This is a genomic window from Mycobacterium ostraviense (assembly GCF_002705925.1).
Classification (GTDB): Bacteria; Actinomycetota; Actinomycetes; order Mycobacteriales; family Mycobacteriaceae; genus Mycobacterium; species Mycobacterium ostraviense.
Genome location: NZ_NKRE01000001.1, coordinates 2846429 through 2960705 on the forward strand (window position 1 = coordinate 2846429; position 114277 = coordinate 2960705).

At 65.9% G+C, this 114277-nt stretch carries 105 protein-coding genes, 3 tRNA genes and 7 pseudogenes (2 of these 115 cut by a window edge); 60 read left to right on the forward strand and 55 right to left on the reverse strand.

The annotated features are described in order from the left end of the window. Nucleotides 1-1022 carry the 3' portion of a PPE family protein gene (locus CDN38_RS12990; protein WP_036412047.1) on the forward strand. It extends 130 nt beyond the left edge of the window, so 1022 of the gene's 1152 nt are visible here — the last part of the coding sequence; the start codon falls outside the window, past its left edge; the stop codon is at nucleotides 1020-1022. 472 nt (nucleotides 1023-1494) lie between these two features. On the opposite strand, the gene CDN38_RS12995 is transcribed toward CDN38_RS12990, so the two are convergent. After that, nucleotides 1495-3471: a cytochrome c oxidase assembly protein gene (locus tag CDN38_RS12995; protein WP_036408877.1), complete on the reverse strand. Its 1977-nt coding sequence runs from the start codon at nucleotides 3469-3471 to the stop codon at nucleotides 1495-1497. Nucleotides 3472-3633: 162 nt separating this feature from the next. Between CDN38_RS12995 and CDN38_RS13000 the strand changes: the two genes are divergently transcribed. Both CDN38_RS13000 and CDN38_RS13005 read left to right on the forward strand, forming a co-directional pair. Beyond that, nucleotides 3634-4272, forward strand: a complete 639-nt coding sequence (locus tag CDN38_RS13000) for a DUF5134 domain-containing protein (protein ID WP_036408875.1) — start codon at nucleotides 3634-3636, stop codon at nucleotides 4270-4272. 203 nt (nucleotides 4273-4475) lie between these two features. After that, nucleotides 4476-4821 (forward strand): annotated as a pseudogene (locus CDN38_RS13005) (ABC transporter permease family protein); the annotation flags it as partial. Here CDN38_RS13005 and CDN38_RS33005 read toward each other — a convergent pair. From CDN38_RS33005 to CDN38_RS13020, 4 genes and pseudogenes are all read right to left on the reverse strand, one after another. Beyond that, nucleotides 4812-4937: pseudogene (locus tag CDN38_RS33005) on the reverse strand (hypothetical protein); the annotation flags it as partial. The pseudogenes CDN38_RS13005 and CDN38_RS33005 overlap by 10 nt on opposite strands. Nucleotides 4938-6044: 1107 nt before the next feature. Beyond that, nucleotides 6045-6814, reverse strand: a pseudogene (locus CDN38_RS13010) (5'-methylthioadenosine/adenosylhomocysteine nucleosidase). A 53-nt stretch (nucleotides 6815-6867) separates the two neighbouring features. Beyond that, nucleotides 6868-7737 carry an SDR family oxidoreductase gene (locus CDN38_RS13015; protein WP_036408559.1) on the reverse strand — a complete coding sequence of 290 codons (870 nt, stop codon included), beginning with the start codon at nucleotides 7735-7737 and terminating at the stop codon, nucleotides 6868-6870. 31 nt (nucleotides 7738-7768) lie between these two features. Then, the gene (locus CDN38_RS13020; protein WP_051507750.1) at nucleotides 7769-8587 is read right to left on the reverse strand and encodes a DUF2127 domain-containing protein; all 819 of its coding nucleotides are present in this window, start codon (nucleotides 8585-8587) and stop codon (nucleotides 7769-7771) included. 173 nt (nucleotides 8588-8760) lie between these two features. Here CDN38_RS13020 and CDN38_RS13025 point away from each other — a divergent pair, with 173 nt between their 5' ends. From CDN38_RS13025 to CDN38_RS29420, 3 genes and pseudogenes are all read left to right on the forward strand, one after another. Further along, complete coding sequence (locus tag CDN38_RS13025) at nucleotides 8761-9573, forward strand: SDR family oxidoreductase (protein ID WP_099319386.1); 813 nt, start codon at nucleotides 8761-8763, stop codon at nucleotides 9571-9573. A gap of 311 nt (nucleotides 9574-9884) precedes the next feature. Next, nucleotides 9885-10464: pseudogene (locus CDN38_RS13030) on the forward strand (DUF222 domain-containing protein); the annotation flags it as partial. Then, nucleotides 10461-10904 (forward strand): annotated as a pseudogene (locus tag CDN38_RS29420) (hypothetical protein); the annotation flags it as partial. The pseudogenes CDN38_RS13030 and CDN38_RS29420, both read left to right, overlap by 4 nt. Here CDN38_RS29420 and CDN38_RS13040 read toward each other — a convergent pair. After that, on the reverse strand, nucleotides 10874-12595 hold the full coding sequence (locus CDN38_RS13040) for a PE domain-containing protein (RefSeq protein WP_099318989.1): 1722 nt from the start codon (nucleotides 12593-12595) through the stop codon (nucleotides 10874-10876). The pseudogene CDN38_RS29420 and the gene CDN38_RS13040 overlap by 31 nt on opposite strands. 146 nt (nucleotides 12596-12741) lie before the next feature. On the opposite strand from CDN38_RS13040, the gene CDN38_RS13045 reads away from it, so the two are divergent. Next, nucleotides 12742-13899 (forward strand): Zn-dependent alcohol dehydrogenase, encoded by a 1158-nt coding sequence (locus tag CDN38_RS13045; RefSeq protein WP_075512193.1) that lies wholly within the window; start codon nucleotides 12742-12744, stop codon nucleotides 13897-13899. 313 nt (nucleotides 13900-14212) lie between these two features. Here CDN38_RS13045 and CDN38_RS13050 read toward each other — a convergent pair whose 3' ends face one another. Then, a complete protein-coding gene (locus tag CDN38_RS13050) occupies nucleotides 14213-14842 on the reverse strand; it encodes a TetR/AcrR family transcriptional regulator (protein WP_075512194.1) in 630 nt (209 codons plus the stop codon). Between the two features lie 152 nt (nucleotides 14843-14994). On the opposite strand from CDN38_RS13050, the gene CDN38_RS13055 reads away from it, so the two are divergent. From CDN38_RS13055 to CDN38_RS13065, 3 genes are all read left to right on the forward strand, one after another. Further along, nucleotides 14995-15654 (forward strand): TetR/AcrR family transcriptional regulator, encoded by a 660-nt coding sequence (locus tag CDN38_RS13055; RefSeq protein ID WP_075512195.1) that lies wholly within the window; start codon nucleotides 14995-14997, stop codon nucleotides 15652-15654. Beyond that, nucleotides 15654-16631 carry an LLM class flavin-dependent oxidoreductase gene (locus tag CDN38_RS13060; RefSeq protein WP_099318990.1) on the forward strand — a complete coding sequence of 326 codons (978 nt, stop codon included), beginning with the start codon at nucleotides 15654-15656 and terminating at the stop codon, nucleotides 16629-16631. Before CDN38_RS13055 ends, CDN38_RS13060 begins: the two co-directional genes overlap by 1 nt. A gap of 196 nt (nucleotides 16632-16827) precedes the next feature. Further along, the gene (locus CDN38_RS13065; RefSeq protein ID WP_075512208.1) at nucleotides 16828-17634 is read left to right on the forward strand and encodes a polysaccharide deacetylase family protein; all 807 of its coding nucleotides are present in this window, start codon (nucleotides 16828-16830) and stop codon (nucleotides 17632-17634) included. A 36-nt stretch (nucleotides 17635-17670) separates the two neighbouring features. On the opposite strand, the gene CDN38_RS31805 is transcribed toward CDN38_RS13065, so the two are convergent. Both CDN38_RS31805 and CDN38_RS13075 read right to left on the reverse strand, forming a co-directional pair. Continuing rightward, complete coding sequence (locus CDN38_RS31805) at nucleotides 17671-18036, reverse strand: PPW family C-terminal domain-containing PPE protein (protein ID WP_267888301.1); 366 nt, start codon at nucleotides 18034-18036, stop codon at nucleotides 17671-17673. A 287-nt stretch (nucleotides 18037-18323) separates the two neighbouring features. Further along, nucleotides 18324-18929, reverse strand: coding sequence for a TetR/AcrR family transcriptional regulator (locus tag CDN38_RS13075; RefSeq protein ID WP_075512198.1), 606 nt, complete (start codon nucleotides 18927-18929; stop codon nucleotides 18324-18326). A gap of 65 nt (nucleotides 18930-18994) precedes the next feature. Here CDN38_RS13075 and CDN38_RS13080 point away from each other — a divergent pair, with 65 nt between their 5' ends. The 3 genes from CDN38_RS13080 to CDN38_RS13090 all read left to right on the forward strand — a co-directional run bounded on the left by CDN38_RS13080 (nucleotide 18995) and on the right by CDN38_RS13090 (nucleotide 21817). Then, nucleotides 18995-19825: an alpha/beta fold hydrolase gene (locus CDN38_RS13080; protein ID WP_075512199.1), complete on the forward strand. Its 831-nt coding sequence runs from the start codon at nucleotides 18995-18997 to the stop codon at nucleotides 19823-19825. Between the two features lie 113 nt (nucleotides 19826-19938). Next, nucleotides 19939-20319 (forward strand): hypothetical protein, encoded by a 381-nt coding sequence (locus CDN38_RS13085; protein ID WP_099319387.1) that lies wholly within the window; start codon nucleotides 19939-19941, stop codon nucleotides 20317-20319. A gap of 142 nt (nucleotides 20320-20461) precedes the next feature. Beyond that, on the forward strand, nucleotides 20462-21817 hold the full coding sequence (locus CDN38_RS13090; protein WP_075512201.1) for an acyltransferase family protein: 1356 nt from the start codon (nucleotides 20462-20464) through the stop codon (nucleotides 21815-21817). Here the strand turns inward: CDN38_RS13090 and CDN38_RS13095 are convergent. Beyond that, nucleotides 21805-22293: a MarR family winged helix-turn-helix transcriptional regulator gene (locus CDN38_RS13095; protein WP_075512202.1), complete on the reverse strand. Its 489-nt coding sequence runs from the start codon at nucleotides 22291-22293 to the stop codon at nucleotides 21805-21807. The two genes, CDN38_RS13090 and CDN38_RS13095, sit on opposite strands and share 13 nt — an antisense overlap. Before the next feature lie 77 nt (nucleotides 22294-22370). Between CDN38_RS13095 and CDN38_RS13100 the strand changes: the two genes are divergently transcribed. Further along, a complete protein-coding gene (locus tag CDN38_RS13100) occupies nucleotides 22371-23321 on the forward strand; it encodes an extracellular catalytic domain type 1 short-chain-length polyhydroxyalkanoate depolymerase (protein ID WP_075512203.1) in 951 nt (316 codons plus the stop codon). A 36-nt stretch (nucleotides 23322-23357) separates the two neighbouring features. Here the strand turns inward: CDN38_RS13100 and CDN38_RS13105 are convergent, their stop codons facing one another. Together CDN38_RS13105 and CDN38_RS13110 are read right to left on the reverse strand one after the other, a co-directional pair. Then, entirely contained in the window at nucleotides 23358-24350 is a 993-nt protein-coding gene (locus CDN38_RS13105) for an ABC transporter ATP-binding protein (protein WP_075512204.1), read from the reverse strand. A gap of 3 nt (nucleotides 24351-24353) precedes the next feature. Then, nucleotides 24354-25403, reverse strand: a complete 1050-nt coding sequence (locus CDN38_RS13110) for an ABC transporter permease (protein ID WP_075512205.1) — start codon at nucleotides 25401-25403, stop codon at nucleotides 24354-24356. A gap of 266 nt (nucleotides 25404-25669) precedes the next feature. Here CDN38_RS13110 and CDN38_RS13115 point away from each other — a divergent pair, with 266 nt between their 5' ends. Together CDN38_RS13115 and CDN38_RS13120 are read left to right on the forward strand one after the other, a co-directional pair. Next, entirely contained in the window at nucleotides 25670-26047 is a 378-nt protein-coding gene (locus tag CDN38_RS13115; RefSeq protein ID WP_075512209.1) for an STAS domain-containing protein, read from the forward strand. Between the two features lie 110 nt (nucleotides 26048-26157). Then, nucleotides 26158-27930 (forward strand): N-acyl-D-amino-acid deacylase family protein, encoded by a 1773-nt coding sequence (locus tag CDN38_RS13120; protein WP_075512206.1) that lies wholly within the window; start codon nucleotides 26158-26160, stop codon nucleotides 27928-27930. Between the two features lie 342 nt (nucleotides 27931-28272). Here the strand turns inward: CDN38_RS13120 and CDN38_RS13125 are convergent, their stop codons facing one another. Then, nucleotides 28273-29232: a dipeptidase gene (locus CDN38_RS13125; protein ID WP_075512207.1), complete on the reverse strand. Its 960-nt coding sequence runs from the start codon at nucleotides 29230-29232 to the stop codon at nucleotides 28273-28275. Between the two features lie 390 nt (nucleotides 29233-29622). Further along, nucleotides 29623-29904 (reverse strand): annotated as a pseudogene (locus tag CDN38_RS13130) (HNH endonuclease signature motif containing protein); the annotation flags it as partial. Nucleotides 29905-30208: 304 nt separating this feature from the next. Here CDN38_RS13130 and CDN38_RS13140 point away from each other — a divergent pair. The 3 genes from CDN38_RS13140 (at nucleotide 30209) to CDN38_RS13150 (ending at nucleotide 34891) form a co-directional block, all read left to right on the forward strand. Further along, nucleotides 30209-30472, forward strand: a complete 264-nt coding sequence (locus CDN38_RS13140) for a hypothetical protein (RefSeq protein WP_075509334.1) — start codon at nucleotides 30209-30211, stop codon at nucleotides 30470-30472. A 395-nt stretch (nucleotides 30473-30867) separates the two neighbouring features. Continuing rightward, a complete protein-coding gene (locus CDN38_RS13145) occupies nucleotides 30868-32493 on the forward strand; it encodes an FAD-binding protein (protein WP_075509333.1) in 1626 nt (541 codons plus the stop codon). Between the two features lie 160 nt (nucleotides 32494-32653). Continuing rightward, nucleotides 32654-34891: an NADP-dependent isocitrate dehydrogenase gene (locus CDN38_RS13150; RefSeq protein WP_075509332.1), complete on the forward strand. Its 2238-nt coding sequence runs from the start codon at nucleotides 32654-32656 to the stop codon at nucleotides 34889-34891. Between the two features lie 56 nt (nucleotides 34892-34947). Here the strand turns inward: CDN38_RS13150 and CDN38_RS13155 are convergent, their stop codons facing one another. Beyond that, complete coding sequence (locus CDN38_RS13155) at nucleotides 34948-35172, reverse strand: DUF2905 domain-containing protein (protein WP_075509331.1); 225 nt, start codon at nucleotides 35170-35172, stop codon at nucleotides 34948-34950. A gap of 203 nt (nucleotides 35173-35375) precedes the next feature. Here CDN38_RS13155 and CDN38_RS13160 point away from each other — a divergent pair, with 203 nt between their 5' ends. After that, the gene (locus tag CDN38_RS13160) at nucleotides 35376-35780 is read left to right on the forward strand and encodes a nitroreductase family deazaflavin-dependent oxidoreductase (RefSeq protein WP_075509330.1); all 405 of its coding nucleotides are present in this window, start codon (nucleotides 35376-35378) and stop codon (nucleotides 35778-35780) included. Between the two features lie 156 nt (nucleotides 35781-35936). Next, entirely contained in the window at nucleotides 35937-36401 is a 465-nt protein-coding gene (locus CDN38_RS13165) for an alpha/beta fold hydrolase (RefSeq protein ID WP_075509329.1), read from the forward strand. A gap of 404 nt (nucleotides 36402-36805) precedes the next feature. Here the strand turns inward: CDN38_RS13165 and CDN38_RS13175 are convergent, their stop codons facing one another. Further along, nucleotides 36806-37177, reverse strand: a complete 372-nt coding sequence (locus CDN38_RS13175) for a hypothetical protein (protein ID WP_075509327.1) — start codon at nucleotides 37175-37177, stop codon at nucleotides 36806-36808. Nucleotides 37178-37328: 151 nt separating this feature from the next. Here CDN38_RS13175 and CDN38_RS13180 point away from each other — a divergent pair, with 151 nt between their 5' ends. Then, nucleotides 37329-38546, forward strand: coding sequence for a GNAT family N-acetyltransferase (locus tag CDN38_RS13180; protein WP_075509326.1), 1218 nt, complete (start codon nucleotides 37329-37331; stop codon nucleotides 38544-38546). Nucleotides 38547-38765: 219 nt separating this feature from the next. Here CDN38_RS13180 and CDN38_RS13185 read toward each other — a convergent pair whose 3' ends face one another. After that, nucleotides 38766-39683: a universal stress protein gene (locus CDN38_RS13185; RefSeq protein ID WP_075509346.1), complete on the reverse strand. Its 918-nt coding sequence runs from the start codon at nucleotides 39681-39683 to the stop codon at nucleotides 38766-38768. A gap of 407 nt (nucleotides 39684-40090) precedes the next feature. On the opposite strand from CDN38_RS13185, the gene CDN38_RS13190 reads away from it, so the two are divergent. After that, on the forward strand, nucleotides 40091-42802 hold the full coding sequence (locus tag CDN38_RS13190; RefSeq protein ID WP_180276321.1) for a cation-translocating P-type ATPase: 2712 nt from the start codon (nucleotides 40091-40093) through the stop codon (nucleotides 42800-42802). 203 nt (nucleotides 42803-43005) lie between these two features. On the opposite strand, the gene CDN38_RS13195 is transcribed toward CDN38_RS13190, so the two are convergent. Continuing rightward, nucleotides 43006-43722 carry a SagB/ThcOx family dehydrogenase gene (locus CDN38_RS13195; RefSeq protein ID WP_082276954.1) on the reverse strand — a complete coding sequence of 239 codons (717 nt, stop codon included), beginning with the start codon at nucleotides 43720-43722 and terminating at the stop codon, nucleotides 43006-43008. Nucleotides 43723-44014: 292 nt separating this feature from the next. On the opposite strand from CDN38_RS13195, the gene CDN38_RS13200 reads away from it, so the two are divergent. The 4 genes from CDN38_RS13200 (at nucleotide 44015) to CDN38_RS13215 (ending at nucleotide 47946) form a co-directional block, all read left to right on the forward strand. Next, nucleotides 44015-44620 (forward strand): TetR/AcrR family transcriptional regulator, encoded by a 606-nt coding sequence (locus CDN38_RS13200; RefSeq protein WP_075509324.1) that lies wholly within the window; start codon nucleotides 44015-44017, stop codon nucleotides 44618-44620. Nucleotides 44621-44647: 27 nt separating this feature from the next. Beyond that, entirely contained in the window at nucleotides 44648-45859 is a 1212-nt protein-coding gene (locus tag CDN38_RS13205) for an acyl-CoA dehydrogenase family protein (RefSeq protein ID WP_075509323.1), read from the forward strand. A gap of 23 nt (nucleotides 45860-45882) precedes the next feature. Continuing rightward, a complete protein-coding gene (locus CDN38_RS13210) occupies nucleotides 45883-47070 on the forward strand; it encodes a glycosyltransferase (RefSeq protein WP_075509322.1) in 1188 nt (395 codons plus the stop codon). Between the two features lie 207 nt (nucleotides 47071-47277). Next, nucleotides 47278-47946 carry a CPBP family intramembrane glutamic endopeptidase gene (locus tag CDN38_RS13215; RefSeq protein WP_233027188.1) on the forward strand — a complete coding sequence of 223 codons (669 nt, stop codon included), beginning with the start codon at nucleotides 47278-47280 and terminating at the stop codon, nucleotides 47944-47946. 93 nt (nucleotides 47947-48039) lie between these two features. Here CDN38_RS13215 and CDN38_RS13220 read toward each other — a convergent pair whose 3' ends face one another. After that, entirely contained in the window at nucleotides 48040-48759 is a 720-nt protein-coding gene (locus CDN38_RS13220) for an NUDIX hydrolase (protein WP_075509321.1), read from the reverse strand. A gap of 101 nt (nucleotides 48760-48860) precedes the next feature. On the opposite strand from CDN38_RS13220, the gene CDN38_RS13225 reads away from it, so the two are divergent. Beyond that, on the forward strand, nucleotides 48861-49775 hold the full coding sequence (locus CDN38_RS13225) for a ribonuclease Z (protein WP_075509320.1): 915 nt from the start codon (nucleotides 48861-48863) through the stop codon (nucleotides 49773-49775). A gap of 412 nt (nucleotides 49776-50187) precedes the next feature. Beyond that, the gene (locus CDN38_RS13230) at nucleotides 50188-50544 is read left to right on the forward strand and encodes a hypothetical protein (RefSeq protein ID WP_082276960.1); all 357 of its coding nucleotides are present in this window, start codon (nucleotides 50188-50190) and stop codon (nucleotides 50542-50544) included. Here the strand turns inward: CDN38_RS13230 and CDN38_RS13235 are convergent. From CDN38_RS13235 to CDN38_RS13310, 15 genes and pseudogenes are all read right to left on the reverse strand, one after another. Next, a complete protein-coding gene (locus CDN38_RS13235; RefSeq protein ID WP_075509318.1) occupies nucleotides 50541-51704 on the reverse strand; it encodes an AAA family ATPase in 1164 nt (387 codons plus the stop codon). The two genes, CDN38_RS13230 and CDN38_RS13235, sit on opposite strands and share 4 nt — an antisense overlap. A gap of 83 nt (nucleotides 51705-51787) precedes the next feature. Continuing rightward, nucleotides 51788-52837: a glycoside hydrolase family 6 protein gene (locus CDN38_RS13240; RefSeq protein WP_075509317.1), complete on the reverse strand. Its 1050-nt coding sequence runs from the start codon at nucleotides 52835-52837 to the stop codon at nucleotides 51788-51790. Nucleotides 52838-53102: 265 nt separating this feature from the next. Then, the gene (locus tag CDN38_RS13245) at nucleotides 53103-54317 is read right to left on the reverse strand and encodes a cytochrome P450 (RefSeq protein ID WP_075509316.1); all 1215 of its coding nucleotides are present in this window, start codon (nucleotides 54315-54317) and stop codon (nucleotides 53103-53105) included. A 237-nt stretch (nucleotides 54318-54554) separates the two neighbouring features. Continuing rightward, nucleotides 54555-54788 (reverse strand): annotated as a pseudogene (locus CDN38_RS32195) (type II toxin-antitoxin system RelE/ParE family toxin). 43 nt (nucleotides 54789-54831) lie between these two features. After that, nucleotides 54832-55083 carry a type II toxin-antitoxin system ParD family antitoxin gene (locus tag CDN38_RS13255; protein ID WP_075509315.1) on the reverse strand — a complete coding sequence of 84 codons (252 nt, stop codon included), beginning with the start codon at nucleotides 55081-55083 and terminating at the stop codon, nucleotides 54832-54834. 59 nt (nucleotides 55084-55142) lie between these two features. Then, a complete protein-coding gene (locus CDN38_RS13260) occupies nucleotides 55143-55859 on the reverse strand; it encodes a hypothetical protein (protein ID WP_075509314.1) in 717 nt (238 codons plus the stop codon). A gap of 721 nt (nucleotides 55860-56580) precedes the next feature. After that, a complete protein-coding gene (gene dnaB, locus CDN38_RS13265; RefSeq protein WP_075509313.1) occupies nucleotides 56581-58392 on the reverse strand; it encodes a replicative DNA helicase in 1812 nt (603 codons plus the stop codon). A 607-nt stretch (nucleotides 58393-58999) separates the two neighbouring features. Then, on the reverse strand, nucleotides 59000-59458 hold the full coding sequence (rplI, locus tag CDN38_RS13270; RefSeq protein WP_075509312.1) for a 50S ribosomal protein L9: 459 nt from the start codon (nucleotides 59456-59458) through the stop codon (nucleotides 59000-59002). Nucleotides 59459-59499: 41 nt separating this feature from the next. Then, the gene (gene rpsR, locus CDN38_RS13275) at nucleotides 59500-59754 is read right to left on the reverse strand and encodes a 30S ribosomal protein S18 (RefSeq protein WP_075509311.1); all 255 of its coding nucleotides are present in this window, start codon (nucleotides 59752-59754) and stop codon (nucleotides 59500-59502) included. 44 nt (nucleotides 59755-59798) lie between these two features. Then, on the reverse strand, nucleotides 59799-60317 hold the full coding sequence (locus CDN38_RS13280) for a single-stranded DNA-binding protein (protein ID WP_075509310.1): 519 nt from the start codon (nucleotides 60315-60317) through the stop codon (nucleotides 59799-59801). Between the two features lie 263 nt (nucleotides 60318-60580). Then, nucleotides 60581-60871: a 30S ribosomal protein S6 gene (rpsF, locus tag CDN38_RS13290; protein ID WP_023369150.1), complete on the reverse strand. Its 291-nt coding sequence runs from the start codon at nucleotides 60869-60871 to the stop codon at nucleotides 60581-60583. Between the two features lie 210 nt (nucleotides 60872-61081). Further along, nucleotides 61082-61720: a DJ-1/PfpI family protein gene (locus CDN38_RS13295; RefSeq protein ID WP_075509308.1), complete on the reverse strand. Its 639-nt coding sequence runs from the start codon at nucleotides 61718-61720 to the stop codon at nucleotides 61082-61084. Next, the gene (locus CDN38_RS13300; RefSeq protein ID WP_099319388.1) at nucleotides 61720-63354 is read right to left on the reverse strand and encodes a glycosyltransferase family 87 protein; all 1635 of its coding nucleotides are present in this window, start codon (nucleotides 63352-63354) and stop codon (nucleotides 61720-61722) included. Before CDN38_RS13300 ends, CDN38_RS13295 begins: the two co-directional genes overlap by 1 nt. Nucleotides 63355-63359: 5 nt before the next feature. Next, nucleotides 63360-65879, reverse strand: coding sequence for a transglycosylase domain-containing protein (locus CDN38_RS13305; protein WP_075509306.1), 2520 nt, complete (start codon nucleotides 65877-65879; stop codon nucleotides 63360-63362). Continuing rightward, on the reverse strand, nucleotides 65872-66315 hold the full coding sequence (locus CDN38_RS13310) for a DUF5318 family protein (RefSeq protein ID WP_075509305.1): 444 nt from the start codon (nucleotides 66313-66315) through the stop codon (nucleotides 65872-65874). Before CDN38_RS13310 ends, CDN38_RS13305 begins: the two co-directional genes overlap by 8 nt. Nucleotides 66316-66470: 155 nt before the next feature. On the opposite strand from CDN38_RS13310, the gene CDN38_RS13315 reads away from it, so the two are divergent. From CDN38_RS13315 to CDN38_RS13325, 3 genes are all read left to right on the forward strand, one after another. Further along, nucleotides 66471-67340, forward strand: a complete 870-nt coding sequence (locus CDN38_RS13315; RefSeq protein ID WP_075509304.1) for a DUF1707 SHOCT-like domain-containing protein — start codon at nucleotides 66471-66473, stop codon at nucleotides 67338-67340. A gap of 178 nt (nucleotides 67341-67518) precedes the next feature. Then, nucleotides 67519-68061, forward strand: coding sequence for a PadR family transcriptional regulator (locus CDN38_RS13320; RefSeq protein ID WP_023369138.1), 543 nt, complete (start codon nucleotides 67519-67521; stop codon nucleotides 68059-68061). 70 nt (nucleotides 68062-68131) lie between these two features. After that, complete coding sequence (locus CDN38_RS13325; protein ID WP_075509303.1) at nucleotides 68132-69241, forward strand: inositol-3-phosphate synthase; 1110 nt, start codon at nucleotides 68132-68134, stop codon at nucleotides 69239-69241. 189 nt (nucleotides 69242-69430) lie between these two features. Here the strand turns inward: CDN38_RS13325 and CDN38_RS29425 are convergent, their stop codons facing one another. Further along, nucleotides 69431-69604 carry a hypothetical protein gene (locus CDN38_RS29425; protein ID WP_180276323.1) on the reverse strand — a complete coding sequence of 58 codons (174 nt, stop codon included), beginning with the start codon at nucleotides 69602-69604 and terminating at the stop codon, nucleotides 69431-69433. Nucleotides 69605-69777: 173 nt separating this feature from the next. Here CDN38_RS29425 and CDN38_RS13330 point away from each other — a divergent pair, with 173 nt between their 5' ends. From CDN38_RS13330 to CDN38_RS13360, 7 genes are all read left to right on the forward strand, one after another. Next, nucleotides 69778-70683, forward strand: coding sequence for an Rv0045c family esterase (locus CDN38_RS13330; protein WP_408633072.1), 906 nt, complete (start codon nucleotides 69778-69780; stop codon nucleotides 70681-70683). A 36-nt stretch (nucleotides 70684-70719) separates the two neighbouring features. Next, complete coding sequence (locus CDN38_RS13335) at nucleotides 70720-71508, forward strand: LLM class F420-dependent oxidoreductase (protein WP_099318995.1); 789 nt, start codon at nucleotides 70720-70722, stop codon at nucleotides 71506-71508. A 120-nt stretch (nucleotides 71509-71628) separates the two neighbouring features. Next, nucleotides 71629-72393 carry a GntR family transcriptional regulator gene (locus CDN38_RS13340; protein ID WP_075509300.1) on the forward strand — a complete coding sequence of 255 codons (765 nt, stop codon included), beginning with the start codon at nucleotides 71629-71631 and terminating at the stop codon, nucleotides 72391-72393. Nucleotides 72394-72432: 39 nt separating this feature from the next. Beyond that, a complete protein-coding gene (locus tag CDN38_RS13345; protein ID WP_075509343.1) occupies nucleotides 72433-74244 on the forward strand; it encodes an ABC transporter substrate-binding protein/permease in 1812 nt (603 codons plus the stop codon). Next, complete coding sequence (locus CDN38_RS13350; RefSeq protein ID WP_075509299.1) at nucleotides 74241-74987, forward strand: amino acid ABC transporter ATP-binding protein; 747 nt, start codon at nucleotides 74241-74243, stop codon at nucleotides 74985-74987. The genes CDN38_RS13345 and CDN38_RS13350 overlap by 4 nt, the downstream gene beginning before the upstream one ends. 48 nt (nucleotides 74988-75035) lie before the next feature. Next, nucleotides 75036-75563 carry a MarR family winged helix-turn-helix transcriptional regulator gene (locus CDN38_RS13355; RefSeq protein ID WP_075509298.1) on the forward strand — a complete coding sequence of 176 codons (528 nt, stop codon included), beginning with the start codon at nucleotides 75036-75038 and terminating at the stop codon, nucleotides 75561-75563. Between the two features lie 11 nt (nucleotides 75564-75574). Then, the gene (locus CDN38_RS13360; protein ID WP_075509297.1) at nucleotides 75575-76240 is read left to right on the forward strand and encodes an SDR family oxidoreductase; all 666 of its coding nucleotides are present in this window, start codon (nucleotides 75575-75577) and stop codon (nucleotides 76238-76240) included. 75 nt (nucleotides 76241-76315) lie between these two features. Here the strand turns inward: CDN38_RS13360 and leuS are convergent, their stop codons facing one another. After that, entirely contained in the window at nucleotides 76316-79243 is a 2928-nt protein-coding gene (gene leuS / locus CDN38_RS13365) for a leucine--tRNA ligase (RefSeq protein WP_075509342.1), read from the reverse strand. A gap of 194 nt (nucleotides 79244-79437) precedes the next feature. Here leuS and CDN38_RS13370 point away from each other — a divergent pair, with 194 nt between their 5' ends. Then, nucleotides 79438-80463: an LpqN/LpqT family lipoprotein gene (locus tag CDN38_RS13370; protein ID WP_099318996.1), complete on the forward strand. Its 1026-nt coding sequence runs from the start codon at nucleotides 79438-79440 to the stop codon at nucleotides 80461-80463. Between the two features lie 77 nt (nucleotides 80464-80540). Further along, nucleotides 80541-80891: a hypothetical protein gene (locus tag CDN38_RS13375; RefSeq protein WP_075509295.1), complete on the forward strand. Its 351-nt coding sequence runs from the start codon at nucleotides 80541-80543 to the stop codon at nucleotides 80889-80891. A gap of 81 nt (nucleotides 80892-80972) precedes the next feature. On the opposite strand, the gene CDN38_RS13380 is transcribed toward CDN38_RS13375, so the two are convergent. Next, nucleotides 80973-81581, reverse strand: a complete 609-nt coding sequence (locus CDN38_RS13380) for a YqgE/AlgH family protein (protein WP_099318997.1) — start codon at nucleotides 81579-81581, stop codon at nucleotides 80973-80975. A gap of 99 nt (nucleotides 81582-81680) precedes the next feature. Here CDN38_RS13380 and CDN38_RS13385 point away from each other — a divergent pair, with 99 nt between their 5' ends. Together CDN38_RS13385 and CDN38_RS13390 are read left to right on the forward strand one after the other, a co-directional pair. Continuing rightward, on the forward strand, nucleotides 81681-83009 hold the full coding sequence (locus CDN38_RS13385) for an MFS transporter (protein ID WP_233027189.1): 1329 nt from the start codon (nucleotides 81681-81683) through the stop codon (nucleotides 83007-83009). 11 nt (nucleotides 83010-83020) lie between these two features. Beyond that, on the forward strand, nucleotides 83021-83794 hold the full coding sequence (locus tag CDN38_RS13390; RefSeq protein ID WP_075509294.1) for a TIGR03084 family metal-binding protein: 774 nt from the start codon (nucleotides 83021-83023) through the stop codon (nucleotides 83792-83794). A 125-nt stretch (nucleotides 83795-83919) separates the two neighbouring features. On the opposite strand, the gene CDN38_RS13395 is transcribed toward CDN38_RS13390, so the two are convergent. After that, complete coding sequence (locus tag CDN38_RS13395) at nucleotides 83920-84240, reverse strand: DUF2710 family protein (protein ID WP_099318998.1); 321 nt, start codon at nucleotides 84238-84240, stop codon at nucleotides 83920-83922. Nucleotides 84241-84297: 57 nt separating this feature from the next. After that, entirely contained in the window at nucleotides 84298-85530 is a 1233-nt protein-coding gene (locus CDN38_RS13400; RefSeq protein ID WP_075509293.1) for a DUF5631 domain-containing protein, read from the reverse strand. A gap of 80 nt (nucleotides 85531-85610) precedes the next feature. Here CDN38_RS13400 and CDN38_RS29430 point away from each other — a divergent pair, with 80 nt between their 5' ends. Beyond that, complete coding sequence (locus CDN38_RS29430; RefSeq protein WP_180276324.1) at nucleotides 85611-85754, forward strand: hypothetical protein; 144 nt, start codon at nucleotides 85611-85613, stop codon at nucleotides 85752-85754. Between the two features lie 4 nt (nucleotides 85755-85758). On the opposite strand, the gene CDN38_RS13405 is transcribed toward CDN38_RS29430, so the two are convergent. The 6 genes from CDN38_RS13405 to CDN38_RS13430 all read right to left on the reverse strand — a co-directional run bounded on the left by CDN38_RS13405 (nucleotide 85759) and on the right by CDN38_RS13430 (nucleotide 89792). After that, nucleotides 85759-86064, reverse strand: coding sequence for a DUF2694 family protein (locus tag CDN38_RS13405; protein WP_075509292.1), 306 nt, complete (start codon nucleotides 86062-86064; stop codon nucleotides 85759-85761). 7 nt (nucleotides 86065-86071) lie between these two features. Next, complete coding sequence (locus tag CDN38_RS13410) at nucleotides 86072-86389, reverse strand: ESX-1 secretion-associated protein (protein ID WP_075509291.1); 318 nt, start codon at nucleotides 86387-86389, stop codon at nucleotides 86072-86074. 39 nt (nucleotides 86390-86428) lie between these two features. Then, nucleotides 86429-87697, reverse strand: a complete 1269-nt coding sequence (locus tag CDN38_RS13415; protein ID WP_099318999.1) for a DUF4226 domain-containing protein — start codon at nucleotides 87695-87697, stop codon at nucleotides 86429-86431. Nucleotides 87698-87759: 62 nt separating this feature from the next. Then, on the reverse strand, nucleotides 87760-88122 hold the full coding sequence (locus CDN38_RS13420) for a DUF4226 domain-containing protein (RefSeq protein WP_075509290.1): 363 nt from the start codon (nucleotides 88120-88122) through the stop codon (nucleotides 87760-87762). A gap of 45 nt (nucleotides 88123-88167) precedes the next feature. Continuing rightward, nucleotides 88168-88989: a C40 family peptidase gene (locus CDN38_RS13425; protein WP_075509289.1), complete on the reverse strand. Its 822-nt coding sequence runs from the start codon at nucleotides 88987-88989 to the stop codon at nucleotides 88168-88170. Further along, a complete protein-coding gene (locus tag CDN38_RS13430) occupies nucleotides 88986-89792 on the reverse strand; it encodes a helix-turn-helix domain-containing protein (RefSeq protein WP_075509288.1) in 807 nt (268 codons plus the stop codon). The genes CDN38_RS13425 and CDN38_RS13430 overlap by 4 nt, the downstream gene beginning before the upstream one ends. A 144-nt stretch (nucleotides 89793-89936) precedes the next feature. Here CDN38_RS13430 and CDN38_RS13435 point away from each other — a divergent pair, with 144 nt between their 5' ends. The 4 genes from CDN38_RS13435 to CDN38_RS13450 all read left to right on the forward strand — a co-directional run bounded on the left by CDN38_RS13435 (nucleotide 89937) and on the right by CDN38_RS13450 (nucleotide 93161). After that, nucleotides 89937-90353: a WhiB family transcriptional regulator gene (locus CDN38_RS13435; protein WP_075509287.1), complete on the forward strand. Its 417-nt coding sequence runs from the start codon at nucleotides 89937-89939 to the stop codon at nucleotides 90351-90353. Nucleotides 90354-90437: 84 nt separating this feature from the next. Beyond that, nucleotides 90438-91820 carry an acyl-CoA dehydrogenase family protein gene (locus CDN38_RS13440; RefSeq protein ID WP_075509286.1) on the forward strand — a complete coding sequence of 461 codons (1383 nt, stop codon included), beginning with the start codon at nucleotides 90438-90440 and terminating at the stop codon, nucleotides 91818-91820. Between the two features lie 52 nt (nucleotides 91821-91872). Beyond that, the gene (locus CDN38_RS13445) at nucleotides 91873-92865 is read left to right on the forward strand and encodes a pirin family protein (protein WP_099319000.1); all 993 of its coding nucleotides are present in this window, start codon (nucleotides 91873-91875) and stop codon (nucleotides 92863-92865) included. Then, nucleotides 92862-93161 (forward strand): GNAT family N-acetyltransferase, encoded by a 300-nt coding sequence (locus tag CDN38_RS13450; protein ID WP_075509284.1) that lies wholly within the window; start codon nucleotides 92862-92864, stop codon nucleotides 93159-93161. The genes CDN38_RS13445 and CDN38_RS13450 overlap by 4 nt, the downstream gene beginning before the upstream one ends. A gap of 7 nt (nucleotides 93162-93168) precedes the next feature. On the opposite strand, the gene CDN38_RS13455 is transcribed toward CDN38_RS13450, so the two are convergent. From CDN38_RS13455 to CDN38_RS13470, 4 genes are all read right to left on the reverse strand, one after another. Then, nucleotides 93169-94716, reverse strand: coding sequence for a PPE family protein (locus CDN38_RS13455; RefSeq protein ID WP_075509283.1), 1548 nt, complete (start codon nucleotides 94714-94716; stop codon nucleotides 93169-93171). A 239-nt stretch (nucleotides 94717-94955) separates the two neighbouring features. Then, nucleotides 94956-96257 (reverse strand): ammonium transporter, encoded by a 1302-nt coding sequence (locus tag CDN38_RS13460; protein WP_075509282.1) that lies wholly within the window; start codon nucleotides 96255-96257, stop codon nucleotides 94956-94958. 200 nt (nucleotides 96258-96457) lie between these two features. Beyond that, nucleotides 96458-96724: a YdeI/OmpD-associated family protein gene (locus CDN38_RS13465; protein WP_075509337.1), complete on the reverse strand. Its 267-nt coding sequence runs from the start codon at nucleotides 96722-96724 to the stop codon at nucleotides 96458-96460. 101 nt (nucleotides 96725-96825) lie between these two features. After that, nucleotides 96826-96908 (reverse strand) — tRNA-Leu (locus CDN38_RS13470). 289 nt (nucleotides 96909-97197) lie between these two features. On the opposite strand from CDN38_RS13470, the gene CDN38_RS13475 reads away from it, so the two are divergent. From CDN38_RS13475 to pknB, 7 genes are all read left to right on the forward strand, one after another. Then, nucleotides 97198-98844 (forward strand): FHA domain-containing protein, encoded by a 1647-nt coding sequence (locus CDN38_RS13475; protein ID WP_099319001.1) that lies wholly within the window; start codon nucleotides 97198-97200, stop codon nucleotides 98842-98844. 136 nt (nucleotides 98845-98980) lie between these two features. Further along, nucleotides 98981-99448, forward strand: coding sequence for an FHA domain-containing protein FhaB/FipA (locus CDN38_RS13480; RefSeq protein WP_075509280.1), 468 nt, complete (start codon nucleotides 98981-98983; stop codon nucleotides 99446-99448). Between the two features lie 97 nt (nucleotides 99449-99545). Next, nucleotides 99546-101084, forward strand: a complete 1539-nt coding sequence (locus CDN38_RS13485; protein WP_075509279.1) for a PP2C family protein-serine/threonine phosphatase — start codon at nucleotides 99546-99548, stop codon at nucleotides 101082-101084. Next, nucleotides 101081-102490 (forward strand): FtsW/RodA/SpoVE family cell cycle protein, encoded by a 1410-nt coding sequence (locus CDN38_RS13490; protein WP_075509278.1) that lies wholly within the window; start codon nucleotides 101081-101083, stop codon nucleotides 102488-102490. The genes CDN38_RS13485 and CDN38_RS13490 overlap by 4 nt, the downstream gene beginning before the upstream one ends. Further along, nucleotides 102487-103962, forward strand: coding sequence for a D,D-transpeptidase PbpA (pbpA, locus tag CDN38_RS13495; protein ID WP_075509277.1), 1476 nt, complete (start codon nucleotides 102487-102489; stop codon nucleotides 103960-103962). Before CDN38_RS13490 ends, pbpA begins: the two co-directional genes overlap by 4 nt. Beyond that, nucleotides 103959-105305 (forward strand): serine/threonine-protein kinase, encoded by a 1347-nt coding sequence (locus tag CDN38_RS13500; protein ID WP_082276949.1) that lies wholly within the window; start codon nucleotides 103959-103961, stop codon nucleotides 105303-105305. Before pbpA ends, CDN38_RS13500 begins: the two co-directional genes overlap by 4 nt. Next, the gene (gene pknB / locus CDN38_RS13505; protein ID WP_075509276.1) at nucleotides 105302-107182 is read left to right on the forward strand and encodes a Stk1 family PASTA domain-containing Ser/Thr kinase; all 1881 of its coding nucleotides are present in this window, start codon (nucleotides 105302-105304) and stop codon (nucleotides 107180-107182) included. Before CDN38_RS13500 ends, pknB begins: the two co-directional genes overlap by 4 nt. On the opposite strand, the gene CDN38_RS13510 is transcribed toward pknB, so the two are convergent. Both CDN38_RS13510 and CDN38_RS13515 read right to left on the reverse strand, forming a co-directional pair. Continuing rightward, nucleotides 107160-107858 (reverse strand): aminodeoxychorismate/anthranilate synthase component II, encoded by a 699-nt coding sequence (locus CDN38_RS13510; RefSeq protein WP_075509275.1) that lies wholly within the window; start codon nucleotides 107856-107858, stop codon nucleotides 107160-107162. The genes pknB and CDN38_RS13510 overlap by 23 nt on opposite strands. Nucleotides 107859-107880: 22 nt before the next feature. After that, nucleotides 107881-108624, reverse strand: coding sequence for a DUF881 domain-containing protein (locus CDN38_RS13515; protein ID WP_075509274.1), 744 nt, complete (start codon nucleotides 108622-108624; stop codon nucleotides 107881-107883). Between the two features lie 127 nt (nucleotides 108625-108751). Between CDN38_RS13515 and crgA the strand changes: the two genes are divergently transcribed. Both crgA and CDN38_RS13525 read left to right on the forward strand, forming a co-directional pair. After that, nucleotides 108752-109033, forward strand: coding sequence for a cell division protein CrgA (gene crgA, locus CDN38_RS13520; protein WP_023369055.1), 282 nt, complete (start codon nucleotides 108752-108754; stop codon nucleotides 109031-109033). Between the two features lie 155 nt (nucleotides 109034-109188). Then, nucleotides 109189-109614 (forward strand): PH domain-containing protein, encoded by a 426-nt coding sequence (locus CDN38_RS13525; RefSeq protein WP_075509273.1) that lies wholly within the window; start codon nucleotides 109189-109191, stop codon nucleotides 109612-109614. A gap of 9 nt (nucleotides 109615-109623) precedes the next feature. Here CDN38_RS13525 and CDN38_RS13530 read toward each other — a convergent pair whose 3' ends face one another. Continuing rightward, entirely contained in the window at nucleotides 109624-110172 is a 549-nt protein-coding gene (locus CDN38_RS13530; RefSeq protein ID WP_075509272.1) for a peptidylprolyl isomerase, read from the reverse strand. A 155-nt stretch (nucleotides 110173-110327) separates the two neighbouring features. Between CDN38_RS13530 and cwsA the strand changes: the two genes are divergently transcribed. Together cwsA and CDN38_RS13540 are read left to right on the forward strand one after the other, a co-directional pair. After that, nucleotides 110328-110759, forward strand: coding sequence for a cell wall synthesis protein CwsA (gene cwsA, locus CDN38_RS13535; protein WP_075509271.1), 432 nt, complete (start codon nucleotides 110328-110330; stop codon nucleotides 110757-110759). A gap of 28 nt (nucleotides 110760-110787) precedes the next feature. After that, nucleotides 110788-111771: an amidohydrolase family protein gene (locus tag CDN38_RS13540; protein WP_075509270.1), complete on the forward strand. Its 984-nt coding sequence runs from the start codon at nucleotides 110788-110790 to the stop codon at nucleotides 111769-111771. 33 nt (nucleotides 111772-111804) lie between these two features. Here CDN38_RS13540 and CDN38_RS13545 read toward each other — a convergent pair. The 3 genes from CDN38_RS13545 to CDN38_RS13555 form a co-directional block, all read right to left on the reverse strand. Then, nucleotides 111805-111877: transfer RNA gene (locus CDN38_RS13545), tRNA-Ala, on the reverse strand. Between the two features lie 163 nt (nucleotides 111878-112040). Then, nucleotides 112041-112114 (reverse strand) — tRNA-Ile (locus CDN38_RS13550). 59 nt (nucleotides 112115-112173) lie between these two features. Then, nucleotides 112174-113058 carry a DUF3566 domain-containing protein gene (locus tag CDN38_RS13555; RefSeq protein WP_075509269.1) on the reverse strand — a complete coding sequence of 295 codons (885 nt, stop codon included), beginning with the start codon at nucleotides 113056-113058 and terminating at the stop codon, nucleotides 112174-112176. Between the two features lie 299 nt (nucleotides 113059-113357). Here CDN38_RS13555 and CDN38_RS13560 point away from each other — a divergent pair, with 299 nt between their 5' ends. Beyond that, nucleotides 113358-114277, forward strand: partial view of a potassium transporter Kup gene (locus CDN38_RS13560; protein WP_082276948.1) — the beginning only. 952 nt of this gene lie beyond the right edge of the window; the window shows 920 of its 1872 coding nt (coding positions 1-920); it begins with the start codon at nucleotides 113358-113360; its stop codon lies beyond the right edge, outside the window.

A 114277-nucleotide genomic window follows, 5' to 3' on the forward strand; every position in this document is an offset into this window, starting at 1 on the left:
CCTCATACGAGTCGGCCATCTCGGGGCTGACGGTGGGTTCCTGGCTGGGTCCGGCGTCGGTGTTGATGGCGGCCGCGGCAGCGCCGTATGTCGCGTGGATGAACGCTACCGCGACCCAGGCCGAGCAGGCCGGCATTCAGGCCATGGCGGCGGTGACCGCGTTCAATGCGGTGTTCTCGATGACGGTGCCGCCACCGGTTATCGCGGAGAACCGGGCCATGCTCATGACACTGGTCGCCACCGATATCTTCGGGCAGAACGCCGCGGCGATCGCCGCGACCGAAGCGGAGTACGCGGAGATGTGGGCCCGGGACGCCGCCGCGATGTATGGCTATGCGGCTGCCTCGGCGGCCGCGTCGACGTTGACGCCGTTCGAGGAGGCCCCGGAAACCACCCGCACCGATGGGCTGGCCAGGCAGCTCGCACTGGTCGGGGAGGTCGAAGCCGCCGCCATGAGGCAGCTGATGTCCGAGGTGCCCCGGGCGCTACGAATGCTCAGCGAGCCGGCACCGTGGAACTGGCTGGTGGAACTGTGGAGGGAGATCTCGTCGCACCTGGGCACCTTCAGAGACATCGTGTCAATAGGTCAGAACTGTGTGTCGGTGACCAACAACACGCTTGCCATGACCCAGATGGGGGCCGCGATGTCCAGGGCGGTGCCCGCTGCGGTCAGCGAGGCTGCCGGCGCCGCGGCCGAGGCGATTGCGGGCGGGACGACCGCGCTGGGGTCGGCATCTGGCGGGCTGGGCGATGCGGGGTTGGCGGCCGGGTTGGGCCGGGCCGCTTCGGTTGGCTCGTTATCGGTACCGCAAAGCTGGGCCGCGGCCAGTCACGCGATCAACCCAGCGGTTCGAGCGTTGCCGGCTACCAGCCTGGGCGGCGCTGCGCAAAGCGCGCCGGGACACATGCTGGGCGGGCTACCGCTCGGGCCGACACCCTCCGGCGGTGGCAGCGGTGTCAACAGCGTGTTGCGGATCCCGCCGCGCGCCTATGTCATGCCCCGGATCCCGGCGGCGGGCTAGGATCGCGCTCATCTAGCGGGCTGCGGCCCCGGGGTGGGGAGATGGAAATCGCGTGCTGGTGCGGTTGGGTCGATGGCTGATGACGCCGAGTGTGCGCTCACGGCGCCGACTGTGCCGTCAAGGCGGCCGATCATAAATGTTCCCGCCCTACGCACACAGTCAAAGCCGTCACCGCACACTCGATACGGCGACATGACAGCCGATTCGGTGAGCACGTAAGACATCCCCCGAACGCCTGCCATCGCAAGCGGTTTGAGCGAAGGAGCGGTAGCGGCGTGCCAATAACACAGCCCAAGTGTGCGTGGTCCAAGGCTGCGCACGAGGACACCGTTGACCAGCCGCGTTCGTGGTCACCTTGAACTTTCGAGCCAGACGGGCAAATCCAACACCGCAAACCCGCGGAGACTCGGCTGGCCGATGTGACGGGTCCGAAATGAATCCGACTGCCACGGGACAGATCCGGCCACCTACGTCATCGGCGCATCCGGGACAGTTCGCGAAGCATCGCGTTGTAGGCATCCAGGTCGTCATCGGCGTAGTTGCTGTCCGCATGCCGGTCCTCGCGGGCGGCGACCCGCCGGTCTTGGCGCGCCCACTGTGCCACCAGCGCCACGATCACGATGATGATGGGCAGTTCCGTTGCACCCCAGGCAATTCCGCCGCCAAGATGTTGATCGGCGACAATACTCGGCAGCCACGGCAGACCAACCGACTGGTAAAACCCGCTGCCTATCGCCGATGACGTGGTCATCAACGCGATGCCGAAGAAGGCGTGAAATGGCATGACCGCGAACAGCAACCCGATCCGACCCGGGTAGGGAAGTCGGCGCGGCCCCGGGTCGATACCGATGATCGCCCAGTAGAAGAGGTACCCGACGATCAGGAAGTGGACGGCCATGAACTCGTGGCCCCAGTGGTAGCGCACCAGGATGTCGAACAGCGGTGTGAAATAAACGATGTAGGGCGAGGCCACAAACAGGATGAACGCGGTAATCGGATGCGACAAGAACGCCGTCACCCGCGAATGCAGCAGCCAGGTCAGCCACTCGCGGGGCCCGGGCGGCTGTCCGTCACCGGCAGCGGGCAATACCCGCAGCGTCAGGGTGACCGGGCCGCCCAATACCAGCAGCACCGGGACGAACATGTTCAGCGTCATGTGCTCAGCCATGTGGACGCTGAACATCGCCGACCCGTAGGCGCGCATGCCCGAGCTGCTGGTGAAAACCAGGACGACACAACCGATCAGCCATGCCATCAATCTGCCGACGGGCCAGGCATTGCCGTTCGTCCGCAGGCGCACGTACGCGACCACATACCCGACGGCGAGCACCACGCCAAGAGTCCCGACCAGGCTGTCGAACCGCCACGAGGTGAGCAACGTGACGACGTTGGGCGGCTGCGCCAGTTCGTACCCGAGAAAGACGTCCCATGCCGAGAACTGATGGGTAACATACCGCGGCGCGGTCTGAATCGCCATCGCGGCCACCGCGGCCATCACGGCCATCATGGCCACGGCACCGGCGATACGGGCACCCCCGGATCCCGCGGGCCGGACGAACAAACCCCAACAGTCCGATAACCACACCAGCGCTACCACCAGGCCCGCCGCCAGACCGAGGCGAGCAAAGTCCGAGTCGAACGACCAACCCGGGGTCAACAGATACAGCAGCACCGCGCCGTAGGACAGCGTCAACGCTCCGCAGGCCACCTGCATCACCTGCACAGCCCGACCCGGCGACGCGGTGGTCACCGCAGTGGCCGTCTTCAGCCCGGTCAGCGTGGCAAGGGCCAACGTGAAGACGATCGCGGCGCTGGTGGTGTAGTCATGGTCCGGCCCCTGCCCCGCGTTACCCGTGACCGCCGTCGCAACCGCGGCGATCACGGTAGGGATGAGCAACACGAAATGGCCGACCCATCGACTGGTGAGTCGCAGCGTGACGGCGACCACCAGCGCGCCGATCGCCGCCACGATCCACCCCCGTGCGACCTCCGAGGCGCCGACGGCATCGAGCAGCGCTCCACCGCCCAGCAGCTGCGACGGCGCCACACCGGCATCGTGGGCAGCCTGAATGACCACCATCACCACTGCAAGCCCCAGCCAGGCAACGGAAACACGCTCTGCCACAAGGTGAATCCGGAATGCTGCTGCATCGATCAAGCCGTCGTGTTCCGGGCGCGACGCGATGACGACGTACACCAGTGCACCCAGGCACACTGCGGTCGCCAATGACGCCAGAAAGTATCCGAGCGGCTCCGCGACGCAAAGGAACCCACCGGGATACGGGTTACCCGCCGTGGCATAGCGGCGCGCTCCCGACGCCAGCCCGTAGCCAGCCAACACCCCCGAGATGCCGAGCAGACCAAGAAGCAGCCCGGCCAATGCCCACGAGATCGACCGCGGGGCCGGCGCCGCCGACGGCAAACGGTCAGCGGTCGCGTCGGTCTGCACCCCACGAGCTTACGACCCGATATCGCACCGGACGCCCGTTGCCCGACCTTGGATTCGCCGGCCCCACCTACCGGCCGCGGACCGGATATTCTTCGGAGGCCGTCGATACCGATCCTGAAAGTGACGTCATGACCTCCCCGAATCCCGGCGATCGAGCTCCGCATGGTCGATGAACTGCTGCTTCGTTGGCTAGTGACCGGGCTTTTCGTGCTGAGCGGCGCTACCTACGTCGTCGCCGCGATCGGCCAACGGCGACGGTGGGTCTACCTCGTCAGCAATGGGCTGCATCTGGTGATGGCGATTGCCATGGTGGTGATGATCTGGCCCTGGGGCATCCATGCGCCGACCACCGGACCCGCGGCCTTCTTTCTGCTGGCGGCCGGGTGGTTTGTCGCACTGTCCGTCGTCTCGGCCAAGACGATCGCCCAGCGGGTAGCAGGCAGCTACCACGCATTGATGATGCTCGCCATGACATGGATGTACGTCATGATGAACGGTCATCTACTGCCCGGCAACCCGGTCACCCCCCACCCGGCATCGACGGCCATCTCGATGCCGGGCATGGAGATGTCGGCGATGCCCATGCCGGCGGACAGCACCCAGCCGGGATGGGTTGATTCCGTCAACTGGTTGTGGTTCTTGGTCTTCACGGCCGCGGCGATCGTGTGGGCGTTCATCTCCCTGGCCGGATGGCGGCGCGGTGCGACGGGCTGCAAGCGCGACGTCCTGGCGCAGACCGGCCGGATGTCGATGGCTCTGGCAATGGCCATCGTTTTCGCCGCCCTGCTCTTTGGTGGTTGACCGGCGTACGCCGACAATCGTGGCGAGTCGGACAACTCCCACGGAACTTCTTGCGGCTCGCCGGCGACTACCTCCTTTGTGGGTTGGGTTACCAGGTTCGCGTGTGATCAAAGGCTTGTAGCTGGTGATCGTCGCCGTCAAGAATCTCGTCGCTGAACGTGCCCGGTTGGTGTTCTCGGTGTTGGGGGTGGCGATCGCAGTCCTTGTCCAACCAGACCGCCGCCCTGGGCAACTTACGCGTTCATCTCGCTGCCCGATGCAGCGCGGCTGGTGCGGGCCGGAAATCGGGTGTCCTATTTCCTGGCCCGGCCCAAAGACGGCTACACCGCGACGCAGCTCGCCGCCGCGATCCACCGCGACCTGCCCGACATGGACGCTCTGGCCGCTGCCACGTTCACCGACAACAGCCGAGTCATCATCGTTTCGATGATCGGGCGGCCGTTGAAGACGATGATTGCGATCGCGGTGTTGGTGGGTATTGCGCTGGTGGGTTTGACCGTGCTGGCGGTCACCAATGAGCAGCTGCGCAACTTCGGGGTGATGCGGGCGACCGCTTCGTTGTGGGCGCTGTGGCGGTGCAACATGGCCGGGGCCAGATCGCGGCCGAGCCAGCGCGTCGGCGGGCGGCCGGCAACGCGTCGTCGCGCCCGACCAGCTTGAGGCAACCGCGCCGGTCGTGCAGCGCCGCCCGGTGCACCGGCCCAATGTGACTTTGGGCCGACGCGTTAAGGGACTTTCGGCCATCGCCGCGTAGGCGATCGCGGTGCCATACTAGTCAGCGCCAGGGCACCTGGCGGTCTGTCCGAAGTGCAGCAAGCCCATTCTTGGGCGAGGCCTGAAAGGGCCTGCTTGACCCACCGTCTGAAGACGGGGATCTGCCTTCGGACAGACCTTTCATGTCCGCGCCGCGCCCTCCCGCGACAGGTCGGTAGATAGGCGTGCCGATGTGATCGGGCCGGCTGACAACGGGTTTTCAGGACGCTTCTAGCACGGCGCTGAACTGGTGCCCCAAGTTGTAGGATGCAACCGCGGCTTTCCCATCAGCCACATCAGTCTCCGCCGGTTCGGGGTGTCTCTTTTTGCCTGCCTGTCAGCGACAAATTTGTTGCTCCCCTTGGCTTGTCGCTCAAAGCCGGGCTAATTGCGCACCGACTCGACCTGGGGTCCATGTTGAAGATGTGATTGCATGGTCCAGCACTCCGCTCAGCGCTGTGGCTAGATCAGCACAGTCCTAGGATGCTGTGTCGACTCGGGTCACGAGACCCGTCATCTGTTCGGCGATCGGATGCGTGCGGGGTCCTAGCCTTCTGGTCATCAATGTGCTCCGCAGGTCGATGCCCGCGCCTTCGCTCGAAACTCTTGTGGTGGCAGGTATTCGACGTGGCGGAGATGCCTCGCGTGCGCACCGGGTCAGCTGTTATACCGCCGTATCGAGTGTGCGGTGACGGCTTTGAATCGACGTGATCATCGCCGATGGGCCCCCACCCTCGAATGATAGGCAGCGAATGCGATGGGATCGCCGAAGCACCTCCTAAGCCTAAGCGTCAACCCCGACCGCACCAGCCCCGATTGTCATCTCCGCACGCCGGGGCGCAGCCCCTGAATGCTTCCAACCACAAATGCAGGCCTGTAACGGACTTTGTCGCTGAAAATCCCATTGGACGGGCACAACTAACACCTCACCCCCGTGGAGACCGTGCGGCCGATGTGACCGTCGCAGTTACGTCCTGCAGCGCGGTGCCCTAAATCAGTACCGCCCAAGGACAACTAGACTAGATCGCGCAATGGCGGGTGAGCACCGGGAGCAATCGCAGCAAGATCCGGGCCGAGCGTCGGCGACCTCGTTGACGAACCGGTTGAAGTCCAGGCCGGAATCGGTGCCGGCAAGGCCGGAGAGCGCGCGGATGACCAGCCACGGGATGCCGAAGGCTTCGCAGACCTGAGCCAGCGCGCCGCCCTCCATTTCGATTGCGTGACCGTCGAATTCGCGGTGCAGTCGGCTGCGGGTGCGCTCACAATGCAGGTATTGATCGCCGGTCAGAACGGTGCCGAAAGTGATTCGCCGCGGCCGGCCGCGGCCACCCGCGCCAGTCGACAGCGGCGGGAGGGTGAACCCGTCAAGACAGTCCCGCACGCGCTCGATCAGCCCGGGGTCGGCCCGATAGCCAAGCTGATCGGTCGGTTCGATGAAGGGTATGTGGCCGGGTTGGTAGGGCTGCAGCTGCCCGTCGTCCACCAGGCCGAAATCGTGCTGGACCACCCGTTCGGCGATGACGATATCGCCGATCTGCAGCTCCGCATCCAGCCCGCCGGCGACACCGGTGAAAACAATGATGCGGCAACGGAATCGGTCGGCAAGCAGCGTCGCGACAACGCTTGTGTTGACTTTGCCCATGCCGGCTGCCGCCAAGACCACCGGGTGGTCGTCGAGCGCGCCGACGTCGAAGGTGACCTGGGCGATCTGGTCCCATTCGGGACCCGACATCAAACCCAGCAGGTAGGACAACTCCTGCGGGATCGCGCAGATGATCCCGATCGTCACGGCGAGCCGCTCGCCCGCAACCCGGTCACCGATCACCGATCATCGATCACCGATCACCGATCGCCGGAGGTCATCATGCGGGAACCGCGGCGGAACCGCACGAGGTACCTGGGCAGCCGGCGCACCGGCACCGGCTTGGGCCAGTCATCGGCCCGGAAGTATGCGTCGGAACCGCCATCGACGAACACGACACTGCCGCAAAGGAAATCGGCGGAGTCCGACAATAGGAAGCAAATCCAGTCGGCCATGTGCGCGACGTCGCCGAAGCCACCGATGGGAATAGGGAACGACCGAACGGCTTTGGCTTGCGTCGGGTCCGACAGCTGCTCCTGCAGCAGCGGCGTCATGATGGCGCCGGGCGCCAGAGCATTGAGCCGTATACCCGAACCTGCCCATTCCGGCAGCACGGCATGGCGCCGAACCCAGCGGCTCACCGCGATTTTCGACGCCGCGTACATGATCGACGGCGCCGCTCTGCCGAATAGTTTCACCGACCGCAGCGCCCCATCGGCGTTATTCTGCAGCAGTGCTCGCACGGTTCGCCGGGGAACCGCCGGAACCGTCGTCGTCGAGTTGCTGCCGATAACAACCACCTTCGCACGTTCGCCGGCGGCCAATGCGGGCCGCCATGCCTGCAGCAATTCGACCACGCCCAGGTAATTGACCTGGGTGATCCGCCGCAACCGGTCCTGCCCCGGGCCCGGCCCCAAACCTGCAGCCAGTACGGCACCGTCGAGCCTGCCGCCCGAGGCCACCACGACTCCGTCCGCGGCGTGCACACGTCCCTGTGGTGTCGACAAGTCGGCGACGACGTCGGCGTCTTTGAGGTCGACTCCGATCACCGTGTGGCCGTCGTCGCGGAGCCGGGCCGCGGCCGCGCGGCCCATCCCGGATGCCACTCCGGTGATTGCATAGGTGCCCATTGCGATCTCCGATCCTGCTCGGGCGGCGCCATCAGGTCGTCATGGCGGCGCGTTCCAGGTCGAGCAACTGCTCGCCGTGCCGTTCTTCCTCATATGCCTGGCGGCCACCGCGCAGGCCGAACAACCGCTTCGAGATCAACAGGTACAACACCGCAGCCATATTGATGGTGAAGGTCACCACCCGGGTCATGGTGATGCCCTTGGTCAGGTCATGGATCTCCAACGGCAGGAATAGCGAAGTTGCCACGACCGCGAAGTATTCGCCCCAGCGCTTCAACAGCCATAGGCCCACGCCCTCGACCACCTGCAAGACCGCATAGGCGGCCAGCATGAACGTGATCAGCGTCAGCGTGGATGGCTTTGCAGCCAGCGCCTTTTCCAGTTCGTGTATCGCCGACATTTGATCGACCTTGAACCCGGCTGCGCGAAAAACCGGCAGGTCGCGATCGAGGGTGGCTTGAATGGCTCCGCGTGCCCCGCGAAACTCCCACACCGCCCACGCGGCGAGACCGAGCACCATGGCCCGAAACAGCCGCTCGACCGCGAGCACCCGGATGATGATGGCTTGGCGTAACGCCTTGCCCCGCATGATCAGTGGTGCGTCTTCGGGATGGCCGCGTCCATGCGGTTCACCGAGGGTGAAGTCGCCGCAGCGAAGACAGCGCCATACTTCACCGAGTTTGGTGGTGGCGCTCAGCCGGTCTGCGAGTGCCTCGTCGTCGGGTGCATAAGTGGCGTGCCCGCTGACTGCACACGCAATCAGTTCCCATCGGTTCACGCCACGAGTTTCGCGCTTGGCCACGAGCCGATCATTCAGTGCGGGTGGCGAGCCGCGCAAGACGGCGCGCATACTTGCCATTCGCGCCCATCGCGGGTTGTCATGCGCACTCGAACCGCCGCCGAACTTACCTCCCAATCCAACGGGCACACCAGCACCATCGAGCACGTCTAGCTTAGGTTTGACTACCTGAGGTGGTGACTGGCGATCGCAGGTGTCTCCCGAACGGAGGTAGTGGCATGGCTGTGCATGGGGATGTGTTGACCGTTATCGGTGCCGGCGGCATCGGTCAGGCGATTGCCCGCCGGTCGGGCTCTGGCAAGACGGTACTGCTGGCCGACAACAACGACGAGGCGCTGGCATCCGTCGTCGAATCCCTCTCCGCTGCCGGCCATCGCGTGCTGGGTCGCAGCGTCGACGTCGCTTCAGCGGAATCAGTTCGCGGGCTCGCGCAGTACGCCGCCTCCCTCGGCAATGTCACCCACGTGGCACACACCGCCGGGCTCTCCCCGGTGCAAGCCTGGGCGCAAACAATCCTGGCTGTCGACCTGGTCGGCGTTGCGCTGATGCTGCAGGAGTTCGGCGACGTCGTCGCGCCGGGCGGCGCGGGTGTGGTGATCGCCAGCATGGCAGGCCACCTGGTCCCGCCGCTGACCGCCGAGCAAGAGCACGCGCTGGCCCACAACCCGCCGGGTGACCTGCTAGCGCTCGACTTCGTCAGCCGGGTCACCGAACCGGCCTTTGCCTACCCGATCGCTAAGCGGGCCAATCATATTCGAGTGTGTGCCGCGAGCGCGCAGTGGGGCCGCCGCGGCGCTCGGATAAACTCGATCAGCCCCGGCATCATCTCGACGCCAATGGGGCAGCAGGAACTGCACTCCGGCGTCGGCGAAGACATGCGGGCGATGATCGCCAGCTCGGGCACTGGCCGCATCGGAACCCCTGACGACATCGCAGCGGCAGCGGCCTTTCTGCTCGGCCCCGACGCATCCTTTATCACCGGTACCGACCTGCTGGTCGACGGTGGCGTCATCGCGGCCGTGCGGTCGGGCAGCTAATTCAACCCTCAGCTAACCCGGATCTTTCAGCAGGCGCGGGCGTGTCGCGTGGTCGAGCACGCCTCCGGTGTGCGGCAGATGATCTACATTTTCTGCCCACCGCTAGAGCCCGCCTGTCCGCGACAAATCCGTTGCACTGTAGGGGTTGTCGCGCATGGGTGGGCACTTCGGGTATCGGGTCTGTCTTGTGACTGGTCTGGTGGGCGCGGCAACTCCGGTGCGATGTTCGCCGTGAGCGAAATGTGAAATCGGTTGTTGGCAGGCACTTTCTGCCCGGGTATTTGTCAGAGGCCGCCGATAGGTTGGGTGCTATGGATTGGCAGGCGATCACGGCGGCCTTTGACGGGTTGGATGCCGCGCTGGATGTGGTGGTGGGCCTGAACTTTGATGCGCTGAGCACCGCGCAGTGGTTGACGCTACTGCAGCGCTGCGAAACAGCGCGCCGGCTCATACCGGTACCCGAGCATCAGCTGATCAACCACCTGGCCCGCCAGGCCAGCCCCGAAGAGTTGGGCGGCAAGCTGTCGCATGCGATTGCTGAGTGGACGTTGATCAGCCGGGCTGAGGCCGGCCGGCGCATTAATGTGGCCGCCGATCTGGGGCCGCGGCGCGGGTTGACCGGTGAGCCGATCGCCCCGGCGCTGGCGGCCACCGCTGCCGCACAGCGCGACGGTCATATCGGCGCCGAGAGAACACCTTACGGTGATCCGCCGGTTTTGCCGGCAGCTGCCCGGCTGGGTCGATCAAGCCACCCGCGAGCGCGCCGAAGCCCAGCTGGCCCGCCAAGCCGGCCAGTTTCGCCCCGAACAGCTGGCCGAGCTGGCCGCCACCTTGGCCGATTGCCTCAATCCCGACGGCACCTACCGCGATGAGGACCGGGCGCGCCGGCGCGGGCAATGCAGACGCTGGCCCCACATCAGATGGCCAGGGGTTCGACGATGATCAAGGTCAATCAGCAGGTGGCGGCCGCGGTGGGCACCGCGCTCCTGTCGGTGATCCTGACCAGCCAGCTCCACCAACCGGTAATGTCGCGGCGGCCCCTTTCTCTGAACGACCTTTCGCACGCCTACAGCGCGGCGCTTGTGGTGGCGGTCGTACTGGTCGGGTTGACTTTCATACCGCTGGCCTTCTTGTACAAGAAGCCAGAGGCCATGGCGCCGAGGCACCCTGAACGGAGCGAGCCGGGTGGCGCCGCGCAGCACAGCGGGGCAGTCATCGACAGGTATTCACTGACTCGCTCGGTCATGGGCATTCTTCGCAACCGGCGTCTCTCGCCCGGTCCGCCGACCCACCCTCGAGGTCACGGCGCGTCGAAGTTGTGCAAGGTCTGATTTGTCCCCTCACTCACCGTGACGTAGCCGTCCCCGTCCGGGTGGAAGGCGATCGCCTCACCCTGGGATTCGTTCGGAACCGCGGGCCCCATAGCGGGCTGTTGGCTGAACGGCGACCAGGCACTGCTGTTCGGGTCCCGATTCCATAGCAGCACGTCGCGATAGGTGCGGACGGCCAATTCCGAACCGTCTGGTGAGAAGTCGGCGCTGGTGACAAGTTTCGAGTTGGTCTGCGACAAGTCCAGCGTCGCGACTTGTTGCAGCGTTGTATCACCGGTACTTCCCCACGCCGTTGCCGGTGCCGAATAGACGCGGGAAATGTTGGCGCTGGTCTTTTCGATGACCATCAGGTTGCCCGAGCGTGGATCGACGGCCAGTGACTCGGAGTTGATCTTTTCTCCATTGGGATAGCCAAGACGAAGCTGATCGACCCCCGTCAACGTGGTGTTCGTGGGGTTGGTCGCCGTGCCGGTCACCGTCGGCTCGGGGACGCGGTAGATGACGACGTCGCTGCGCGACAATCCGTTGTCGCCGATGTCGCCGACATAGATATAGGACTTGCCGTCGGCCGCGGTGGCGACCTCGATGTCTTCCCAGTCGACGGCTTTTGCACCACCAAGTGCGTAGCTGCCCAAGGTTTGGCCGGTCTTTGCGTCGACAGCGAAGATTCGCGCCGAGTCCCCCGAATCATTGTGCACCCAAACGACATTCGGGTTCTTGATGCCGGCGTCAATACCCGAGATCTCCTGGAGAGCACCGTCGGTGATGGTTCCCCCGTTCGACGAGGCGAGATCGCCGGAACGGGCAGCGTCGACGGCGTTCTGGCCGGGATCAATCGGCCCGCCAGGATCCGACGGACCGCCCGGAATGCCGGGTGCACCGACCTGGGTGCCGGGTGCCCCGGTGGAACCGGCACGGCCAGCCAGTTGTCCACCGGCACCGCCGGCTCCACCCGGGCCGGGGTCGGCACCCGAACCGCCCATGCCGCCGTTGCCGCCGTCGCCGATCAACTGGGCGGGGCCACCGACACCGCCGACGCCGCCTGTGCTGCCCGGCACACCGGCCCCGCCGGCGCCGCCGCTTCCGCCGTTGCCCCACAGCACACCCCCGGCTCCGCCCCGTCCGCCGGGCGGGGCGGCCGAAACGCCCGAAGCGCCCGCGACACCGCCGCCGCCTCGGCCACCGGCGCCGCCGTTGCCGATCAGACCAGCGCTGCCGCCGTTGCCTCCGGCCTGACCGGCCCCGCCCGATCCGCCGTCGCCGCCATTGCCGTACAGCAACCCGCCCGGCCCGCCGTCGTGCCCGGTGCCGGGCGCCCCGTTGGCGCCGTCACCGATCAGCGGACGGCCCAACAGGGTCTGCGCGGGCGAGTTGATCATGTTGAGCGCCGCCTGCGCCAGCGGATTGGCATTGGCCGATTCGGCGGCCGCATACGATCCCGCACTCGCCGTCAACGACTCCACGAACTGCTGATGGAAATCGCTGGCCCGGGCGCTCAGCGCCTGATATTCGCGGGCATGCGCGGAGAACAGCGACGCCACCGCCGTCGAGACCTCATCCTGTGCGGCTGCCGGTATTGCGGTGGTTGGCAGCGCTGCCGCCGTGGTCGCCGACTTCAGCGCCGCGCCCATAGTTGCCAATTCGGTCGCCGCGGACGACAACAGCTGTAGAACCGCCACCAGGTACGACATCGCCGTTCCTCCACCAAGCTATGTAATCAATCGCTTGATGGTATCGGCACACGGCTGTTCGCGGTGTCGCTATCAACCAAATAATCAATCGGTTGATAGTATGTCGTCCCGCCGTTCCGGGGAGCCATGATGGATGCGAGGGATCCATGAGAAGCCGCGCCGCCATTCTCTACGAGTACGGCCGCCCGTGGACCGTCGAAGAGTTCGACCTGGATCCGCCCCGTTTCGGCGAAGTCCTGGTGCGTCTCGCGGCCACCGGGTTGTGCCACTCCGACGAACACATCCGCCAGGGCAGGCTGGCTCCCCCCGCAGAAACGCTGCGTTCCCTGGGACTCCCGGCGATGTCGCCGACGATCGGCGGACACGAAGGCTCGGGCATCGTGGTCGAGGTCGGCGAGGGAGTCCGGCGTTTCGCGCCCGGCGACCATGTGGTGACGTCGTTCGTCGCCGTGTGCGGTCAGTGCCGATGGTGTGCCTGCGGCATGGAATACCTGTGCGACACCGGAGCCGGGACGCTCGCACCCGGTATGCCGACCGACGGCACATTTCGCCATCACACCGTCGACGGGCGGAACCTGGGACACATATCCAAGATCGGGGCGTTCGCTGAACACACCGTTGTGTCCGCCGATTCGCTGGTCAAGATCGATCCCGGCTTCCCGTTGGTGCCCGCCGCGCTACTGGCATGCGCGGTTCCGACCGGATACGGTTCGGCGGCCCGTCGCGCCAGGGTGCGCGGTGGCGACACCGTGGTGGTGATCGGCGCCGGCGGGATCGGCACCGCGGCCATCCAGGGCGCGCGGATCAGTGGCGCCGCCCGCATCGTCGCGGTCGATCCCGCCGAATTCAAGCGCACCTCCGCGCCGACATTCGGGGCCACCCATGCGGTGGCAACCGCGCCCGAAGCGTTCGAGTTGGTGCGCGAACTAACCCGCGGCGTGATGGCCGACGCCGTCGTCGTCGCCCCCGCGATGATAGAAGCGGCCGACGTCGACGCGGCGCTGAAGCTCACCCGCAAGGGCGGCACCTGCGTGCTCACCGGCCTGCCCGCACCGAAGACATCCGCGGTCGACGTCGCGTTGCAGGATTTCATTTTGATGAATAAGACGTTGTGCGGCACGGTATTCGGCTCCTGCAATCCCAAGAGCGACATTCCGCTGCTGGCCACGCTGTACGAATCCGGGCGGCTGCTCCTCGACGAAATGATCACCAAGCGGTACGCGCTAGCCGAAATCAACGACGCCTATGCCGATCTCGCCGCGGGTGAGCTGATCCGCGGAGTCATCGATTTCAACCTGGGCTGACACGCCGTTCATCACGTCTGTCACAACGGTCACTGGCGAGCCGGAGCCCAATGTGCCGATCTACGCACCTGGTCCGCCGAGCGTGCCATGGCTGCGAAAAATCGGCCAACTTCTCACTCTCAGAACACGTTCGGCGAAATCCTGGTGACGGCGATCAGCGATGTGCCACTGCTCGGGCTCGCGGATCGTGAGCCAAGTCGAGACGGTCACTGGGCGAGCCGGAGCCCAATGTGGCCGTCTAATGGGATCTGATCGCGCGCCGGGCACCCGACACCCTGTGATTCCTGTGGCAGGATGTGGCCAGCCAACGCGGCTACGAGCGGTCGAACAGCGCGCCTCTGACCAACACCTTGGCCGAGCTCAGCGCCGCCTGGTACTCCTCGGGCGGCAGGGTGGCGGCCAACTCGGTCAGGCCGTAGATGAGTGCATAGATCGCCTCCACCGTGGCCCGCGCATCGGGTTGTTCACCGAGTTCGCCGCGCTGCCGGGCATCGTCGACGATGCCCTCGATGATCTCGCGAAACGTCGTGAATCCGCGATCACCCACCTCGGCGGCTGCGGGCCAATCGGAGCTGACGATGTTTCCCGCCCGGATCGCCCACTCGAAGGCGGCCAGATCCGGGTACTCGCGCATCAATTGGCCACATTCGTCGAGCACTGCTTCGATCCGCTCGACGACGTCGCCGGGACCTTGCGCCGCAGTTCGCAGCCGTGGCATAGCGGCCTCGGCCCTGGCCGCGATCGTCGCCTTGATCAGTTCCGACTTGTTCGGAAAGTAGTTGTACAAGCTGGCACTGGTCACCTCCGCCATCCGGGCGATCTCGCGGATCGTCGCCTGCGAGTAGCCGACCTCGGCCACGCACCGCATCGTCGCAACGATGATGCGCTGGCGGGTCTCCTCGCCGCTCGCGCCGACGGGGCGGCCAAGCTGTGCCCGGGTCATGGTGGGCGTGTTCCTCACTCACGTTGGGTGCCCGCGCTTGGCGGGCGGCATGGGTGCGACACGGTCGAATATATTCGACTGATCGATTAGTTCCGGCGTCCGTGCAGGCGGGCGGTGGGCGACCGACAGACCAATGGAGGACGCCGCGCGGCATGACCGTTAGCTCTTCTGCGTCAGGGTCTCAATTGGGCCGGCCGGTGGGCGCACATGGTGAGCAGACTCGGCAACGGATCATCGCCGCGGCCATGCGCTGCGTTGCCGAGGTTGGCTACTCGCAGGCGACGATCCGCGAGATCGCCCGCGCGGCCGACATGACCAGCGGCAGCCTTTATCACTATTTCCCCAACAAGTCCGAGCTGCTCAACGCGACCGGCGAGGAGATCGAACAGATCGTGTTGCCAAGGCTGCGTGCGGCCGCGGCCCAGTCCGACGACGTCGTCGACCGACTCGATGCGGTGCTGGACGAGTCGACACGGCTGATTCACGACTACCCACACCTGGCCGCGTTCTTGCGGGCTGTCCGCCTCGAAAGCAATGCCCGGTCGGCGCGCGGAGGTCCGAAGTATCCGGGATCCAAGGCGCTGCGCGACGTCGTCAGCGAGATCGTCGCGGACGCGTACGGACAAGGTGTGCTGTCCCCGGACACCGACCCGACTGGAGCGGTAGAGGCCATCTGCGCGTTGACGCGCGGGCTGTCCGAGCAGGCGGCCAGTTTGGCGCCGGAGGCATATGAAGCCACGCTGGGCTCGGCAAAGAGACTGATCCGGGGCACGTTGTTCGCGGCTGCCAGGCGTCCGGTCAGCGAGCAGTGATGAGTCTGCTCACCGCACTACGGCTGAACATGACCAACATCGCCGATCCCGCGGGCCGGCACACCGGCCGCTATCAGGCCGCGCTGGAGATGGCCGAGTTCGCCGATACCCATGGATTCTCCGCGGTCAGCGGCGAAGAACATCATCTGGCCAAGACCGGTTGGCTGCCGTCGCCGCTGATTCTGGCCGCTGCGGTCGCCGGGCGCACCCGCAGCGTGCGGATCAGCATCAACGCCCTCATCGTCCCGCTCTACGATCCGATTCGGCTCGCCGAGGATATCGCCGTGCTGGACAACCTGGCCCGGGGTCGCTTCAGCTTTGTGGCCGGAATGGGTTACCGGCCTGAGGAATACCACGCCGCCGGCAAGGACTGGTCGCAGCGCGGCGCATTGATGGATCGCTGCCTGTCGGTGATGCTCAAGGCGTGGAGCGACGAGCCGTTCGAATATGAGGGCGCACTCATCAACGTCACACCGAAGCCGCATACCCGCCCCCATCCGATCGTCTTCGTCGGCGGCATGACGGGTGCGGCAGCCAGGAGAGCCGCGCGCTTCGGACTGCCGTTCTCGCCGCCGATGGCGATGCCCGAACTTGCGGCGGTGTATCAGCGGGAGCTGCGCAACCAGGGCAAACAGGGCTTCGTCTATCACCCCGAAAACGGCAGTACGGTCACCCTCCTGCACCCCGACCCGGACGAGGCCTGGTCCCGTTATGGCAGGTACATCATGAACGAGACCGCCGAATACAGCGCCTGGAAGCGGTCGGGCGTGCCCCGGCCCAATGAGCAGCCGACCGGCTCGGTCGAGGAGCTGCGCGGCCTGAACAACGTCGAGATTCTTACTCCTGAGCAGTTGATCGGCCAGATTCGCAGCGGCCGAAGGGAGGTCGTGATGAACCCACTCGTCGGCGGACTGCCGCTCGATGCCGGCTGGGCGAGCCTGCAGCTGCTGACTGATGGGGTCTTGCCCCAAGTCTGACGCAACCTGATGGCGTGCTCCAGATAACAGAATGCCGACCCTGCCGCGTTCAACACGACATATCGATGCTGGTGATGGTACGGTTCGCTGCTGTGGTGGCTCCGTTCTTCCTTATCGGCATCTCCGATGTGGGTATGCCCGGTTCGCCACCTGCCCGGTTGCTCGGGCGTTCGATTGCGACCCGCATATGTCAGAGCTGAATCGTCGCCGCTTCCTGGGATCACTCGCCGCCGCAACGGTCGTCGGCGTGGGCGCGGCCCGGTGCATGGTCGAGCCCCAGCCGCGCACCTTCGCGCAGACCCCGGTGGCTGCCACGCCGACTTCCGGCCCGACCGTCGCCGGTTTGTTGCCGCCGCCACCGTCGAGTGCGCGCATCCGGTTGCCCGGCGGCGGCGTCTTGAGCCAGCTTCCCGGTAACGGCGACTTGCTTGCGCTGACCGTCGACGACGGTGTCAATACCGAGGTGGTGGGTGCCTACACGCAGTTCGCCAAGGACACCGGGGTGCGGTTGACGTTCTTCGTCAACGGAACATACGACTCCTGGACCGACAACATGGCACTGCTTCGGCCGCTCGTCGACTCCGGGCAGATCCAACTCGGTAACCACACCTGGTCGCACCCGGATCTGACGACGCTGTCGAAAAGCGAGGTCGCTCAACAGCTCACCCGTAACGACGAATTCCTGAAGAAGACGTACGGCATTGGCGCCAAACCGTATTGGCGTCCGCCATATGCAAAGCACAATGCCGCAGTTGACGCGGTGGCGGCCGAGCTGGGTTATACGGTCCCGGTGCTGTGGTCGGGCTCGCTGTCGGATTCGACGTTGATCACCGAGGAATACATCGTCAAAATGGCCGACCAGTATTTCGTCCCGCAGGCCATCGTTATCGGCCACCTCAACCATCTGCCGGTGACCCACGTCTATCCACAGCTCGTCGAGATCATCCGCGCCCGCGATCTTCGTACCGTCACCTTCAACGACGTATTCCTGAGAACCCCGTAGCGGGTCCTCGCGTAATGCGTTACCACCAAATGTGCTTCAGCTAGCCGGGTAACCCGCCGCGACGACACTTTGCACATCCCAGGTGGCCGGCAACATCGGAGTCCGGGCACTGGCACCGAACTCGTCACTGACCAATGGGGTCAACCCTGCTGGCGACGAAGAAGCCACCGTGCCGTGAGTCCCGGCGAACCCCGCCGTTCCAGCACCGGGGGCGACCGCTGAGACCGACGCACCGGAGACACCCGGTGCAGATCCGGCCAGCGCGCCGAGTTGGGGTATCGCCGCAGCCGGTGCGGCAAAAGGCGCCCATGCCCGCCGCGGAACCGATAGCCGGGAGCATGCCGGCCGACAGGCCGAACGGGAGCGCAATCGAGCCGCCCGTTGCGCTGGCGATGACCGCACCCAACATCGGCCACGACTGAAGAGCCTGGTACGCCAACGTGTAAAGCATCGGCGCCCATTTCAGGAAGGTGGCGAACGGATCGACGAGCAAGTCATTGATCTTATTCCCCACCGGGTGCACCAAAAACATGACCGCCTCGTGAAAACCCCAGCAGTCGGGCATGGCGTACCGCCAACCAATCACCCAGTGTGCGTCGCTTTCTCGACGTCGCCGTGGCCGAGTCCCCGCGATACCTCGAAGACCTCAGTCGGCACTATCCACAACTCGCCGCCCGATCGGCGGAAAACTAGTCCTCCAGCAACCCGTCGATGAGCCGTCGTAGCACCTGCCCGATCTCGCGGCGGGCGCGTTGTTGATCCTCGGCGGTGGCGATGGCCATGGCCGCCTCGTCGAGCGCACCGATCATCACCGTTGCCAGCGGTCGCACCGGTAGCGCAGCCAACTGGCCGGCCCGGATGGCCTCGGTGAGCAACTGTTCGGTCATACCCAGGCTGTACCGCTGGGCGACGTCACGGAAGGCGCTCCACCCCAGCACGGCGGGGGCATCCAGCAAGATCAGCTGCCGCACCTCGGGATCGCCGGACACGTCGAGCCAGGCATCGACCGCGGCGCGGATCGCATCAGCGGGCGTGGTCGCTCCCGACGCCGCGACCAGGGTGGCCATCCGGGCCATCACATCCTGCTCGACCACCTCCACCACGTCGCGGAATAACGCTGCCTTGTCGGCGAATTGGTGATACATCGCACCACGGGTGACTCCCGCCTGTTTGGCGATCTCCGGCGTCCCCACCTCCGCGTAACCCCGTGCGCCCCACAGTGTGCGGGCGGCCGAGATCAGCGCCTCGCGGGTGGCCGCGGAACGCTCTACCTGAGACCGCCTCTTGATTTCCATACAACCTGTCGGTAACTTACGAACAGACAGCCTGTTTGTAAGTGTATCGGAGTAAGGAGTCATCCATGTCGACGATCGACATTAATGCCGGAACCATCCATTACGAAGCAACCGGACCCGCCAGCGGACGGCCCGTCGTGTTCGTGCACGGGTACCTGATGGGCGGTCAACTATGGCGGCAAGTCGCCGAACGGCTTGCCGGTCTGGGTCTGCGGTGCCTGGCGCCGACCTGGCCGCTCGGGGCGCATCCGGAACCACTGCGCGCCGGCGCGGACCAGTCGATCGGCGGTGTCGCCGGGATTGTCGCCGAATTTCTTGCCGCCCTCGACCTGGAGGATGTGGTGCTGGTCGGCAACGACACCGGCGGGGTGGTCACCCAACTCGTCGCGGTGCATCATCGCGAGCGAGTCGGCGCTCTGGTGCTCACCAGTTGCGATGCGTTCGAACACTTTCCGCCGCCGATCCTCAAGCCGGTGATCCTCGCGGCCAAGTCCAAGCCGCTGTTCCGGGCCGCCATCCAAAGCATGCGGGCACCGGCGGCACGCCGGCGCGCCTACGACAACCTGGCGTACGCCGACATCGATGAGCTGACCCAGGCCTGGGTCCGGCCGGCGTTGTCCAATCCGCAGGTTGCCGAAGACCTGCGCCAGTTATCGCTGTCGCTGCGCACGGAGGTCACCACCGGCGTTGCCGCCCGGTTGCCCGAGTTCGACAAGCCGACGCTGATCGCGTGGTCGGCCGACGACAAATTCTTTGCGCGCGAGGACGGTGAACGCCTGGCCGCGACCATTCCGAACGCCCGGTTCGAGCTGATCGAGGCAGCGCGGACATTCTCGATGGTGGACCGGCCGGATCGGCTCGCCGATCTGCTGTCCACGGTGGCCGTGCGCACCTAACGCGCACCCCGGGCTCAGTCGTCACCGCCTGCCCCAGAATCCGGACAAGCTTCGTCGAAAAAGTTGGCGCGGCAGCACCGATGCGGTACCAAAACGGCATAGAATTCCGCTTTGTGACGACCCCGTCGAACCCTTGGGGCGACGAACGACGGAGACTCTCGCATCAGCTTCCGATGCGCGATCACTTTTTCGGCCGTCACCAGGCGCGACGGCTGAGCCGCCGCTTCGCCCGGGTGGGCGTCGAAATCCCACCGGGACGGCTCAGGGAGATGCTGGCCGGTATGCCGGTCTCAGACGACGAAATGACAAGTGTCAGTTTCGCTTTGATAGCAATCCGGATAAACCACGAAAACCGCGTCGCCAAGATGCGGCGCCTTCAGCGTTGTTGCCGGCAGACGTTGATCTCGGTCGGCTTGGCTATCGTCGCGTTGAACTTCCTGCTCTGCATCGGATACCTCTTCCTGACGTTGACCCAGCACGCGTCGTCGTGGTGAATCAGCGCCGCACCGGGCGCCGGTCAGCCCGCCCTGCCTCGCGGGAAGCGAAGCGATAGCCGAACTCCCAGTAGCCGTACCCAGCCGGAACGGGTAGAACTACGCAGGCCTGGCGGTGCGTCGATCCGCGATGCTCCCGGACATGACAACGCCCATCGGCTTTCCCAGCCCCGCCGAACTGGCCGCCCGCACTCCGGCCGACCGCGACCGCGCCATCGACGTCATCCGCATCACGGCCCTGCTCGGAGTCGTCGTCGGCCACACGGTGATGGCGATCAGTGTCATCCGCGGCGGCGTGCTCATCTGGGACAACCTGCTGACCACCTCGGCGGTGTTCCAGGCGCTGACCTGGATCTTTCAGATCATGCCGCTGTTCTTCTTCGCGGGCGCGGCGGCCTGCCTGACGTCGTGGCGGTCGGGCACCAACTGGGGCGACTGGCTGCTGAAGCGCTGCAGCAGGCTGTTTCGCCCGGTGTTCTACTACCTCGGGTTCTGGGCGATCGCTCTGGTCATGCTGTATCCGGTACTGCCCCAGCATGTTTACCAGCCCGTCGCCGGCATCAGCATTCAGTTGCTGTGGTTTCTCGGCGCCTACGTGCTGGTGCTGGCCACGATGCCGCTGCTTTCCCGAATCAGCACGACCGGGCGTCTGGCCGCCGGCGTGGCCGCGGTCTACGCGGTCATCGCGGTCATCGACGCGGTCCGGCTGCACTGGCCCGCCGCCGCGGCGCTCGGTTATCTCAACCTCGCGGTCTGGCTCATTCCCGGCATGTTCGGCGTTGCCTACCGACGCCGCTTGCTCTCCGGGCGCGCGGCGCTGGGCACCGCCGCCGCACTGTTCGCCGTCGACGTCGCACTTCTTCGGTGGGGGCCATACGAGCTGAGCCTGGTCGGTATCGAAGGACAGCGGCTGCCCAACATGAGCCCCCCGTCGCTGCTGCTGGCCGGTCACGCAATCACGCTGAGCGCGTTGGCCATTGCGGCAGCACCCGGGATCGCTCGCTGGGCCCGGCGGCCACGAGTGTGGTGGTTGACCGCAATCGGCAATACCGGGGCCATGACGTTGTACCTGTGGCACATGCCGGTACTGCTGGGGGTGCAGCTGCTCTTCGACACCGCCGGCCACCCCCGCTACCCGGGACAGCCCGGTTTCCTCACGATCAGCGTGCAGCAGCTGTTTCTCATGGCCGCCGTGATGGCAGTGCTCTTCGTCGTGCTGCGGCCGCTGGAGAACAATCCGCTGCCCGGCTGGGATGGCGCACCCGCCATCACGTCGCGCTGGCAGGGGACGGTAGTGGGCACGCTGCTGTGCGTGGCTGGGGCAGCGATCCTGGCCGCGGTGAAGTGGGGCCTCAAGGACGACGGGCTTGTCTGCGTGGCCGTCATTCTCGGCGCACTCGTGGCTGCTCGGGCCGTGGCCGCGGCACGGTGGACAGGGTGTGCTGACGGCAGTCCTCGCCGAAACATTCCCCAGCTGGTCACGGTTCAGAAGGATTGAGCGTTCGGCTGTGACGCCGCGTCGGGCGCCTCGGCGTCCGACGCGGCGAGCAGCATCTGCAAGCTCTTGCGGAGGTCGGCGAGACGGCGCTGCCCCAGGATCTGTCTCCAGTGCACTTCCACATCGATTGCATTGGACCGCATCACACGAAGCGCCTGGCGCCCGCGGGGCGTCAGCTGGACGAGTCGGGCCCGCGAGTCCGCGGGGTCAGCTGCCCGGCTGACATAGTCGTGGCGTTCCAGTGCCGCAATGGCCTGGGCCACCGCCTGCCTGCTAACGGCAAGGCGCTCAGCCAGATCCGATGCATGCAGGCTCCCGGCGGCCAGGGGCACCAGCAGCACCGCCTGCGCCGGGCGCAACCCGTCGAGCCCGGCGGCGGCGAATGCCGCTCTCAACCGCGGTGCACCGGTTGCGGCCAGCAGTTGCACCAGGGCGGGCACGGTCGGTTCCCACTCGGCATCCAGAAGACGTCGCATAACCGAACAGTGTCGCACTCAGTGGCATATTGACAAGTTACTTGTCATTCTGCGGGCTTGGTGTCACCATTGAGCTCATGGCCTCCGGACAGGTGTGGGTGCGCATGGCGGTGCTGCTGGGCACGCTGGTGATGTCGGTGGGCGGGTGCTTAGACTTAGTAGGCCCCGGGCATGCGACCGGAGCCCCCGGGACAACGACGATCCCCACCGGCCAGTCCAGCCAGAGCATCCAATGGGGCGGCGGCAATCGGACCTTCAATCTGTACCGGCCGCAGGAACTTCCCGATGCGGTGCCGCTGGTGGTGATGATGCATGGCGGCTACGGCAACGGCGCGCAGGCGGAACGGGCCTATCACTGGGATGCCGAAGCCGACCGGGGACATTTCCTGGTCGCCTATCCCGATGGTCTCAACCGTGCCTGGAATGCCGGGTCGTGCTGCGGCCTGCCACAACAGACCGACGTCGACGACGTCGGTTTCATCACCGCCATGGTCGCCGCCATCGGGCGACAGATTCCCCTCGACCCCACCCGGGTCTATGCCACCGGCATGTCGAATGGAGCCATGCTGGCGCTTCGTTTGGGTTGTCAGACGGGCATTTTCGCCGCCATCGCGCCGGTGGCGGGCACGCTGTTGACCGACTGCTCACGCGCACAGCCGACCTCGGTCCTGCAGATCCACGGCACCGCCGACGAAAGTGTCCCGTACGCCGGCGGACCTGGTAAAGCCGTGACGGCCAACGGAACTCCTCGCGTCGACGGCCCGTCGGCGCCAATGGTGAACGCCACCTGGCGGGGCATCGACGGCTGTGGACCGCCATCGGCGAGCACTTCCGGGGTGGTGACAACCGAATCCGCCGAGTGTCCGGACGGTCGTACCGTCGAATTGATTTCGGTAGCCGGGGCCGGCCATCAGTGGCCCGGCAGTACCCGCGGCCCACTGCTGGAAAAGCTGGGCCTGCCCGAACCATCGACAGCGCTCGATGCGACCGAAACCATCTGGCAGTTCTTCAGCCGGCACCACCGCTGACGGCCCGCGCCGGCGTCGGTCAAGCTGGACGGGGAATCAGTCGCCGGCCAGCTCGCGGTGCTCGATCAGGTCGCGCATTCCCCCCGTACCGAGGCGCTCCCGGAAGGCCAGCGCCGTATAGCCGACGGCTGTCGCGTCGGTGCGGGCTCGCGCGGTCGCCGAACGTGGTAGGTGAAACAGCACGCCTATTTCGCCGAAGTAGTCTCCAGGTCCGGCCACTTTCACCAATTCCTCACCACCGTCGGCTAATTCGTGGACGATCTCGAACTCGCCCTCGGACACCACATAGATCTGGTCACCCATCGTGCTCTGCTCGAACAGCACCTCACCGGCCTTCAGGTGCACCGTTTCTGGCGGCCGGTTCGTCTCGGTGAAGTCGGGTGTCAGCTCAACGACGCGATCCGCCATCGGCAGCATTCGGCTGTCATGGGTCGCGACCACGACGACGCGGTCACCGTCGGCGAGTTCGCGGATCAGCCGCAGCACCTCCTCAACCTGGATGAAGTCGAGGTGCGCGGTCGGTTCGTCGGCCAGGATCAACGGCGGATCCAGCGCGATCGCGCGGGCAACCGCGACCCGCTGCTGCTGTCCGCCACTGAGGTCGCCGGGACGATGTTTCATTCGCTCGGCGAGGTTCACACGAGTCAGCAATTCCTCGGCGCGCTTTCGCGAGGCGGCGCGCGACATCCCGGCCGCCCGCATCGGAACCATCACGTTTTCCAGGGCGGTGAGGCTCGGTACCAGATTGAACGCCTGAAAGACGATGCCTACCTTGTCACGCCGGTATTTCGCCAGCGCGGCGCCCTCCAGGCTGGTGATGTCGACGTCTTCGAACTTGATCGCACCGGACTTCGGACGCAGAATGCCGCCGAGGCAGGACAGCAACGTCGTCTTCCCACAGCCACTGGGCCCAAGCAGGATTACTAGGGAACCGGCCTCCACGTCGAGGTTCAAGCCGTTGATCGGCCGCAACGCGTAGCCGCCGCTGTAGTACTCGACGACGAGGTTCTGAATGCTGAGATCGCCCACAGCTCAAGGACCTCCGAACGCGAGCGCTGGGTCGACGGTCACGACCCGCTTCAAACCGGCCAGGCTGGCCAGCAGGCCGATCACGATCGCCACCACCGGCAGCGCCAGGTAGGCCCACGCGGGCACGGCGACGATCATCGGGAACAACGGCGCCAACAACTTTGACAGGATCACGCCTATCACCGCGGCGAGCAGGGAGACGACCAGTGCCTGCAATGCCAGCCCCGCCATGATCGAACGTGTCGGCGTGCCTATCGCTTTGAACACTGCGAAATCGCGCATGCGCTCGAGTGCGGAGAGGTACACCACCGATCCCACGATCAGCGCCGCCACGATCCACAGCAAGACCGCCACGATGGAGATCGAATTCACCGCGACCCGCAACGGGCGTACCAAATCGTGGACCGCGCCCGCGCGGTCGTATGTCTGGTAGCCGTCGGGAAGTGCCCGGGGCGAGCCGTCGACTCCGATGGAGGTGACCATCGGCTGTCCGTTGTAGGCCAGTTGCTGTAGCCCCTCGGTGGTCAGGAAGATGTTGGGGATCTTGGCCAAGGCGGTCGAATTGGGCACAATGCCGACGATCCGCAAGGTATGCGCACCGACTTGCAGGGTATCGCCGAGGTGGCGGCCCAGCGTGCTCGACACCGCCACCTCGTCCGGCTTGGACGGGGCGCGGCCATCGGAGACCTGCGGCATGCCGGGCCCGTGCTCGGGTGCGCCGAAGGCGGTGACGTTTCGCGTCGATGTGCCCTCTTTCATGATCGTCCCGACACAGCCCAGCGGTGCGGCAGCCGTGACGCCGGGCTCGGCGGCCACGCGGGCCAGGTCAATGTCGGGGAACGGGGTCGAACCCAGGAACGGCCCGGCCGCGCCGGCCTTGACCACGAATTGGTCCACACCCATCGAGTCGACGGTGTGCTGGGCCTCGACCCGGAAGCCGTTCGCGAGACCGGTCAGAACCAGCGTCATCCCGAAGATCAATCCGGTACTGACGACGGCGATGACCAGGCGCCGTTTTCTCCACTGCATGTCGCGCAGGGCCGCGAAGAGCATTCCCAGAACCTACCAACGTCCCCGGCGTCCCGGTCCAGGTTTTGTCCGGGCCGGCCGCCCACCGGGCCGGCGACGCCATCCGATGTCACCGGTAACATGGGCGTTCGGTCGCCAGTGGGATCCTTTGGCGCCATCGTCGTGGTGACATCGCGCCCGGCGTGGCTGCGCGGATCGACGGTCGACAGGGTTGAGACCACAGCCCCGGGCTTAGTAGTGGTTGTCTGGGAACTAGCGGTGTCCCACCAGCAACGGATGTGAGATACAGCATGATCGAACAATCTGGCGATCCGGTAACTCCGACTGCTTTCGGCATCGAGAAATCCCAGACAGATCAGGCGTTCGTGCTGGCCGTATCGGGCGACGTGGACATGCTCACCGCGCCGCAGCTCGCCGAGGCGATACAGACCGCGCTGGCCGCCGGCCCCCCGGCACTCATCGTCGACCTGTCAAAAGTGGACTTCCTGGCCTCGGCCGGGATGACGGTCCTCGTCACCGCTAACGCTCAGGTGGTGCCATCCACCCGATTCGCGGTCGTCGCCGACGGCCCGGCCACCAGCCGGCCGATCAAACTCATGGGAATCGATTCGGTGTTCCCCCTCTACCGGACGCTCGATAGCGCACTGAGCAGTTTTGCCGGCGAGTGAGGCTTTCGCGGCCCCCGCAGCTTGACTTCATTGACTCAACCGATCGGGACGCCTACCGTCGACGCATACGCTACGCACAGTAGCGTAATCGCGGAAATCCGGGGAACAACATGTTGGATCTGAAGATCGTCGGCGGCACCGTCGTAGACGGCACCGGCGCGACGCGGTATCGCGCCGATATCGGCGTCAAGGGCGGCACGATCGTCGACGTTGTCCGCCGCGGATCTAACGACCCCACGATGGACGGCTTGGCGATGGCCGGCGCCGCCGAAACCATCGATGCGACAGGCCAATTGGTGGCCCCTGGCTTCGTCGACATCCACACCCACTACGACGGGCAGGTGAGCTGGGACGGCTTGCTCGAGCCGTCGAGCGGGCACGGGGTCACGACGGTGGTCACCGGCAACTGCGGGGTGGGCTTCGCTCCGGTTCGCCCCGGCCGGGAGGACTGGCTGATCAAGCTGATGGAGGGTGTCGAGGACATTCCCGGCACCGCCCTGACCGAGGGCATCACCTGGGGCTGGGAGAGCTACCCCGAGTACCTCGATGCGATTGACGCGCGTACGTTCGCGATCGACGTGGGCAGTCAAATCCCGCACGGGGCCGTGCGCGGGTACACGATGGGTGTGCGCGGAGCCCGCAACGAGCCGGCGACCGCTGAGGACATCGTGGCGATGAGCCGGCTGGTCACCGAGGCGGTCGAAGCCGGCGCGCTCGGCTTTTCGACATCACGCACCCTGGCGCACCGCGCGATCGACGGCGAGCCGGTGCCCGGAACCTTCGCCGCCGAGGACGAGCTGTTCGGTCTCGGCCGCGCCATGGCAGCAGGCGGCCAGGCCGTCTTCGAGCTGGCCCCGCAAGGGGCCGCGGGTGAGGACATCGTCGGGCCCAAAAAGGAGCTCGATTGGATGCGGCGGCTGAGCGCCGAAATCGACCGGCCGGTGTCGTTCGCGCTCATCCAGGTCGACGCCGACCCGAACCTGTGGCGCGAGCAGCTTGACCTGTCTGCGGCCGCGCATGAGGCGGGCAGCCGGCTGCATCCGCAGATCGCGGCGCGCCCGTTCGGCATGATGATCGGCTTCCGCGGGCACCATGCCTTCGGCCATCGGCCCACCTTCCGGCGGCTCAAGGCCGAATGCGGCCGCGACGAGCTGGCTCAGCGCCTCGCCGACCCGGCGGTGAAGGCCGCGATCCTGGCCGAGGAAGATTTGCCGATCGACCCGACGGTGCTGTTCGACGGCATGTCCGCCTTCGTTCAGCACGCACTGGGACGTCTTTACGCGCTCGGCGATCCGCCCGACTACGAGCCCGCACCCGACCGCACAGTCGCCGCGATCGCGGCGGCGCAGGGCGAGGACCCGCTGGCGACCCTCTACGACCTCATGCTCGAGGCGGACGCGACCGCCATGCTGATGCTGCCGTTGTTCAACTACGCCGACGGCAATTGCGATGCGATCCGGGAGATGATGCTGCACCCGGCCGCGGTGCTGGGGCTTTCCGACGGCGGCGCTCATTGCGGAATGATCTGTGACGCTTCATATCCGACGTTTCTGCTGACACATTGGGCCCGCGACCGTCGCCGGGGCGAGCAGTTGCCGCTGGAATACGTGATCCGCAAGCAATCCCGGGACACGGCGTATCTGTTCGGCCTCACCGACCGCGGCACCATCGAGCCCGGGAAGAAGGCCGACATAAACGTCATCGATATGGACCGGCTGACGCTGCATCCCGCGGTGATGGCCTACGATCTGCCGGCCGGTGGTCACCGAATCTTGCAGAGCGCAAGCGGATACACCGCCACGATCGTCAGCGGGACGGTCACCCGGCGCAACGGCGTAGACACCGGGGCCCGCCCCGGCCGTCTGGTCCGCGGCGCGCGCTGACGCGCTGGCCTTTGGCTTGGTCGTCGGGGCGGCAGAGCCGTCGGTACGGCCGACGGCGGTTCACTCGCAATTCGTCTGCTTACTGCGCGGTTTGCGGCGCTAGCTTCGATTGCTGAGGGTCAAAGTTTACGATCTGACCAACTTGGCGTCCGGGCGGCTCTAACAGTCCCTGAAGGTGGGACCGGCGTGGGGATCCCCGGCGCGGTCGGTTAAATCGCCCCGGCACGGCGGCGGTCGCGGACGGCCTGGATACCGCCGGCAAGTGCGTGGATTATGAGTCCTGACAGTGCACAACGGTACGGAATGTGGGCGGCGGTAACGCTCGTTTGATCGGCGGATTACTTAGGAGGCGTGCCAGGCGTGCTTGGCCACCCGATAGAAGTTTGCGCCGAGAACGGCGTTGATGTCGGTGTGGGTCCATCCCCGCTGAGCAAGATGCTCGTCGAGCTCAAGCAGTGTTTCGGGTGTCATCCACTGGATCGGCCCCCAACGGGTGTAGCTGTCGTCGAATAGGTGCGGGTTGCGGGCGAATTCATCGATGACGTCGGCGTAGTCGAAGGAGAAGTCGGTACTGACACCGACGTGGTCGATGCCCACCAGGTCGACGGCGTATTCGAGGTGCTTGGTCATCGCCTCCAGGGTGGGGGTATTGGGTCCAAGGAAGATACCGACGCCGGTGATTCCGATGACGCCGCCAGTGGCGGCGTAGGCCCGGGCCTGATCGTCGGTGATGTTGCGGGGGTGATCCCAAACCGCCTGCATGCACGAATGGCTGTAAACGACTGGGCCTGTGGAGACCTCACACATGTCTAGTCCGGTGCGGGCACTGCAGTGCGAGCCATCCGGAACAATGCCGACGCTGTTCATCTCGGCAACAATTGCCCGGCCCCAGTCGGTCAGACCGCCATCGGTGCTGTCGAGGCAGCCGCTGCCGGCCCGATTGGCGTGGTTGTAGGTGGGCAGCAGGGTGCGCACCCCGAGGTTGGCCAACATCGACAGGTTGTCACGGTTGTCGTCAAGCGGGCGTGAATCTTCGAGGTCAAACACCACCGCGATGCCGCCAGCACCGGTAATCGCCTCAACATCGGCGGTGCCGGCCGCCAATTCCAGGGCGGGGTGAGCAGCGACAGCAGCGCGATAATGGCGCAGCAGCGCCGTCGCGTCGTTGAAGCTGTGTGGCGAATATCCCGCGTTGACCGATACCAATACGCCGGCGCGGTGCTGATAGCGGATCAGCGGGTCGATGGCGGTGTCAGTCCGAAGCGGCAAACAGGTGTGCTGGTCCCACAAGAGCGATGTCACGGATACCGATACTGCACCTCGACCAAAAGGCGGGGTTGGCGATCCACGCGCCGTCAGGGCTCGACCGGGCCCTAGACACCTCGCTCGTCGATGCCGAAGTTGTCGCGATCATCGCGGAGCAGCAGGCAGTACGAGCCAGATACCCCGCTTCGGCATCTCGCTACCAGTTTCCCGCGCCGCCTGCCGGTGTCAGCGGCTTTGGCCCACGTTAGTGCGCACGTCGTTACGGATCGTGGGGATGGCGTTGCGAGGTCGTCGGGTAGCGGGTGTGGTTGTCGGCCTTGATTGTTCACGATGGCCGGTGCTGCGCGTATCGCGAACGAATTCCTTGATGCGCCAACCCGTTTAAGCTCCGATCCGGTACTTGCAATGACCTGGCCGGCCACCAACTCAGTTGGTTGGTGGTGGTTGGGGTTGGAAGGGGTCATACCACCACCAGTCGGCGCGCTCGCCGGTGGGCCCAGGATAGGCTGCGACAGCGGGCGGGGGTTGGGTCGGCGGACGTGCCAGCGATCCTGCGCTTAGTTGCCGGCCGGTGTTGTCGGTGACGGTGGGATCGGCTGCGGGTCCGGTGATGGTGATGATGCCGCGGTGGTGGCTGCGGTGGTGATAGGGGCAGACCAGCACCAGGTTGTCCAGCTCGGTGGCGCCGCCGTCTTCCCAGTGCTGCACCCGTCGCCCCGCACAGCTCGTCGCGCTCCATTTCGGCGGCGATCTCCACGATGCGCCCATCAATCGCGTTGCGCTGACCGGCCAACTCCGCCAACTCCGCAAACAGCACCTCAAGACGCTCACCAGGACCGGCCACCACAGCCCCAGCAGGTGCACTCGACGACATAACGACATCATCGCAGCCGGGTATGACAAGTCTGCGCCGGTGCGTGGCAGGTGCTCGACCGCACCCGATCGACCCGGACGGCCCGCCCGCGAAATTTAGTGCGCAGATCCGTCACCCCAAAACCGGCACAACCCGACGATGTCGAAGCACTATGTGGCGCACCGCGAAGAGCACGCTGAGCAAGCAGTCCTGGCGACCCGCAGGTTGAAAGCCGCCGTCACCGCGGTCACGTTCTTCCGCGAGGACCGCGACGGCATGCACTCGTTCGACCGGGCCGATCGTTTTCTCCCGCACGGCTATTGCCTGCTGCCGCCCCTGCAGACCTACGACAAGCGCAGCGCGTTCCGTCGATCACTGGAGGATCGAGACGGCTCAGTTCTTGTACCGTGTGATGCGCTCTAGTCCTCCTGGGTTTCCCGTTCAACCGGTGCCTATAGCCTGGTGAGGGTGGTGTCCGGGCGGCAAGTTCGGCACCCCGCGCACGCCATCGGCTGGCCGTGCCTTGCAGCTGATAGACATCGACCCGCAGCTGACCCGTCTCCATCCTCGGGAAGTGTAATGGCGGGTTCAGGGAAGCCAGCGTCACCATGGATCGGCTTATTGCCGACACGCTGCACACAGCGAAAGCGATCCGCCCAATTCTGCGGCCATCCGCCACGACGCTCGCGCCGCGCATACCGTGGCCGCGGAGGTCTCGTCGAGCACCCCCAGATTCGACCGGGCTCAACCCAACCGGACGTGAATTAGAACCTGTTACAGTTCACCCCACAACGCGCAACCTGAGTGGGAGTGGTGGCATGGCTCGTGACGAATCCGCGCGCACGGCCGAATCCGCCGACGTCGTGGTGATCGGGTTCGGCGCCGCCGGTGAGTGCGCAGCCATCGCCGCCCGCGAACGCGGCGCCGACGTCATCGCGCTGGACCGTGCCAATGGTGGTGGTGCCACGGCGATTTCGGGCGGGATCATCTACGCCGGCGGCGGCACCGCGGTCCAGCGGCAGGCCGGAGTCAACGACACCGCCGAGCAAATGCTGGCCTACCTTCGCCTCGAAGTCGGCGACGCCGTCAGCCCGGAGACCCTGGAATCATTCGTGCGCTCCAGTCCCGACATGATCGACTGGCTGGGCAGCTACGGGGTGCCGTTCAGCCCCGCATTGTGCCCGTACAAGACCTCGTTTCCGAACAACCGCTACTACCTCTACCACTCGGGCAGTGAGAACGCCGGCGCGTTCCGTTGCCACACCCCGCCCGTTCAGCGTGGGCATCGCGTCAAGGGCAGCGGCACCTCGGGCCGCAAATTGTATGCCCCGTTGGCCAAAGCCGCACTGGCCCTTGGTGTTCGGTTCTGGCCCCACACCACGGTGACGAACCTGGTCCAGGATTCTTCCGGTCGGGTGACCGGGGTGGAAGCACTGACGATGCATAATGCGCCACCGCGGATCCGGCGGCTGTATGCGGCGATGGCCGAGCTGTCAGCCAAACCGGGCATCTACTACCCGCCGCTGCGCCGCCTGATGGATCGTCGGCTCAAGGCACTCGAGCGGCGCTACGCCCAGCCGGTGCGGATCGACGCACGCCGCGCGGTGATCATCTGCGCCGGTGGCTTCATCGCCAACACCGAATGGGTGCACCGGTTCGCTCCCCAATACCTGGGCGGTCTGCAGCTGGGCACCAGCGGCGACGACGGCAGCGGCATCGCGCTTGCACAGAGCGCCGGAGCGGTCACCGACCGGATGGACAACGTCTCGGCCTGGCGCTTCATCACCCCGCCGAGCGCATTCATCGGCGCCATCATCGTCGACCGGCGCGGGCAACGCGTCATCGACGAAAGTCGTTACGGTGCCGCGGTCGGGCAAACCATGGTGCGAAACCATGAGGGCAAAGCCTGGCTTCTCGCCGATGCGGCATTGATGCGGGAAGCCCGCCGCCAAATGATCAAGCAGCCGTTGTGGTTTCAGCGTGCCCAGGTTGCGGCGCTGATGCTGGCGGATTCGGTGACGGCGCCGTCGCTGCGCGAGGTCGCCAAGGCGGCCGGTATCGATCCCGACGGCCTGGTGGCCACGGTCGCGGCGCACAATACCGCGATCGACACCGGCGCACCGGACCCCGCCGGAAAGCCCGCCGAGTTTGTGCGCCGGATCAGCCAACCGCCGTTCACCCTGCTCAACATTTCGGTGCGGCCAAGCCTGCTCAACCCGACTCCGATGCTGACCCTCGGCGGTATCCGAGTCGATGAACGCAGCGGAGCCGTCGTCAACGAATCCGGTGAGCCGATTCCCGGATTGTTCAGTGCCGGGCGCACCGCAGCCGGAATCTGCTCCAACTCCTACGTCAGCGGGCTCTCGCTGGCCGACTGCGTGTTCTCCGGGCGCCGCGCCGGAACACATGCCGCCGCGGCGTCGGCAGCGCAGAGCCCCCGTTGACCAGTGACAGGTGCTGTCGCGCTCGCAACGGTACTGTTCACCGGCTCACCGAACACTTCCCGAATGATTTTCGGCACAATGGAGCCGCGATACTGGTTAGGCGCCGATCCAACGCTGAGCCCTCAAAATCCGACCAAAAGCGACGCCGGGAGAAACACAGATGAGCGACGAGCAGCCGACCATCATCTATACCCTGACCGACGAGGCGCCGCTGCTGGCGACCTACGCCTTTCTGCCGATACTTCGCGCCTTCGCCGAGCCGGCGGGCATCAAGATCAAGAGCAGTGACATCTCCTTGGCGAGCCGGATCCTCGCCGAGTTCCCCGACTACCTGACCGAGGAGCAGCGGGTACCGGACGATCTGGGCGAGCTGGGACGGCTGACGCAGCTACCGGAGACCAACATCATCAAGCTGCCGAACATCAGCGCCTCGGTACCGCAGTTGGTGTCGGCGATCAAGGAACTGCAGGGCAAGGGCTACAAGCTTCCGGATTACCCGACAGATCCCAAGACCGACGAGGAAAAAGACATCCGCAACCGTTATGCCAAATGCCTGGGCAGCGCGGTGAATCCGGTGCTGCGGGAAGGCAACTCCGACCGTCGCGCACCCAAGGCGGTCAAGGAATACGCGCGCAAGCACCCGCACAGCATGGGTGAGTGGTCGATGGCCTCGCGCACCCATGTCGCGACCATGAAGCACGGCGACTTCTACCACGGCGAAAAGTCGATGACCCTGGACCGGGCGCGCGACGTGAAGATGGAGCTGGTGACCAAGCAGGGCGAGACGCTGGTGCTCAAGCCCACGGTGTCGTTGGGCGAAGGCGACATCATCGACAGCATGTTCATGAGCAAGAAGGCCTTGGTCGAGTTCTACGAGGAACAAATGGAGGACGCGCGCAAGACCGGCGTGATGTTCTCATTGCACGTCAAGGCGACGATGATGAAGATTTCGCACCCCATCGTCTTCGGCCACGCGGTGCGGACCTTCTACAAGGACGCCTTCGCCAAGCACCAGGAGTTGTTCGACGAGCTGGGCGTCAACGTCAACAACGGGCTGGTGGACCTCTACAACAAGATCGAGTCACTGCCCGCGTCGCTGCACGACGAGATCATCCGGGACCTGCACGCCTGCCACGAACACCGCCCCGAATTGGCCATGGTCGATTCGGCCAAAGGGATCTCGAACTTCCATTCGCCCAGCGACGTGATCGTGGACGCGTCGATGCCCGCGATGATCCGGGCGGGCGGCAAGATGTGGGGCGCCGACGGGCGGCCCAAGGACACCAAGGCCGTCATGCCGGAGTCCACCTTCTCCCGCATCTACCAGGAACTGATCAACTTCTGCAAGACCAACGGCGCCTTCGATCCGCGAACCATGGGCACCGTGCCCAACGTCGGGCTCATGGCGCAAAAGGCCGAGGAGTACGGCTCGCACGACAAGACATTCGAGATTCCCGAGGACGGCGTCGCCAACATCGTGGACGTCGACACCGGCGAAGTGCTGCTGACCCAGAATGTGGAAGCCGGCGACATCTGGCGCATGTGCACCGTCACCGACGCGGCGATCCGCGACTGGGTCAAGCTGGCCGTCACCCGGGCCCGCAACTCCGGTATGCCGGTGCTGTTCTGGCTGGACCCCTACCGCCCGCACGAGAACGAGCTGATCAAGAAGGTCAAGCTCTATCTGCAGGACCACTACACCAGCGGACTCGACATCCAGATCATGTCGCAAGTGCGCGCCATGCGGTACACGCTGGAGCGCCTGATCCGCGGGCTGGACACCATCGCCGCCACCGGCAACATCCTGCGTGACTACCTCACCGACCTGTTCCCGATCCTGGAGCTGGGCACCAGCGCCAAGATGTTGTCCATCGTTCCGCTGATGGCCGGGGGCGGCATGTACGAGACGGGGGCCGGCGGTTCGGCGCCCAAGCACGTCCACCAACTCGTGGAGGAGAATCACCTGCGCTGGGATTCGCTCGGCGAGTTCCTGGCAATCGGCGCCAGCCTGGACGACATGGGCGCCAAGACGGGCAACAAGAAGGCCAAGATCCTGGGCAAGACGCTGGATGCCGCGATCGGCAAGCTGCTGGACAACAACAAGAGCCCGTCGCGCAAGACCGGTGAGCTGGACAACCGGGGCAGTCAGTTCTACCTCGCCATGTATTGGGCGCAAGAACTTGCCGCGCAGAACGAGGACCAGCAGCTACGGGAACACTTCGCACCCCTGGCCGATGCGCTGGCCAAGAACGAGGAAACCATCGTCGCCGAACTCGCCGCGGTACAGGGCGAAGAGGTGGACATCGGCGGCTACTACGCGCCGGACCGGGAGAAGACCACGGCGGTGATGCGGCCGAGCAAGACGTTCAACGACGCGTTGGCGGCCGCGAACGGCTGACATACGACCGTTCGCCTCGGTGGCCGGGCAGCCACGCAGGCTCGCCCGGCCGGTCGTCATCGGCGAAACAGATGCAGCAAGATTGTCAGCACCACGCTGCCGACAACCGAAATCACCAGCATCGAGACCACCGGGATGTAGATACGCACGTTTCCGCGCTCGATTCTGATGCCGCCAGGAAGCCGTCCGACCCACCAGAGGCCGCCGACCCACGTCAGGACACCCACCACCGCGATGATGATTCCGGCCACCACGATGAACGGACCTACGTTGCGGCCCATTGGACCTCCCACCCGATAAATCAGTCGCCAGCGATCATAACCGTCCTCGTTGGCTAGGCACCCACTCACGTTGCGCGGCATGGGACCAAAGGCCCTAGGACCTCTGCGCCAGCAGACCTACCATGGGCAGATCTCAAGGCCCTACTGCGCGAGGATATTTCATTCGCCGGTAATCGCTCCTCCGCCGAGAAAGAAGGTTGATCATGGCGGTCCTTGATACCGTGCGAGTGTTCAACAAGCACGTGCTGAATCCGGCCATGATGCTGGTGGCCGGCCGAAAGTACTGGTACGCCAGCGTTATTGAACACACCGGTCGACACACCGCCAAGAAGTACGCCACACCCGTGGTGGCCGAACGGGTAACCGACGGCTTCATCATTCCGCTGCCGTACGGCACGCACACCGATTGGCTGCGAAATGTCTTGGCTGCGGGGCGCGCCACTATCCGCGTGCATGGAGAAACATATGAGGCTGTCGACCCGCAGATCATTGGTCCCGCGACTGCGGCCGGGCAGCTGGCCCCCCGCCAGAAACGTACCTTCGACCGGTTCAATGTCAGGAACTATCTCAAAATGGCGGTCGCGGCCGCGCCGCCAGCGCAGAAGTGATTCAGCTCAGGCAGGTTCAGGGCCAACGTCGCCGGCCATCCAGGACGACCCATTGACGACCGCTGAGTCGATGAAGCGCTTCGCCGACCGGTACGGCAACCAGGTGCTGGTGGGGGGCGTTCAGTGGAGGTACTACCGGCTGGGTGGGGGCCAACGGTGTTGTGGTTGCCAGGTGGACTTCGTCGCGCTGCCGTCGGTTCTGCCTTCCTGGAAAGACTTGCCGCCAACCATACGGTCATTGCACCCGACTACGCGGCGGTACTTACCGTCGCCGAGTTCATGGCCGCGTTCGATGCCATCTTGCGGGCCGAATCGGTCGACAGCGCCGCACTAGTGGGCCAGTCATACGGCGGGACGCTGGCCCAAGCGTATCTCGCGCACCGGCCGGACGTTGTTGAGCGCATCGTCTTGTCAAGCACCGGCCCAGCGGACTACGCGCGCGGCTGGCTGGCCGTGGAAACGGTGTTCATCTGGCTCGCGAAGGGTTTGCCGCAAAACATACTCAAGCGCGTCGTGGCATCCGGGTTGGTCCGGCTGACCCGTGAGTTACCCCGGGATAAACGGCTCGAGGTGGCGAGCCTAATTCGCAAGACTCGTATGGGAGCTGATTTGCCGCGCTGACGTGGTGTCTCACTTCGCCGTTGCTGCAGACGTAATACGCCACCACATTGTCACCCCCGCTGCATTCCTGAGATGGGACGGCCGCGTCGTGGTATTGACCGCCGAAAACGATCGGACCCAAAGTAGCAAGGACGTTACGCGTTACCAACGCTTGTTCGGCCGCCGCGCCGAGCTGATCAGCCTCGGGCAACTCGGACACGCCGCCATACTCACGGATCCCGTCGCGTACACAAACATACTGGAGCGTGCGCTGGCTTAACGCCATGTCGGACATAGTGATTCGATGAGGCCGAACACCTTGCGGCTTCCCAGCTCTCCCGGTAACTGCGTGGCGGGGGCGTTGCCGGACGCGTAGAACCGCGGGAAAAACCGCTACCCATGTTGGTCACTCCGCCAGGCATGGCTCAGGCGCGGCTGGATACCAATAGCAGCACCGACGAGGTGGTCAGCAGCGCCGGACAGATCTTGAACCACACGACGCGTGTCCGGGCGCCCATGAGGGCCGTCAGCACAGCGAGGACGAGCAACGCCCCTGCGGTGACGCGGTACGTCCAGTCGGCGGCGGTGGGACCGCCGCCGACCGCGGTGACCGTGATGATCAGCGCGGCAAAGGACCACATGGTCACCGCTTCAGCCAGCCACTCTTGAACTAGAACACGACGGTTGTCTGCGGAGATCTCACCGAATCCCGCGACAACGGCCCGGGTCGGGATCGCGTGCGAAACCCCCCATAGCCCAACCAAGCCGGCGGCGATGTACGCCAGAACCTCTGCCATGGGGCCATGGTCCGATTGTGACCCGATCCGCGGTAGGGCCGTTCGGCCCCGCCGCCGCAAAATCTCCGCCCGAAACCCCGATCGGCCGCACCAAAGTGACATCACCCGAGGCACTCGCGCTGGCGTCGAGGGCACCAGCCATGATGGCCGTGTGGGTATCGAGATCCGTGTTCTCGACAGCGAAGACGACCTGGTCGCGGCGGCTGGAATTTTCCGCGCCGCCATGGTCGGGTTGCCACCCCCGCCAGACGTGCCGCCAGGCGAGCTCACCACGCTGTTCGAGCCAGGCCGTACGGTGGGTGCTTTCGTCGGACGACAGCTGGTCGGCACTGCTGATGCCGTCACCTGCGGATTGACACTTCCCGGCGGAGCGGTGGTGCGGCACGCCGCCGTGACCCACATCGGCGTGCTGCCGTCGTTCACCCGTCGAGGTATTGCCACCGAGCTGGTCCGTCATCAGCTGCACGACCTCGCTACCCGGGGAGAGGTGGTCGCGACGCTGCGCGCCTCGGAGGCGACGATCTATGAACGGTTCGGCTACGGCGTGGCGAGTTCATCGCAGCGGGTGGAGGTGGAGACGCGACGGGCCGCGCTACGCCCAGGCGTCGGGACCGGCGGGCCGGTTCGGCTGCTCGACACCGCGCAAGCATGGGACGTGCTGCCCCGAATCTACGCCGGGAACCGGTCGTCCCGACCGGGAACCGTTGAGCGCGCACCGGTTTGGTGGCGGGGCCTGCGACTGCGCGCCGAAGCATACTCTGGGCCTTGGTATATCGCGGTGCACGGTGAGCCGGGGGCGGAGTCTGGCTTCGTCCGCTACCGCCCCCTCGACACCGAAAACTGGTTCGTCAGCGAACACCGCACCATCGCGGTCGAGGACTTCTTCGCCCCATCCACAGATGCCTATCTGGGCCTGCTGCGCTTTCTGCTGGGGCTGGATCTCATTGACCGCGTGGTGTTCTGGATGCTCCCGGTTGACGATCCGTTGCCGTGGTTGCTTGTCGACCGGCGGGCCGCGAAGGTCACCCGGATATACGACGAGACGTGGCTGCGTGTCGTCGACGTGCACCAGGTGCTTTCCGCACGCCGATATGCCGGCGAAGGCTCCGTCACCGTTGCCGTCAACGACCCTGTCTTGCCGAGTAATTCGGTCAGCTTCACTATCACCGGCGACGGCGCCGAACCGACTCAGCGGCGTCCGCAGCTACACATCGGCATCCACGGGCTTGCCGCAGTCTTGCTCGGGGGCGCCACCTGGCGCAGCCTCGCCGTGGCCGGACTGGTCCGAGCCGACGATGGAGCCGCACTCGCCACGGCGGATCGGCTGTTTGCGGTGCCGGAGACACCGCATGCCGGATTCTTCTTCTGAGGCGACGACGGGCATCTGCGGTCTCGCCGCCGTCGCCACCGCGAGCATCCTGGCCGACAGGTCAGCACGCGTGCCGCATCCGGCTTTCACCGCGAACTAGCCCTGAACTGACACGAAATTCCGTAAATTCAGTAGCGCCGGCACCATGAAGCTCAGGGGCGGACTCCGCAGCAACAGCTCACCATCTTCTTCCCTCGCAAGTTCCGCTTCGGCTCGGCCTCAATGGGTTTCAGGACTGCGCACGATGATCACCGGAATCTGCGCCGAGTTGACGACCGCCCTGCTGACCGAGCCCAGCAGCATACCGGGAAACCCACCGCGGCCATGGCTGCCCACCACCAATAGCTGAGCGGTCTTAGCTTGTTCGAGCAGACGGGGCGCCGGTCGATCGCACACCACGACCTTGTGCACGACGACATCGGGATAACGTTCTTGCCGTCCAGAAAGACGCTCAGCCAGGACTTCTTTCTCCTGGTCCTCGATGTTGCGCCACTCAATGGGCACCCAGTTGGTACTCGGGAAGTCGAGCGGGCCCATATCACTCCAGGCATGCAGTGCCACCAATTCCACACCACGACGTGATGCCTCATCGAACGCGATATCGGTGGCCAACTCAGAGGTCGGTGAGCCGTCGATGCCCACCACCACCGCCGCCTGCGGCGAGCGCGCCGTGAGCACATCTTCGTCGTGGATCACGGCTACCGGGCAATGGGCGTGGTGGGCCAGTCCGGAGCTAACCGATCCCAACAGCGCGCCGGCCACACCGCCCTGGCCGCGGCAGCCGACCACGACCATGTCGGCACTCTTGGACAGGTCAACCAGGGCGGGCACAATCGCGGCGTGCAGCACCTCCCTCGTGACATGCGGGGCGCGGCTTGTCGAGGTGGCCTCGGCGACGACCTTGTCGGCCTGCTCGATGATTTCGCGCGCGCGTTCTTCTTGCCAACCCGCATTGTTGGCGAGTATCGGGAGGCCTGACCACCCCTCCGAGGTAGCCATCGGAGCGATGACATGCACCAAATGAATTGGCACGTTGCGCATCTCAGCATCTCTAGCCGCCCATTGGACCGCCGTTGTGGACGATGGCAAGCCATCGATACCAACCACAATTCCGGGGTGGATGTGCGAATCTGGCATGAGGACCTCCCTGATGGAGCCCATGACTACAACACGTCCTGGGCGGGCGTGTCGTCCCGGTACCGCTGACATTAGGCAACCATCGCGGTCGGGACAGGAGGCATTGGTCCCTAACTCATGGGGCACTGGCGCCCAGGCGTAGGCGAGAGGCCGCCCGACAGGGTCACAATGTGATCAATGCTTGGCCGGACCGTGGGTAGCCCGCGAGATTGTGGTCGTCACGTTGGCCCGGTTCTCGGCGGCGCCCAGAAGTGAGACACTCGCCAGTCGGCTTGTCATTAGACAGCCACTGGGTGCCATCGTTGGCATACCGGACCGCCCTGATGGCCGAGCATCGACGCCGGTCACTACGCTGTGTGACCTTTGCCTCCTGACGTTGCGGCGTCTGCGATGTCACGCTCGAAATGATGGGCTCAGCATTGGTTTCAACAGCGTTATTGCCGCAACACCCGCATGCCTCGGCAGTCGTAGATGTTGCTGATGAATTGGGTGTCGACCTGGAGGTCGGCCTTGCTGAGACCGCGGTCGAGCGGCGCCGACAACTGTTCGGCCCTAATCTCCTTGCGACGCGTCGGCCGGTCTCCAACTTCATACTGCTGGTTCGCCAGTTCGCAAGCCCCGTGGTGGCCCTGCTGGCAACGGCGATGGTCGTGTCATTTTCTTTCGGTGAGTGGCAACAGGCGATTGCGATCGCCATCGTGCTATTGATCAACACGGCGATCGGCTACGCCACGGAGCGCAGGGCAGTGCGCTCGATGGAGGCGTTGCGAGCGCTGGGCGGGCGCAGCGCTCGGGTACGCAGAGACGGCCGGTCCATGGTCGTCAACGCCGATGCGTTGGTGCCCGGCGACGTCGTGCTCCTGAGGGCGGGTGACGTCGTGTCCGCCGACCTACGATGCGCGGACAGCGCCGGGCTAAGTGTCGATGAGTCGGCACTGACGGGTGAGTCGGTGCCGGTTCACAAGACCGCGGAGCCAGACCCGGAGGCGGCAGCCCTTCATGAGCGCGCCGCGATGCTGTTCAAGGGCACTCATGTGGTCGGCGGTAGTGGTGAAGGAATTGTGGTGGGCACCGGGCTGTCCACCGAGCTTGGCCGCATCACCCAGCTGGTCGAAGAGGCCCACCACGGCAGGTCCCCGTTGGAAGATCACCTGGCGCGCCTGTCGCGCCAGCTCATTTGGCTGACCTTGGTATTAGCGTCCGTCGTGGCGGCGGCAGGGCTACTCACCGGCAGGCCGGCGCTGCTGATGATTGAGACCTCGATCGCACTTGCGGTGGCGGCGATCCCGGAAGGCCTGCCGATCGTGGCCACGCTTGCTCTTGCCCGCGGAATGCTGCGCATGGCGCGACAGAGCGCACTGGTGGAGAACCTCTCGGCGGTGGAGACGCTGGGCTCGACCACGGTGGTCCTTACCGACAAGACCGGCACATTGACCGAGAATCGTATGGCCGTCGACAACGTCGTCACCGTCACCGGTGGGTTCGATTTCGACTACCAGGCCAACACCGTGCTCGCCGGGGGTTTGCCCGTCGACCCGTCTGCCGATGCGGAGCTCATGCGTGTGTTGTTGGTTGGGGTGTTGTGCGGAAACGCTGATTACGACGTCGAAACCAAGATCGGCAACGGTGATCCGATGGAGGTCGCGCTGTTACAGGCCGCTGCGCTCGGGGGGTTGAGTCGCGGCGATCAGCTGACCCTGTACCCGGAGGTCGCCGAGTATCCGTTCGACCCCGCTACCAAATGGATGGCGACCGTGCATCGTGACCACGACGAGTATTTCGCTGCGATGAAGGGGGCGCCCGAAGTAGTGCTGGCGCTGGCGGATCGCATCGGTGTCGCGGCGGAGCCGTTCGATGACGACCGCAAGGCGCAGTGGCTGGACGTGGCCCGGGAACTGGCGACTGACGGGCTACGTGTGCTCGGGCTCGCCGAGCATGCGTGCGTGGATCCGCAGCAACTCTTCAGCAGTGGGATGGTGTTTGTCGGGTTGGTGGCATTTCGTGACCCGCCGCGGGATGACATCGCCAGCGCGGTAGGCGCGCTGCGCCGAGCGGGCATTGGCGTCGTCATGGCCACGGGTGACCATCCCAGCACGGCGGTGGCCGTCGCGAGGGAGGTCGGCATCGCAGCGACTGACGCTGTCGTCACGACCGGTGACGAGCTGTCTCGCCTGAACGACGCGCCCGAGTCGATACCCAATGGGATAGCGCGCACGCAGGTTTTCGCGCGGGTAAGCCCGCGCCAGAAACTTGACCTCATTGACCTCTTCCAACGCGAAGGCCAAGTTGTGGCCATGATCGGTGACGGCGTCAACGACGCGCCGGCCCTGATGAAGGCCGACATCGGCGTCGCGATGGGTAAGCGAGGCACCGAGGTGGCGCGCGATGCGGCCGACATGGTGCTGCTCGATGACCGATTCCCGACGATCGTGATCGCCGCGCGCGAGGGCAGAGTCATCTTCGACAATATCCGCCGCTTCGCGGTCTATCTGCTCTCCTGCAATATGGGCGAGGTACTGGTGGTGGCGCTCGCCGTGATCGGCGGCCTGCCGTTGCCGCTGCTGCCCCTGCAGATCTTGTTCCTCAACCTGGTGACCGACGTGTTTCCGGCATTCGCGTTGGCCACCGGCGAAGGAGAGGGCGATGTGCTCGACCAACCGCCGCGACGCCCGAAAGAGCCGATCATTTCGGCCAGTTTGTGGCGCATGATGGCGGGCTATGGAGTGGCGATCGCGGCAAGCACCCTGTTGGCGCTCGTCGCTGCCCGGTATTGGCTTGAATACGACACCGCGACAACGACAACGGTGTCGTTTGTGACCGTCGCACTGGCCCAGTTATGGCATGTTTTCAACATGCGCGGGCCCCGCACCGCGGTGTTGTGCAACGCTGTCACACGCAACCGGCTGGTCTGGTGTGCGCTGGCGCTCTGCCTGGGGCTGATCGCTGCCGCCTTCACCATCCCCGTGTTAGCCAAGGCGCTGCAGATCCAGGCGATCGGTATCCAAGGATGGGCGCTGGCCCTCGGATGCAGCGTGCTGCCCCTCGCGGCAGGACAGACATCGCTCACGGTCCGCGGGCGCAAGGCCGACCTTCAGACCCCGGAGCTGCACCACCTCTGACGTCGGCTTCGCCCTAACTAACTGGCGGGCGCTTCCACATCGACGTCCGAGAGATCCCGAAATCGGCAATGGGCTCATGAACCGGATACGTCCCGGAGCACTTCGTCCAGCGTGCGGCCGGGCAGAGTACGCGATCGGTATGGTGCAGCGGCTGCGAATGAAGCTGGTCGTTACGCCGCTGGTGGCGAAGTAACCTGTCTTCTTTACTGCGGAGCCCGCCGTATGCCCACTGGCATCAAGCACAACGCTTGCTCATCCTCCGCCAAACCGAGAATTGCGTTTACTCGGTCGTCCAAGAATGCGCCGATAAAGACGGTTCCCAGGTCCAGCGCGGTGGCCTGCAGGTACACATTTTGAGCGGCGCTTCCGACCTCCATATGTACGTAGCGCGGCGCTCTATCACCGTATTTGACCTGTGTGCGCTGGTAGACCGCAGCGAAAACAATCACAATAGGTGCCTGCCGGATGGGGTCTTGCTTCAAAGCAGCTAGGTAGAGGTCGTCCCGCTGGTCCTGGTTGGACACCTCCAGCAGTTGGTGTCCGGATGGCAGGTACTTATAAATGCCAGGCCTGAGGCCATTCACTGCGCCAGCCAGCAGATAAATTTCCAGCGGATGCAGCCCTCCGGCTGAAGGCGCTGTTCTGTAACCGTTTTCGTGCGTGATGCCCTGGGCCGCCCACAACAATTGCGAGACTTCGTCCAACGACGGCGGTTCGTCTGCATATTCTCGCACCGACCGGCGACGTTGAATAGCTGATTCCAACGAGACCGGGCTGTCGAGGCGCACCGGCGGCAGCTGAACATGATCGCCAATACGTTGCGGCCGCTGACCAACTTCGCTACTGCCGATCAAATAATATGCCGCCGAGATAATCGTTGCGATCAAGGTAATCCCAACCGCTAAACGCCATTTACCCATAATTGCCGATCCTGATAAGCCGTCTAGCTGCGGTATGTGCCGCCAAGATAGCCGGACTTGTTGCCATGGTATTACGTTCTCCGCTCACCTGAAAAGTGTGGCGGCCAAACCGGTTCTAACGCATTCGTTTCCGTAAACCATTCCCTACCAACATGTATGTGGAGAAGAGCGGCAGTGCTAGCGAAGTCAGCGCCCCAGGCCGCACAATGCAGAAGCCCAGATCTGGACGTTCGATCGCTGAATCCGCCCTGACCCGCTTGCCACACTGCAGGTGAGTGAGTACTCTCTCACTATGCCCGTCTCGGGGCGCGATCGTTTGCTGTCGGCAGCACTGAAGCTTTTTGCCGCCAAGGGGTACGCGGCCACGTCAGTTGCCGATATCCAGCGGGCGTCCGGGCTGGCGCCCGGATCGGGCGCGCTCTACAAGCACTTCGGCTCCAAGCGTGAACTGCTCGAGGCCGCGGTAGCGCACCGTATCGACAGCATCGTGGCCGCGCGGGAGCAGTACGACGCGGGGCAACCGGACAGCGTCGAGCAGGCGGTGCGCACTGCTGGCCGGCTGATCTGGGACAACCTGAAACACAGCGAAGACCTACTCAAAGTCATGCTGCGCGAGCCCGATGCACTCGGCGATCTCGACGAAAAGACATGGCAAGTCATCACTGACAATGCCTATCAGCGATTCGCCGACGAACTGGCTGCGTCCAACCGTTCCGGTCGCACCCGGATACCCGACCCGGAAGCGGCCGCCGCCGTCGCATTCGCGTCCTTGTCCCACGCCGCCACGCTGCAGGCATTGACCGGCCGAACCCCCGGAAATATCGATGACGATCGGTATTTCGAGGCATGGGTCAACCAGACGGTAAGCGTCCTCGCGCAGTACGCCGACACCCGTTGAGCACCACACTATTTCAGGAGTAGAGCCATGACATTCTCACTGCAACTGAGCGACGACGTGATACAGGTGCGCGACTGGGTGCACGAGTTCGCGACCGAAGTGATCCGCCCGGCCGCCTCCGAGTGGGACGAACGGGAAGAGACTCCGTGGCCGGTCATCCAGGAGGCGGCCAAGGTCGGCCTGTACTCCCCCGACTTCTTCGGGCAGCAGGCAGCGGAGCCGACAGGGCTGGGCATGCTGACCGCCTTCGAGGAGATGTTCTGGGGCGACGCCGGCATCGCGCTGTCGATCATGGGCACCGGCCTGGCCGCAGCTGCCTTGGCCGGCAACGGAACTCCGGAGCAACTGGGCCGCTGGCTGCCCGAGATGTTCGGCACGGCCGGCGATCCCAAGCTGGGCGCGTTCTGCTCCTCGGAACCCGACGCGGGTTCTGACGTCGGCGCCATCCGCACCCGCGCACGCTACGACGAGGCGGCCGGTGAGTGGGTGCTCAACGGCACCAAGACCTGGGCCACCAATGGCGGTATCGCCAACGTGCACATCGTGGTGGCGTCGGTCTATCCGGAGCTCGGCACCCGCGGCCAGGCCACGTTCATCATCCCGCCCGGCACCAAAGGTCTTGCCCAGGGGCAGAAGTTCAAGAAGCACGGCATCCGCGCTTCGCACACCGCCGAGGTGATGCTCGACGACGTGCGACTGCCCGCAGACTTGATTCTCGGCGGCCGGGAGAAATTCGAGGCGCGGATCGCTCGGGCGAAGTCCGGCGCCTCGGTGGGCGGTCAGGCGGCGATGAAGACCTTCGAACGCACCCGGCCTACGGTGGGAGCAATGGCGGTGGGCGTGGCCCGCGCCGCCTACGAGTATGCTCTCGAATACGCCTGCCAGCGCGAGCAATTCGGTCGCAAGATCGGCGAATTCCAAGCGGTGGCATTCAAATTGGCGGACATGAAGAGCCGGATCGACGCAGCTCGGCTGCTGGTGTGGCGGGCCGGCTGGATGGCGCGCAACAATCAGAGCTTCGACTCGGCGGAGGGCTCGATGGCCAAGCTGGTGGCCAGCGAGACAGCCGTATACGTCACCGATGAGGCGATTCAGATCCTGGGCGGCAACGGTTATACCCGTGACTACCCGGTCGAGCGGATGCATCGTGACGCCAAGATTTTCACGATCTTCGAGGGGACCAGCGAGATTCAACGCCTGGTGATCTCGCGGGCGCTGACCGGATTGCCCATCCGATAGCCGTCACCCGGTAGGTATCCGCGATGAAGGTCGTGGTAGCAAGCTATGGCAGCCGCGGCGATGTCGAACCCTGCGCCGCCGTGGCTCGCGAACTGCTGCGGCGCGGTCACGACGTCTGTATGGCGGTGCCGCCCAACATGGTGGGCTTTGTCGAATCAGCGGGCCTCACTGCCGTGGCCTACGGGCCGGACTCGCGCGAGCAGCTGAACCCGGCCATGGATCTGGTCCGCGACTTCGCGACCCGCAACCGCAATCCGATCGGCTTGCTGTCTCAAGTGATCGAGCATGTCAGCCAGGTCAACGCGGATAAGAGTGCGGCCCTGACGGCACTGGCGGCTGAGGCCGATCTGCTGTTGGCAAGCTTCACCGAACAACGCCTGGTCGCCAATGTCGCTGAATACCAAGATATTCCAGCGGCAGCCCTGCATTTCTTCCCGACAGGTCTGTGGGCTTCCGGCGGGATGTCACCGCTGATCACCACGGCGGTCGACGAAGCCCAACGACGTTCACTCGGGTTACCTGAGGACAGCGAGTCGCCGGCGATGCTGGAAATCCAGGCCTACGACGAACTCTGCCTGCCGGGACGGGCAGCCGATTGGATAGCACCGCGCGGCCGGCAGCCCTTCGTCGGCGCGCTGACACTGCAATTGCCGACGGGCGCCGACGACGAGGTTTTGTCCTGGATGGCCGCGGATACACCGCCCATCTATTTCGGCTTCGGCAGCACACCGACCGAATGCCCCGCCGACACGGTTGCCATGATCAGTAGCGCCTGCGCGGAATTAGGTGAACGAGCACTGATTTGCGGCGGTGTCAACGACTTCCGTGGCATCGCCCATGCCGGCCACCTGAAGATCGTAGACGCGGTGAATCATGCGTCCGTCTTTCCAGGCTGCCGCGCAGTCGTTCACCATGGCGGTGCCGGCACCACGGCCGCGGGGATGCGGGCCGGAATCCCCACGTTGATCCTGTGGTTCTGGCTCGACCAGCCGCTCTGGGCGGCCGGGCTCGATCAGCTGGGAGTTGGTGCTGGACGCCAGTTTTCGGCCACCACCCACGACACCCTGGTCGCAGACCTGCGGTCCATCCTCACTCCGCAACGCGTCGCTCGGGCGCGTGAGGTCGCCGCGCAACTGATCACACCGGCGAAAAGTATCGCCCTGGCCGCTGATCTGCTCGAAGATGCCGCCCGGCTGGGGCGTTCCGGGTAATCACCGGTGCGTTCGACTCGCAGGTCGACATCGAAGCGCGATACTTGGCGTGACGGCGGACCGGCTGCCCGTCCAAGCCGTGACGTGCCCGCGCTGCCGTGAAGCGGTAGCGTCACGGCCGTGGAAACAGATCGCGTCGACGAGACGGCCGCGCCCGGGCCGTCAGGGTTTTCGGCACCGGTTTCCGATTCGGTACCTCGCTGGGGTCTGGGCGCCTTCTCGCTGGTAGGGCTAGTCTACTTGCTGGCCTCAGCCGTATTCGTCGTCGTCCTCGCCGGTAGGGGCCCGCTGTCTGCGGGCATGCTTGCACTGGCGGTGGGAGCCCCGACCGTGATCGCGGCCGCACTGGCCGTGCTCATCACGACGCTGCGCGGCAACGGTCCCCGCACCGACCTGAAGCTGCACTGGTCGTGGCACGGTGTGGGGCTGGGATTGCTGTTCGGTTTCGGCGGGCTGTTCGTCACGGTGCCCGCCTCGGTGCTCTACGCCTCGGTCGCCGGGCCGGGCGCGAAATCCGCTGTCGCCAGCGTCTTCACTGGCGTCCAGGCTTCCTGGCCGTGGGCGGTGGCCGTGTTTGCGCTGGTGGTGTTCGTCGGGCCGCTGGGCGAGGAGATCATCTTTCGGGGGCTGCTGTGGGGAGCGGTGGATCGACGCTGGGGGCGGTGGGCTGCGCTGGTGGTAACCACCGTGGTGTTCGCGCTGGCTCATCTCGAGTTCACCCGGGCTCCGCTATTGGTGGTGGTGGCGATCCCGATCGCGCTTGCGCGGTTGTACTCCGGTGGCCTGTTGGCCAGCATCGTCGCACACCAGGTGACCAACCTGTTGCCGGGCATCATAGTGATGCTTGGTGTGGCTGGGGTCATGCCGATGCCGTGAAGCAAACCCAGGGATCGGAATCCCCGGGGCCGCCACGGATTTCAAGCGAAAAGCGCGCCGAAGCCCTGCTGTGGGCGATCGGCGGCGCGCTGCCTACTTCCAGGCGAATACCGGTTGCTCAAACTCGTCGACCGGGTCGGAGCGACCTTCCAGGCACAGCCACCGCAGCTGCAGCAGCACTGCACCCGTGGGCGCGTGGATCAGGTGATTACCCAACGGGATCTGCACGACCGGCCGCGGACTCTCCGGGATTGCGGTGAATCGCGGCGAGTCGTCGCGCTGCAGTTGGTGAAGCCCCACCCGGTACACCGCCATCACCTCGTCGGGTGCGGGGCGGGGCTGCAGCCGCCCGCCACCCCAGATCACCACCGGGGTGATGACATATCCGGACCGCGTCGAGTAGTCGTCGAGCAGGCCCAGCACCGCCGAGTCGGACAATCGGATGCCGACCTCTTCGTCGAGTTCCCGCAGCGCCGCGTCGACCGCGCTTTCCCCCCGATCCACCCGGCCTCCGGGCAGCGCCCACTGCGCAGCATGCGAAGTGAGGCGAGATGCTCTGCGGCACAAGAGGAAAGCGGCACCACCGGACGCGTCTACCATGCGACTGTCCAGGCCTGGCTCGGGCGGTGGCCGGCCGGCGATCCGCTCGGCCACCGGCACCGGATCCACCCCGTCCTCACCGACCTCGGAGTCGACCAGCACCACCGCGACGGCAGCGTGCCGCTTGGTCGGGTCGGTCACCGCGCGGCGGTCGTGGCCGGCCAAATGTGCCCGGATCCGCTCCCGTAACGCATCGTCGTAGCTGATCGTCACGGCTCGACGATAAGACGAAGCCGCCGGATGTCACCGGCTTCTGCCTGCGGTGCCTGACGGTGGTGGGCGACGGAATTCTTCGCGGGCCGTAGTCTCGGACTGTGTCGGTCCGGGAGCTGATTGTGCTCGGCACCTCAAGTCAGGTGCCTACCCGACACCGCAACCACAACGGCTACCTGCTGCGCTGGGACGAGGAGCGGCTGCTGTTCGATCCCGGCGAGGGGACCCAACGGCAAATGCTGCTTGCCGGTGTGCCCCTCACCGCGGTGACGCGGCTATGTCTAACGCATTTTCACGGCGACCACTGCCTGGGCGTGCCCGGCGTGGTGCAACGGCTGTCGCTGGACGGGGCACAACACCGGGTGCACGCCTACTTTCCGGCCTCGGGGCGGCAATTCTTCGCGCGGCTGCGCCATGCGTGCATTTTCCACGACCGGGCGAACGTGCACGCTGAGCCGGTTGCCGCAGACGGCCCGGTGGCGACGGGAGCGTTCGGAGTCCTGGAAGCACGCAAGCTCGATCATTCCGTCGACGCGATCGGCTACCGCCTGATCGAGCCCGACGGTCGACGGTTCGTGCCCGAGCTGCTGGCGCGCTTTGGCATCGCAGGGCCCGCGGTGGGTGAGTTGCACCGGGCCGGGTCGGTCCACATCGGCGGGCGCACTGTCGATTTGTCAGAAGTCAGTGAGGCACGCCGTGGCCAGCGATTCGCCTTCGTGATGGATACCCGGTTGTGCGACGCGGTCTACGCTCTGGCTGAGGGCGTGGACCTGTTGGTGATCGAGGCGACCTTCCTGAGCGAGGACTCGGACTTGGCCGCACATTACGGGCATCTGACCGCGCGGCAGGCGGCGCGGGTGGCAGCAGAGTGCGGGGTGCGGCGGCTGGTGCTGACGCACTTCTCCCAGAGATACCCCGACGCCCGGCGTTACCGCGACGAGGCGGCCGAGGTGTTCGACGGCGACCTGGTCATCGCGGAGGACCTGGCTCGGATAGCGGTCCCCAAGCGGGAGTAGGTGCGGCGAGAGCGGAAACGCGCGCTGCTGCTTAACACGGTGGTAGGGCATCCGGTTGTCGCCTAGCGAACAAGCCGGAGGCTACCTCTCCCAGTTGATCGCTTGCGGTCACGATACGGCCCGCCGCACGCGCCGTCCCCAGTACAACGTCACCTCTGCAAGGGCCGAAGGTCTCGAGCGCCACCGGACCGGCAAAGCCGCGACGAGCGCATAGGACTGATGCCCGTCGCTCGCGAAGGTCATCACGGCGCCCTGACCGCGGCCGTCGGGTAGTGATCGGTGTCGCGGCGTACCTCGATTCCGCGGCGATAGCTGCGAAGATGGGCGCATGGCAATTCCCTGGGACACTGCGGTCACCGCGGTCACGGCAGAAAACGACACAATCGTCGGTTCGCTAGCCAGTAGCGACAGCATGGCGGTCGCGGGCTCCATCGCGACCGCCGGCAGCGCCGCCGTCGCCGGGTCGGCGGCGACCGCGGGCAGTGTCGCCGTGGCGGGTTCGGTCGCGACCGCGGGCAGTGTCGCGGTCGCCGGGTCGGCGGCTATCGCGGGCAGTGTCGCAGTGATTGCCAGCGTGCTCAGTGTGTTGTGCGTAGCCGTCCGGGAATGCGTGGCATGCCTGGCATGCATTGCCTGCGCCCGGTGCGTGGCCTGTGTCGGATGCGTGCGTTGTACCGACTGTGTCGGCTGCGTTGGCTGCGTGAACTGTTCCGGCCTGCGCAATGTCAAGGGCGCCAGAAACATTCACGCTCCCGTCGGCGCTCACTAGCGCGGCGGCCAATGCCATGGCGGTTGGTCGAGCAGCCGCTGGCCGGCAATGCGGGTCTCACCGAGTTCTTTGGTCAGGCGCACGGTGTGCACGTCTGTGGCCTGTTGCAGGGTCGCGACAAGGGGCTCGGAGTGGGTGGCGACGACAATTTGGCTGTGCTCGGCTGCAGTGGCGATCAACGATGCCAAGGCGGGCAACAACTCCGGGTGCAGGCTGGTCTCGGGTTCGTTGAGCACTAGCAGCTGGGGTGGACGTGGTGTCAGCAGGGCTGCGGCCCAAAGCAGATATCGCAATGTGCCGTCGGACAACTCGGCAGCGCCCAGTGGCCGCAGCATCCCCGGCTGGTGCAGAACGAGTTCGAAGCGGCCTTCGGCGTTACGGATATCGACGCTGCTACCCGGAAACGCGCGCTCGACGGCTTCACTGAGCGCCTCGTCGTCGCCAATCTCTCGAATCGTTTGCAAGGCCGCGGCCAGATCCGCGCCGTCGTGACCCAATACCGGTGTGCGCGTGCCGATTCGGGGCTGCCGCGCGGGCGCGTCGGTGTCGGTGCGCAGCTGGTCGTAAAACCGCCAGTTGCGCATCCGCTCACGCAGCTGCATCAACTCCGGCGCCCGCACCGGGTCGGCAAGCTCACTGAGCATCGAGTCGAACGGCCGCAGCACGTCGGCGATCACATGCCAGCCACCGTCACCGTCTCGCACCCGTGCAGTAGGGCCACCGCGCTGGGCTATCACCGTGGCGGGGCGCCACACCGAACCCACCCACAGCGCCTCGACCTTGACCTCCGGATCGAGCCCGAACTCCGTGCGCGTGGCGATGGGCAGTCCGAGGTCCAGGGCATAGCCGAATTCGTCACCGGCAAAGCCCAGCTTCAGGCTGACCGACTCCGTGCGTACCGTGCCCTGAACCCGATGACGCCCCTGGCGCACTGACTTACCGATCACCGCCGGCCCGGCCCATATCGTTGAGCTCAACCCACCTTCGCGGGCCAGCGCGGCCACCGCGCCGTTGCGGGCCGAATCCGCCAGCAGGCGCAACGCTCGATACAGGTTGGACTTGCCAGTGCCGTTGGCGCCGGTTACGACGTTGAGCTGGTGCAACGGGACGACCAGTTGGCGCAGCGAACGGTAATTCTCCACCGCGACCGTACCCAGCACCCGGTCACGCTAATCCAACGTCGACACCATCCCGCGGCTAGGTCCCCGTTGCGCTCGATGCGGGCACGCGTCGGGCAGTCGTCTTATTGGCCCGCGTTTTGGGCGAGATCAATGGCGTACTGACTCACGAAGTGACCCGCCGAAGGGCCTCCGTTGCATGATCCGTCGGATTCGCCGGGACGTTTGACCCACAGATAGGCGTCGGCGTGCGCGCCCGCAGTAGCCGTGGTGGGCGGGGTGCCCAAGGCGCGCCCGCCGGGGTTGCACCAGCTCAGTGCCGAGTCGGGCGCAGGCCCGGCGCCGTTGCGCGACGTGTCGATCACGTAGTGCGCACCGTTCGTCATCCCCGAAATCGCCTCGCCGTAACCGGTTTCCTCGTCGGTGCTGAAGAAGTTCGAGACGTTGAGACTGAACCCTCGCGCAAGGCCAACACCGGCCTGGTTGAGCCTGGCGGCGATTTCCTCGGCACTCAACCACCGCGAGTGTCCGCCGTCGACGTAGACGGCCGCGGCCGGATCGCGGGTCAGGGTGTCGACCGCGTAGCGGATCAGATCGAAGCGTTCCTGGCGCTGGTCAGCCGACAGGCAGCCGGCCATGTCGAGTGCGTCGGGTTCGACGATGATCGCCGCCGGCGAGCCGCCCAGGCCGGACGAGATGCTGTCGATCCACTGGCGGTAGTCTGCCCCCGACGCGAACCCGCCGGACGCGTAACTACCGCAGTCGCGATGCGGAATTCCGTACAGCGCGAAAATCGGCATGCTGCCGGCAGCCTGTGCCGCGCCGGTGTACCCGGCGACCCTCGCGCCTACCGAACCGGCTGGAAATGCCTGGTCAAGCCAGTACGCCTGCGGGGTATTGGCGACGGCGGTCAGCTGCGGACTCGGCGGATTGGCGTTGCGCGCGGCGGCCATGGCCGCCGACGCCGGGTCCACGTAAAAAGGCTGTCCAGCCAGCGGGTTTCCCCCGTCGGCCAGACGGATCGCGGGGGTGGGGCCGGCCTGCAGGGAGGCGGTAGAAAGCATCACGCCGACAACGGTCGCAACCGCCAGAAAAGGGGAGATCCACCGAGCGACGGCACCTGCAGCTATTGACAGCACGCCAGTAAAATAGTGCCGCGACGTAAGAAACGCCAATCCTCGACGACAGGTGCGGGCGCCAAACTATCTCGTGACGGCTCACGAGAGCTTGTCTGACGAACGCCGGGGTTCTTTCGAGCGGTTCCGGTGACCTTGCTGTGAACGTTCCGGCTGTCCGCGGCTGACGCTGCGACTGGCAGGGTGGCGGCTACGGCTCGTGCGTTGAATTGGACACCTTTCCCGGATACGAGACGAGACGGACCTTGTCCGGAGACACCTACCCTTTCCCGACGCTCGATGGCACCAGGACCGGGCGCCGACGTCAGCTGAGGGTCAACCGCAGGAACTGCCGCCGGCGTGCGAGCACGCTGGGTAGCCAAGGGCCGATGTCGGCGGCCTCGAACCACTCGGTGCGGTCCAGCACCATCCGCAGCACGGTCGCGGCCTCGAGCCGGGCCAGCGGCGCGCCCAGGCAGAAGTGGATGCCTTTGCCGAAACTCATGTGCGCCTTGCTGATCGGACGGTCCAGCCGAAATTCGTCAGGGGCCTCGAAATGGGCGGGGTCGCGGTTCGCCGCGCCCCACAACAGCAGCACCCGCGAGTTCTTCGGCAGCGCGGCACCCACGAGTTCGGTGTCGCCCAGGACATGGCGGTAGTGCGCGCGAAACGGCGGCTCCAGCCGCAGCGTCTCCTCGATGAAGACACCGAGCAGATCCGGCTGGTCGCGGAGCCGTCGCTGCAGCGCCGCATCGGTGGCCAGCATGGACACCGCGGTGCCCAGCAGCGATGCCGTCGACTCCCCGCCAGCGCTGAACAGCGCGACCAGGATCAGCTGTGCGGTGAAGGCGTCGAGCTCGCCGGCCTCGCACGCCTGCGCCAGCACACCCATCAGGTCATCACGCGGGCTGGTCGTGGCCACCCGCAGACGCGTCGCGATGTAGGCGCTCAACTCGCCGATCGCGGCCATCGACGCGGCCAGCTCGTCGGCCGACATCAGCCCGTCGAGCAGTCGGGTGCTGGCATAACCCCATCGCGCCAGCTGGTCGGCATCGGCCTCGGGGACACCGATCAGGTCGGCGACAACGCTCATCGGCAACCGGTTGGCGACGGCGCCCATCCACTCGATGGTGCCGTCGTAAGCTGCTGCGGCCCAGAGGGTTTCGAAAATTCGCGTGATCAGCGGCTGCAGTGCCTGCACGCGTTTGGCGGTGAACTGGCCGACCATCAACTTGCGATGCGCGGCGTGCACGGGGTCGTCGGCGGTGACCAGGATGTGGGTCCGGCCGCCCACGCCGTCCATCGGGAACGGGACGACCCCACCCGCGGGGGTGAATGTCATGGTCGCGGTCAGATTCGACGAGAAGACCTCGGGCCGGTTGACCACGTCGGTGATCGCCGCCCAGCTGCTGGCCACATAGAACTCCGAATCTCCGACGCGATGAACGCCGCCCGCACTCCGCAGCCGGGCATACAGCGGGTAGGGGTCCTGGATGGCTGCGTCGCCGAAGAAATCGGCCGGGTCGATGGTGGCAGTCATTGCGTGTCCCGCCTGGTTGAAATCAGTATCGGGACTCTACCCCGTCTGCTGCTCTGCTCGTTCGCAGTAGTACAGGCAAACCTGCAGGTTCTGCACGGACTGCATCTCGCGACCGACGCGACCTGCGATGCACCCGTCGTCTCAAAGCGATTGTCGCCCAGTTTGTCTCACGATCCGGTTAGTTTCCTACGATCGACGGTCGCGGGGGGTCTTGGCGTCGGCATCGCGCTGCGCAGGTCAGTCGAAATGCTGGTCGGCATCCATCCGTTGGTGGCGTATGCGCACCACATCGATCGCGTCGACGCTGGCAATCCGGTAGTACAGCGTGCTTCCGGTAGCCGGGGCGGACTTCGTCGCAGGCCCGTCCGATCATCGGCTTTTCCACGACTCGTTCGATTGCCCGTTGGATCTCGCGAACGTACTTCTCGGCCTGATCGTCATCCCAGGTCTCATAGGGGTGTCATGCCAGATCTGTTCTAGATCCGCGCGTGCGGCGAGCGAAAGTCATACCGGCTCACCCGGGGCGAGGTTTCTCAGCCCGCTTGCGCCCAACGAACCCATCGAAGTCGAATTGTGTCGACTCGCCACTTCGTTCGCCAGCGATCAGTGCCTGGCGCAGTGCCCGCAGGCGGGTCTCACGATCTTCAAGCAATCGCAAAGCAGTACGCACGACATCGCTGGCCGAGCGGTATCGGCCCGACGCGACCTCCTGCTCGATGAAGGCGCTGTAATGCTCATCGAGGCTGAACGAGGTGTTCTTGCCCACGCGCCCGAGGATACCAACAATTGGTACTTTAGCGGTGGTGAGTCAGTGAGCCGGTCGGCTCACTGATCGACGGCATCCTGGTCCAGGTTGCGCTTCGAGCGCACCGTCGGCCGCGTCGATCGCCGCCGCGGAATACGGTCTGTGATGCCACTGAGCGTGTTGACCATCCTGTTGAGGGTATCGACAGCAGACTCGAGGGTGTCGGCGGTGGGCGTCAACCTCTCGATAGCGGGCTGCAGCCGACTCAGGATTTCAGCGGCTTCGGTGAATTGTTCTAGCGGTCCATTCTTAGCCAGCAGCTTGTCGATGACGCCGTCCTCGGCGAACATCCGCTCGATAATGCCGTCCTCGGCGAACATCCGCTCGACCGGCCCGTCCTCAGCGAGCAGCCGATCTGCGAGCCCACCGGGCGCCAGGATCCGCTCTAACGCGGTACCTTCAACGGATACCCGATCGAGTAAACCGCCGGGCGCGGTCAACAGGTCGACAACCCCACCCGGACGCATCAGCTTGTCCGCCGGCCCGCCGCGGACCAGAGCGCGCCCCATGGCCCGGTCGTTTTCGGTCAATTCGGCAACTCGATTGGCGCCTATGAGTGCGCCGCGCAACGGAAACAGGTCGGTAATCGGGTCTACTGTCTTGGGGCCTTCCTCGCCCAAGGATTGCTTCACAGCCCCGAGCGCGATGGCCGCAACGGCGAGTCCGGCGTCGGCCACCGCGACGCCGGCCCGGACAGGGGCTATCGCTGCACCGACAATGGCTTTGCTGATGTTCACGCGGCAAGTGTATGGCTCGGCGTCGTCTCCGTGGGCGACGGCGCCAATTGGGTGGCAGACAATCCAGGCGATGGTCTACGTCGCCAAACAGGGCTTCTGAACGGGGCCAACGTCGCCCACAGCTGTCCGGCGGTGCCCCAGCCGATCATCCGCGCGCAACGGGGCCAATCCCATGTCCGTCGGCTGCAACCGGGCCATGGACGCCGGTTGCCGAAGAACAAGTGCGCGAAAATTGTGTGAGTTCACCCCGAGAGACCGAAATCCCTTGTCCCAGCATGTAGGTTCGCAGACTGCGTGGCGGATCGATCGGTCTGACTCCGAGTTTGCAGAATTCTCACCGAAATGGCGTCAGCAACACCGATCAAACGCGGAGGGAAGCCCGTGCCCGCGTAATGTTTCTGCCCGCGGTGCCATCGAAAGGTCCGCCAGGGTGTCGCGCCGGCAAGTTGGTCGATCTCGGCCGCAGTCCAGTCTCTTGCAACTTCACTCAGGTCGTCGGCACATCGATATGAGACAGAGGCAGTCGACGCCTTGCCGCTGCTGCGGCCCATAGCGATCACCTCGGCCCTGCAATCGGATCAGACTGCTTCGGTGACGTGATCGTCACATGGTCGTCGACACACCGCTGGGATTGGATAGTCCGCGTGTCTCACCAACATGGCGGATCCGCCATCATTCGTGAGAATCCGCCACGCTCCGTGAGAACCTACAGTGACGTAACTCACCGAGCCATGTTGGCGAACCGCGACAGGTGCAGCTGGTGTGCGACGGTCACCGTCTTCGTCGGACCGTTACGGTGCTTGGCGAGAATGAAATCCGCCTCTCCCCCACGTGGATCATCGCGGTCGAACGCGTCCGGCCGGTGCAGCAGAATGACGACGTCAGCATCTTGTTCGAGGCTTCCCGACTCGCGAAGGTCAGACAACATCGGCTTCTTGTCGGTGCGCTGCTCGGGGCCGCGGTTGAGCTGGCTGATCGCGACCACCGGCACCTCGAGCTCCTTGGCGAGCAGCTTGAGTTGCCGCGAGAATTCCGACACCTCGACCTGCCGCGACTCGTGCTTCTTGCCCGAGGTCATCAGCTGCATGTAGTCGACAACGACCAGACGCAGGTTGGCCTTCTGCCGCAGCCGGCGCGCTTTGGCGCGGATCTCCATCATCGTCATGTTCGGCGAGTCGTCGATATACAGTGGCGCTTCGCTGATTTCGCTCATCCGCCGGGCCAGCCGCGTCCAGTCATCATCGGTCATGCGGCCCGAACGCATATCGGAGAGCTTGATTTTCGCCTCCGCCGACAACAGCCGCATCACGATCTCGGACTTGCTCATCTCCAGCGAGAAGATGATGCTGGCCTGGCGGTGTTTGATCGAGCACGACCGCAGGAAGTCCAACCCGAGGGTGGAGTTGTGTGTCGGCACCATGCCGCGGCCGGCCAGATAAAGATGCGCGGCGTTGTCCACCTCGACGCAGCGCACCGCGACACTGGGCACCCGGCGCACCGAGACGACCCGCAAAACCGGTGCCAGCGTGGCGGTGGGCCGGTGTCCGGCGCAGGGCACCATCGAGCCGGCCGGCGTAATCGTGTCCAGCCCACAACGCAGCTGAGCTGACGTTCGGATCCCATGGCCGGTCAGCCACTGATGTTCGGCATCGGCGACAATCGTTGTGCCGTCCGAGAACTCGATCTGATAGCACGGGCGTCCCAACATGACGTCCGTCGCACCGACCACCCGCGTCGGCAAGCCGTCGGCATCGAGCAACTCATCGCCGACGGCGACGTCGCCCATCGTGGTCCAACCGGCCGGTGTGGGCAGCGGTGTGTCCAGCGCCAGCGCCTTGCCCACTCCCGGACGCGCCGCGACAATGATCATCTGCCCCGGGTGCAGGCCGTTGGTCACCTCGTCCAGTTCGCTAAAGCCCGTCAGCACACCGCGCGAGACACCGCCATTGGAGGCGATGGCGTCGATCTCGTCCATCGTCGGCTGCAGCAGATCCTCAAGCGGCACAAAGTCTTCCGACAACCGCCGGTTGGCGACGTCGTAGATTTCCGCCTGGGCGCGGTCGACCACCTCGGCCACGTCGGCGCCCTCGGCACCGGCATAGCCGTACTGCACCACCCGGGTGCCCGCCTCGACCAACCGACGCAGCACCGCCTTCTCCGCGACGATGCTGGCGTAGTAACCCGCATTGGCGGCGGTCGGCACCGTCGAGATCAGGGTATGCAGATACGGTGCGCCGCCGATGCGGCGCAGCAGCCCGCGACGGTCCAGTTCGGCGGCGACCGTCACCGCGTCGGCCGGCTCGCCGCGCCCATACAAGTCGAGGATGGCATCGTAGACGTTCTGGTGGGCCGGACGATAGAAATCACCGGGCCGCAGCCGTTCCAGCACATCGGCGATGGCGTCCTTGCTCAACAGCATCCCGCCCAGTACGGACTGTTCCGCGGCAAGATCCTGCGGGGGTTGACGGCCAAAGTCCTCACTGGGAGGCGGGGCATCCATTCCGGGGTGGGCGAGATCGTCGACAACCGCCATGGGCCCTCACCTCCTCCGACATGAGCATCCGAACACACATTCGACCGCCGGTAACCAGAGCGTAAATCAAGGCTCCGACAACAATCCCCGCTCCCAGCTCGGTTGGCCGGCTACCCGACGGGTCGCTACGCCACCCACATCGTCACCGCCCCAGCTCAATTGGCCGCCCGAAGGCGCCCGCATCGCCTGCGCCGGGACGACGCTAAACGTTGCTGGCCGGTCCTCCAAGGGGCCGTTGTTTATGAAGCTGTGCATGGTGTGTGCATATCCGTTGACCGCTGTGTTGAACGGGGTGTGCAAAACCTGTGGATCAATGCGGGTAGTTGCGACATCACTGCTGATAAACGCCGTACAACGGCACCCGTATTGTGTGGACAACAATCTCCCCGGCGTGTCGGGCCAGGTTACCGCCTCGGGCGTGTTGGTTTTCGCCGAGATTTTCGGCGAGTTAAGCCTTGGTAACGGCGGGCGCGCCAAGACGCCATCGGAAAAGTTCGCCAGCGGCAACTTTTTCGGCAACGCGCCGGGCGGGGCGGCGGCTAGATTCGGGCAGCCGAAAACCCGGCGGGGCCATCCTGGGCTCCACCGGGTGGACAGCTTTGAGGGGTTAGGTTTCCGCGACGACGTCGAGCGAGATCTCGACGTCGACTTCCGGGTGCAGGTGCACCACCACCGGATGCGTGCCCACCGCCTTGATGTGGGCCTTGGGTAGCCGGAGGATCCGCTTGTCGAGATTCGGGCCGCCCGCCTTCTTGATGGCCGAGACGATGTCGCCCGCTGTCACCGAACCGAACAGCTTGCCGGAGTCGCCCGCCGTTTTCACCGGCAGCGCGACCGGGCCAAGCGCTTCGATGGCCGCCTTGATTTCGTTGGCATGTTCGCGGTCGCGCACCGCTTTGGACTCGCGGGCGCGGCGGATGTCGTCGGCCTGCCGTTGGGCACCGCGCGAGGCCATGATCGCCAGGCCGCGGGGCAGCAGGAAGTTGCGGCCGTACCCGTCCTTGACCTCGACCGTGTCGCCGACGGAACCAAGGTGGTCAACGTCAGCCGTCAGAATCAGCTTCATCGTTTGCGTACTTTCGTTGGGGTTGCAGCGCTTACGGTCGGCTAGCGCACCGACGAGGTAAAGGGCAGCAGCGCGACTTCACGGGCATTCTTCACCGCGGTTGCGATGTCTCGTTGGTGCTGCACACAGTTGCCGGTGACCCGGCGTGCCCGGATCTTGCCGCGCTCGCTGATATAGGTCCGCAGCAGCGCGGTGTCCTTGTAGTCGATCTTCTGATCCTTCTTTGCACAGAAGACGCATTTGCGCGCCTTGACCGGCTTTTCCGGAGCCGGGCGTCGCTTGCTGGACTTGGCCATGTGTGTCTTTCTTTCCGTTGCTCAGTGATGGGACGTGTTGTCGATCAGAAGGGCGGCTCGTCATCGCCGCCGAATGAGCCCGAGGCGGGGGCGCTGCCCCACGGGTCGTCACCGGGACCGGGACCGGGTGTGCCGCCGGCCGGCGGGGTCGCCGGTCGGGACCCGCCACCGCCGCCAAAGCCGCCGCCACCGCCACTTCGGCTGGCCTTGTTGACTTTGGCGGTGGCATACCGCAGTGACGGCCCGATCTCGTCGACCTCGACCTCGACGACGGTGCGCTTCTCGCCTTCACGGGTTTCGAACGAACGTTGCTTGAGCCGGCCGGTGACGATGACCCGCGCACCCCTGGTCAGGCTTTCCGCCACGTTTTCGGCGGCCTCCCGCCAGATGTTGCAGCGCAGGAAAAGCGCCTCGCCGTCCTTCCATTCACCGGTCTGCCGGTCGTAGATCCGGGGCGTCGACGCGACGGTGAAATTCGCGACGGCGGCACCCGACGGCGTGAACCGTAGCTCGGGATCAGCGGTCAGGTTTCCGACGACGGTGATGGTGGTGTCACCAGCCACAATAGTTCTCCTTGTTCCGCCCGATCCTCGCCTGGCGGGTAGTCATGAGCGTCTTTGACTCGAGCCTATGCAACAGGGCTGACAGCGACGGCTGGTGCTCGATTTGCCCGGCTCCTTCGCCCCCGCTACACGGCCGCATCGTCGCCGGGCGGTGCTCGATTTGCCCGGCTCCTTCGCCCCCGCTACACGGCCGCATCGTCGCCGGGCGGTGCTCGATTTGCCCGGCTCCTTCGCCCCCGCTTCGCGGCCGCATCGTCGCCGGGCTAGTGCTTGTCGGCGCGCATCACCTTGGTGCGCAGTACCGACTCGTTGAGGCTCAGCTGGCGGTCCAGTTCGGATACCGTCGCCGGGGCAGCTTTCAGGTCGACGACGACGTAGATGCCCTCGGAGTGCTTGGCGATCTCGTAGGCCAACCGCCGCCGGCCCCAGATGTCAACCTTTTCGACTTTTCCGCCGTCCTTCCGGACGACGTTCAGGAACGTCTCCAGGGACGGGGCGACGGTGCGTTCGTCGAGAGTGGGATCGAGGATGATCATGATTTCGTATGGACGCATAGAGACCTCATCACCTCCTCTGGTCTGAGCGGCCACGGTCGGTCCGTGGCAGGAGGGTCGCCTGCGTCGGCAACCGTCCCAGGCTACCGGATAGCGCGCCGACCCGAAAAATCGCCGAACAAAGCCGCGGTCCGCGCCCAGATTGCACTGGTGGGCGTGGTCTCGAGCCGGACCGCAGCCCTCATGGCAATCTGGCGGCCAGAAAGCCGGTCACTTCCGACTGCGCAGGAATTCTGCGGCCCGGATCCTCGTTGCCTCGTCGGCAGTGGCCAGCGATCCCGAGGCGAACGGCGGCCGCGGGTCGTATTCGATGAGCAGCTGGGCGGCCTGGGCGGCTTCCCGATCAACCAGCAACTCGACCAACCGCAAAGCCATGTCGATGCCGCTGGAGACCCCGGCGGCGGTGATGATGCGCTGCGGCAGGTGTTCGACGACGCGGTCGGGCACATACCGCGCGCCCAGCTCGTTGAGCTGCTCTGCGGCGCGCCAATGCGTCGTGGCGGTCAGACCGTCGAGCAGCCCCGCGGCGGCGAGCAACAACGCTCCGGTGCACACCGAGGTGGTGAACCTGGTGTGCGGGTGGACCGATTGCAGCCAGCCGCGGATGATGCCATCGTCCAGCAGCACCCGGGTTCCGATGCCACCGGGAAACACCACGACATCGGGTGTACCGACTTCGTCGAAGGTGGCATCGCAGACAAGGCCGAGCATGCCGTTTTCGGTGCGCAACTCGCCGCGTCGGTGCCCGACGAAAACCACGTCGATCGACGGAATACGTTGCAGGACTTCATAGGGACCGATGGCGTCCAACGCGGTGAACCTCGGGAACAGCGGGATGGCGACCTGCATCAGGGCTCTCGCACGTCAATAGCTGCAGGCGCCGCCAGCTCCGGCCGCGATGCGACTGGGCGCAGCCAGTTCGGCAGCCAGTCGGGTGCGGCGTCCGGGGCGCGGTCGTAACCACCGCCCGCGGGATCGTCGACTCGCCCATTCCAGCGCACCAAATCCTCCCGGGGTCGATATATCTGTCGAATTATCAACCCACACAGCATGATAACAGCAATATCGCGCAACAACACCGTCGAGGTGAACCACTGCTGGAGCAGTGAGCGGTTCGGGTTGCCGTACAGGTAATACATCCGCGGCACCCACACCAGCGCGTCAATTGTCATCCACGCCAGCAGAATCCGGCGGTGCGGCAGGGCAAGCACGGCCAGGGGTACCAACCACAGCGAGAACTGCGGGCTCCATACCTTGTTGGTCAACAGGAACACTGCCACCACCAGAAACATCAGCTGCGCCACCCGCGGCCGCTGCGGTGCAGTGAACGCGATGTAAGCGATTGCGGCACAAGACAATGCAAACAACACCGTCACGACCGTGTTCAGCACCAGCGGCGGCTCCCAGAAGCCCCGTGCGGGATCGAAGCCGCGCCAACCGGTAAAGGACTTCACGACGTGGTACAGCGAATCCATGTCGTCGCCGCGCCGGGTGTTGAGCCGGAAGAACTCCGACCAGCCCCGCGGATAGAGCACCATGATGGGCAGATTGACCACCAGCCAGGTCACCGCCGCAGCGACCGCCGTGCGGCCCACGGCACCCAGCCGTCCGGTCCGAATTCCCAGCACCACCAGCGGGCCCAGGAACAACAGCGGATACAACTTGGCCGCAGCACCCACACCGATCAGCAGTCCGGCCAGCCACGGTCTGCGGCGCGCCCACGCCAGCAGTCCGCCCATTGCGAAAGCCGTTGCCAGTGCGTCGAAGTTGGTGAATATCTGGAAGATCAGCAGCGGTGATGCCGCCACCAGCGCCGCATCCCAGATCCGGCGGCCGGCCAGGCCCGAGGTTGCCCACACGGTAGCCAACCAGGCGATCGCCAGCCCGAACGCCGCGGCGTTGAAGAACATCACCACTTCGGCGATCACCGGTAGCGGCGTGACGTTGCTCAACGCGGTGTAGGTCTTGGCAATAGCCATCGACACGTACTGGTATATCCCGGTCAACACCGGATATTCCATGTAGCGCACCGCCAACCGCCCGTTGTATTGGATCTGCGGTGTGCCGGTGCTGTCCGTTTCGACCCAGCTGGATTTATAGGGAAACTTGCCCTGGCTCAACAGCTCTGCGCCGTAGAGCGGCACGGTGTCGGAGTAGCACAATTCGTAATAGGCGCGCTGGTTGTCCCAGTTGGCCACCCGCTTGTCACCCGGCCCGGTCCCGGTGCTTTGCAGGCACGCGGCCTTCGTCGACCAGCCGAGCGCCAGAAACACCAGCGCGATCACAAACATCACCCGCAACGGGGTCATGAACCGGGCACGTCCGATCAAGGCGTGCCGGCCCACCGGCCCACCGATGACATCGGCCAGAGCAGAACCCAAAACGTCGGTGCGGCTGGGACAATCGCGGGTGTCTGCACTACGTAGGTCGCGGGCCAACGGCGCGGGCGAGGTGAGTGAGCCGGCTGCTAGATGGGTCCGGATATCCGTCACGGTGGCGGTGTGGGATTGTCGGCCGGCGGTGGAGCGGACGGCGGCCCGGGCGCGAGCGTGACGGTGGTGGGCGGACCGACGGGAATGGTGATCCCCGGCGCCACTTCGACGGTGGGTTGGATGACGGTCTCCGAAGGCGGCGCCGCTGACGGCGGAGGCGGCGGTGCCGGCACGCCGGCGTAGCCGCCTATCTCGTCGGGCTTGGGGAAGCTCTCGTTCTGGGAGCCCTTCAGGGCCCCGTCCATGGTCGCCTTCCAGATATCCGATGGCAGACCCGAGCCGTAAACCGCTGCGCCCGAGGCGGTCACCAGCGGCTCGTCCCCCTTGACCGTCCCGACCCACACGGCGGTGGACAGCGACGGGGTGTAGCCGACCATCCAGGCGTCCTTGTTGGCGGTGGTGTCACCCAATTGCACCGTGCCGGTCTTGGCGGCCGAAGGCCGGCCGCCGGCCAGGTTGTGGCCGCGTGAATAGCCCGCGATCGGCATCATCGCCGCGGTGACGTTGTCGGCCACGGCTTTGGGGATGCGCTGCTCACCGGAGTCGTTCTGGGTGGTGGCGTCGAAGAGAACGTGACCTTCCGCGTTGACCACCTTTTGGACGAAGTGCGGCCGGTGATAGCTGCCCGACGCGGCCAGCGTGGCGTACGCCGTTGCCATATCGATCACCCGGGTTTGGTACTGGCCCAACACGATCCCGTTGTTGGGCGGCCCACCCTTGCCATCCTCGGACAGCGTGTGGGGCACTCCCGGAAAACTGTCGGCCACACCGGCTTGGTGGGCGGCGTCGGCGACGGCCTGGGGGCCGCCCTTCAGTTTGAGCATCAGCCGGTAATAGGAGGTGTTCAGCGACATCTTGAGCGCCTCGGCGATGTTGCACGTCCCGCAACCGTCGCCGTCGACATTGGTGATCTTGATGCCGTCTACCGTGAGCGGTGAGCTGTCGACCTGATAACCCAGCCCGATTCCCTGCTCGAGCGCCGCCACCAACGCGAACACCTTGAACGAGGATCCGGTCTGCAAACCTGCCTGGGCGAAGTCGTAGCCGTTGGCGTTGTCGCCGCCGTAGTAGGCGCGCACGCCTCCGTTGTGCGGGTCGATGGACACCAACGCCGCGCGCATATCGGGGTCCTGCCCGTCGAGGTATTTGGCCACCGCCTTTTCGGCCGCCCGCTGGGCTTGCGGATCGATCGTGGTGGTGACCTGCAACCCCTGGGTGTTCAGGGTTTGCTCATCGATGTTGAACAGCTCCAATAATTCCTTGGTCACCTGTCGTTCGATCAGCCCGTTGGGTCCGGTGGTCTGGTTTTCCGCGCGGGCCTGCTCCGGCGGGACGGTCTTGGGAAACTGCTGTTTGGCGCGGTCCTCGGCGGACAGCGCCTTGGTCTCGACCATGCCGTCGAGCACCCAGTTCCACCGCGCGACTGCGCCTTCCGGGTCGACCGCCGGGTCCAGCGTGGAAGGTCGCCTGATCAGCGCCGCCAGCAACGCCCCCTCGGACACGGTGAGCTGCTCGACCGGCTTGTCGAAGTAGGCCTTCGAAGCCGCCGAGATACCGTAAGCACCCCGCCCGAAGTAGATGATGTTCAAATATGCCTGCAGCACGTCGTCTTTGGACCACTCCCCGGACATCTTGGTAGCGATGACCAACTCCTTGGACTTGCGCAGCAGGCCGCTCCACCCGTGCTGTGCGGAACCGACCAGCGCGTTCTTGACGTACTGCTGGGTGATCGTGGAACCGCCCTGCAGGTCGCCGCCGAACAGGTTGTTCTTCACCGCCCGGGCGAAACCGCTGAACGAGAAGCCGGGGTTGGAGTAAAAGCCGCGGTCCTCAGCCGCGATGACCGCCTGACGTACGTGCACCGGCACCTGGCTGAGGTTGACATCCACCCGATTACCTTCAGGCGGAACGATTTTGGCAATTTCGGAGCCATCGCTGGCCAGAATCGTGGAGACCTGGTTGGTGCGGATGTCCCCCGGCCTCGGTACGTCGACAATGAAGTAGGCCATGGTGAAGGTGACGATCGGCAACAAGATCATCGCCGCTGCGGCAAAGGCTACCGACCGCCGCACCCATTTCCAGTTGATCTGCTGGACCCAGTCGGGCCTTGACCTGGCCGACCGAGCGCCCGTCGGGCCGCCCGGGCCGGGAGGCCCAGGAGGCCCCGGCCGACGACCCGCGCCGCTCAGCCGCTCGTGCCGAGGGCGCGGCTCCGGACTGTTCAGCGCCGCCTTGACCTGCTCCAGCGGGTCGCGATGCAGGGGTGCCGTCGGCGGATTGTCCAGAGCAGCCCTGACTTCCTCGATCGGGTCCGCGTGCCGCAACGATCGGTCATCGGTCACCGGCGGGATGATCGTGGTCATTCGATCGTCGGGCGGAACCTGGCGGCGCGGGCCCGCCGACGGACGTGCGCCTTCTGGGCTACTGGGGTTCCCGTTGGATTGGTCCACACCCTCAGCCGCCGGTCCGCTTGCAGCGTCACTCGACGACTGGTGGTGGCGCCCTTCGCTATTCACTGGCCGTGCGGGCGCCGTTGCGCGCCGTCCGCGTTCCGGCGGCCCCCCTCCGGGCCCTTGGGGGTCGCGCCGGACGGGCCCCGCCCAGCACATACGACTTGACCAGGTGATTCCAACTGCAGGTCCGGCACACCTCCACGACGTGGACCGCAAACTCCGTGAACCGGGTGGCGAGCATGACCAGCTCCTCGGCGGTCCGCGCCGAGCCCGAGATCGCGCCCAGGTGCTCGCCGAACACCCAGGACACGATCGTCAGCTGCTCTTTGCGGCAGATCGGGCAGACCACCCGGCTTCGCTTCCCGTGAAACTTTGCGGCGCGCAACAGATAGGGATTCGCGTCACAGACCTCGGAGACGCCGGTGCGTCCCGAGTACACCTCGGCCAGCAGTGAACGCCGGCGAAGCGCATAGTCCACCACCTGTCGCTGCAGTTGCACGCTGACCAGAGTACGTCGCTTTCGCGTCGTGACGATGCAGCCCGGCACGGCCTGGGCACAGCCCGGGCAGGAGCGGCGGCATCGGGACCCGCACCACCGACCGGCAACCGATGCTCAATCGCGGCCCCACAAGCCCGACTTCTACGATCATCCCCGTGGCGAAATGGCTGGGCGCACCGCTTGCTCGTGGAGGATCGACGACGACCCGGGCCAAGGACAGCGACCGGCAAGACGCCTGCCAGATTCTCGACGCCGCCCTCAACGACGGCCAGCTCTCGATGGAAGAGCACCGCGATCGGGTGAGCACCGCCACCAAGGCCGTGACGCTGGGCGACCTGCAGAACCTGATCGCCGATCTGCAGTCCGAGAGTGCACCCGCGGAGGTTCCCGCACTCAAGTCCCGGGCACGGCGCAACGGATTGGGGTTGCTCGCGGCCGCATTCGGGGTGTCGGTGCTGTTGGGTGTCGGCATCGGCTGGGGTCTGTACGGCAACACCAGCTCACCGCTGGATTTCACGACGGACCCGGGAGCCAAGCCCGACGGCGTCGCCGCCGTGGTGCTGACCCCGCCCAAGCAGTTGCACTCCCTCGGTGGGCTCACCGGTCTGCTGGAGCAGACACGCAAGAGATTCGGTGACACCATGGGGTACCGCTTGGTGATCTATCCGACGTACGCGGTGCTCGATCGCAAGGACCCCGCCGACGACCGCAGGGTGCTGAGTTACACCTACCGCGGCGGCTGGGGCGATCCGACCAGCTCCGCCAAGGGCGGTAGCGATGGGGCCCTGGTCGACCTGGGCAAGTTCGACGTGAAGGCGACGGTGGGGATCATGCGGGGCGCCGCGGAGACGTTGGGCATGAAGCCGTCCGACGTCACCAACATGTACCTGGTCATCGATCCGGCCGAAGACCCCACCACGCCCAGGGCGCTATCGCTGTCGGTGTATGTTTCCAGCGACTACGGCGGCGGCTATATCGTCTTCGCTGGTGACGGCACCGTCAAACAGGTGAGTTACCCGTCGTAGCGAAGCCGGCAGGCCACGTGTGCACGCCGCTCACACGTGACGAACAACTCACCAACGCCGCATGGTTTGTGGCAAATATATCGAAACGATACGATGACGCGAGGCGTCGAACCGCTAAGTAGTTCACGCAACCAGCCATACAGCAGCCATACAGCAGCCATACCAAGGGGGTGACTCGATGCTGGAACTTGCCATTCTGGGCCTCCTGATCGAGTCGCCCATGCACGGCTACGAGTTGCGTAAACGGCTGACCGGGTTGCTCGGCGCATTCCGGGCATTCTCGTACGGCTCGCTGTATCCGGCGCTGCGGCGGATGCAGGCCGAGGGGCTGATCGCGGAGAATGCCGCGCCGGCCGGCACGCCCGTGCGGCGCGCACGCCGGGTCTACCAGCTCACCGACGAGGGCCGGCGACGCTTTGCCGAACTGGTCGCCGACACCGGCCCGCACAACTACACCGACGACGGCTTCGGAGTGCATCTCGCGTTCTTCAACCGCACTCCGGCCGAGGCTCGGATGCGCATCCTGGAAGGCCGTCGCCGCCAGGTCGAAGAGCGCCGCGAAGGCCTGCGCGAAGCGGTGGCGCGGGCCAGCAACTCGTTGGACCGCTATACCCGGCAACTGCACCAGCTCGGGCTCGAGTCCAGCGAGCGTGAAGTCAAGTGGCTCAACGAGCTCATCGCCGCAGAACGGGCAGCGCCCAATCACGCCGAACAGACGTGAACTCTGCACAACAGCCCTGCACAACGACACAAGACACTGCCCGAAGCTATGAGGTTAGGAGAACGCCCGAATGAGTGAGTACAAGCCGTTAGGGGCGCCGGGAGCGCAGCCTGAGGTACGGGTCGCCATTGTCGGCGTCGGCAACTGCGCGTCCTCGCTGGTCCAGGGCGTCGAGTACTACCACAACGCCGACGACTCCTCGACGGTGCCCGGGCTGATGCACGTGCGGTTCGGTCCGTACCACGTCCGCGACGTCAAGTTCGTGGCCGCGTTCGACGTGGACGCCAAGAAGGTCGGGTTCGACCTGTCGGACGCGATTTTCGCTTCGGAGAACAACACCATCAAGATCGCCGACGTGGCGCCGACCAACGTGACCGTCCAACGCGGTCCGACATTGGATGGCATCGGCAAGTACTACGCCGACACGATCGAGCTGTCCGACGCCGAGCCCGTTGACGTGGTGCAGGTGCTGCGGGACGCCAAGGCCGACGTGCTGGTCTCCTACCTCCCGGTGGGTTCGGAAGAAGCCGACAAGTTCTACGCCCAGTGCGCCATCGACGCCGGGGTGGCGTTCGTCAATGCGCTGCCGGTGTTCATCGCCTCCGACCCGGTGTGGGCCAAGAAATTCGCCGACGCCGGAGTGCCGATTGTCGGTGACGACATCAAGAGCCAGGTCGGGGCGACGATCACGCACCGCGTACTGGCCAAGTTGTTCGAGGACCGCGGCGTGCAACTGGACCGCACCATGCAGCTCAACGTGGGCGGCAACATGGACTTCCTCAACATGCTCGAACGGGAACGGCTGGAATCGAAGAAGATCTCCAAGACGCAGGCGGTCACCTCCAACCTGCAGCGCGAGTTCAAGACCAAGGATGTGCACATCGGCCCGTCCGACCATGTCGGCTGGCTCGACGACCGCAAATGGGCCTACGTGCGCCTGGAAGGGCGCGCCTTCGGTGACGTGCCGCTGAATCTGGAATACAAGCTCGAGGTGTGGGATTCGCCGAACTCGGCGGGCGTCATCATCGACGCGGTGCGCGCGGCGAAGATCGCCAAGGACCGCGGCGTCGGCGGACCGGTGATCCCGGCATCGGCCTACCTGATGAAGAGCCCGCCGCAGCAGTTGCCGGACGATATTGCGCGCACGCAACTCGAAGAGTTCATCATCGGGCCGGACTAGAGCGTCTCCCCGCCGCTGGCTCTCTCACGCGTGAACGTGGGTTGCCGACGGGAACCAGGTCCTCGCCAGAACGACCATGTCCCGCGTCGTCCCTTAGTGCGGTCGTGGGGCTGCGCCCCGGTGTGCGGAGATGAAAATCGCGTACTGGTGCGGTTGGGTCGGTGGCTGATGGCGCCGAGTGTGCAAGGCTTAACGACGCTGCGGCGGAGTGACATCCGACTGGATGAGCACGTGAGACATCCCCCGAACGCCTGCCATCACAAAGGGTTTGAGCGACGGTGCGGCATCGACGTGCTGAAACAGAGCATCAGGTGTGCGTGGGCAGTCAAGGCTGCGCAAGCGAACATCGTTGACCAGCAGCATTCGTGATCACCATGAATTTCCGAGTGAGAGCTAGCGGGACTTTCCGCCCCCGGCACCGCATTCCCGTAGACCAGAAGCGCGATGGTGGCCGCCACTCCGCGATGATAAAGCGATCCCCCGTGACGCTCGCGTGACGCTCGGGCATGACTCGTAGAGTCAGAGCCGTGACCGAGATTTCCGACGAGGAACTGACCGGACTCTCCGAGTTCGATCTACTGGCCGAAAACGCCGAGCAGGCCGGTGCTACCGGCCCGCTGCCGGAAGTAGAGCGGGTGGAAGCCGACACCGCTGCGGGCAGAATCAGCGCGCTGCGCTGGGGCGGCTCGGCGCCGCGAGTGGTCTTCCTCCACGGCGGCGGCCAGAATGCCCACACCTGGGACACCGTGATCGTCGGCCTTGGCGAGCCGGCGCTGGCGGTAGATCTGCCGGGGCACGGTCATTCCGGTTGGCGCGAGGACGGCGACTATTCGCCGCAGCACAATGCCGACGCCCTGGCCCCGGTGCTGCGGGAGCTGGCACCGGCGGCCGAATTCGTCGTCGGGATGTCGCTGGGCGGGCTCACCGCCATCCGGCTGGGCGCGGTAGCCCCCGAGCTCGTCGACGAGCTCGTCGTCATCGACGTCACCCCGTCGGCGCTGCAGCGACACGCCGAAATGACCGCCGACCAGCGCGGCACGGTGGCGCTCATGCACGGTGAGCGAGAATTTCCCAGCTTCCAGGCGATGCTGGACCTGACCATCGCCGCGGCACCGCATCGCGAGGTGAAGGCGTTGCGCCGCGGCGTGTTCCACAACTCCCGTCGACTCGACAACGGCAACTGGACCTGGCGCTACGACGCCATCCGCAGCTTCCCGGACTTCGCCAGTTTGTGGGATGACGTCGACGCGTTGTCGGCACCGATCACACTCGTGCGCGGCGGCAAGTCGGGCTTCGTCACCGACGAAGACGTTGCCGAATTAAGCAGGCGTGCAACGCATTTCCTTGGTGAGCACGTCGTAGAAGATTCGGGCCACTCGGTGCAAAGCGACCAACCGCGCACGCTCGTCGACATCCTGCGCGGAGTGTTCGGCAGCCACTGAGCGTTCTGCCCAGGGCGCCGGGCCTACCGTGGTCGTATGACCTCAGCCGTGCATCCCGAGCTACCCATCCGCATCGGCGTGCAGCTCCAGCCGCAGCACGCCCCGCACTACGGCCACATCCGCGACGCCGTCCGCCGCTGCGAGGATATCGGCGTCGACATCGCCTTCAACTGGGACCACTTCTTCCCGCTCTACGGCGATCCCGACGGTGCGCACTTCGAATGCTGGACCATGCTCGGAGCGTGGGCCGAGCAGACGTCACGCATCCAGATCGGCGCCCTGGTGACCTGCAACTCCTACCGCAACCCGGAGCTGCTGGCCGACATGGCCCGGACAGTCGACCACATTTCGGGCGGCCGACTGGTACTGGGCATCGGTTCAGGCTGGAAACAAAAGGACTACGACGAATACGGCTACGAATTCGGCACCGCCGGCAGTCGCCTCGACGACCTGGCCGCCGCGCTCCCGCGAATCAAGGCCCGACTCGCCAAACTGAATCCACCGCCCACCCGTAATATTCCGGTGCTGATCGGCGGCGGCGGCGAACGCAAGACGCTGCGAGTGGTGGCCGAACACGCCGACATGTGGCACAGCTTCACCGCCGCCGACGAGTTCGCGGCCAAGGCCGCGGTATTGAACCGGCACTGCGCCGATGTCGGCCGGGATCCGGCCGCGATCGAACGCTCGGCCGCGGTAACGGGCGGGATCGCTGACGCCGAAGCGCTCACCGCGCTTGGGGTCACGCTGCTGACGGTCGGCTGCGACGGTCCTGACTACGATCTCACCGCCGCAGAGGCGCTCTGCCGATGGCGTGACAGCCGTTAGTTTGCGGTCGCGTGGATTTCTGCGCCAAACACCCGAACGCACGCAGTCAGTCGTGAGAAACTTGCCAGCGCCGACAGCCGGAGCGGCTGGAAGAGACTCGACGGAACTCGACGGAACCCGATGCCTAAGAAATATGGGATCAAAGAAAAAGACCAGGTCGTTTCGCACATCCTCGACCTGATTCTGACTGGCAAACTGCGCAGCGGCGACCGCGTCGACCGCAATGAAATCGCGCAGGGCCTGGGAGTCAGCCGCGTCCCGATACAAGAGGCACTGGTGCAACTCGAACACGACGGCGTCGTGTCGACTCGCTATCACCGCGGGGCGTTCGTCGAGCGGTTCGACGAAGCCACCGTCCTCGAACATCACGAGCTCGACGGCCTGCTCAACGGGATTGCGTCGGCCCGGGCCGCGGCCAACCCCACACCCCGGATCCTGGGCCAGCTCGACGCGCTGATGCGCTCGTTGCGCACGTCGAAGGAACCGCGGAGTTTTTCCGAAGTCGCGCACGAATACCGTCGAACGGTCAACGACGAGTACGCGGGGCCGCGGCTGCACGCCAGCATCCGTGCCTCGCAAAACCTGATTCCCCGCGCCTTTTGGCTGACCTACCAGAACGGCCGCGACGACATGCTGTCGTTCTACGAAGACGAGCACTCCGCAATACATCGGCGTGATCCGGAAGCCGCGCGGGCCGCATGTATCGGACGCTCCCAGCTGATGGCTCACACGATGCTGGCCGAACTATTCCGTCGCCGGGTCTTCACGCCGCACGGCGGGATCGGGCCGGACCAGATTCCGGTACGCCTCACGGCGATGGCTCCGGAGCCATCGGCCGTCGGCGTTCTGGCCGGCACTCGCGAGCCGTCATCGATCGTGCTCTGAGCGGCGCGCGCCATCCGGTCGGCCGATACGGTGGCGGTGATGAGTCCACGTGTGGGTCCCCGCGCCGGAATCGGGCGCAGACTGCTGGCCGCGGCCGCGACAGTACTGATCCTCGCTAGCCTGGCAACCGCCGCGCCCGCGGCAGCAGACCGGCATCAGTGTGCCCCCGCCGGTGTGGAGAGTGCGACGGTTCTGCCCGAGAACCTGACCAGGGCCGGCGTGGCGGGCGCGGGGGACGACACCGACACCACCGCCACCGTCGTGCCGTTGAGCTCGATCAATGTCAACGCGCTGGGGCTGGGCGCACCCGGGGTGCTGACGGTAGGCACGCTCTCGGATGCCCCGCCGAACGTCTGCATCAACTCGACCGGACGGTTCACCGGCTTCGACAACGAGTTGTTACGCGCCATCGCCGCCAAACTTGGCCTGCACGTCCGCTTCGTCGGCACCGACTTCTCCGGGTTGCTTGCCCAGGTGGCATCACGACGTTTCGACGTTGGCTCGGCATCGGTCAAGGCCACCGATGCCCGCCGACGCACGGTCGCTTTCACCAACGGCTACGACTTCGGCTACTACTCGCTGGTGGTGCCTCCCGGTTCGGCGATCACCAACTTCACCGACCTGGCCGCGGGTCAGCGCATCGGCGTGGTTCAAGGCACGGTCGAGGAGTCCTACGTCGTCGACACCCTGCACCTGCAACCGGTGAAGTATCCCGACTTCGCCACCGTGTACGGCAGTCTGAAAACCCATCAGATCGACGCGTGGGTGGCACCGGCGAACCAAGCAGCGGCGGCCATGCGGCCGGGCGATCCGGCGGTCATCGTCGCGAACACGTTCAGTACCGACGATTTCGTGGCCTATGCGGTCGCCAAGGACAACCCCGCGCTCATCGACGCGCTGAACTCGGGACTGGACGCGGTGATCGCCAACGGAACTTGGGCGGATCTGTACAGCAACTGGGTTCCCCGCACGTTGCCGCCCGGGTGGAAACCCGGCTCGAAAGCCGTCGCTGCCCCGACGTTGCCGGATTTCGCCGCAATCGCGGCCGGTCAGCACCGCAGGCCGCTCCAGCCGGCCGCACCCAAGTCGACCCTGGCGCAGCTTCGAGAGTCCTTTTTCGACTGGGACATGTACCGGCAGGCCATTCCGACGCTGTTCTATACGGGGTTACCCAACACGTTGATCCTGACCGTCAGCGCCGCCGCGATCGGGCTGGCAATCGGCATGGCGCTGGCCGTCGCCGGGATCTCGCAGAAGCGCTGGCTGCGGTGGCCGGCGCGGGTGTACACCGATATCTTCCGCGGCCTGCCCGAGGTGGTGATCATCCTGATCATCGGGCTGGGTGTCGGGCCGATCGTGGGCGGGCTGACCAACAACAACCCTTACCCGTTGGGCATCGCCGCACTGGGGTTGATGGCCGGCGCCTACGTCGGCGAGATCCTGCGTTCCGGAATCCAAAGCGTGGACGCCGGGCAGCTCGAGGCCGCCCGCGCCCTGGGTTTCAGCTACTCCGCGGCGATGCGACTGGTGGTGGTGCCCCAGGGAATACGGCGAGTGCTGCCGGCATTGGTCAACCAGTTCATCGCACTGCTGAAAGCCTCTGCCCTGGTGTACTTCCTGGGCCTGGTGGCCAGACAGCGCGAACTGTTCCAAATCGGCCGCGACCTCAACGCGCAAACCGGTAACCTGTCGCCGTTGGTGGCCGCGGGCATCTTCTATCTGCTGCTGACCATCCCGTTGACCCACCTGGTGAACTACATCGACGCGCGGCTTCGGCGCGGCCGTGCCAGGATCGATCCGCAGGATCCGTCCGAGGTCGTCAGTTCGACCATTGGCCAGGAGATGACGTGACCAGCGAGGCGCGCCGTACGCCGGTTTCGTTGGTTGCCAAAGATATTCACCAGGCGCTGGGCGGCAACGCGGTGCTGCGCGGCGTCGATATCGACGTCCGGGCAGGCACCACCGCGGCGGTGATCGGTCCGTCGGGCTCGGGTAAGTCGACGTTGCTGCGCACCCTCAACCGGTTGCACGAGCCGGATAGTGGCGACATCCTTCTCGACGGGCGATCGGTGTTGCGGGACAACCCCAACGAACTGCGTCAGCGCATCGGCATGGTGTTCCAGCATTTCAATCTCTTCCCGCACCGCAGCGTGCTCGACAACGTGGCGCTGGCGCCGCGCAAGCTGCGCGGGCTGTCCGCCGGTGCGGCGCGGGACCTGGCGCTGCGCCACTTGGAGCGAGTTGGCCTGAAACACAAGGCCGCCGCGCGTCCCGGCATGCTATCGGGCGGCCAACAGCAACGTGTTGCGATTGCGCGAGCGCTGGCCATGGCCCCGCAGGTGATGTTCTTCGACGAAGCGACCTCTGCGCTGGATCCCGAAATGGTCAAGGACATCCTGGGACTGATCGCCGACCTCGGTGCCGACGGTATGACGATGCTAGTGGTCACCCACGAAATGGGCTTCGCCCGCTCGACATCGGATGCGGTCGTCTTCATGGATCACGGCAAGGTCGTGGAAGCCGGTCCCCCGGAGCAGATCTTCGAGGCCGCACAGACCGATCGACTGCAGCGGTTCCTGGCCCAGGTGCTTTAGGCACCGCTGGCAGTCAGCTATCGCGATGTCGGGTTAGACTGCCGACTTATGGCGGACAGCGAATCCACCGCACCTGAGGTGACGGAATTGGCGGAGGGTCTGCACCGCGCACTGTCCAAGTTGTTCTCGATCTTGCGCCGCGGGGATCCCAATGGCGCGGTCGCCGGGGAATTGACCCTGGCGCAGCTGTCGATTCTGGTCACGTTGCTCGATCGCGGTCCGATCAGGATGACTGACCTGGCCGCACACGAACGGGTGCGGACCCCGACCACCACCGTGGCCATCCGCCGGCTGGAAAAGATTGGGCTGGTGAAGCGCTCCCGCGACCCGTCCGATCTGCGGGCCGTGCTGGTCGACATCACGCCGCAAGGGCGGGCCGTGCATGCCGAGTCGCTGGCCAACCGGCATGCCGCCCTTGCCGCGATGCTCAGCCAGCTCCCCCACTCCGACCTCGACACGTTGATGAAAGCGCTTGCGCCGCTGGAACGTCTGGCCAGCGGTGAGCCGGCCAACGCCGCCACCGACGATGCCCGTGAACAGGCACTGAAAGCAACCGACCGGCAAGCTGATTGGTAACCGCTGCAGTCATGCCCACCGCACTCATCACCGGCGCCAGCCGCGGCATCGGTTCGGCGATTGCCACCGCCTTGGCGCCGACACACAGCCTGCTGCTGGCCGGTCGGCCCTCCGAGCGTCTCGACGCCGTCGCGGAACGGTTGGGCGCCACCACTTTTCCGCTCGACCTGGCCGATGCCAGCACGATCGAGGCCAGCTGCGAAGTGGTCGACGAGCTCGACGTGCTGGTGCACAACGCCGGGTTATCCATCCCCGGCCACGTCGGCGATTCGGACGTCGACGAGTGGCGTGCCACCTTCGACGTCAACGTCTTTGGTGCGGTGGCACTCACACTCGCACTGTTACCGGCGCTGCGGCACGCCCGCGGTCAGGTGGTGTTCATCAATTCTGGTGCCGGACACAATGTTTCGCCGGGTATGGCGTCGTACTCGGCCAGCAAGTTCGCCTTGCGAGGCTTCGCCGACTCGCTGCGTGCCGACGAGTCCGGCCTGCGGGTGACGACGATCTTCCCGGGCCGCACCGACACCGCGATGCAGCGCGAGCTGGTCGAGTTCGAAGGCGGTAGCTACGATCCCGCCAGGTTCCTGCGGGCCGAAACCGTCGCCGCGGTGGTCGCGAACGTGGTAGCCACCCCACCCGATGGTCATGTCCACGAGGTGGTCATCCGGCCCCGCTAGCGGGCTGCCGAGTGGGTGCCACGCGACGGGTTTTCGGCGGGTGTCGCGTCGGCCAATTCACATTCGGCGGGGGATCTAGACCACCAGGTTGATCAGCCGGCCCGGAACCACAATCACCTTGCGGGGCGTGGCTCCCGCCAGGAACGCCTGCACCTTGTCGTCGGCCAGCGCGGCGGCTTGGACCGTCTCGTTGTCCGCCTCGGCGGCCACTACGATCCGGCCACGCACTTTGCCGTTCACCTGCACCGGGTATTCGACGGTCTCGTCGACAAGGTACGCCGGGTCTGCCTCGGGGAAGGGACCGTGCGCCAGCGAGACGGTGTGGCCCAGGCGCAGCCACAGCTCCTCGGCCAGATGCGGAGCCAACGGAGCCAGCATCAACACCAATGGCTCGACCGTCGCGCGCGGCACCGCATCACGATGCTCTTTGGTGAGGTGGTTCGTGTATTCGATGAGTTTCGCAGCTGCGGTGTTATTGCGAAGTGCCGCATAGTCTTCGGACACACCGGCGATGGTGCGGTGCAGTGCCCGCAGCGTGTCGGTGTCCAATTCCGCCCCGACGACCACCCGCGTCTCACCGGTGTCCTCCTCGACCACCAGCCGCCACACTCGTTGCAGAAAGCGGTGCGCTCCGACGACATCCTTGGTGGCCCATGGACGCGACGCCTCCAGCGGGCCCATCGACATCTCGTACACCCGTAACGTGTCGGCGCCGTATGCGTCGCAGATCTCGTCGGGTGATATCGAATTCTTCAGGCTCTTGCCGATTTTGCCGAATTCCTGGAAGACCTCGATCTCGCCGCCGGAATCCGGGTAGAAGAAGCGCCCGTCGCGTTCGGTCACTTCATCTGCGGGCACGTAGGAACCGCGTGCGTCGGTGTAGGCGAAGGCCTGGATGTAGCCCTGGTTGATGAGCTTGCGATAGGGCTCCCGTGAGCTCACGTGACCCAGGTCGTACAAGACCTTGTGCCAGAACCGCGAATACAGCAGATGCAGCACCGCGTGCTCGGCGCCACCGACGTACAAGTCCACGCCACCGGGGTCCTGCGGGCCGTGTTCGGCCGGACGCGGCCCCATCCAGTACGCCTCATTTTCCCTGGCGCAGAACCGCTCTGAGTTGTGTGGATCGGTGTAGCGCAGCTCGTACCAGGAGCTGCCGGCCCATTGCGGCATCACGTTGGTGTCACGGCGGTAGGGCTTGAGGCCGTCACCGAGATCCAGCTCCACATGGACCCACTCGGTCGCCTTGGCCAGCGGCGGCGACGGCTCGCTGTCGGCGTCGTCGGGATCGAACAGCACCGGTGAATGGTCGGCCACCTCTGGCAATTCCACCGGCAGCGCGGCGTCGTCGAGCGCATGCGGGCGCCCGTCGCCGTCATAGACGATCGGGAACGGCTCACCCCAGTACCGTTGCCGCGCGAAAAGCCAGTCCCGCAACTTGAATTCGATGCGGGCCCAGCCGCGGCCGTCCGATTCCAGCCGAGCGGTGATGGCCTGCTTTGCCTGTGCCACGTCCATGCCGTCGAGATATCCAGAGTTCACCAGCACGCCGTCGCCAATGTGTGCGGCCTGTGAAATATCGCCGCCGGCAATGACCTCCACGATCGGCAGTCCGAACGCCCGGGCGAAATCCCAGTCCCGCTGATCATGGCCGGGGACCGCCATAATCGCCCCGGTGCCGTACCCGGCCAGCACATAGTCGGCGATGAAGATCGGCACCGGTTCGCCGTTGGCCGGGTTGATCGCATAGCTTCCCAAGAAGACGCCGGTCTTCTCCCGGCTCTCCTGACGCTCCAGGTCCGACTTGGCCGCGATCGCACCGCGGTAGGCGGCGACGGCCCCGGCCGGCGTGGCGGCTCCGTAGGTCCACGACGGGTTGACGCCGGCGGGCCAGGCGGGCACGACCAGTTCGTCGACCAGCTCATGCTCGGGAGCCAGCACCAGGTAGGTGGCACCGAACAAGGTGTCGGGCCTGGTGGTGAATACCTCGATGTCGACTCGCGAACCGGCCCGGTCACCCGTCGCGATGGTCGCCGAAAACAGCGCCGCGGCTCCCGTCGAGCGACCAATCCAGTTGCGCTGCATGGTCTTGACCTGCTCCGGCCAGTCCAACAGATCGAGGTCGTCGAGCAACCGGTCGGCGTAGGCGGTGATGCGCATCATCCATTGCCGCAGCCGCTTGCGGAACACCGGGAAGTTTCCCCGGTCACTGCGGCCGTCGGCGGTCACCTCTTCGTTGGCCAGTACCGTGCCCAGCCCCGGACACCAGTTCACCATCGAATCGGCCCGGTAAACCAGGCGGTAGCTGTCGATCACGTCGGCCTGCTCCCCCGCCGACAACTGGGCCCACTCCCGCCTATCGTCGAGAGTTCTTGCTCCGGTTTCGAATTCGGCACGCAGCTCGGCGATCGGACGGGCCTTGTTGGTGCGGGTGTCGAACCACGCGTTGTAGATCTGCAGAAAGATCCATTGCGTCCACTTGTAGAACTCGACGTCGGTGGTCGAGAAGCTGCGGCGGCTGTCGTGGCCGAGACCCAGCCGGCCCAGCTGCCGCCGGAAGTTCACGATGTTGGCCTCGGTCCGGGTACGCGGGTGCGTGCCGGTTTGCACGGCGTACTGCTCCGCGGGCAACCCGAAGGAGTCGAACCCCAAGGCGTGCAGTACGTTGTGGCCGTTCATCCGGTGGTACCGGGCGAAGACGTCGGTCGCGATGTAGCCCAACGGGTGCCCGACGTGCAGTCCCTCGCCGGAAGGATAGGGAAACATATCCTGGACGAAGAGCTTGTCCGCAGGTACCGGCGAACCGTCCGCGGGAGCCAATGACCCGACCGGGTTGGGCACGTTGAACGTCCCCATTCGAGCCCAGCTGTCCTGCCAGGTCCGCTCGATCCGCGCCGCCAGCTCGGCGGTGTAGCGGTACCGCGGCGCGTCGGATTCCGCGTCCCTGACACTGGACGTGCCACCGGAGGCGCTGCCCGGCGTCGTGGTCGGCGATTCGGTCACGCCCAACAGGGTATAAGGACGCCCCTTGCAGGTCGGCGGCCAAGCCGCCGGCCACGGGTTGGTCTCGGTTGCGTTGCACACCGGTCAGAGGTTCATCCCAGGTCGATTTCGGCACTATTGGCGCCTTTAAGAGTTCGTTAAATTCGCTCGATGACGGGCATTGCCGCCCGAGTAGTTCGGAGGGACCGACGCACATGATCCACATCGCGCGTACCTGGCGGGTTTTCGCAGGGGGCATGGCTGCCGGTTTCGTCGGCGTCGTACTCATGGCGGGCGGGAAGGCATCGGCCGAACCGCTGTATCCCCTACCGCCGCTCCCCGCGCCGGTTCCGGTACAACCGGCGGCGCCGCCCGTCCAGAATCTCACCGCGGTTCCCGGCGGTGTCAGTAACAGACTCGCCCCGGTTCCCGCACAGGCGCCGGCACCCGCCCCGGTGGTGTCGGCGCTACCCCCGGCGGTCGTGGCGCCGACGCCGCCGGCGGTGACGCCTGCCGTAACCGGGACGTTGCGGGAGTTTCTCCAGGGCAAGGGGGTCAAGCTCGAGCCGCAGCGGTCGCAGGGGTTCAAGGCGCTCGACATCACTTTGCCGATGCCGCCTCGATGGACTCCGGTGCCCGACCCCAACGTGCCCGACGCCTTCCTGGTGATCGCCGACCGGGTCGGCGGTAACAGCGTCTACACGTCCAACGCGCAGGTGGTGGTCTACAAACTGGTCGGCGACTTCGACCCGGCAGAGGCCATCACGCACGGCTTCGTCGACAGCCAGAAGCTGCTGGCGTGGCGGACGACCAACTCGTCCTTGGCCGACTTCAGCGGCTTCCCGTCGTCGATCATTGAGGGCACCTACCGCGAGAACGACATGACGCTGAACACCTCGCGCCGCCATGTCCTTGCCAGTTCGGGGGCTGACAAGTACCTGGTGTCGTTGTCGGTGACCACCGCGGCCTCGCAGGCGATTGCCGATGCGCCTGCCACGGATGCGATCGTCAACGGATTCCGGGTAACGGCTCCCGGGGCGGCCGGTCAGGCGCCCGCGCGCGGGGGAGCAGCGATCGCGCCCGCTCCGCAGGCTCCCAGCCAGGCGACGCATTCGGCACCGGTGGCAGCCCCCGCTCCGCAGGCGACGGCACCCAACGTAAATCCCGCAGCACCGTCACTGCCCGGGGTGACCACCACGCTGCCGCCGCTGGTCACCTTCACACCCGTCCCGTCGCGCTGAGTCCTGGCGCCGCTGACCGATCGGCGTCGGGCGGATCGGGTCGGGCGGACGCACCGGCGAACTCGTATTGTGAGCCCATGCTGATTGCGGGTGTGCTGTGCGTGTGTGCGGCGGTGGCTTCCGCCGTCTTCGGGTTCTGGTCGCTCTCTCACACCCGCACCGCCGATCCGACGCAGCTGGCGCTGCGCGCAATGGTACCTACCCAGTTGGCGGCCGCGCTCATGCTGACCGCCGGAGGTGTCGTGGCACTTGCGGCGGCTGCGCCAACGGCTTTGGTGATGATGGTTGTTTGCGTGGCCGGCGCGTTCGGCACGCTGGCCACCGGCTCATGGCAGAGCGCCCGCTACGCGCTGCGCCGGGAGGCTGCCCGAACCAAGTCGGCTGATTGCGGCGGCGATTGCGCGGCCTGCACGTTGTCCTGCCGATGAATTCGGCAGCGGGCGGTCGGTTCTCCCGACGCGTCATCCGGGTTGCCGGACCCGCGGAGTCGAGCGTGGCTTGGTCTTAGCTTAGTTGCGGCTGAGGTCGATCGGATGGGTAGCCAGCAGCGAAAGCGGTAACGGCTGCCGCCGCAAGACCTGCCCCCACAAGTCGGCTCTCGGCGGAACCAAGACGTCAGATGGCAACGCCGACAACACAATCCAGTCATCGCGTTCGATTTCGCCTTCGAGCTGACCGATAGTCCAGCCCGAGTACCCGGCGAAGATCCGCACACCTTCGACCACCGGCGCAAGCAGGTCGGGGTCGGCGTCCAGATCCACCATCGCCATTCGGCCCGCAACATGGCGTAGGCCCGGCACCCCGTCCGGATCCGCACCGACCCGCAGTACGGCCAGGCACAGGGCGGCGTCGCGCTTGACCGGGCCCCCGATGAACATCGTCTTCGGTTTGGCAGCGAGTTTGGCCCACTGCGGCAACACGTTGTAAACCGCTGTCTCACTGGGTCGGTTGAGCACCACACCCAAGGTGCCGCCATCGTTGTGCTCGACGATGTAGATCACGCTGCGCCGAAAGGTCGGCTCCAGCAGATCGGTGTTGGCCAGCAGCAAAGTACCCGCTCGCACACGTTGTGCGGCGGGTGCCATGTAGTCTTCGGGATCTTCCTGCGGCGCCACCACACCATCATCGCACTCACCACAGCATCACCGGGCCAAACAAGCGCGGTCGGCAGATATTTGTACTGTGATTGGGTCGGCACAGCGCGAAACCAGCATTGCCTGCGCCCGATCGTGGAAGTGGGTTTTGTGATTCGCAGCCAGACGAAAGCCAGTGCACCGGTCGCACTGTGGCGGTCGGTACGTGCTCTGCCCGACTTCGGGCGACTGCTGCAGCTTCGCATAGCGAGTCAATTCGGTGACGGTCTCTTCCAGGCGGGACTCGCGGGAGCACTGCTGTTCAATCCGGACCGGGCCACCGACCCGATGGCGATCGCACGAGCTTTCGCGGTGCTGTTTCTGCCCTATTCACTGCTTGGCCCATTCGCCGGAGCACTGATGGATCGCTGGGATCGGCGGCTGGTGCTCGTCGGCGCCAACATCGGCCGGCTGGCCCTCATTGCCGGGATCGGCACAATCCTGGCGCTTCGCGGCGGGGATCTTTTGCTCCTGATCGGAGCGCTATTCGCCAATGGTTTAGCGCGGTTCGTGGCATCGGGCTTATCGGCATCGTTGCCCCATGTGGTGCCACGCGAACAGGTGGTCACGATGAACTCGGTGGCCACTGCGTCGGGCGCGGTCGCGGCCTTCCTGGGCGCGAACTTCATGCTGTTGCCCCGCTGGCTGGCCGGCGGCGGCGATCACGGTGCCGCCGTGGTGGTCTTCAGCGCCATTGTCCCGGTGCTGATTGCGTTGCTGCTGTCGTTGCGGTTCGCCCCCCGGGTACTCGGTCCGGACGACACCAAGCGCGCGATCCATGGGTCGGTCGTGTACGCGGTGGTCACCGGCTGGCTACACGGCGTGCGTACCGTCGTGCAACAACCGACGGTTGCCGCTGCGTTGTCGGGCTTGGCCGCACACCGGATGGTGGTCGGCATCAACTCGCTGTTGATCTTGCTGCTGGTCCACCACATGAAAGATGCGGACGTCGTGGGGTTCGGCACCGCCCTGGTGTTCTTCGCCGCCACGGGTCTCGGGGCATTCCTGGCCAACGTGTTGACCCCGGTCTTGATCCGGCGGTGGGGGCGCTATGCGACGGCCAACGGCGCCCTGATCGCGGCCGCGACGATCGAAATCGCCGGCGCCGGCCTGGTGATCCCGATCATGGTGGCATGCGGGTTCCTGCTGGGGGTGGCCGGCCAGGTGGTCAAGCTGTGTGCCGACTCCGCGATGCAGATAGACGTCGACGACCCGTTGCGCGGGCACGTGTTCGCGGTCCAGGATGCGTTGTTCTGGGTCTCCTACATCGCCTCGGTTACCGTGGCCGCGGCGTTGATTCCAGCCGACGGGCACGCGCCCGCGTTCGTGTTGTTCGGCTCGGTGATCTATTTGACCGGGCTGGTGGTTCACAGCATCGTTGGCCGACGGGGCCAGCCGGTCAATGGCGACTAAGGGAGGTACTGATGGCGGGTCCGGGTTCGATCGTCGCTGACCTGCGGGCCGAAAGCGACGACCTCGATGCGCTGGTGGCGCCTCTTCCGCCGCAGCGATGGGCCGAGTCGACACCGGCACCGGGCTGGACCATCGCACACCAGATCGGCCACCTGTTGTGGACTGATCGGGTGGCGCTCACCGCGGTCACCGACGAGGCCGGGTTTTCCGACGTACTGACCCAGGCGGCGGCAGATCCTGCCGGCTTCGTGGACGCCGGAGCCGAAGAGCTCGCGGCCCGGCCGCCGGGCGAGCTGCTCGACGACTGGCGGATGACGAGGGGCCGGTTGCACGATGCGCTGCTGACGGTCGCCGATGGCCGCAAACTACCGTGGTTCGGGCCACCGATGAGCGCGGCGTCGATGGCCACCGCGCGATTGATGGAGACCTGGGCGCACGGACTCGACGTCGCCGACGCCCTCGGTGTCAGTCGGCCTGCCACCAACCGGCTGCGCTCCATAGCGCATCTCGGTGTCCGCACCCGGGACTACGCGTTCTTCGTCAACAACCTGACCCCGCCGGCCGAGCCTTTCCGGGTGGAATTGCGCGGCCCTGACGGTGACACCTGGTCCTGGGGGCCGGCCGATGCCGCCCAGCGCGTCACCGGATCCGCCGAGGATTTCTGTTTCCTGGTCACCCAGCGGCGAGCGTTGCCCACCCTCGACATCACCGCGGTAGGGGAGGACGCGCAGCGGTGGTTGACGATCGCTCAAGCCTTCGCCGGCCCGCCCGGCCGCGGGCGATGAGCGCGCGCCAGCGCGCGAAGAGAGCCGCGGCCCATCAGCCCGGCCGCGGGCGATGAGCGCGCGCCAGCGCGCGAAGAGAGCCGCGGCCCATCAGCCCGGCCGCGGGCGATGAGCGCGCGCCAGCGTCAGTGCAGCGAGCCGCCGTAGCGTGCCTGGTTTTCGGCCTCTGCTTCCTCCCGCAGCGCCGCGATCGCGGCGTTCAGCCTATCGGCCAGTTCTCCGTGGGAATAGCCGGTCATCACGCCAGGATGCAATCTCAACTTGAGCAGCCGCCCATCCGAATTGGCAATGGCGTGAATATCTCCCAGGTCCACGCTGTAGGTGACGGTTTCCGCCTGTGCGACAACTGCTTCCCACTTGTCGGCCGCCTCGCTTAGCTCACGAAGAACCGATTCGACGAGGTCCTTGTCGCTCAGTTCCGCGCGATCACCAGACCCCGGCACCAAAACAGTATGTCGACGGCTCTAACCAGCGTCAATTCAATCGTCCGCCAACTTGATCGGCTATTGGTTGAGTTCGCGGAACCAGGCGAAGTGATAGTTGGCTGATACCGGGTCTCCGGTAACCCCGCTTTCGGTGGCCGCCAACAACATACAGTTGAGCAACAGCGCGGTATCGACGTTCGGGTACTGGGCCACGACCTCATGCCGTGCGGTATCGAGATGCACTCGCAGCAGGTCGATTTCGTCTTCGCCGACGCCGCCTCCGGCGGCCGAGGCCTGGGCCAGCAGGTGCACTATCCGCGGCAGTCCGTCGCGCCAGCGGGTAGCCCCGCTCAGCTCCGATGCCAGGTTGTCCAACGTCGGTAATTCGCGCGGCTTCGGCGAGGACGTGGTCGGAGTGAAGTCACTTGTCCAGCCCAAGATGTCACCGGGGCGATAGGTTGCCAGGCGCGCCGTCGTGCCAATCAGCTTGGCGACGCCGCCGCTGCGGCGCTTCGGCTCCAGCAACTGGACACCTTCCGGGAGCATGACCCCAGGAGGTACCCAACCGTGGGCCAGGTCGGTGACCAGTACCGTCATCCCGTCCGCGCGCTGCCCGACCGCCCAGTTCAGCCGCGGTTCCTGACGAGCCACGAAGGTCAGGAGCCGCTGCAGCCGTTCGTCGTCGGATTCGGGTGCGGCCACGCCCCGCGCCGGCGTCACCGACTCGGCCACAGCGACCTCCGCTTCCGGAGGTGCGGCCTGTCGGACTTGTTCCTTCTCGTGGGCGGCCGGTTGCTCTTCCTCCGTGGCGTCCTCAACGACAGGAAGCACTCGGGTGCTCGCCAGGTCTCCTGTGGCACCCGGCTCCTCATCCTTGATGGCGGGGAGCACCCGGGTCCGTTCCAGATCCGTCCCGCCCGAATCAGCGGTGACCGGCGGACTCGCGGCGACGGGCGGCGCAGGCTGTCCGCGGAGTTGCCGCAGTGTCGACTCGACTCGTCGCACCGCTCGCGCGCGGGCCTCGTCGATCACCGCGGCTTCGGCCGCGCGGCGGGCGGAATCAAGCATCACCGCTGACCTGAGCGTCCTCAACTCGTCGTTGGCAGAACCGACGATCCGGTCTAAGTCGTCTTTCAGATACGCTGCCAGCGCGGCGGTTTCGGCATTGTTCGGCGACAGCTCGACGGGCCAGAGCCCGCCGATCACCCACGGGGTGCAATCGGGGGGAGAACTGAAAGCCGGAATCGTGAGGGATTCTTCCGTCGCTCTCCGCAGGCGCTGGCGCGCCGTCCGCCTGCCGAAGATCCCCACCGGCTAAGCGTACCGGGACTGCGAGAGCCGCTGCAGATGCCTGAATTGTGCCGGCTCCATGGCCTGGGTAGCGTAAAGCCATGGCTGATTCTGCGCTGCAGCAGCAACTCGACGAGGTGCGGACCTTACTGTCCCGCGCGCGAGAGTTGTTCGGCGCCAATCCCATCGAACCGCCCACCGATATCGTCCCAGATCCTGAGACGGCCAGGCCCTGGATGCTCTAGAGCGTCACCGCCGGCGCCGGCGCAGTTGGTGCGCCAGTAGTTTCTCAATCGCCGCGTCGAGATCTTGGTTGGTCGGGACGCTGGGGGACGGCGTGTGCCCGGCCGCGATGATCTCGTCGCGTACTTCCAGCAAGGCTTTGAGGCAGGAAACGTCGGCGGTCAGCAGGATGCCCTCGGCCAAAGTCTCGGCATCGGTATCCATGGCGCCCTCACTCAGCGCGACGCTATGCATGTAGCCACCACGACAGGAGCGAACCAGGATGTGCCCACTGGGATGGACGGTGTCGAAGGCAGGATTGGCGTCCGTCATCGTCCTGTCATCGATCGGGGTCAAAGACTCTGCTGAAGTCCCGTGCCGCGTCTTGGTCATGCCGTTCCCACATGGCGGCCGACGTCCTCAGGCTCTGGGCGATATCGGCATGGTCATCGGCTTGCTGCTCGTAACACTGGCGCCGCAACTCGAGGAGTTCCCGGCCGGCGCCCCGAAGCTCGGCGAAGATCGGCCCGAGCGACTCCAGGCTCTCCAGGATCGCGGCATGCGACGACGGCACGGTGCGCAAGTACTCCGACGTCTCCTGGTGATGGGCGGCGGCTTCACGTAAGTGCGCCGGCACCACATGGATTCGATCTGCCATCCGCGTCTCCTTTTGTGTGCCGGCGGTCAGCCGGCGGGGTCAGTATTGCGAACCGGCCGAGGGAGCGGCCGGCCGGGTCGGTGTCGGTGCGCCGGCCCGGGCCGGCCCCGTCGGAGTCGTGGTGGCGGGCGGATGCTCCCAGCCTAGGAAGCTTGGCCCGCCGATGCTGGAAACCTGTTGAATCTGGCCGTCGAGCAGTGCCTTGTTGCGGCCAAGCGCGAGCGCATGCCGATCGACGAAGAGGCCGATGTCGCCAGGTTCGAGCCGAGCCGGGTCTATCGGGTCGGTGACCGCCGTGCCCGGCGGCGGCAGGAAAATTCCCTGCTGCTGGAACGCATCTGGGATCGGCGTTCCGCCGGCTGCAGCCTTGATGGCGGCCGCGAGTTGGGGGTTGGCGGCGGTGACCGTCTCACCGTTGGGCAACGTGACGGCCGTCGGACCGGTCGGTGGCGAGTCCGGCTTGTCCGGTGATGGTTGCGCGTCGGTGTCTTCGTGGTGTTCCCGGTCTTTGGGGTCATCGGGGTGGCCGGCTGGCTCGTGGTCCGGATCGCCGGAATCCAGTTCGGGTTCGTCGCGGTCGGCGAGTCCTGGTTCAGATCCCCGGAATAATCCCGAAAGCGGAGACCCGCCCCAACCGGGGCCGGGCGTCGGCGAGGTTGCCCCTGCCGGTAACCCCGGCATCGGTAGGCCCCCGAGGTTGGGCATGCCGGGCATTGTCGGCGCCATCTGCGGCGCCGGGGAACTGGCGCCGGGCATCGGGGCCTCCCCGTCCGGCAACGCCGGATCGTCGAACCACAACGAATCGAGAAGAGGGTCGTCAGACAGCAGATCCGCCTGCTGACCGCCACCATCGCCGGCCGCGCGTGCAGGCGTCGCCGGCCCCGGCCCGATCGTCCCGGGCTCGTCCTTCGAGGCGTTGTACAGCGACGTCCACGCCGCCATCAGGGTCGCCTTGGACGTGTCGTCGAGGCTGGCGTTGGCGACCACCTCACGGATATCCCTGAGCTTGCCGATCAGGAACCGCTGGAAATCACGGGCGCCCGCCGGTGTGTCCAGATCCGATCGCGTCCGGACCGCCGCTTCGGTCTCCCGCTGAAGTTGGTTGAGCGCGTCGCGACCCTCGACAGCGGTCAGGTGTGCGTTCAGGATCGCCGAAATCACTTGCAAGTCGAGCTGCGAGCTCGCCGAATTCTGATGTGCCAGAGCGGCTTCCGCTCCCGCGATCGCGTCGGCGGCTGTTGCCTGACCGCAATCGGGCGGTACGGATGCAGATTCGCCCCGCTGCGGGCGATCACGCGACCCTGCCATGCCGCGTGACAGTACCCAGGCGCACGGGTGCCCACAATTCACCTCGGCTCGCCGGTGCGCGGCTAACCCGCGGGGCCGCCATACTGCGCCAGCAATCGGGCCAGCACAGCACTTTTGGTGCGATCCAGCTCGCGGGCGTCGGCCACGATCGCGGTGATCTCGCATTGCTTGTCGAGCAAGAATCGCTGAAACTCCCGGGCTCCGATGGGGGTGTCGACGGCGAGCTCAGCCTGGTCCGAAACGGCACGCTCGATGTCGGCTGCAATCGCGTCCAGCCGACGGATGCTCTCCCGCATCATGGCGTGTGCGCTGGCAAGAGCCTCGGCCAGCCCACGGTCGGCCTCGGCTATCGCCTCGTATTGCCGACCCAGCACCGCCTGCCGTGCCGCGATGGCATCCGGCGAGGATCCGGCTTGCTCCGACATGGGTTCAACCCTCCCATCCTGCCCGCCCGGCCGGGCGTTAATCACTCACAGCGGTCTGCGGATCTGCACGTCGCTGCCCAACCGGCTGATCCGCACCGAAGCACCCGAGTACGGCGCCTCGACGACCAAGTTGTTGCCAATCGCCATCTGGACGTGTCCCGGATGCGGAAAGACGAGATCACCGGGCCGCACCTGGGAACGCGGCACGGCTATCCCGTCGTGTATCTGTTGATAGGTCGTGCGGTCCAGGTGAACGCCCGCCTGTGCGTAGGCCCATTGGACCAACCCGGAACAGTCGAATTGGCCGGGTCCCGTCGCGCCCCACACATACGGGCAGCCCAGCCGTGACAGCGCGGCCCGCGCGGCGATCGCGGCTCGGCCGCCCATTGCCCGGCTGCCGTATCGCGACATCCGGTACCGCAGCGCGCGCAGCGCGGCCGCATGCCGTCGCGCCCGGAGGTGGGCCGACACGACATGCGCTCGTTGCGCGCGCAACCGCGCGACGCGCCGATAGATGGCCTCGCGCTGGGCCATTGGGGTCACCGGGGTCACGGCGGCGTCGGTGCGGGCCTGCTCGACGATGCTTCCGGTCAGCTGGCCAGCGCGGTCCCGGTCCCGGTGCGCATCGGCGATGACCGCGGCAACGGCCGCATCGGTTCGCGCCGCGGACAACAGGGCGTCCCTGCCGTCGTTTGCCCGGCGTTCATACCGACCCTGGGAAGCATCGATATCGAGCGCGGCGGCGCGTCGCAGCAGTTGCTCGTGATGCGCGGTCTCAGCGATCAGCGTCGATGGCAGACCACTTAGACCACGGCCGTCGAAAAGCCGATGGGCGCGGCTCAACACCTCGATTTCGGTATGGCTCACTGGTCTTGTTCTCTGCCGTTGTGGTGTGTCTGGTCCGGGCCCGCCGTGTCAATCGTCTCGGCGACCGCCATGGCGTCCACGAAGGCCCGAACGCGAGGTAGAGCTCCCGGGGGGATGACCCCTCTATTGCGGATGTCCCACATTTCGTCGGTGCTCACTCCGATCAGCGCAGCGATGACGGTTTCCGGTAGCGGCGACTGCGCGCATGCCCGATCGAATCGCGCACTCAAGCTGGTCGACATCCGCTCCAGCAGCGTGCTGCGCATGGCCTCGAGCGCCTGCAGATGGCGCATCAGTCGGTTGCTGGACTCCGAACCGGCGTTGACCGCCACCCGCCACGAGCTCGCCGCCAACATCTCTGCCTTCACGCACTGTGAGACCACGGACAGAATATACGTCTCATATTCATTTGACGTCGTCGCCGGTAGTCTGTCGATGACGGATCTGAGGGTATCGAGCTGGGCTTCGGCGTAACCCTCGAGCACATCGGTGTCACTGTGACGGTCGACCACCACGGTGCCGGGGCGTCGCGGCGACGTTGCCGCAGGGGGCTGGGCTGCCATCAGCCGCGCCAGCTCGGCATCGGGATCGGCGGCTACCAACAGCCGAGAATACGTGCCGGGAGGCAGGCCAAGCCCGTTTTCGACCTTCTGAACTGTACCTTTATGCGGCTTGCGAGCGCCCCGTTCCAAATAGCTGAGCCCCATGATGCTCACGCCCGTTGCGGCAGCCAGGTCGGCAAGCGACCAGTCGCGCGACTCGCGCAATGCGCGGATGGCCGCGCCAGCCGATTCACGGCTCACCGCAGCCTCCGGCCATAGCCGGATATTACACATGGCCGGCCTACCTACGCTTCTATATACGTTTTTGTCGCGATTCGCTTGCCAGGCCTGCGCTGGTGTGTATACGCTTTCGCATACGTTTCGGAACAGAAGGAGACGACAGACATGGCTACCCCGTGCACAGGCAACCCGGAACTGTGGTTCGGCTACCCCGACGACGACAGCGGCGACGGCGCGGCGAAGGCTCGCGCCTACGAGCGGTCCGCCACCGAGGCTCGAATTCAGTGCCTGCGCCGCTGCCCACTGGCGCAGCAACGCCTGTGCGCCGAACGGGCCGTCAAGTATCGCGAGGAGTACGGCGTATGGGCCGGTGTCAAACTTCCCGGCGGCCAGTACCGCAAGCGGACGCAGCTGGCTCAGGCTCACGAGGTACTGCGGCGGATCGCCGCCGGTGAGATCAATGCCAGACAGCTGCCGGAGAACGCTGCCCTGCTGGCGCGCTCCGAACGCGACGCCCGGCCGGTGACCGCGATGGTGTTGCACCTGCCGGCGGCGCACGTAGGCCCCCGCTCGGCGGCGTAGCGGGGGAACGCGGCCCAATCAGTTTGCTGAGTTGGCTTTCGGGGTAGATCCGGGTAACCGAGAGTTCGACTCCGAAGGCGCTCCATGACGTTCGACCTGACACCGACGGCAGCACAACACGATCTGGCCCGGCGCACGCACGAGTTCGCCGAAGAAGTGGTTCGGCCGGTGGCGCTGGATTACGACCAGCGGCAGGAATTTCCCTGGCCGATGCTCGAGGAGGCGGCGCGGCGCGGGTTCTACAGCCCGCTGTTCTACCGCGATCTGATCGGCGATCCGACCGGCCTGTCGCTACCGATGTTCATGGAGGAGCTGTTCTGGGGGTGCGCCGGAATCGGCCTGGCGATCGTCATGCCCGCGCTGGCCCTGTCGGCGATCGGCCAGGCCGCCTCCCCGGAACAGATGCTGCAGTGGGCGCCGGAATGTTTCGGCGCCCCAGGTGATCTCAAACTCGCGGCGCTGGCGATCTCAGAACCCGAAGGCGGCAGCGACGTCCGCAATCTGCGCACCCGTGCCCGTCGCGACGGTGACGACTGGATCATCGACGGACACAAGATGTGGATCGGCAACGGGGGAATCGCCAACGTGCACGTGGTCAACGCCGTGGTCGACGAAGAACTCGGCCACCGGGGTCAGGCGCTGTTCGTGGTCCCCGGCGGCACGCCGGGACTGGAACTGGTGCGAAAGCTCGACAAGCTGGGTTGCCGCGCGTCGCACACCGCCGAGTTGCGATTCAACGGGGTCCGCGTCCCGGGCGCCAACCTGCTTGGCGGGCAGGAAAAGCTAGAACACAAACTTGCCAAAGCCCGCGAAATCGTCGCCGGTGCAAGGCGTTCCAGCTCGGCGACGTTGGGAACTTTCGAACAGACCCGCCCCATGGTGGCCGCCCAGGCCATCGGGATTGCCCGCGCCGCATTGGAGTACGCGACATCGTATGCCACCGAGCGCGAGGCGTTCGGCGGGCCCATCATCGACAACCAAGGCATCGCATTTCCATTGGCGGACTTGGCAACTCAGATCGACGCCGCTCGGCTGCTGACGTGGCGGGCCTCCTGGATGGCGGCCAACAGAGTGCCTTTCGAGCAGGGCGAGGGCTCGATGTCGAAGCTGGCCGCCAGCGAGGTCGCCGTCAAGGCCACCGAACGCGCCATCCAAACCATGGGCGGCTGGGGCTACATCACCGATCACCCGGTGGAAAAGTGGTATCGAGATGCCAAGCTGTACACCATCTTCGAAGGCACCAGCGAAATCCAGCGGATGGTCATCTCGAATGCGCTCGGCGCTGCCGTCGGCACCCCGCCGCTACATGTCGTGCTCGAACCGTCCGGCGGACCGCTGAACCGGATCTTCGGTCGGGGCACACCGCTGAGATCGCGCGCCGCCGACGCCGCGCTGTCGATGCAGGACCGGCTCCCCGAACCGGTGATGCGGGCGGCCATGAAGGTGCTGCGGCCGCCGGGCCGGTGAGCCGGCGTAGGGTCGCGGCATCGGGCCGGACAGCGCACGACGAAGGGCGACGATGAGCAATCTCGAAGCCGCACCGGCTGAAGTTGCCTGCAGCGCTTCACAGACCGCGGGTATCGAGGTGCTGCACCCGCGGGAGGTGCCGCTGGGCGGACCGCGGGCGATCCCGGTACAACGCACGCTGCCGCAGCGGCACCGATCGCTGATCGGCGCCTGGTGCTTTCTCGACCACTACGGCCCCGTGACCGGACCCGCCGCGCGGATGGACGTCCCACCTCATCCGCACACCGGGCTGCAAACAGTGAGCTGGTTGTTCAGCGGCGAGGTGGAACACCGCGACAGCGCGGGTGTGCACGCGATAGTCCGGCCCGGCGAGCTGAACCTGATGACCGCGGGCGCGGGTATCTGTCATTCCGAAGTGTCGCTGCAATCCGGCTCGGATTCGGTCCTGCACGGCGCCCAGCTGTGGGTGGCCCTGCCCGACGCAGCGCGTCACACCGGGCGAGACTTCGCGCACTACGCACCCGAACCGACTGCACTGCCGGGTGCCCAGGCGCGGGTATTTCTGGGCAAGCTTGCCGGAAGCCGTTCGCCGGCACACACGTTCACGCCGCTGCTGGGTGCCCAGATCGATCTGGAACCCAGCGCTGCGCTCGACATCGACATCGACATCGACCAGGCATTCTTGCACGGGGTGCTCTGCGATGCCGGCGAGATCGAGATCGGCAAGACTGCGCTCGCCGTCGGCGACCTGGGCTACCAAGGCCCGGGCCGCACAACCCCGCACCTGGCCAACGCCGGGGTGCAACCCGGGCGGGTGCTGCTCCTGGGCGGCCCACCCTTCACCGAGGAATTGGTGATGTGGTGGAACTTCGTCGGCCGCAACCACGACGAGATCGTCACCTATCGGCAGCTGTGGCAAGCCCGCGACGAACGCTTCGGCGCCGTCACGGGATACCAGGGCACGCTGGCTCGGCTGCCTGCCCCGCCACTGCCCGCCACCCGGCTGCTTCCCAGGCAAGTATCGAACCGAAAGGATGCCGAATGACAGCCGACAAGACCGGTGCGCAGACCACGGTCACCGCCGAGCAGGGCAGGTACACGATCGCGGTCGAGGGGAGAACCGTAGGCTTCGCCAGCTACCTCGACCGCGGCGATCAGCGGATCTTCGACCACACCGAAGTCGACCCGAAGTTCGGCGGACGCGGGCTGGCGACCATTCTCGTCGAGAAGGCGCTGGAGGAGGCGAGAGCGGACGGCAAGCGCATTGTCCCGGTCTGCTCCATGGTCGTCACCGTGCTCAACAAACATCCCGAATACGCCGACATCACCGACCCCGTCTAAGTGACGTCTAAGTGCGCGGGTCCGAGCCGTCGGAGTCCCACGTTGCCGGCAGCATCGGGCTGGTCGGACCGTCGTCCAAGCCGTGGGCAGGCAGCGTGATCAATCCGGCCGCGTCGGCGGTGCCCTTGGCTGCGGTGCCGCCGAAGCCGATCGCGCCGGCCCCTCGGCTGGATGCGGCGGCGCGCAGGTCTTCGACGTCTGTCTCGGGGTCTTTCACAGGGTCTTTCACAGGGTCGTTGTCGGCGTCGCTGTCGATATCCATGAACTCGTCGGCGTACTGACGCTGCGGTGCCGTCACCTTGCGTCGGCGACGAGCGCGCCGTTGTTCGCGCGCCGAGACCGCCGCGGCCGGGGCAGGCACACCGACCGACGGTGCCTTGGCGCCGCTGTTATGGGTCAACGCGGGTGGGAAGCCTTCGCCAGGGTCGAAGCCCCCCACGGCATAAGTCACCGCAGCCGCTGGAGCCGCCGGCGCGGCGGGAGCGGTACCGGCACCCGCCGCTGCGGAGGCAGCGGGCGCGGCGACCGGAGCCGTCACGCTCGAAGCCACACCCACCGTCGGCCAGGCAACCGGGTGCACGGCTGGCGCCACGGTCCCGCCGGCCCCACCGGCGATGTCACCCGCTGCGGCTGCCGCCGGAACTTCAACCACGAGCTGTTCGCCCACGCCGATCACTACCCGCAGAATCGTCCCCAGCAGCGGATCGAGTATCAATTGGGGATAGGTGAGCGAGGCCGCGACCCAGGAGAAGGCCTGGTAGGCAACAGCGAACAAGAATGGCCCCCACACGACCAACGCCTGCGACGGATTGGTCAAGAAATCGGTGATCAACTGCATGCCGTTGCCCACCGGGTCCTGCAAGAAATCGATGATCGGCGCGTATACCTGCTCGACGTAGCCAAGGTATGCCTGCAGCAGTTGCGAAGCCAGGTCCGCGAGGTTCAGTTGGTTGCCGGCGTCGGTGGCCGGCGCCAGGGCCGCCAGCTGCCCGGGGTCGGCCGCGTCGCCGGTATCCGCCTTGAGCAGCGGCGGCGCGGGTGATGTAGCCGGGACGGAGTCCGCCGCCACGTTCGACACCGTTTGATAGATGCTCATCGTGGTGGCGGCCTGAACCCACATACGAAAGTAATCCGCCTCGTTGAGCGCGATCGGGATCGTGTTGACGCCGAAGAAATTGGTCGCGACCAGCACACCATGCACAACGTGGTTGGCGGCCAGCTCGGCCAGGGTCGGCATGCTCGCCAGCGCCGCCGTGTAGGCCTGGGCGACGACGTGGTGCTGCAGCGCCGCGGCAACGCTCTTGCCGCGGGCCTGCTCGAGCCACGCCAGGTAGGGGGCGTGCGCGGCAACGTACTCTTCGGCGCTCGGGCCCTGCCACCAACCGCCCTGGACCGCATTCAGTACGGCCGCGAGTTCGGCGATCGCCGAACCATACTCGGCGCTGAGCACCTGGTAGGCGCCCGCGGCGGCCAGGAACGGCCCCGGACCAGGCCCACTGGACAACAACGCGGAATGCACCTCAGGTGGCAATGCCATCCACACCGGCGCCGTCATGATCTGTCCTGCCTCAGGAGCCCGGCGCTGGCCACAGCGAACATCGTCATCGGCTATCCCCCCGGCGCGTTGGCCCCGTGGCCGTCCGGGTACTGGACCATGGGCACGGCCAAGGGCGAGTGTTTCGCTACCTCACGCCAATTAACCCGCCAGCGGATCGGCTAAACCGATACCGACCGATCTGTCCGCGAGTCGCCGTTAACGACAACCAGGCCGACGCGCGATAACGCAGGCCCGGCTCAGGTCTCTTCGTCCTCGTTCGGCCGCGGGCGAGACCCGCTCCCCAGCGACGGACGCCGGGGTGCCTGGTGCCCGTAAACGCCTTCCGGATAGGCGGTCTCGGCGTGCTGGGTGAGGTCGACACCGCTCACCTCGTCCTCTCGGCTGAGCCGGAACCCCATGAGACGCTCGATCAGCAGGGCCAGCACGTAGCTGACCGTGAACGCGTAGAGGGCTACCACCACCATCGCCAGCGCCTGCTTGCCGAGTTGACCCATCCCGCCCCCGTAGAAGAGTCCCTTCGGGCCCTGGGTCATCACCGCGGTGGCGAGCAGCCCGATCAACAACACACCGACCACTCCGCCGACGAAATGCACCCCCACGACGTCAAGAGAGTCGTCGTAGTTGAGTTTGAACTTCACCGCGATCGCGAAGGAGCACACCACGCCCGCCACCAGCCCGACAACGGCGGCGCCCAGGGTGTTCACCGTGCCGCACGACGGCGTGATCGCCACCAAGCCGGCGACCACACCGGAGGCGGCGCCGAAGGTGGTCGGCTTGCCGTCCCGGAACCGTTCCACCGCAAGCCATCCCAGCATCCCCAGGCAGCCGGCGACCAGGGTGTTGAGGAAGATCGCGGCGGCCAGTCCGCTGGCGGCCAGCGCCGAACCGGCGTTGAACCCGAACCAGCCGAACCACAGCAGACCCACGCCGAGGAGCACGAACGGCAAGTTGTGCGGCCGCATGGCTTCTACCTTGAAGCCGATGCGCGGACCCAGCACCAGCGCCAACGCGAGCGCCGAGGAACCCGAGACGATCTCGACGACCAGCCCGCCCGCGTAGTCGAGCACCCCCATCTTGAACAGCCACCCGCTCGGCGCCCACACCCAGTGCGCGATAACGCAATACACCGCCACCGCCCAGATGGGCACGAACACCATCCAGGCCGCGAACTTGGCCCGTTCGGCGATGGCGCCGCTGACCAGGGCGGCGGTGATGATCGCGAAGCTCAGCTGGAAGGTGGCGTACAGCAGTTCGGGCACCGACCCGTGCAAGGTCTGCGGGGTTATGCCGAGCATCCCGGCGTGCGCCAGTCCGCCCAGAAATCCACCCGCGCCGCCACCGGAGAATGCCAGGCTGTAACCGACCAGCAACCATGCCGCCGTCACCAGCGGTATGGAGATGAAGCTCATCATGATCATGTTGAGCACGCCGGTGGTGCGGACCATGCCCCCGTAGAAAATCGCCAGCCCGGGCGTCATCAGCAGCACGAGTGCGGTGCTGGCCAGCAGCCACCCGGTGGCGGCGGGATCGATGTCCAACTCTGCGGCTCCTTCGCTTGTCGTCGATAAAACTGCCGGCGCGGATTGTCGCCATAGACGGATAGACGGTAGACGCTGTGTGGCGAAGGTGGCCATCGATGCCGCCGCTGCGTCAATTCGGGCCGGTGCGCTGGCTATGACCGCCGGCCGTGCCCTGACTCACGGCCAGCGGCGGTGCGGGACAAGGCGGTGTCGAGCCGTTAGCTGCCCGTGCGCTCGCGGTGCCGGCATCCGGGCCAGCAGCAGGGACGGCGCTTGCCTTCCTCCAGTTCCTCCTGGGTCCGGCGGATGCGCCGCTCTCGGGTTGTCGGTTGCTTGGCGTCCTCGACCCAGTAGATGAACTCGTTGCGCGCCAACGGCGTGATGTCGTTCCAGGCAGCCAGAGCCGTGGTGTTGGCGATCAACGCCTGACGCAGGTCCGCGGGCAGCCGATGCACCACCCCGCCGGGCACTTGGGCATGACTCACCGGGCCACCTTGCTTCTCGGCGAGGATTTCCAGCTTTGTGGAGGAGGGATGAATCGCGGACAGGTGCACTGCCCGACACCCCCGGCGCGGTCCACTCACAGTGGGCGAAGGGGGACTTGAACCCCCACGTCCCGAAGGACACTGGCACCTGAAGCCAGCGCGTCTGCCATTCCGCCACTCGCCCGAAACAACCGGAGGACCATACCACTGTAGTAGCCGCGCGCCCCAACCGCCGCCGGCAGGTCGACAACCCGCGCGGCCGGGGAGCGGGCAGAGGGGGGCTTGCTCTGCGTCCTTGGCGGTCCTCGGCAGTCCCTGATACTGGCCTGTCACCTGCTGGATGTTTTCTCAGGATTCTCACGGTGCCGCTGCGTCACGGTGTCCCGATAGCATGTTTTGTGACCACCAGATGCGGGCGAGTCGTTTGCCTCGCGCCGACGATGACCAGAATCCAGTGAGGCGAGCGCTGAAAAATGGGTAGCCAGAAGGGCCTGGTTCAGCGCATCGAGCGCAAACTCGAGTCAACTGTCGGAGATGCATTTGCCCGGATGTTCGGGGGATCGATCGTCCCGCAAGAGGTGGAAGCCCTATTGCGACGGGAAGCCGCGGATGGTGTGCGCTCACTCGAGGGAAATCGCCTTTTGGCGCCCAACGAGTACATCATTACCCTCGGTGTGCACGACTCGGAAAGATTGGGCGCAGACCCCGATCTCACGTCGAAGGCATTTGCTCGGTACTTGGCGGACTATATCCAAGAACAGGGGTGGCAAACGTATGGTGATGTGGTGGTCCGGTTCGAGCAATCGCCGAACCTGCATACCGGCCAGTTCCGCGCCCGCGGGACTGTTAACCCCGACGTCGAGCCCCGCCCGACGGTCACCGCTTACACCCGGCCACAATCGAACCACGCGTTTGGCGCAGAACCAGGAGTACCACCGATGACTGACAATCCGAGCTACCGCGGCGGTCCGGGGCAGGGGCCCGACGAGTACTACGACGACCGGTACCCGCGTCCGCAAGAGGAGCCACGCAGTGGCTCGCCCGCCGGGCCGGACCCACGCGGTGGATATCCGCCGGAAGGCGGCGGCTACCCGCCCCAGCCCGGATACCCGCCGCCACCTCGTCAGCCGGACCAGGGCGGCGGCTACCCCGAACAGCGCGGCTACCAAGACCAGGGCGGCTACCCCGAACAGGGCGGCTACCAAGACCAGGGCGGCTACCCCGAACAGCGCGGCTACCAGGACCAGGGCTACCCCTCGTCGTACGAGCAGCGTCCGCCCGGCTACTCCGGCCCGGGCTACGACCAGGGTTACCGCCAAGGCGGCTACGGCCAACCACCCGGCGGCCAGCCCGGCTACGGCCAACCACCCGGCGGATACGGACAACCGCCGAGCGGCTACGGCCAACCACCCGGCGGCGGCTACGGCCAACCACCCGGCGGCCAGCCCGGCTACGGCGGCTACGGCGACTATGGCCGTGAACCCGCGCGTCCGGAGGACGGTGGTTACGGCGCTCCTGGTGGTCCTGGCGCTCCGCCACAGGCCCCGCCGGAACCACAGCGGCCGGCATATCCCGACCAGGGCGCCGGGTACGAGCAAGGCGGCTACGACCAGGGCTATCAGCAGGGTGGCGGCGGATACGGCCGTCAGGAATACGGATCAGGCGACTACACCCAGTACGCCGAAACGCCGGCCCCCGGCGGCTACCCCGCCCAGGCCGGCGGGTACGCCGAGCCGGCTCGCGACTACGACTACGGCCAGTCGGCTGCTCCCGACTATGGCCAGCCGGCGGGCGGCTACGGCGGTTATGGGCAAGGCGGCTACGGATCACCCGGAAATACGGTGACCCTGCAGCTCGACGATGGCAGCGGCCGCACCTATCAGCTGCGCGATGGCTCCAACATCATCGGGCGCGGACAGGACGCTCAGTTCCGGTTGCCGGACACCGGCGTCTCACGCCGGCACTTGGAGATCCGTTGGGACGGGCAGGTCGCGCTCCTGACGGACCTGAACTCCACCAACGGCACGACCGTCAACAACGCACCCGTACAGGAGTGGCAATTGGCCGACGGCGACGTGATCCGCTTGGGCCATTCCGAGATCATCGTCCGCATTCACTGAACCCTCTGGGCACAATGCTGCCTCGCTTACCTCGCACCGATCGCCTGACCAGTATCGTGACTTTGCTGAACTTCTCGGCATCACCGGCGCGGGGCTGGCAGCGCCAGGACGGACGCCAGGACGGAAAGGACGCCAGATGCAGGGGTTAGTACTGCAACTGACGCGTGCCGGCTTCTTAATGCTGTTATGGCTGTTCATCTGGTCGGTGCTGCGGGTGCTGCGCACCGACATCTACGCACCCACCGGCGCCGTGATGGTGGGCCGCGGGCTGGCGTTGCGCGGCACGCTACTACCGTCACGCCAGCGCAGGCAGACGGCCCGCTACCTCGTCGTGACCGAGGGCGCGCTGGCGGGCGCGCGCATCACGTTGAGCGGACAGCCGGTGTTGATCGGACGCGCTGACGACTCCACCCTGGTGTTGACCGATGACTACGCCTCGACACGGCACGCCCGGCTCTCTCAGCGGGGATCGGAATGGTACGTCGAGGACTTAGGATCGACCAACGGCACTTACCTTGACAGGGCGAAGGTGACGACTGCGGTACGAGTTCCGATTGGGGTGCCGGTTCGGATCGGCAAGACGGCAATCGAGTTGCGCCCGTGACCCGCGCCGGCGACGATGCAGCGGGGGTATCACCCGCTTGCGGGGGACGCAGCGATGAGGTGGGGGCGCCACCCGCTTGCGGGGGAGAGCGGCGCTCGTGACCCTGGTCCTGCGATATGCGGCCCGCAGCGATCGCGGCCTGGTACGCGCCAACAACGAAGACTCCGTCTACGCCGGCGCGCGGCTGCTGGCGCTGGCCGACGGCATGGGGGGTCACGCCGCCGGCGAAGTGGCATCTCAACTGGTCATCGCCGCCCTGGCCCATCTCGACGACGACGAGCCCGGTGGTGACCTGCTCGGCAAGCTCGAGGCCGCGGTTCGCGCCGGCAATTCGGCCATCGCCGCCCAGGTCGAGATGGAGCCTGACCTCGAGGGCATGGGGACCACCCTCACCGCGATCCTTTTCGACGGCAACCGGCTCGGTCTGGTGCACATCGGTGACTCTCGCGGCTATCTGCTGCGCGACGGTGAGCTGACCCAGATCACCAAGGACGACACGTTCGTCCAAACCCTGGTCGACGAGGGCCGGATCACCGCGGAGGAGGCACACAGCCACCCCCAGCGATCGCTGATCATGCGGGCGTTGACCGGTCACGAGGTCGAACCCACCCTGACCATGCGCGAAGTTCGGGCCGGTGACCGCTACCTACTGTGCTCCGACGGGCTGTCCGACCCGGTGAGCGACGAGACCATCCACGAGGCCCTGAAGATCCCCGACGTCGCCGAAAGCGCCTACCGTCTTATCGAACTAGCGCTGCGCGGTGGCGGCCCGGACAACGTGACCGTCGTGGTGGCCGACGTCGTCGACTACGAATACGGCCAGACCCAGCCGATTCTGGCCGGAGCCGTATCCGGTGACGACGACCAACTGACCCTGCCGAACACGGCCGCCGGACGGGCCTCTGCGATTACCCCCCGCAAAGAAGCCGTGAAGCGGGTGCCGCCGTCGGCCGAGACGTTCCACCGGCACCGCTGGTCGCGCCGGCGGATCATGCTTGTCGCTGTGCTGGCAACGGTCCTGGTTGTCGCGGCCCTGTTCATCGGTCGCGCGATCATCCGCAACAACTACTACGTCGCCGAATACAACGGCACGGTGTCGATCATGCGCGGGATCCAAGGGTCCCTGCTGGGCATGCCCTTGCACGAGCCGTATCTGCTGGGCTGTTTGAACGCACGCAATGACCTGTCCCAGATCAGCTACGGCCAACCCCGGGACCACCTCGGCTGCCATCTGATGAAGTTGGAGGATCTGCGTCCGTCCGAACGCGCTCAGGTGCAGGCCGGACTTCCCACCGGTTCCCTCGATGGCGCCATCAAGCAGCTGCGTGACCTGGCGGCCAACTCCGTGCTGCCGCCGTGCCCGCCGCCTCGCGCCACCTCACCACCTGAGCCACCTACCCCGACCACCGCCAGCGGCACCCCCGAACCGAGCGTCACATCCTCGTCAACGTCCCCGACCACCCCAACGACCACTTCACCCGCCGGGGCCCCGTCCACCACTTCCGGAAGTGCCGGCCCCAACCACGCGAGCACTTCGCCGACAGCGCCCGCGTCACCGTCAACGACATCGCCGACCGTGACCGCCCTTCCGCCACCTCCTCCGCAGCCGGGCATTGACTGCCGGGCGGCGGCATGACGGCACCGCTGCAGGCGCCGGTGACGGTGACGCCCCCGTTGCCGACCCGGCGCAACGCCGAACTGCTGCTGTTGTGCTTCGCCGCGGTGGTCACCGTCGCCGCGCTGCTGATCGTGGAAGCCAACCAAGATCGCAGCCTCCATTGGGATTTGGCCAGCTACGGGTTGGCCTTCCTGACGCTGTTCGGCTTTGCGCACCTGGCTATCAGACGCTCGGCCCCGTTCACCGACCCCCTGCTGCTGCCGGTGGTAGCGCTGCTCAACGGGCTTGGCCTGGTGATGATCCACCGCCTCGACCTCGTCGACGGCGAGGTCGGATACCACAGTCATCCCAGCGCGAACCAGCAGATGCTGTGGACCCTTGTCGGCGTGACTTCTTTCGCGCTGGTGGTGACCTTTCTCAAGGATCACCGCCAGCTCGCCCGCTACGGCTACACCTGCGGGCTCGCCGGTCTGGTCATGCTCGCCATTCCGGCGCTGCTTCCCGCATCGTTGTCCGAGCAGAACGGCGCGAAAATCTGGATTCGCTTGCCCGGCTTCTCGATTCAGCCTGCCGAATTCTCCAAGATTTTGCTGCTGATCTTTTTTTCCGCGGTGCTGGTCGCCAAGCGCCGCCTGTTCACCAGTGCCGGCAAGCATCTGATGGGCATGAACCTGCCGCGCCCGCGGGACCTTGCGCCACTGTTGGCGGCCTGGGCGATTTCGGTGGGTGTCATGGTCTTCGAGAAGGACCTCGGCACGTCGCTGCTGTTGTATGCGTCGTTTCTGGTGGTCGTCTACCTGGCCACCCAGAAGTTCAGTTGGGTCGTCATCGGTCTGGCCCTGTTCGCGGCGGGCAGCGTCGTGGCGTACTTCGTTTTCAACCACGTCCGTGTCCGGGTGCAGACCTGGTGGGATCCGTTCGCCGATCCCGACGGCAGCGGCTACCAGATGGTGCAATCGCTGTTCAGTTTCGCCACCGGCGGCATCTTCGGCACCGGGCTGGGTAACGGCCAACCCGATACCGTGCCCGCGGCATCGACAGACTTCATCATCGCCGCCTTCGGCGAGGAGCTCGGGTTGGTCGGCTTGGCCGCCATTTTGATGCTGTACACGATCGTCATCATCCGCGGCCTGCGCACCGCGATCGCCACCCGCGACAGCTTCGGCAAACTGCTGGCCGCGGGTCTGGCATCGACGCTGGCCATCCAGCTGTTCATCGTGGTCGGCGGCGTCACCAAGCTCATTCCGCTGACCGGGCTGACCACACCGTGGATGTCCTACGGTGGGTCGTCGCTGCTAGCCAACTATGTGCTGCTGGCCATATTGGCGCGCATCTCACACGGCGCCCGACGTCCGCTGCGCACCCGCGCCCGAAATACGACGCCGATCGCGGCGGCCGGTACCGAGGTGATCGAGCGGGTATGAACGCCTCTCTGCGCCGGATCTCGGTGACCGTGATGGCGTTGATCGTGCTACTGCTGCTCAACGCCACGATGACGCAGGTCTTCACCGCCGATGGGTTGCGCGCCGATCCGCGCAATCAGCGGGTCCTGCTCGACGAGTATTCGCGCCAGCGCGGCCAGATCACCGCGGGCGGGCAATTGCTGGCCTACTCGGTGGCGACCGACAGCCGCTTCCGTTTCCTGCGGGTCTATCCCAACCCCGAGGTGTACGCGCCGGTCACCGGCTTCTACTCGCTGCGTTATTCCAGCACCGGTCTGGAACGCGCCGAGGACCCGCTGCTGAACGGGTCGGACCAGCGGTTGTTCGGCCGACGACTAGCTGACTTCTTCACCGGGCGCGACCCGCGCGGCGGCAATGTCGACACCACTATCAACCCCCGCGTCCAGCAGGCCGGCTGGGACGCGATGCAACAGGGCTGCGGCGGCCCCTGCAAAGGCGCGGTGGTGGCGCTGGAGCCGTCGACGGGCAAGATCCTGGCGCTGGTGTCGTCGCCGTCCTATGACCCCAACCTGCTCGCGTCGCACGATCCCGAGGTCCAGGCGCAAGCCTGGCAGCGGCTTCGCGACAACCCCGACTCGCCGCTGACCAACCGTGCCATCGCCGAAACGTACCCGCCGGGCTCGACCTTCAAAGTGATCACCACCGCGGCCGCGCTGCAGGCCGGAGCCACCGACACCGAGCAGCTGACCGCGGCCGCCGAGATTCCGCTACCCGGAAGCACGGCGACATTGGAGAACTACGGCGGCACGACGTGCGGCGCCGAGCCGACCGTGCCGCTGAGCGTGGCATTCGCCAAGTCGTGCAACACCGCATTCGTCCAGTTGGGCATCCTGACGGGCGCAGACGCCCTGCGCAGCACGGCACAGGCGTTCGGCTTGGACATTTCGCCCGACCCGATACCGTTGCAGGTGGCCGAGTCGACCATCGGAGCGATCGCCGACACCGCCGCTTTGGGTATGACCAGTATCGGGCAGAAGGACGTCGCGCTGACCCCACTGCAGAACGCCGAGGTCGCGGCGACCATCGCCAACGGCGGGATCACCATGCGGCCGTACCTGGTGGACAGCCTCCGCGGGCCCGACCTGGCCAACATCAGCACCACTGCGCCATATCAGCAGCGGCGCGCGGTGTCGCCGCAGGTCGCCGCTAAGCTAACAGAGCTGATGGTCGGCGCCGAGAAAGTCACACAGCAGAAAGGGGCCATCCCCGGCGTGCAGATCGCATCCAAGACGGGTACCGCAGAGCACGGCACAGACCCCCGTCATACTCCGCCCCATGCGTGGTACATCGCCTTCGCGCCAGCCCAGGCGCCAAAGGTTGCCATCGCGGTGTTTGTGGAGAACGGGGGCGATCGTCTGTCCGCGACCGGTGGTGCGCTGGCCGCGCCGATCGGACGGGCCGTGATCGAAGCCGCACTGCAGGGGGGCCCATGAGTCCCCGAGTTGGTATGACGCTGTCCGGCCGCTACCGCCTGCAGCGGCTCATCGCCACCGGCGGCATGGGGCAGGTCTGGGAAGCGGTCGACAGCCGGCTGGGCCGGCGGGTGGCCGTCAAGGTGCTCAAGAACGAGTTCTCATCCGACCCGGAGTTCATCGAACGGTTCCGGGCCGAGGCCCGCACCACGGCCATGCTGAACCACCCGGGGATCGCGGCCGTCCACGATTACGGCGAGAGCCAGATGGACGGCGAGGGTCGCACGGCCTACCTGGTGATGGAGCTGGTCAACGGCGAGCCGCTGAATTCGGTGCTCAAGCGCACCGGCCGGCTGTCGCTGCGGCACGCGCTCGACATGCTCGAGCAGACCGGCCGCGCTCTTCAGGTTGCGCATGCGGCCGGACTGGTGCACCGCGACGTCAAGCCGGGCAACATCTTGATCACGCCCACCGGCCAGGTGAAGATCACCGACTTCGGGATCGCCAAGGCCGTCGACGCGGCACCGGTGACGCAGACCGGAATGGTGATGGGCACCGCCCAATACATCGCGCCCGAACAGGCTCTGGGTCACGACGCGACCCCCGCCAGTGACGTGTATTCGTTGGGAGTTGTTGGCTACGAAGCGGTTTCGGGTAAGCGGCCGTTCACCGGTGACGGCGCCCTGACGGTGGCGATGAAGCACATCAAGGAACCGCCGCCGCCGCTGCCGGCCGAGCTGCCGCCCAATGTGCGCGAACTCATCGAGATCACGCTGGTGAAAAACCCCCAGATGCGCTATCGCAGTGGGGGACCGTTCGCCGACGCCGTCGCCGCGGTACGGGCCGGCCGGCGACCGCCACGGCCCAGCCAGTCACCACCGCCCGGGCGCGCCGCGCCGGCAGCGATTCCGTCGAGCGCGCCGGCCCGGATCGCGGGCAACCCCGCCAGCCGGGCCACCGCCCCGCGCCGCTCCCGGCCGGCGAACGGGGGAAACCGGCCACCCGCGCGGCGTACGTTCTCGTCGGGCCAGCGGGCGCTGTTGTGGGCTGCCGGCGTCCTCGGGGCGCTGGCAATCATCATCGCGGTGCTCATCGTCATCAATTCGCGTGGCGACAACCAGCCGCAGCTGCCGCCCCCGACCGTGACCGACACCGGAGGCCCGCCGGCCAGCCAGACGCCGTCCGGTCAGGGTTTGCGACTCGGTGCGACGAGTTTCGGCCCGGTCGACGATGCCGGCCATGACGGCTCGCAATGGGGGCGCTTCCGGCCGCCGGGGGCGAGCCGGACAGACCAACTCGGCCGGACCGTCGCACTGCGACCGACTCACCATGTGTCGCTGGACCGATACGAGACATCGCGATGACCACCCCGCGGCACCTCTCCGATCGCTATGAACTGGGCGACATCCTCGGCTTCGGGGGAATGTCCGAAGTTCACCTGGCGCGCGATCTGCGGCTACACCGCGACGTGGCGGTGAAGGTGCTGCGCGCCGATCTGGCCCGCGACCCCAGCTTTTACCTGCGCTTCCGGCGGGAGGCACAGAACGCGGCGGCACTGAACCACCCGGCGATCGTGGCGGTATACGACACCGGCGAAGCCGAAACGTCCGCCGGTCCATTGCCCTACATCGTGATGGAGTATGTCGACGGCGTCACCCTTCGTGACATCGTGCACACCGAAGGCCCGATGCCGCCGAAGCGGGCCATCGAGGTGATCGCCGATGCTTGCCAGGCGCTGAACTTCAGCCACCAAAACGGCATCATCCACCGTGACGTCAAGCCGGCCAACATCATGATCAGTTCGACCAATGCGGTGAAGGTGATGGACTTCGGCATTGCCCGGGCGATCGCCGACAGCGGCAACAGCGTCACCCAGACGGCCGCGGTGATCGGGACGGCGCAATATCTGTCCCCCGAACAGGCTCGCGGTGATGCGGTCGATGCGCGATCCGATGTCTATTCGTTGGGGTGTGTGCTGTACGAAATCCTGACCGGCGAGCCGCCGTTCACCGGTGACTCGCCGGTGGCGGTGGCCTACCAGCACGTCCGCGAAGACCCCATCCCGCCCTCGGAACGCCATGACGGCATCTCCGCCGAGCTGGACGCCGTCGTCCTCAAGGCGCTGGCCAAGAACCCGGAAAACCGTTACCAGACCGCGGCGGAAATGCGGGCCGACCTGGTCCGGGTGCACAACGGTGAGCCACCGGAGGCACCCAAGGTGCTCAGCGGCGCCGAGCGGCGCTCGTTGCTGGCGGCCACACCCGGACATCCCGCCGGTCCGCGCACCGATCCGCTGCCTCGCCAGGTCCTCGACCACACCGATCGTGACCGCGCCACCCCTTCGGTGGGCCGCTGGGTCGCCGTGGTCGCGGCACTGGCGGTGCTGACTATCGCCGTCACGATCGCCATCAACACCTTCGGCGGCAACACCCGCAAGGTCCAGGTGCCCGACGTGCGTGGCCAAGCATCCGCCGACGCCATAGCCGCGCTGCAAAACCGCGGCTTCAAGACCCGCACGCTGCAGAAACCGGACTCGACGATCCCACCCGACCACGTCATCGGGACCGACCCGGCTGCCAACACCTCGGTCGGTGCGGGGGCCGACATCACCATCAACGTCTCCACCGGACCCGAGCAGCGTGAGCTGCCCGATGTCTCGTCGCTAACCTATGCCGAAGCGGTCAAGAAGCTGACCGCCGCCGGATTCAGTAAATTCAAGCAGGCCGCCTCGCCCTCCTCCCCGGAGATGGCGGGCAAGGTCATCGGGACCAACCCACCGGCCAACCAGACCTCGGCGATCACCAATGTGATCACGATCATCGTCGGCTCCGGGCCCGAGGCCAAACAGATCCCCGACGTCGCGGGTCAGACCGTTGACCTGGCGCAGAAGAACCTCACCGTCTACGGTTTCACCAAGTTCAGCCAAGCGCAGGTGGACAGTCCGAAGCCGGCGGGTGACGTGGTCGGCACCAACCCACCGGCGGGCACCACCGTTCCGGTCGATTCGGTGATCGAACTACAGGTGTCCAAGGGCAACCAGTTCGTCATGCCCGACCTGTCCGGCATGTTCTGGACCGACGCCGAACCGCGGCTGCGCGCGTTGGGCTGGACCGGGGTGCTGGACAAGGGGCCCGACGTCGACGCGGGCGGGTCCCAGCACAACCGGGTGGTCTACCAGAACCCGCCAGCGGGTTCCGGTGTCAACCGGGACGGCATCATCACGCTGAAGTTCGGTCAGTAGTCCCGGCTGTGCCGGCCGCCGGGGTCGGCAGGTGCGGCCGGACGGCGGTGAGCACTTCGTTTTCCAGCCGGCGCACCAACGTGTCGTCTCGGGCCCAGCCGCAGTAGGTCAGCCAGTTGGCCAGCATCCGGTGTCCGCCCTCGGTCAGGATCGACTCCGGATGGAACTGGACACCGTGAATCGGCACCTCGCGGTGACGCACGCCCATGATCACCCCGCTGCGGGTATGGGCGGTGACCTCCAGCTCGGCCGGCAACGACTCCGGCAGGATGGTCAGCGAGTGATACCGGGTTGCCGTGAATGGATCCGGAAGTCCTTGCAGTACACCGACATTCGTGTGGTAGACGCTGCTGGTCTTGCCATGCAACAACTCCGGCGCGCGGTCGACGGTGGCCCCGAACGCCACGCCGATGGCCTGGTGTCCCAGGCACACGCCCAGCAGCGGGGTCCGCGCCGCGGCGCACGCCGCGACCATGCTCACCGACGCGCCCGCGCGTTCCGGCGTGCCGGGGCCGGGGCTCAGCAGCACACCGTCGAATTGCTCGGCGACGGCGTTCTCGTCGGCGAGCCGGGCGTCGTCGTTGCGCCACACTTGGGCCTCGACGCCCAATTGGCCCAGGTACTGGACCAGGTTGAACACGAAGCTGTCGTAGTTGTCGACGACCAGAATCCGCATCGTGACAGGTTACCGTCCGGCCTCAATAACCGACTGGCCCCAGCGGCTGCGCGAAATGCATCCGCACGGGTTCGGAATGTCCGACGACCCGCGCGTCGGACTTGACTTCTTCGTGGTAGCCCAATCCGAACCGGACCACGTACTGCTTGTAGAGCGTCACCAGCGGAGCTGCGGCCAAGGCTACTTGCATCGCGGCGGGATTGCCGATCGCGGTGATCGTGTAAGGCGGGCTGTAAGTGCGTCCATTGAGCAACAACGTGTTGCCGACGCAACGCACCACCGAGCTCGCGATGATGCGCTGGTCCTGCATCTGGATCGCCTCGGCGCCCGCGCTCCACACCGCATTCAAGACGGCATCGATGTCCTGCTGGTGCACCACCAGGTCGTCGGGGGAGGCGTCGCGGGGAAAGCGGCCATGGGCGTCGCGCTGCGCGTCGTTGAGCGTCACTACCACGCCAGGGCCGTGGACCGGGTTCATACCGGCCGCACCGGCCAGTTCGGCGGCCCGCCTGAGCATCGCCGCCAATGCGGTATCCGACGACGGAGTGTGCGCCGTCTCGATCTGTTTGGTCAGCGCGTCCCGCTGGGCATCCAGCCGGTTCACCGACGACTGGGCGTGGCGGACGAGGTCGACGAGCCGCGGCGCGTCGCTGCGGCGAATCTCCGCACCGCCGGAAACCCCATGCGTCGCGGCCAGCAACAAGCCGGCGAGCAGGCACACCAGCGGAACACCGAAACGCCACGGCGAGCGGCGCTCATCGGTCATCACATCTCCGTTTCCTGGTCGCGTGGCCAGTTGGGTTAGTCTCGTAGCCAAGCTTTGGCTGCAGTTGCAGTCGCAATCGTTGCACTTTGTCCGCTCACCGTGTTGTTGAGGTATCCCGAGGTATTACATGCCCAAGTCGAAGGTCCGCAAGAAGAACGACTTCACCGTCAAGCCGGTGAGCCGCACACCCGTGAAAGTGAAGGTCGGACCGTCCAGTGTGTGGTTCGTCTCGTTGTTCATCGGGTTGATGCTGATCGGCCTCGTCTGGTTGATGGTGTTTCAGTTGGCCGCCCTCGGTAGTCAGGCCCCCAAGGCGCTGCAGTGGATGGCGGATCTGGGCCCGTGGAACTACGCCATCGCGTTCGCTTTCATGATCACCGGTTTATTGCTCACCATGCGGTGGCACTGAGATACAGCGCGCCCAAAATGAATTCATTCCGGGCCGGGTTCTTTACTGATCCAGCAACCTTGTGGTTCGTCAATCACATGGATGTGATTTATCCCCACTGTTGATAGCGTCTGTGGATAACCGAATCTGCGGTGGTCGGAGGGTCTAGATAGCGCATGCAGCAAACACAATGGTCGCCTCCGGCGGCAGGAATCGCTGGCTGCGGCGTTGCGGGCGTATTGATGGCTATCGGGTCTGTGACCTTTGTCACAGAACCGCCGGGGCGCGCGCTGGCCATGGTTGCCGCACTGGGTTTGATCTTGTTTGCCGGCGTTTCCTGGCGGGCGCGGCCGAAGCTGGCAATCACCGGTGACGGGCTGGCGATCCGGGGGTGGTTGCGGACGCAGTTATTGCGGCGGCCAGACATCAAGATCATCCGGATCTCTCAGTTCCGGCGTTATGCGCGCAACGTTCGACTCCTCGAGATCGAGACGGTCAACGACCGACTGTTCATTTTGTCCCGTTGGGACCTTGGGACCGATCCGCTGAACGTGCTCGATGCGCTGACCGCCGCCGGCTACACCGGCCCAAGGCGCGGGTAGAGCAATGGTTCAGGAGATGGTGATCGACTCGATCACCACCGGGACGGTGGGCCGATCGTTGCCGTCGGTGGGAGTGGTCGCGATGGCGTCTACGACGCGCTGCGACTCCGGATCGGTCACCTCACCGAAGATCGTGTGACGCCGGTTCAGGTGCGGAGTCTTGCCGACGGTGATGAAGAACTGTGAGCCGTTGGTGCCAGGCCCGGCGTTGGCCATCGCCAGCAGGTAGGGCTTGTCGAATTGCAGTTCAGGGTGGAACTCGTCGGCGAACTTGTAGCCCGGCCCGCCGCGGCCGGTGCCGGTCGGGTCACCGCCTTGGATCATGAAGCCGTTGATCACCCGGTGAAAGACCGCTCCGTCGTAGAACGGGCCGGCGGTGCCACCCGATGCATTCTGGGTCGAGTAATCCTTGGTGCCCTGCGCCAGGCCGACGAAGTTGGCGACGGTCTTGGGTGCGTGGTTTCCGAACAGGGCGACCTTGATGTCTCCGCGGTTGGTGTGCAGCGTGGCGGTGGCAGTCTGAAACGGGCTGTTAGTCACGGGATCACAGTGTGCCATTACCCGGTGGCGCGGCCGCACCCGGTGTCACCCGACGCGAACGGCGCGGTATTGAGGCAATGGGCCCGCGGACGTCCTTGTGGTGGCAGTCTGTGGGGGTATCGGAGTGGCACTGGGCTAGGGAATCGACCAGCCAGACACCAGAAAGGCGGCAGATGAGCGAGAAGGTGGAAACCCGGTTGACCCCGAGGGAACGACTGACCCGCGGCCTGACCTATTCGGCGGTGGGCCCCGTGGACGTGACCCGGGGCGTCGTCGGACTCGGAGTACAGTCCGCGCAGTCGAGCGCCTCAGAGCTTCGTCGCCGGTATCGGGAAGGCCGGCTGGCCCGCGAGATCGCCGCCGCTCAAGAAACACTTGCCCAGGAGCTGGCCGCTGCCCAGGAAGTGGTGGCCAACCTGCCCCAGGTGCTTCAGGAAGCACGCCGGTCCCAGCGCCGCGGCAAGAAACGGGTATGGGTGATCGCCGGGGCCGCCACCGTCGTCGTAGTGGCCGGTGGTGCGGTGGCATTTACCATCGTGCGGCGCTCGTCGCGCCCGGAGCCCTCGCCGCGCCCGCCGAGTGTGGACGTCCAGCCGCGCCCGTAGGGCACGGCACCTCAGGGCGAGGCTTGCGATGCCGTTGATTGCGCTGGAAGAGCATTACGCGTGGGATCCGGTCAGCGCCGACAATCTCGTCGGCAGCTGGCTTCGGGCGCACAATCGCACCGCCTACGAGCGGCTGTACGACCGGGGACCGTTGCGGCTGGAGCAGATGGACGCCGCGGGAATCGACTTCCAGATCCTCTCGCTGTTCGACCCCGGCGTCCAGGCCGACGCTGATGCCCACCGTGCCGTCGACGGTGCGCGTCGGGCCAATGACGACTTGGCCGAGACGATCGCCGCGATGCCGGACCGATTCGGGGCGTTTGCCACCCTGGCGCCCCAGGATCCGCAGGCCGCGGCGGCCGAATTGACCCGCGCCGTCACCGAATTGGGTTTCGTCGGAGGGCTGATCAACGGGCACACTCAGGGGCGCTATCTCGACGACCCGGCCTACTACGGGCTGTTCGAAGCCGCCGAAGCGCTACACGCACCGATCTATCTGCATCCGACCACTCCGCACCCCGCGGTGCTGGATGCCTGGTTCAAGCCTTACCTCGGGGCCGGCCTGCACCTGGCATCGTGGGGCTTCGGCGTGGAGACCGGCACGCATGCGCTGCGGCTGATCTACTCGGGCCTGTTCGACCGGTTTCCGCGGCTGCAGATGATCTTGGGCCACCTGGGCGAGATGCTGCCGTTCGCCGCCCACCGGATCGACCGCTACTACGGTCTTGCCGGCGATCCGGATGCCGGGCACAAGCTGGGCCGGTTGCCGTCGGAATACCTGCGCTCGAACTTCTATGTGACCACCAGCGGCAACTTCTCGGCGCCGGCGTTTGCTTGCACGCTGGAAGTCATGTCGGCCGATCGGGTGATGTTCTCGGTCGATTATCCGATGGACGACAACATGGCCGGCGCGAAGTTCCTGGCCGACTTCCCGTTCGACGACGAGCTGCGGCAAAAAGTCGCGGCCGGCAACGCACAGCGGCTGTTCAAGGACAAGATCCCGGCACTGTAGATGCGACGTAGCCCGGGCTGCGGTCTTAGTCTGTGGAGCCTAGGGGAATCGAACCCCTGACACCCGCCTTGCAAAGGCGGTGCTCTACCAACTGAGCTAAGGCCCCTCGTCGTTGCGAGGTGGTTGACCAGGCGCGTGATCAGCGGTGGGATCCGGCGCCGTGTGCCACACTTCGGCGTTGCGCCGCGCCCGCACCGCCGCGACCACCGCAGCGATCGCTGCCAGTGATAACGCGAGCCGCACGCAACGCCTTGACGGGCACATGGTCGTGGGCCTAGGAGGACTCGAACCTCCGACCTCTTCGTTATCAGCGAAGCGCTCTAACCGCCTGAGCTATAGGCCCGGATTCCGGATACGGCCGAGCGACGAGATTACCGCAATCGCCGCTCCACCCCCAAAATGCTAATCCCGGTCGGCCAGCGTCACCTCGATGCCGCCGATCAGATCGGTGGTGAGGTTATAGACGAACGCCCCGATGGTGGCCATCGCGGTCATCAAAACGATGTTGACCAAGCCGATCAGTACGGCGCCGCCGAAGATCGTGCCGCTGGAGACCAGTTCTGCGCTGCTTCCGCTGGTGTTGTTGAGCAGGTCGCCGACGTTGCTGTTGAGCTTGGCCCACACGCCCATGCCGCCGAGCACCAGGTACAGGAACGCCACCGAGATCATCCAGACGAAGAACAGCGCCACCGACAGCAGCAGCGACACCTTCAGCGTGCTCCACGGATCGATCCGCCGGATCTGCATGCTGGCCCGCACCGGGCCGCGGCCTCGCCGGGACGATACCTGTACCCGGGATTCGCGGGATTCGGTGCTCACCGGACGGCCGGCGGCGGCCGTAGGTCCCGGCGCGTCGGCCGGGCGGTCGGGCGCGGCCCTGCGCTGTGCCCGAGGGATAGGTCCCGACAGATCGGGCAACTCACTGGCGTAGGCCTCAACCGGTGGACCGTCACCGCGGGCCGGAAGTTCGTCGGGCTCGGGTGGGCTCTTCTTCACCGGCGCGGGCGGGACCGCCGGCGCCGAAGTACCGGTGATGAACCGGTTCAACCGGGCGTCGACGGCAGAACTCGGGCCGGGTGACCGCACGTCGGTCGGCGGATCGTTCGGTTGCCACTGCCCCGGCTGAGACGGCCAGGCGCCACCTCGGTGCCGCGACGCAGCGTCTGCGGGCTCTGACGCGCGGCCTGGTCCGGTCGTCGCCCGGTGTGCACCGGCACGCTCGGCCACAGCATCCCCATTCGGTAAGTCGCCCGTATTGGGGGCGCCCGGCTCGTTCGGTGAGGTCACCCCGACTCCTAACATGTGTACCCAGGCCGCTGAGTCTAGTTGCCCTGGTCTTCGCGGGCGGATCCGCCATCCGGATGGTCGTCGGGCGGGCTACACCACACCACCGACACCGACACCGCCGACCTCATGTCCGGCCCGTCCAGCCAGACGGCGCCCGACCGCGCATCCGCGGATTAGGATCGATCGGCGCACCGCAACCGCCACAACCGAAAGTACGAGGATTCGCCGTGAAAGCGGACTCGCACACCGCGTCCCCTCCTCACCAGTCGGCGACCGGCGGGCCCACGGCCAGTGTCGCCATGGTTGTCGGTGGGCTCGGGGTCGTCTTCGGCGACATTGGCACCAGCCCCATCTACACGATTCAGACGCTCTTCAGCCCCAGCGACCCGCACCCGGTGCCGATCGCGCAGGCCAACGTCTTTGGCATTGTGTCGTTGATCTTCTGGTCGGTGATGATCATCGTCACGCTGACCTACATCGCACTTGTGATGCGTGCCGACAACAACGGCGAAGGCGGCATCATGGCGCTGATCACCTTGATACGGCGCGGCGGCGGCGCGCGGGGTCGTCGGACCGCGAAGACCTTGGCCGCGTTGGGAATCTTCGGCGCCGCACTGTTTTTCGGCGACAGCATGATTACCCCGGCGATATCCGTGCTGTCGTCGGTAGAGGGTCTCAAGGTGATCGAGCCAGGTCTTAAAGATTGGGTCGTCCCCATTACAGCGGTAATCATCGCGGCGTTGTTCGCCGTGCAACGTCACGGCACCGAAGCGGTCGGGCGGCTATTCGGACCTGTCATGATTGCTTGGTTCTTCGCGATCGGCGCTTCCGGGTTATCCGGCGTTGCCGACAACCCGGAGATTTTGAAGGCGCTGTCGCCGACCTATGCGCTGGCGTTCATGGCCGGTCACTTCCACATCGCCTTCTTTTCGCTGGCCGCGGTTGTCTTGTCGGTCACCGGAGCTGAGGCGCTCTATGCCGACATGGGTCACTTCGGTCGCCGGTCCATCTCGCTCGGATGGGTGCTAGTCGTGCTGCCGGCTTGCACGCTGAGTTATTTCGGTCAGGGGGCGCTGGTGCTTCGCGACCAGACCGCGGTGCGAGCTCCCTTCTTTCTGCTCACCCCGGAATGGGCGCGGATCCCGATGGTGTTGCTCGCCACTGCCGCAACAGTGATCGCATCGCAGGCGGTGATCACCGGTGCGTACTCGGTGGCATC

Excerpts from the sequence above, each read along its gene's own strand:
- CDN38_RS13040 (WP_099318989.1), bottom strand. The coding sequence starts at position 12,595 with ATGTCGTACCTGGTGGCGGTTCTACAGCTGTTGTCGTCCGCGGCGACC.
- CDN38_RS13210 (WP_075509322.1), top strand. The coding sequence starts at position 45,883 with ATGAAGGTCGTGGTAGCAAGCTATGGCAGCCGCGGCGATGTCGAACCC.
- CDN38_RS13000 (WP_036408875.1), top strand. The coding sequence starts at position 3,634 with ATGGTCGATGAACTGCTGCTTCGTTGGCTAGTGACCGGGCTTTTCGTG.
- CDN38_RS29425 (WP_180276323.1), bottom strand. The coding sequence starts at position 69,604 with ATGCTGCTGGTCAACGATGTTCGCTTGCGCAGCCTTGACTGCCCACGC.
- CDN38_RS13340 (WP_075509300.1), top strand. The coding sequence starts at position 71,629 with ATGCCTAAGAAATATGGGATCAAAGAAAAAGACCAGGTCGTTTCGCAC.
- CDN38_RS13195 (WP_082276954.1), bottom strand. The coding sequence starts at position 43,722 with ATGGGTAAATGGCGTTTAGCGGTTGGGATTACCTTGATCGCAACGATT.
- CDN38_RS13475 (WP_099319001.1), top strand. The coding sequence starts at position 97,198 with ATGGGTAGCCAGAAGGGCCTGGTTCAGCGCATCGAGCGCAAACTCGAG.
- CDN38_RS13090 (WP_075512201.1), top strand. The coding sequence starts at position 20,462 with ATGACAACGCCCATCGGCTTTCCCAGCCCCGCCGAACTGGCCGCCCGC.
- CDN38_RS13450 (WP_075509284.1), top strand. The coding sequence starts at position 92,862 with ATGACAGCCGACAAGACCGGTGCGCAGACCACGGTCACCGCCGAGCAG.
- CDN38_RS13185 (WP_075509346.1), bottom strand. The coding sequence starts at position 39,683 with ATGCCAGATTCGCACATCCACCCCGGAATTGTGGTTGGTATCGATGGC.
- CDN38_RS13435 (WP_075509287.1), top strand. The coding sequence starts at position 89,937 with ATGGCTACCCCGTGCACAGGCAACCCGGAACTGTGGTTCGGCTACCCC.
- CDN38_RS13490 (WP_075509278.1), top strand. The coding sequence starts at position 101,081 with ATGACGGCACCGCTGCAGGCGCCGGTGACGGTGACGCCCCCGTTGCCG.
- CDN38_RS13155 (WP_075509331.1), bottom strand. The coding sequence starts at position 35,172 with ATGGGCCGCAACGTAGGTCCGTTCATCGTGGTGGCCGGAATCATCATC.
- crgA (WP_023369055.1), top strand. The coding sequence starts at position 108,752 with ATGCCCAAGTCGAAGGTCCGCAAGAAGAACGACTTCACCGTCAAGCCG.
- CDN38_RS13525 (WP_075509273.1), top strand. The coding sequence starts at position 109,189 with ATGCAGCAAACACAATGGTCGCCTCCGGCGGCAGGAATCGCTGGCTGC.
- CDN38_RS13145 (WP_075509333.1), top strand. The coding sequence starts at position 30,868 with ATGGCTCGTGACGAATCCGCGCGCACGGCCGAATCCGCCGACGTCGTG.
- dnaB (WP_075509313.1), bottom strand. The coding sequence starts at position 58,392 with ATGGCGGTTGTCGACGATCTCGCCCACCCCGGAATGGATGCCCCGCCT.
- cwsA (WP_075509271.1), top strand. The coding sequence starts at position 110,328 with ATGAGCGAGAAGGTGGAAACCCGGTTGACCCCGAGGGAACGACTGACC.
- CDN38_RS29430 (WP_180276324.1), top strand. The coding sequence starts at position 85,611 with ATGGCTGATTCTGCGCTGCAGCAGCAACTCGACGAGGTGCGGACCTTA.
- pbpA (WP_075509277.1), top strand. The coding sequence starts at position 102,487 with ATGAACGCCTCTCTGCGCCGGATCTCGGTGACCGTGATGGCGTTGATC.
- CDN38_RS13360 (WP_075509297.1), top strand. The coding sequence starts at position 75,575 with ATGCCCACCGCACTCATCACCGGCGCCAGCCGCGGCATCGGTTCGGCG.
- CDN38_RS13345 (WP_075509343.1), top strand. The coding sequence starts at position 72,433 with ATGAGTCCACGTGTGGGTCCCCGCGCCGGAATCGGGCGCAGACTGCTG.
- CDN38_RS13325 (WP_075509303.1), top strand. The coding sequence starts at position 68,132 with ATGAGTGAGTACAAGCCGTTAGGGGCGCCGGGAGCGCAGCCTGAGGTA.
- CDN38_RS13080 (WP_075512199.1), top strand. The coding sequence starts at position 18,995 with ATGTCGACGATCGACATTAATGCCGGAACCATCCATTACGAAGCAACC.
- CDN38_RS13115 (WP_075512209.1), top strand. The coding sequence starts at position 25,670 with ATGATCGAACAATCTGGCGATCCGGTAACTCCGACTGCTTTCGGCATC.
- CDN38_RS13530 (WP_075509272.1), bottom strand. The coding sequence starts at position 110,172 with ATGGCACACTGTGATCCCGTGACTAACAGCCCGTTTCAGACTGCCACC.
- CDN38_RS13175 (WP_075509327.1), bottom strand. The coding sequence starts at position 37,177 with ATGGCAGAGGTTCTGGCGTACATCGCCGCCGGCTTGGTTGGGCTATGG.
- CDN38_RS13200 (WP_075509324.1), top strand. The coding sequence starts at position 44,015 with ATGCCCGTCTCGGGGCGCGATCGTTTGCTGTCGGCAGCACTGAAGCTT.
- pknB (WP_075509276.1), top strand. The coding sequence starts at position 105,302 with ATGACCACCCCGCGGCACCTCTCCGATCGCTATGAACTGGGCGACATC.
- CDN38_RS13335 (WP_099318995.1), top strand. The coding sequence starts at position 70,720 with ATGACCTCAGCCGTGCATCCCGAGCTACCCATCCGCATCGGCGTGCAG.
- CDN38_RS13245 (WP_075509316.1), bottom strand. The coding sequence starts at position 54,317 with ATGACTGCCACCATCGACCCGGCCGATTTCTTCGGCGACGCAGCCATC.
- CDN38_RS13095 (WP_075512202.1), bottom strand. The coding sequence starts at position 22,293 with ATGCGACGTCTTCTGGATGCCGAGTGGGAACCGACCGTGCCCGCCCTG.
- CDN38_RS13055 (WP_075512195.1), top strand. The coding sequence starts at position 14,995 with ATGACCGTTAGCTCTTCTGCGTCAGGGTCTCAATTGGGCCGGCCGGTG.
- CDN38_RS13515 (WP_075509274.1), bottom strand. The coding sequence starts at position 108,624 with ATGACCGATGAGCGCCGCTCGCCGTGGCGTTTCGGTGTTCCGCTGGTG.
- CDN38_RS13440 (WP_075509286.1), top strand. The coding sequence starts at position 90,438 with ATGACGTTCGACCTGACACCGACGGCAGCACAACACGATCTGGCCCGG.
- CDN38_RS13480 (WP_075509280.1), top strand. The coding sequence starts at position 98,981 with ATGCAGGGGTTAGTACTGCAACTGACGCGTGCCGGCTTCTTAATGCTG.
- CDN38_RS13540 (WP_075509270.1), top strand. The coding sequence starts at position 110,788 with ATGCCGTTGATTGCGCTGGAAGAGCATTACGCGTGGGATCCGGTCAGC.
- CDN38_RS13405 (WP_075509292.1), bottom strand. The coding sequence starts at position 86,064 with ATGACGGACGCCAATCCTGCCTTCGACACCGTCCATCCCAGTGGGCAC.
- rpsF (WP_023369150.1), bottom strand. The coding sequence starts at position 60,871 with ATGCGTCCATACGAAATCATGATCATCCTCGATCCCACTCTCGACGAA.
- CDN38_RS13370 (WP_099318996.1), top strand. The coding sequence starts at position 79,438 with ATGATCCACATCGCGCGTACCTGGCGGGTTTTCGCAGGGGGCATGGCT.
- rplI (WP_075509312.1), bottom strand. The coding sequence starts at position 59,458 with ATGAAGCTGATTCTGACGGCTGACGTTGACCACCTTGGTTCCGTCGGC.
- CDN38_RS13320 (WP_023369138.1), top strand. The coding sequence starts at position 67,519 with ATGCTGGAACTTGCCATTCTGGGCCTCCTGATCGAGTCGCCCATGCAC.
- CDN38_RS13140 (WP_075509334.1), top strand. The coding sequence starts at position 30,209 with ATGTCGAAGCACTATGTGGCGCACCGCGAAGAGCACGCTGAGCAAGCA.
- CDN38_RS13455 (WP_075509283.1), bottom strand. The coding sequence starts at position 94,716 with ATGACGGCGCCGGTGTGGATGGCATTGCCACCTGAGGTGCATTCCGCG.
- CDN38_RS13230 (WP_082276960.1), top strand. The coding sequence starts at position 50,188 with ATGGCGGTCGCGGGCTCCATCGCGACCGCCGGCAGCGCCGCCGTCGCC.
- CDN38_RS13020 (WP_051507750.1), bottom strand. The coding sequence starts at position 8,587 with ATGCGCGCCGTCTTGCGCGGCTCGCCACCCGCACTGAATGATCGGCTC.
- CDN38_RS13110 (WP_075512205.1), bottom strand. The coding sequence starts at position 25,403 with ATGCTCTTCGCGGCCCTGCGCGACATGCAGTGGAGAAAACGGCGCCTG.
- CDN38_RS13015 (WP_036408559.1), bottom strand. The coding sequence starts at position 7,737 with ATGGGCACCTATGCAATCACCGGAGTGGCATCCGGGATGGGCCGCGCG.
- CDN38_RS13045 (WP_075512193.1), top strand. The coding sequence starts at position 12,742 with ATGAGAAGCCGCGCCGCCATTCTCTACGAGTACGGCCGCCCGTGGACC.
- CDN38_RS13390 (WP_075509294.1), top strand. The coding sequence starts at position 83,021 with ATGGCGGGTCCGGGTTCGATCGTCGCTGACCTGCGGGCCGAAAGCGAC.
- CDN38_RS13510 (WP_075509275.1), bottom strand. The coding sequence starts at position 107,858 with ATGCGGATTCTGGTCGTCGACAACTACGACAGCTTCGTGTTCAACCTG.
- CDN38_RS13190 (WP_180276321.1), top strand. The coding sequence starts at position 40,091 with ATGGGCTCAGCATTGGTTTCAACAGCGTTATTGCCGCAACACCCGCAT.
- CDN38_RS13150 (WP_075509332.1), top strand. The coding sequence starts at position 32,654 with ATGAGCGACGAGCAGCCGACCATCATCTATACCCTGACCGACGAGGCG.
- CDN38_RS13120 (WP_075512206.1), top strand. The coding sequence starts at position 26,158 with ATGTTGGATCTGAAGATCGTCGGCGGCACCGTCGTAGACGGCACCGGC.
- CDN38_RS13415 (WP_099318999.1), bottom strand. The coding sequence starts at position 87,697 with ATGGCAGGGTCGCGTGATCGCCCGCAGCGGGGCGAATCTGCATCCGTA.
- CDN38_RS13060 (WP_099318990.1), top strand. The coding sequence starts at position 15,654 with ATGAGTCTGCTCACCGCACTACGGCTGAACATGACCAACATCGCCGAT.
- CDN38_RS13160 (WP_075509330.1), top strand. The coding sequence starts at position 35,376 with ATGGCGGTCCTTGATACCGTGCGAGTGTTCAACAAGCACGTGCTGAAT.
- rpsR (WP_075509311.1), bottom strand. The coding sequence starts at position 59,754 with ATGGCCAAGTCCAGCAAGCGACGCCCGGCTCCGGAAAAGCCGGTCAAG.
- CDN38_RS13420 (WP_075509290.1), bottom strand. The coding sequence starts at position 88,122 with ATGTCGGAGCAAGCCGGATCCTCGCCGGATGCCATCGCGGCACGGCAG.
- CDN38_RS13500 (WP_082276949.1), top strand. The coding sequence starts at position 103,959 with ATGAGTCCCCGAGTTGGTATGACGCTGTCCGGCCGCTACCGCCTGCAG.
- CDN38_RS13375 (WP_075509295.1), top strand. The coding sequence starts at position 80,541 with ATGCTGATTGCGGGTGTGCTGTGCGTGTGTGCGGCGGTGGCTTCCGCC.
- CDN38_RS13205 (WP_075509323.1), top strand. The coding sequence starts at position 44,648 with ATGACATTCTCACTGCAACTGAGCGACGACGTGATACAGGTGCGCGAC.
- CDN38_RS13100 (WP_075512203.1), top strand. The coding sequence starts at position 22,371 with ATGGCCTCCGGACAGGTGTGGGTGCGCATGGCGGTGCTGCTGGGCACG.
- CDN38_RS13355 (WP_075509298.1), top strand. The coding sequence starts at position 75,036 with ATGGCGGACAGCGAATCCACCGCACCTGAGGTGACGGAATTGGCGGAG.
- CDN38_RS13050 (WP_075512194.1), bottom strand. The coding sequence starts at position 14,842 with ATGACCCGGGCACAGCTTGGCCGCCCCGTCGGCGCGAGCGGCGAGGAG.
- CDN38_RS13295 (WP_075509308.1), bottom strand. The coding sequence starts at position 61,720 with ATGCAGGTCGCCATCCCGCTGTTCCCGAGGTTCACCGCGTTGGACGCC.
- CDN38_RS13410 (WP_075509291.1), bottom strand. The coding sequence starts at position 86,389 with ATGGCAGATCGAATCCATGTGGTGCCGGCGCACTTACGTGAAGCCGCC.
- CDN38_RS13445 (WP_099319000.1), top strand. The coding sequence starts at position 91,873 with ATGAGCAATCTCGAAGCCGCACCGGCTGAAGTTGCCTGCAGCGCTTCA.
- CDN38_RS13075 (WP_075512198.1), bottom strand. The coding sequence starts at position 18,929 with ATGGAAATCAAGAGGCGGTCTCAGGTAGAGCGTTCCGCGGCCACCCGC.